Consider the following 115,343-nt stretch of genomic DNA (forward strand, 5'->3'; position numbering starts at 1 on the left):
GACAACCGCTCGGGCGGTGCGCCGGGTGGCGACCGTCGCGAGGGTGGTTTCCGGGGTGGCGACCGCGACGGTGGCTTCCGTGGTGGCGAGCGTCGTGAGGGTGGTTTCCGCGGCGGTGACCGCGAGGGTGGCTTCCGTGGTGGAGACCGCCGTGAGGGTGGTTTCCGCGGCGGCGAGCGCCGCGAGGGTGGCTTCCGTGGTGGTGACCGTGAGGGCTTCCGCGGCGGTGACCGTCGTGAGGGCGGCTTCAGCCGTGACGGTCGGACCGGTGGCGCACCCGGCGGTGACCGGCGGGACGGCGGTTTCCGGGGTGGCGACCGCGATGGTGGCTTCCGGGGCGGTGACCGTCGTGAGGGCGGCTTCGGCCGTGACAGCCGGCCCGGCGGTGACCGTCGCGAGGGTGGCTTCCGTGGCGGCGAGCGTCGTGAGGGCGGGTTCCGTCGTGACGACCGCTCGGGCGGTGCGCCGGGTGGCGAGCGTCGTGAGGGTGGTTTCCGCGGCGGTGACCGCGAGGGCGGCTACCGGGGTGGCGACCGTCGTGAGGGCGGCTTCGGCCGTGACAGCCGGCCCGGCGGTGACCGTCGCGAGGGTGGCTTCCGTGGCGGCGAGCGTCGTGAGGGCGGGTTCCGTCGTGACGACCGCTCGGGCGGTGCGCCGGGTGGCGACCGTCGTGAGGGTGGTTTCCGCGGCGGCGACCGCGAGGGCGGCTACCGGGGCGGCGACCGTCGCGAGGGCTACGCCGGTGGTGAGCGTCGCGAGGGTGGCTTCCGTGGCGGCGAGCGTCGTGAGGGCGGGTTCCGTCGTGACGACCGCTCGGGCGGTGCGCCGGGTGGCGACCGTCGTGAGGGTGGTTTCCGCGGCGGCGACCGCGAGGGCGGCTACCGGGGCGGCGACCGTCGCGAGGGCTACGCCGGTGGTGAGCGTCGCGAGGGTGGTTACCGGGGCGGGCGTACCGAGCGGGACGGGGATCGCCGTGGCTTCGGTGACCGGCCGGAGCGGGACGACCGCCGGACGGGTGGCTACGGCCCGCAGCGTGAGCGCCAGGACGAGCGTGGCGAGGGACGTACCGGTGAGGCGCCGGATCTGCCGGACGAGGTGGTCGCGGCCGATCTCGACTCGACCGTCCGGGCGGAGCTGCTCTCGCTCGCCAAGCCGGTGGCGGAGACCGTCGCGCGGCACCTCGTCGCGACCGGCCTGGTGATCGACGACGACCCGGCGCTGGCGCTGGCGCACGCCATGGCGGCGCGCCGGCTCGCCTCGCGTATCGCCGCGGTGCGGGAGGCGGTCGGGCTGGCCGCCTACCACGCCGGGGAGTGGCAGACGGCGATCGCCGAGCTGCGGACGTACCACCGGATGACCGGCCTGCAGAGCCACCTGGCGGTCCTGGCCGACTGTGAGCGGGCGCTGGGCCGGCCGGAGCGGGCGATCGACCTGTTCCGCGGCGCGGACCGGGAGAAGCTCGACCAGGCCGTCGCCGTCGAGCTGCTGATCGTGGCCGCCGGCGCGCGGGGTGACCTGGGGCAGAAGGACGCGGCCGTGGCGATGCTGCAGGTCCGTGAGCTGACCGCCGAGTCGACCGAGCCGTGGGCGGCACGGCTGCGCTACGCGTACGCGGACGCCCTGCTCGCGGTGGGCCGGCGGGAAGAGGCCCGGGAGTGGTTCTCCCGGGCCGCCGACATCGACTCCGAGGGTGAGACCGACGCCGCCGAGCGGCTGCTGGAACTCGACGGCGTGCTCATCGAGGGCGACGACGAGGACGAGGAGCCGGAGGGCGACGGGGATGCTTCCGCCCCGTCGGTCGCCGCCGGCACCGACGGCCCCGCAGAGGACGAGGACCGCCGGGACAGCGACGTCGACGAGGACGACGACCTCGACGAGGACGACGACCGGGACCGCGACGCCGCCGACGACGACGACCGCGCCGACGACGACCGCGACGACGACGACCGCGACGACGACGACCGCGACGACGAGGACGGCGACGACCTCGAGGACGACGAGCGCCTGGATCGGGGCGGCGACGAACGGCCCGCGATGGCGAGCGCCGGTGACGCGGCTCGGGCCGGGTACCGGGACCGCGACGCCGGCGACCTGGCCGACGACGAGCTGACCGACGCCGAGGCCGGCTCGCTCGCCACCGGCGACCGGGAGCGACAGTCGACCGAGGACGCCCCGGCCGGCGCCGGCCGGACCGCCGACACCCACCCGGGCGGGGACCAGACCGGCGACAGCCAGGCCGGCGACGTCCGGGCGAACGACGTCCGGTCCGGCGGGGACGAGGCGGCGGAGCGCCGATGACCGGGAACGCCGGGGACGGCGGTGCGGATCGCGACCGCGCCGGGACCGACGGGCGGCTGGTCGACGGGTACGCCCTCGTCGCGTTCGACCTCGACGGGGTCATCTACCTGATCGACCGGCCGATCCCCGGCGCGGTCGAGGCGGTCGGCCGGCTGCGGGCGGAGGGGCGGGCGGTCGCGTACGCGACGAACAACGCCTCCCGCCGCTCCAGCGAGGTGGCCGACCTGCTCACCGGCATGGGGGTGCCGGCCGAGCCGGCGGAGGTGCTCACCTCCGCGGCCGCCACCGCCGAACTGCTCGCCGACCGGCTCCCGGCCGGCGCGCCGGTGCTGGTGGTCGGCGCGGAGGCGTTGCGGGCCGAGCTGCGCGCGGTGGGCCTGCGGCCGGTGTCGACCGCCGAGGAGCAGCCCGCCGCGGTGGCCCAGGGGTACGGGCCCCAGGTGGGCTGGTCCGACCTGGCCGAGGCGTCCCTGGCGGTACGTGCCGGCGCGCCCTGGTACGCCACCAACACCGACCGCACGCTGCCCAGCCCGCGCGGACCGCTGCCCGGCAACGGTTCACTGGTGGCGGTGCTGCGCACCGCGCTCGACCGGGACCCGGACGTGGTGGTGGGCAAGCCGGAGCCGGCGCTGTTCGCGACCGCGGCGCGCCGGGCCGGAACCGGTCGCACCCTGGTGGTGGGCGACCGGCTGGACACCGACATCGAAGGCGCCCGCCGGGCCGGCCTGGACAGCCTGCTGGTGCTGACCGGGGTCAGCGACGCGGCCGAGCTGCTGGCCGCGCCCGAGTCGCGCCGGCCGGCGTACGTCTCCTTCGACCTGGCGGGGTTGTTCGAGCCGGAGGCCATGGCGGCGGTGCCCGGCCGGCCGCGGACCGGCGGCTGGTCGGTGACCGAGGCCGGCGGGGAGCTCACGCTCGACGGCGCGGGCCGGCCGTTGGACGCGCTCGCGGCGCTGTGCGCGGTGGCCTGGTCGACGTCGGCCGGCGCCCGGGTGCGGGCCGCGTCGCCGGCGGCGGCGGAGGCGCTCGCCGCGTTCGGTCTCGGCGGCTGAGCGGCGCGCCCCCCTCAGAGCAGCTTGCGGAGCTTCATCAGGTCGAACGGGTTCGCCTTGACGGAGACCCGCCGGGAAGCCACCGCCGACATGATGTCGAGCTTGCCGTGCACCAGGGCGAGCAGGTCGTCGCTGCCGATGCTCAGCGCGATCTTCGCCTTCGGGTCGTCACCGTCGCTCAGGCCGAGCAGCCGGCCACCCTCGAGGCGGCCGTGGAAGGCCGTGTCCAGGTCGGTGATCCGGCAGGCCAGCGTGCGGTCGAGATCGATGCGGCCCTGCGCCTCGACGTGCCGGTCGAGCCGGTCGGCCAGGTCCTGCAACGCCTGCCGGCAGTCGTCCACGCTGGCCACATCGTCTCCTCACCACGAGCCGTACCGTTCCCGGCACCGTACCGCAACGGTGCGTCCCGGGTGCCCGGTAGCGTGGCACCTGCACACCCCGCCCCGCGGAAGGAATCAGGCATGCAGGACGCGTGGCGCGCCTACCTCGAGCTGGCCATGGGCCTGACGGAGGCGCCCCGGAAGAAGGCGCAGGACGCGGTGAAGCGGGCCGTCGGCCAGGGCGGCGTGACGGCCGGGCAGCTCCAGGCGCTGGCCGAGGAGCTGGTCGCCACCGGCCTGGCCAACCGGGAGGCGCTGACCAAGCTGGTCCGCTTCGAGGTCGACCGGGCCCTGGGCGCGGTCGGGCTGGCCACCGCCGACGAGGTCGCCGAGCTGACCCGCCGGGTGCACGACCTGGAACGGCAGCTGCGTGCGGCACGCACCGTCCCCGCGCCGGCCGCCGGGTCGTCCGAGTCGGCCGGGGTGGACGCGGCAGCAGCCGGGTCAGGGAGTCGGCCGGAGCCGGGGAGCCGGGCAGAGCCCGCGCCGGGCGGTGCGCCCGGCGGCCGGCCCGCGACGAAGGCGGTGGCGAAGAAGGCGGTGGCGAAGAAGGCGGTCGCGAAGAAGGCGGTCGCGCGGAAGCCCGCCGCGACTGTCGCCCGGACGCCGGCGGACCAGTCGCCCAGCGTGCCGTCCGGGCCGGCGAAGAAGGCCGCCGGTGGTCGGACGGGCACCCCGTGACCGCGCCCTACCGTCCCGGCCCACCACCACGCCCGGGCCCGCCTGCGGGCGCGCGCCCCGGACCGCCGCCCGGGATCCGGCCGGCGCCGGTGGAGGAGGTCGGCGCGGCGTCGCATCCGGCCGTGGACGCCGCGGTGCAGGGCATGGCCAACGCCGAGACGCTCGCCCCGGCGGACCAGATCGCCCAGTACGAGGCGGCGTACGAGACGTTGCGCGAGACCCTCGCCAGCATCGACCAGGCCTGAGCAGAGGCGGAGAACGGACACCGATGGCTCGTCGTACCCGGCTGGACGCCGAACTCGTCCGGCGTGGTCTGGCCCGCTCCCGCGAGCAGGCCGCCGCGCTGGTGGAGGCCGGCCGCGTCCAGCTGCGCGGAGTGCCCGCCCGCAAGGCCGCGGCCATGGTCGACCCGGCCGACCCGTTGCTGGTCACCGGCGAGGACCCGGCGGCGGAGTACGTGTCGCGCGGCGGTCACAAGCTGGCCGGTGCGCTCGCCGCGTTCGCCCCCGGCGGGCTGACCGTGACCGGGCGGCGCTGCCTGGACGCGGGCGCCTCCACCGGCGGCTTCACCGACGTGCTGCTGCGCGCCGGCGCGGCCGAGGTGGTGGCCGTCGACGTGGGCTACGGGCAGCTCGCCTGGCCGCTGCGCACCGACGGGCGGGTCCGGGTGTTCGAGCGCACGAATGTGCGTACCCTCACGCCGGAGGCGATCGGCGGCCCGGTCGACCTGACGGTGGCCGACCTGTCGTTCATCTCCCTGCGGCTGGTGCTTCCGGCGCTGGCCGCCTGCACCGGTGCGGACGGTGACCTGGCCCTGATGGTCAAGCCGCAGTTCGAGGTCGGCAAGGAGCGGGTCGGCGCCGGTGGCGTGGTGCGCGACCCGGCCCTGCGCGCCGAGGCGGTGCTCGACGTGGCCGCCGCCGCCGCGCGGATCGGTCTCGGCCTGGCCGACGTGGCGGCCAGCCCGCTGCCCGGGCCGAGCGGCAACGTCGAGTTCTTCGTATGGTTGCGCCGGGACGCGCCGGCCGCCGACCCCGACCGCGTCCGCGCGGTGGTCGCCGCCGGCCCGCAGGGTGCCGCCGACACGGCGGCCACGACCGAGGAGGTGTCCGGGTGAGTCGGACCGCGCTGCTGGTGACGCACACCGGCCGTCGACGCAGCACCGAGCACGCCCGCGCGGTGGCCGCCGACCTGATCTCGAACGGATTCGAGGTACGGGTGGTCGCCGAGGAGGCGGACGACCTCGACCTGCCCGGTGTGGTGCCGGTGACCGGCCCGGAGGCGGCCGAGGGCGCGGAGATCGTCTTCGCGCTCGGCGGGGACGGCACGTTCCTGCGCGCCGCCGAGCTGGCCCGCCCGGCCAAGGCGCCGCTGCTCGGCATCAACCTGGGCAAGGTCGGCTTCCTGGCCGAGGCGGAGATCAACGACCTGGACACCGCGGTGCGGGACGTGGTCGGTCGCAACTACACGGTGGACGAACGCCTCACCCTGGACGTGACCGCCGAGTTCGACGGCGGGCCGACGATCGAGTCGTGGGCGCTCAACGAGATCAGCGTGGAGAAGGGCGAGCGCGCCCAGATGCTGGAGCTGCTCGTCGACGTGGACGGCCGGCCGCTGTCCCGCTACGGCTGCGACGGCGTGGTCTGCGCGACCCCGACCGGCTCCACCGCGTACGCGTTCTCCGGGGGCGGGCCGGTGGTCTGGCCCGAGGTGGAGGCGCTGCTGCTGGTGCCGATCAGCGCGCACGCGCTGTTCAGCCGCCCGCTGGTGACCGCGCCGACCTCCACGTTCGCCATCACCGTCGACCCGTTCACCACGCTCGCGGTGCTCTGCTGCGACGGCCGGCGGGTCTACGACCTGCCGCCCGGCGCGCGGGTCACGGTGCGCCGGGGCGCGCTGCCGGTGCGCATCGTCCGGCTGCGGGCACGCCCGTTCACCGATCGGCTGGTGGCCAAGTTCGGCCTGCCCGTGCAGGGCTGGCGCGGCAGCCGGCGCTGACCGGCGCCTCAGCCGGAACCGGGTCGGCGGGCGGGCGCGCGTTACGGTGGGCGCACGGGCCGCGTCGAGGTGAGTCCGGGCGTGGCGGTGAGGCCCGCCGTTCCCGGACGACGCGCGGCCCGTGGGTCGCGGATCCGACCAGGGGGTGGTCGGGTCGCGACGGGTCGGGGCGCCGGAGCGTCGCGGCCGGCCGCGGCAGGCGGACCGGCGCGCCGTGCCCGGTCGGGTGTCGACCCCGGTCGGGCCGCCAGGTCGACGAGCCGCCGCCGGAGGAAGCGGCGGCACGCGAGCTGGGCGACGTCCGGTGTCCCCGACCACCCGAACGGCGGTGTCCGCCCGGCGGCGGGCGCCGTCGCGGGTGGACCGTCGGCTCCCCGCCGATCCGCACCGGCCACCGTGCCGGCTGGTCAACTGTCACCCGGCGGGGCTACTGTCGGGTGCTGTGCTGGAAGAGCTGCGCATCACCGGACTGGGCGTCATCGAGGACACCACCCTGCCGCTGGCCGGGGGGATGAACGTCATCACCGGCGAGACCGGCGCCGGCAAGACCATGGTGGTGACCGGCCTCGGTCTGCTCTTCGGCGGCCGGGCCGACGCCGGCCGGGTGCGGGCCCAGCCGGGTCGCGCGCTGGTGGAGGGGCGACTGCGGCTGCGCGGCCGGGTGGCCGAGGCGGTGCACGCCCGCATCGTCGACGCCGGCGGCGAGCCCGACGAGGACGGTTCGCTGCTGCTCAGCCGCAGCGTCACGATCGAGGGTCGGTCCCGGGCGCACCTGGGCGGGCGCAGCATGCCGGTGTCGACGCTCGGCGAGGTCGGTGAGCGGGTGCTGGCGGTGCACGGCCAGTCCGACCAGTTGCGCCTGCTGCGCCCGGCGGAGCAGCGGGCCGCGCTCGACCGCTTCGCCGGCGGTGAGCACGAGAAGCTGCTCGACGGGCTGCGCGAGACGTACGGGCGGTGGCGGGCGGTCGTCGACGACCTGGCCGACCGCCGGCGCAACGCCCGTGAGCGCAGCCAGGAGGCCGACCTGCTGCGGCTGGGCCTCGACGAGATCACCCGGGTCGACCCGCAGCCCGGGGAGGACGACGAGCTGAAGGCCGAGGCGCAGCGACTTGAGCACGCCGAGGGGTTGCGCACCGCGGCCCAGGTGGCGCAGCAGTGCGTGGCCGGCGGGGTGGAGGCGACCGACGACACCCCCGACGCGGCCGTGCTGCTCGGCACCGCCCGCCGCACCCTGGAGGCGCAGGCCGGCACCGACCCGGCGCTCGGCGAGCTGGCGGCCCGGTTGGAGGAGGCCGCCACGCTCGTCACCGATGTGGCCGCGGAGCTGTCCACCTACCTGACCGCGCTGGACGCCGACCCGGCCCGGCTGCAGACGATCTACGAGCGCCGGGCCGCGCTGCGCGCGCTGACCCGAAAGTACGCCGACGACGTCGACGGCGTGGTGGCGTGGGCGGAACGGGCCCGGACCCGGCTGTCCGATCTGGACACCTCCGACGAGCTGCTCGACGAGTTGGACCGGGAGGCGTCGCGGCTCGCCGGTGAGGTGGCCGACCTCGCCGGTCGCGTCTCCGCGTCGCGGCAGGAGGCGGCCGTGCGCTTCGCCGAGCAGGTCACGGTCGAGCTGGCCGGGTTGGCCATGCCGCACGCCCGGATCGAGGTCGCGGTGCTGCCCCGCGCGGCCGGGCGGGCCGAGCCGAGCCTGCCGGTCAACGGCGTCGAGGCGGGCGTCGGCGCGGACGGCGCCGACGAGGTCGAGCTGCGCCTGCTGGCCCACCCGGGCGCGCCGGCGCTGCCGTTGCAGCGGGGCGCCTCCGGCGGTGAGCTGTCCCGGGTGATGCTCGCCATCGAGGTGGTCTTCGCCGGCTCCGGCGGGCCGCCCACGCTGGTCTTCGACGAGGTCGACGCCGGCGTCGGCGGTCAGGCCGCGGTGGAGATCGGGCGGCGGCTGGCGCGGCTGGCCCGCAGTCACCAGGTGCTCGTGGTCACCCACCTGCCACAGGTCGCCGCGTTCGCCGACCGGCACCTGGTGGTGGCGAAGGACACTGGCGGCGCGGTGACCACCAGTGGGGTGCGGGTGGTGGAGGACACGGAGCGTGCTCGCGAGCTGGCCCGCATGCTCGCCGGTTTGCCGGACTCCGATCTGGGTATCGCTCATGCCGAGGAACTCCTGGCCGTGGCGGCCAAGGAAAGGCGTCCGTGATGCCCCGATTGTGAGCGCAAGCACACCGGGGCGCGTTCCGGTGTGCTTCCCTGGGTAGGCGGCCCTGCTCAGGCATGTCGCGACAGCAGAACCTGCCCCACATGCCAGGATGGTCACGATGCGTCTACCCACACTGCGCCGGACCCGGAACGCGGAACCGGGCACGATCCTCGGCACCGCGCGCCTCGACCGCCGGACGAAACGGCTGGTCGGCCGCCTGCGCCCCGGTGACATCGCGGTCATCGACCACGTCGACCTGGACCGGGTGGCCGCCGACTCGCTGGTGGCCGTGGGCGTCGCCGCGGTGCTCAACGCCAAGCCGTCGGTCTCCGGGCGCTATCCCAACCTCGGCCCCGAGGTGCTGGTCGCGGCCGGCATCCCACTCCTGGACGACCTCGGCGAGAGCGTCTTCGAGCAGGTGCGTGAGGGCGACCTGGTGCGCATCGAGGGCAACACCGTCTTCGTCGGCGCCGAGCCGGTGGCGCACGGCGCGTTGCAGGACGCCGAGACGGTGGCCAAGGCGATGGCCGACGCCCGGGAGGGCCTGTCGGTGCAGTTGGAGGCGTTCGCCGCCAACACCATGGACTATCTCCGCCAGGAACGCGACCTGCTGCTCGACGGCGTCGGCGTGCCGGAGATCCAGACCCAGGTCCGGGGCCGGCACTGCCTGATCGTGGTCCGGGGCTACGACTACAAGGCCGACCTGGACGTGCTGCGTCCCTACATCCGCGAGTTCAAGCCGGTGCTGATCGGCGTCGACGGCGGGGCCGACGCGCTGGTCGAGGCCGGCTACACCCCCGACATGATCATCGGTGACATGGACTCGGTCACCGACGACGTGCTGCGCTGCGGAGCCGAGGTGATCGTGCACGCCTACCCCGACGGGCGGGCGCCGGGCCTGGCCCGGGTCAACGGCCTGGGCGTGCCGGCGATCACGTTCCCGGCGGCGGCGACCAGCGAGGACCTGGCCATGCTGCTGGCCGACGAGAAGGGCGCCTCACTGCTGGTGGCCGTCGGCACCCACGCCACCCTGGTGGAGTTCCTCGACAAGGGTCGCGGCGGCATGGCGTCGACGTTCCTCACCCGGCTGAAGGTGGGCGGCAAGCTGGTCGACGCCAAGGGCGTCAGCCGTCTCTACCGGCAGAGCATCTCCGGTTCCTCCCTGCTGCTGCTGGTGCTCTCGGCGGTCGCCGCGATGGCGTCCGCGGTGGCGGTCTCCACCGTCGGGAAGGCGTACCTGGGCGTGGTCTCGGAATGGTGGGACAATTTCGTGTTCCAGCTCGGCCAGCTCTTCTAGCTCCCCCGACGATCAAGAGGCTGCAAGCGTGATCAACTTCCGCTACCACGTGGTGTCCCTGACCGCGATCTTCCTCGCGTTGGCGATCGGCCTGGTGGTCGGCACCGCCGCCCTCAACGGCCCGGTCGCCGACTCGCTCCGCGAGAACGTCAACGGCCTGCGCAAGGACAACTCGCTGATGCGCCAGTCGGTCAACAGCATGCAGAAGCAGCTGGAGACCGAGGAGGACTTCGCCGCCGAGATGGCCGAGGTCGTCCTGCCCGGCAAGCTGAACGACCGGCGGGTGGTGGTGGTCAGCCTGCCCAGCGGCCGGGACCAGACCGAGGGCGTGGTGAAGATGCTCCGCACCGCCGGCGCCGACGTCACCGGGCGCATCGACGTGCAGGACAAGTTCATCAACCCGGACAGCAACAACAACCTGCTGGAGCTGGCGGTCACCGCGGCCCGTCCGAACAGCGCGCCGACGGCCAACCTGCCGGGCAACGGGCACGGCGTGGAGACCTCCAGCGCGCTGCTGGCCAACGTCCTGCTGGACCGCCCGGCGGGCAGCGCCGCGGTCACCGAGACCGACCGGCGCGCCGTGCTCCAGCAGTACGCCACCGCCGGCTACCTCACCCCGGAGGACAAGATCTCCGGACCGGCCGAGGCGGTGGTGCTGGTGACCGGCCAGCCCTACGTGGACAAGGACTCGGCGAAGAAGGACGAGTCGGTGGTGAAGATCGCCGACATGTTCGACCGCGCGGGCGCGATCGTCATCGCCGGCATGGGCTCGACCGGCGGCAACGTGGTGGCCGTGGTCCGCGGCGACCCGACGCTGTCGCAGACCATCTCCACCGTCGACAACGCCAACACGGTGCAGGGTCAGCTGGTCACCAGCCTCGCCCTCGCCGAGCAGTTGAGCGGCAAGAAGGCCGGCCAGTACGGCGTGGGCGACAACGCCGCGTCGCGGCTGCCTAAACTGCCCCAGTGACCGCGCCGGGCCGCCGGGTCCGTGCCGCGTCGCGTCGAGAGTCCGGATCAGGAGGGGTCGCGTGAGACTGGGTCGGCTGCTGGCCGTGGGCGCGGGGGTGCTGGCCGCCCGCTACGCGCTGCGGGAGGTGCGCACGTCGCCCGCCGCGCCGGCGTTGGAGCGCACCAACTACCGGGGCCGCACCGTGACCCTGGCCGCCGGTCCGGCCCTGGCCGTGGGCGCCGCCACCGCGGGCGCGCTGGGCGCCGGAAGCGCGCCCGCCGGCGCCGCCGCGCTGCTGGCCGGTGTCGGGGCGGGCGCGGTCGGGCTCTACGACGACGTGGTCGGCGCGCGGCCGGAGCAGAAGGCCGCCAAGGGCTTCGCCGGGCACCTCGCCGCGCTGCGCGAGGGGCGGGTCACCGCCGGGATGGTCAAGGTCGCCGGCGTGGGCGCCGCCGGGCTGGGCGCCGCGGCGTTGCTCGCGGCCGACGCCCGGGTCGCCGCGCACCCGCGCCGGCGGCGCGCCGGCACGGTCGGGCGCGGGCTCGACGTGCTGCTCGGCGCCGGCGTGGTGGCCGGCACCGCCAACCTGGTCAACCTGCTCGACCTGCGGCCCGGCCGGGCGCTGAAGTCCGGCATGCTGCTCGGCGGGCCGCTGGCCGTCGGCCCCTACGGCGGCATCGCGGCGGGCGCGGTCGGCGCGGCCGCCGGGCTGGTCGCCGACGACCTGGGCGAGCGGGTGATGCTCGGCGACAGCGGCGCCAACGCGCTCGGCGCGCTGCTCGGGGTGAGCCTGGCGGCACGCACCGGGCCGCTGGGGCGCGCCGGTGCGCTGGCCGTGCTCGCCGCGCTCACCGCGGCCAGCGAGAAGGTCAGCTTCACCCAGGTGATCGCGCGGACCCCGGGGTTGCGGCACCTCGACGAGCTGGGTCGGCTCGCCGACTGACGTGACGAAACCGGCACCCCTCGCCGCCGCCGGCCGCGTCGCCGGGGCGGCCGCCCTCATCGCCGTCCTGACCGTGGTCAGCCGCCTCGCCGGCTTCGGCCGCACCGCCGTGTTCACCTGGACGCTGTCCACCAGCGACCTCGGCGGCGCCTACCTGGTGGCCAACTATGTCCCGAACTTCATCTTCGAGATCGTCGCCGGTGGGGCGCTGGCGAGTCTCGTCGTACCGCTGCTGGCCGGCGCCGTCGAGGCGGGTGACCGGCGGGCGGTGGCCGCCACCACGGGCGCGCTGCTGACCTGGACGCTGAGCCTGCTGGTCCCGCTGGCGGTGCTGGTGGCGGTGTTCGCCGACCCGCTGCCGGGTCTGCTCGGTCACGGTCTCAGCGACGCCCAGCAGGCGTCCGGGGCGCGGATGCTGCGGGTCTTCGCGCCCCAACTGCCGCTCTACGGCGTCGGGATCGTGCTCACCGGCGTGCTGCAGGCGCACCGGCGCTTCGCCTGGCCGGTGATCGCGCCGCTGCTGTCCAGCGTCACCGTGATCGCGGTCTACCTCGGCTTCACCGCGGTCGAGGGGCGGCTGGCGACCATCGGCGCGGTCGGTCGCGGCGGTGAGCTGCTGCTCGCCGGCGGCACCACGCTCGGCGTGGTGGTGCTGTCCCTGTCGCTGCTGATTCCGCTGCGCCGGCTGCGGCTGCGCCCCCGGCCGGGCTACCGGTTCCCGGCCGACGCGCGGGCACGGGTCGGCGGGCTGGTGGTCGTCGGGGCGGTCACCGTGGCCGCGCAACAGATCGCCCTGGCCGTCACGCTCAACCAGGTCACCTACGGCCGGACCGCGGACGTGGGCGTGTTCAACCTGGCCCAGACCGTCTACTTCCTGCCCTGGTCGGTGCTGGCGGTGCCGCTCGCGGTCGCCGCGTACCCGACGCTGGTGGCGGCCCGGGCGAGCGGCGACGAGCGCGCCTACCGCGACACCCTGGCCCCGGCGGTGCGCGGGGTCGTGCTGTTCAGCCTGCTCGGCGCCGCCGCGCTGGCCGGCGCCGCGATCCCGCTCGGGCACTTCTTCTTCCGTGATCCGGTCGACGCGGGCACCGCCGCGGCCGGGATCGCGGGGTTCGCGCCCGGCCTGCTCGGCTACGGCCTGTTCGCGATCCTCTCCCGGGCGCTCTACGCGCGCGGCGAGACCCGCGCGGCGAGCGTCGCCACCGCGCTCGGCTGGCTGAGCGTGCCCGCGCTCGCGGTCCTGCTCGCCCAGGCGCTGCCGCTGGCCGACCGGGTGCTCGCGGTGACGCTCGCCACGTCCGCCGGCATGCTGCTGCTCGGCGCGCTGCTGATCGCCGCCGTGCGCCGCTCGGCCGGGCCGGAGGCACTGGCCGGGGTCGGCCGGGCCGGCGCGGCCGGGCTGCTGGCCGCCGTGGTCGCCGCGGCGGGCGGGGCGGCCACCGCCCGGGGCCTCGCCGGCCTGACGGGCGGCACCCCGACGACATTCGAGGCCCTCGTGCAGGGCATGCTGTCCGGGGTCGCGGTCGGTGTCCTGTTCCTCGCCGTCGCCTGGCTGACCGACGCCCGCGACCTGCGGCCGCTGCTGGCGGCCGTGAACCGCCGGCTGCGACGCCGGCGACCGGCCGACGGCCCGCCGGCGGACCAGCACCCCGGCGACCGGGGCGACGGAAAGGAGATCGTTTCCTCATGACGGACGCCTCGCCGGCACCGCGCTGGCCCGGCTCGGTCGCCCTGGTGCTCGCCTCCAGCACCGGCGGCGTGGGACAGCACATCCGCTCCGTCGCCCGGGGCCTGACCGAGGCCGGCGCGTCGGTCCTGGTCTGCGGCCCGGCCGCCACCCAGGACCAGTTCGACTTCACCGGGGCGGGCGCCCGGTTCACCCCGGTGGAGATCCCGGCCAACCCCACCCCCGCCGACGCGCGTGCCGTCACCGCGCTGCGCCGGGCGCTGGCGGAAACGCCGGTCGACGTGGTGCACGCGCACGGGCTGCGCGCCGGCCTGGTCGCGGCGCTCGCCCGGCCCGCTGTACCGCTGGTGGTGACCTGGCACAACGCGGTCCTCGCCGGCGGGTTGCGGGGCACGCTGTCCCGGCTGGTCGAGCGGGTCGTGGCCCGCTCCGTGCGGGTCGCGCTGGGCGCCTCCGCCGACCTGGTCGAGCGGGCCGCCGCGCTGGGCGCCGGCGACGCCCGGCTCGCGCCGGTCGCCGCGCCGGCGCTGCCCGCGCCGCGCCGTCGCCGCAGCGCGGTGCGCGCCGAGTTCGGCGCGACCGGCGACCGTCCGTTGATCCTGTCAGTGGGCCGGCTGCACCCGCAGAAACGGTACGACGTCCTGATCGACGCCGCTGCCCGGTGGCGCGCGCGGACCCCCACGCCGGTGGTGGTGATCGCCGGCAGCGGCCCCGCCTACCTGCCGCTGGCCGCCCGGATCTCGACCGCCCGCGCCCCGGTGACGCTGCTCGGGCACCGCACCGACGTGGCGGACCTGCTGGCCGGCGCCGACCTGGCGGTGGTGACCAGCGACTGGGAGGCCCGCCAGCTGTTCGCGCAGGAGGCGCTGCGCGCCGGTGTCCCGCTGGTCGCCACCGCGGTCGGCGGCCTGCCAGAGCTGGTCGGCGACGCCGCGGTGCTGGTACCGCCCGGTGACGTGAACGCCGTGGACGCGGCGGTGCGCGAACTGCTCGACGACGCGTCGCGTCGCGTCGAGCTGGGCCGCCGGGGAGCGGCCCGGGCCGCGAGCTGGCCCACCGAGGCGGACACCGTGGCGGCGCTCGCCGACCTGTACGCCGAGCTGGCACCGCAACGCGCACCGGGAACCCGCTGATGCTGCGCAGACTGACCCCGGTGCTGCTGACCCTGATGGTGGTGGCGCTGGGCATCACGGCGCTGGCCGCCCGCCCGGACGACGGCACGCCCCGGCGCAGCGCCGACTTCGTGGTGCTGGTCGGCGCGGCGGGCCTGCGCTGGGACGACGTGGACCCGCGGAACACCCCGACGCTGTGGAAGATGGCCGAGCAGGGTGCGATCGGCTCCCTGTCGGTGCGCTCCGCGCACCGCCCCACCTGCCCGGTCGACGGCTGGTTGACCCTCGGCGCCGGCAACTTCGCCGCCTGGAACGGCAGCCGCCCCGGCGGTGGCTGCCCGGCCAGCGGGGTGACCGTGGAGGAGCCCGACGGCATCGGCGCCAACCTGCCCGACCAGCCCGGCGTGGTCGCGTACAACCAGGACAAGTTGGCCTGGGGCGCCACGCCCGGCGCGCTGGCCGAGTCGGTGCGCTGTTCGGTGGCCGTCGGTCCGGGCGCCGCGGTGGCCGCCGCCCGGCCGTTCGGCCGCGTCGACCGGTACGAGTCGTCGCTGCCCGCCGACCCGGCGGGGCTGCTCGGCTCCTGCGTGCTGAGCGTCGTGGACGTGGGCACCGTCGACGACGACGACCCGGCGGTACGGGCCGCGCAGGCGCGCCAGGCCGACGCCCGGCTCGCCCGGGTGCTCGCCGCCCGGCCACCGCGCTCGCTGGTGCTGGTGGCCGGCGTCTCGGACACCGACACCCCGGCGCGGCTGCACGTCGTGGTGGCGGACGGTCCCGGCTGGGACGGCGGCTGGCTGACCTCGCCGAGCACCGGCCGGTCCGGCTACCTGCAACTGGTCGACCTGGCGCCGACCGCGCTCGCCGCGCTGGGCCGGCCGATGCCGGAGCGGCCCTTCCTCGGCCGGCCGGCGATGACCGTCGACGACCGTCCGGACGACCTGCGGACCGCGATCGCGGCGCCGGCCGACGCCGACCGGGAGGCCGCCGCGCAGCGCCGGGTCGCCGGCTGGTTCTTCACGCTGCTCGCCGCCGCCCAGATGGCGCTCGCGGTGGCGGTGCTGCCGCTGCTGCGCCGGGCCCGCCGGCTCGCCGGCCCGCACTCGCCGGCGCCGGTGTCCCGGCGGGTGGTGGCGGTGGTGGAGTTGCTGTTGATCGCCGCCGCGCTGGCCGTGCCGGCGGCGCTGCTGGCCGACGCGGCGCCGTGGTGGCGCGGGCACCACGCCGGCTGGTGGTTCGCCTCGGTGACCGCGCTGCTCATCGTGGGCGGCACCGCGGCGGTCCGGTTCACCCCGGGGCACGACCGCACGCTCGGGCCGCTCGGCGCGGTAGCCGGGCTGGCCACGCTGGTGGTCGGCGTGGACGTGCTCACCGGGTCCCGGCTGCAACTCAACGGCGTGGTCGGCTACTCCGCGCTGGAGGGCGGCCGGTACGCCGGGCTCGGCACGGTGGGGCTGGGCGTGTTCATCGCCGGTGCGCTGCTGTGCGGCGGGTGGCTGGCCCAGCGGGTACGCCGCGGCTGGCGGCCGGCCGTCCTGGTGACGGTGGGCGGCGTGGCCGTGGTGATCGTGGGCAGCCCCTACCTGGGCGCCGACTCGATCGGCGCGATCGCGTTGACCGCCGGGGTCTCCGTGGCGGCGGCGATCTGCACCGGCGGCTGGTTGACGGTCAGCCGGCTGGCCTGGGCCACCATGGCGGGGCTGGCGGTGACCATCGGCTTCGCGCTTGTCGACCTGGACCGGCCGGCGGCCGAGCGGGGCAGCCTGGGCCGGTTCCTGGCGGCGCTCGGCGACGGCACCGGCGGGCTCACCGTGCACCGCTCCAGCACGTCGAACTTCCAGACGCTGGTGAACAGCCCGCTGACCGTGCTGGCCCTGGCCGGGGCCGCGCTGGTCTGGCTGGCGTTGCTGCAGCCGTGGGGCGGGTTGTTGCGGCTGTTCGGCATCTACCCGGCGATCCGGGCGGCGATGGCCGGCACCGGGGTGGCCGCCGGGCTGGGCGGCGTGCTCGGCGGCTCGGCGCTGGACGTGGCCGGTGCGGCGGGCGCGTTGGTGGTGCCGATGGCGGCGCTCGCCGCGTTGCGGGTGCTCGACCACTCCACCGACCGCACCGTGCCCGACGGCGGGCGCGGCGGGGGAGAGGGCGGCGCGGGGCCGTCGGGTGGGGCGGGTCCGGACGGTGCGCGCCCGTCCGGCGGACCACGGCCCGGTGGCGCCCAGGTCTCGGGCGGGCCGGCCGGTGGTGCGGTCCCGGCCGGTCGACTCCGCTCGGCCGACGGGGCGGGTTCCGCGTCCGGCGACGCCGGTGCCGCGCCGGGCCGCCCGGGTCCGCCCGCCGAGGACGGCGTGGCCGCCCATCCGCCGATACCCGGCCAGGTCACGCCGGCGTCGACCGAGGTGCCCGCCCGCTGACCGGTGGCCCGGCGCGCGGGCGGGTCCGGCCGGCGGGGAACCCGCCGGTTCGGCGTACCGGAGCGACCGGGAGCGCCGGAAATGGGCCTCACGTGCGCCGACTGCGAGTGCGACGGCAGCTCACGGTCCGGAAGGTGTTACCGTGGAATCCCGTGGATCGCGTGATCACTTGGCTGATCGGCACGGCGGTTCGCACGACCGCTACGGACGACACGGGAGCAGGCCTTGGCCCCTTCAGCACGGACGACCAGGCACATTTTCGTCACCGGGGGAGTCGCCTCCTCGCTGGGTAAGGGCCTCACCGCCTCCAGCCTCGGCAACCTGCTGACCGCGCGCGGTCTGCGCGTGGTGATGCAGAAGCTCGACCCGTACCTGAACGTCGATCCCGGCACCATGAACCCGTTCCAGCACGGCGAGGTGTTCATCACCGAGGACGGGGCCGAGACCGACCTCGACGTCGGCCACTACGAGCGGTTCCTCGACCGGGATCTCTCCGGCAAGGCGAACGTCACCACCGGGCAGATCTACTCGGCGGTGATCGCCAAGGAACGGCGCGGGGAATACCTGGGCGACACGGTCCAGGTCATCCCGCACATCACCAACGAGATCAAGGCCCGGATCCTCGGCATGGCCGACCCGGACGCCGAGGGCCAGGTGCCCGACGTGGTGATCACCGAGGTGGGCGGCACCGTCGGCGACATCGAGTCGCTGCCGTTCCTGGAGTCGATCCGCCAGATCCGGCACGACCTGGGCCGGGACAACTGCTTCTACCTGCACGTGTCGCTGGTGCCCTACCTGGCGCCGTCGGGCGAGCTGAAGACCAAGCCGACGCAGCACTCGGTGGCGCAGCTGCGCAGCATCGGCATCCAGCCCGACGCGCTGGTGCTGCGCTGCGACCGGGAGATCCCGGACAAGGTCAAGGAGAAGCTGTCGCTCTACTGCGACGTCGACCGGGAGGCGGTCACCGCCGCGCCGGACGCGCCGAGCATCTACGACATCCCGAAGGTGCTGCACCGCGAGGGCCTGGACGCGTACGTGGTGCGCCGGCTCGGCCTGTCGTTCCGCGACGTCGACTGGACCAGCTGGGACGACCTGCTGGAGCGGGTGCACCAGCCGCGCCACACCGTCACCGTGGCGCTGGTCGGCAAGTACGTCGACCTGCCCGACGCGTACCTGTCGGTGAGCGAGGCGATCCGGGCGGCCGGGTTCGGCCACCGCGCCCGGGTGCAGCTCAAGTGGGTGCCCAGCGACGAGTGCGTGACCCCGGCCGGTGCGGCCGCCGCGCTGGCCGGCGTCGACGGCATCGTGATCCCCGGCGGGTTCGGGGTGCGCGGCATCGAGGGCAAGGTGGGCACCGCCCGCTACGCCCGGGAGAACGGCGTCCCGCTGCTCGGCCTCTGCCTCGGCCTGCAGTGCATGACCATCGAGGTGGCCCGGCACCTGGCCAACCTCGACGGGGCGAACTCGCTGGAGTTCGACGAGGAGGCCGTGCACCCGGTCATCGCCACCATGGCCGACCAGGAGGACATCGTGGCCGGCCGCGGTGACCTGGGCGGCACGATGCGGCTCGGGGCGTACCCGGCGACGCTGGCCGAGGGCTCGATCGTCGCCGAGGCGTACGGCAGCACCGAGGTCAGCGAGCGGCACCGGCACCGGTACGAGGTGAACAACGCCTACCGGGACCAGCTCACCAAGGCCGGCCTGACCATCTCCGGCACCTCGCCGGACGGCCGGCTCGTCGAGTTCGTCGAGCTGGACCGCACCCTGCACCCGTTCTTCGTGGCCACCCAGGCGCATCCGGAGCTGAAGAGCCGCCCCACCCGCCCGCACCCGCTGTTCGCGGCGTTCGTGGGCGCCGCGGTCGCGTACTCCGAGTCCGACCAGCTCCCGGTGGACCTGGACGGCGCGGAGTCCGCCGGGAAGAAGCCCGGCCGCGCGGCGAAGGCGGCCGCGAAGTGAGTGGCGCGGTGGAGCACCGGTACGAGGTGGCCGCGCGCCGTGACGTCTGGTCCGGGCGCATCTTCTCGGTGGTCAGCGACGACGTGACGATGCCCGGCGGTGGCACCGCGACCCGCGACTACGTCCGGCACGTGGGCGCGGTGGCCGTGGTGGCGCTCGACGACGCCGGTCAGGTGGTGCTGATCCGGCAGTACCGGCACCCGGTCGGCCGGCACCTGTGGGAGCTGCCCGCCGGGCTGATGGACGTCGGCGGCGAGGACCTGGCCGTCGCGGCGACGCGGGAGCTGGCCGAGGAGGCCGACCTGACCGCGGGGCGGGTCGACGTGCTGGTCGACCTGCACAGCTCGCCGGGCTTCTCGGACGAGGTGGTCCGGGTCTTCCTGGCCCGTGACCTCGCCGAGGTGCCGGCGGAGCGGCGGCACGACCGGCGCGACGAGGAGGCCGACCTCCAGGTGGTCCGCGTCGACCTCGACGAGGCGGTCCGGATGGTCCTGGCCGGCGAGATCACCAACGCGCCCTGCGTGGCCGGGCTGCTGGCCGCCGCCCGGGCCCGGGAGACCGGCTTCGCCGAGCTGCGCCGGCCGGAGGCGCCGCTGCCCCGCTGATCGGGAACCGACGACGAAAGGGGCCGTGCGGCGTGTGCCGCGCGGCCCCTTTTCCGTGCCCCCGCTCAGTCGCGCAGCGGGCGCCCCTGGCCGTCGACGCCGCCGTTGACCAGGAGCAGGATGCCGTCGACGAGGCCCCAGACCGCGCCGAAGCCGCAGGTCACGATCGTGACGACGAGCTGGATCACGGCGGTCTTGGTGTCGCCGATGTAGAACCGGCCGGCGCCGAAGCCGCCGAGGAGGATCTGGAGGATGCCCGCGACGACCTTGCTCTTGTCCGAGACGCCCGGCGGGTACTGCTGGTAAGGAGTGGTCATGAGCGGACACCATAGTGATCCACTCGCGTCCTGTCCGCATCGGCACCCCGACGGTGCGAGGATATTTACCGAAGTCTGTCCTGTCGGCTGACGGCGTCTCCACCGGCCGGCCCGGTCCATGCCTGACACTCCGTCAGCACCGCCGGGCACCGGATGTCACTGTGTTGGCGTCCCCGGGCCTCCGGCACGCCTAGACTGCCGCCGGCGGGACCGGTGGACCGCGTCGGCAACGGAGCCGGCGGGGCGCCGCGCTGTCGGGGGAGAGCCGCCCCGGAGGAAGGTGTCTGCATCGTGAAGGTCGGAATCCCCCGCGAGGTCAAGAACCACGAGTACCGGGTGGCGATCACGCCGGCGGGCGTCAACGAGTTCACCCGCCACGGCCACGAGGTCTTCGTCGAGGCGGGTGCCGGGGTCGGCTCCAGCATCACCGACGACGAGTTCGCCGCCGCCGGCGCGAAGATCCTGGCCACCGCCGACGAGGTGTGGGACACCGCCGAGCTGGTGCTCAAGGTCAAGGAGCCGATCGCCGAGGAGTACCACCGGATGCGCGAGGGGCAGGTGCTCTTCACCTACCTGCACCTGGCCGCCTCCCGCGAGTGCACCGACGCGCTGGTCGACCGGAAGGTCACCGGCATCGCCTACGAGACCGTCGAGCTGCCCGACCGGTCGCTGCCGCTGCTCGCCCCGATGTCCGAGGTGGCCGGCCGGCTCGCCCCGCAGGTCGGCGCGTTCTACATGATGCGCACCGGCGGCGGCCGGGGCGTGCTGCCCGGCGGCGTCTCCGGCGTGTACGCGGCCAAGACCGTGGTCATCGGCGCCGGCGTGTCCGGCCTGAACGCCGCCGCCATCGCGCTGGGCCTGCAGTCCGAGGTGCTGCTGCTGGACAAGAACGTGGCCCGGCTGCGCTCCGCCGACGCCATCTACCGGGGCCACCTGCAGACCGTCGCCTCCAACGCGTACGAGATCGAGCGGGCCGTGCTCGACGCGGACCTGGTCATCGGCGCGGTGCTGGTGCCCGGCGCGAAGGCCCCGAAGCTGATCTCCAACGAGCTGGTCTCCCGGATGAAGCCGGGCAGCGTGCTCGTCGACATCGCCATCGACCAGGGCGGCTGCTTCGAGGACTCGCGCCCCACCACGCACGCCGACCCGGTCTACAAGGTGCACGACTCGATCTTCTACTGCGTGGCGAACATGCCCGGCGCGGTGCCGAACACCAGCACCTACGCGCTGACCAACGTCACCCTGCCGTACGCCCTCGAACTGGCGAACCAGGGCTGGCGGGGGGCGCTGCGGGCCGACCCGGCGCTGGCGCTGGGGCTGAACACCCACGACGGCAAGGTGGTCTACGGCCCGGTCGCCGAGGCGCACGGGATGGACGTGCTGCCGCTGGCCGAGGTGCTGAGCTGACCGAGACGACGCACCGGGCCGGCGCGCAACCCGCGCCGGCCCTGCGTCGGGCGGTCCGCGGCTACCTGGACCACCTCACCGTCGAGCGCGGGCTCTCCGGGAACACGCTCGCCTCGTACCGCCGGGACCTGGACCGCTACCTCACCACCCTGGCCGAGGCCGGGGTGACCGACCTGGCCGCCGCCGGCCCGGGCGAGGTCGAGGCCCACCTGGCCCGGCTGCGCGCCGGCGACGATGACCATCCGCCGCTCGCCGTCTCGTCCACCGCCCGGGCCGCGAGCGCGGTACGTGGCCTGCACCGCTTCGCGCTGCGCGAGGGCCTCACCGGCGCCGACGCGGGCCGCGACGTCCGGCCGCCCACGCCGCCGCGCCGGCTGCCCCGGGCGCTGCCGGTCGACGCCGTCCTGCGGCTGCTGGAGGCCGCCGGCCCGACCGGGACCACCGGCGACGCCGCGCCCCGCACGCTGCGCGACCGGGCGCTGCTGGAGTTCCTGTACGGCACCGGCGCGCGGATCTCCGAGGCGGTCGGCGCGGCCGTCGACGACCTCGACCTGGACACCGGGACCGTGCTGCTGCGCGGCAAGGGCGGCCGGACCCGCCTCGTCCCGGTCGGTGGGTACGCCGCCGACGCGGTGCGCGCCTGGCTGGTCCGCGGCCGGCCGGCGCTGCTCGCCGCCGGGCGGGGCACCCCGGCGCTGTTCGTCAACGCCCGCGGCGGACCGCTCACCCGGCAGGGCGCCTGGGGCGTGCTGCGTGCCGCCGCCGGTCGCGCCGGCCTGCCCGTCGACGGCCCCGAGTCGGTCTCCCCGCACACGCTGCGCCACTCGTACGCCACCCACCTGCTCGACGGCGGCGCGGACGTGCGCGTGGTGCAGGAGCTGCTGGGCCACGCGTCGGTGACCACCACCCAGGTGTACACGTTGGTCACTGTGGAACGGCTGCGCGAGGTGTACGCCACCGCGCACCCGCGCGCGCTCTCCTGACCGGCGGCCGACACGCCGACCCGGTACCGAAGCTGCTGCTGGCCGGTGGCGTACAGTCGGCATCGGCGCGGGCCTCCAGGTGCGACGGACCGGGGGTGCGCAGCGGCGCCGCGAGGGACGTCGGACGGCTCCGACGCCGGGTTGGTCGTCGGGAGGGGGCAACGAGGACATGGCAGGAAACGGTGACCGTGCCGAGACCTGGACGTCGGAGCTCCGTGAGCAGCAGGCGACGCTCGGTGCCGACCTCGGCCCCGCCGACCCGGCCGCGTACACGATGCGCAAGCCGATCCCCGAGCCGATGCCGACCGACCGGCACGGCCCGGCGCGGATCATCGCGATGGCCAACCAGAAGGGTGGCGTCGGCAAGACCACGACCACCATCAACCTGGGCGCCGCCCTCGCCGAGTACGGCCGCAAGGTGCTCCTGGTGGACTTCGATCCGCAGGGCGCCCTCTCCGTCGGCCTGGGCGTCAACCCGCACAACCTCGACCTGTCGGTCTACAACCTGTTGATGCAGGACGACGTCACCGCCGAGGACGTCCTGATCAAGACCGACGTGGCCGGGCTGCACCTGTTGCCGGCCAACATCGACCTCTCCGCCGCCGAGATCCAGCTCGTCAACGAGGTCGCCCGGGAGATGGCCCTGGCCCGGGTGCTGCGCACCATCCGCAAGGAGTACGACTTCATCCTGATCGACTGCCAGCCCTCGCTGGGCCTGCTGGCGATCAACGCGCTGACCGTCGCGCACGGCGTGCTCATCCCGCTGGAGTGCGAGTTCTTCAGCCTGCGCGGGGTGGCGCTGCTGCTGGACACCATCGACAAGGTGCGCGAGCGGCTCAACTTCGACCTCGAGCTCGAAGGCATCCTCGCCACCATGTACGACAGTCGCACCACCCACTGCCGGCAGGTGCTGCAGCGGGTGGTGGAGGCGTTCGGCGACAAGGTCTACCAGACCGTCATCACCAAGACCGTGAAGTTCCCCGAGTCGACGGTGGCCGGCGCGCCCATCACCACCCTCGACCCGGCCTCCTCCGGCGCGCGCAACTACCGGCAGCTCGCCCGAGAGGTGATCGCCGCCGAGGCGGACCGGTAGGGCGCACGTCGCCCGCCCGCCGCGTCGACTACGGTTTCCCGGTGACCGCGCCGCCCCTCGACCCGCACGCCGACCCGGCCGACGCCGCCGGGCTGGCCGCCGAGGTCGACGGCGTCGTTCCCGCCGACCTCGCCGTCGTCGAGGAGACCAGCGGGTTCACGGTCCGGCTGGACAACTTCACCGGCCCGTTCGACCTGCTGCTCCAGCTCATCAGCAAGCACAAGCTGGACGTCACCGAGGTCGCCCTGCACAAGGTCACCGACGAGTTCATCGCCTACCTGCGGGCCATGGGCGACCAGTGGGACCTGGACGAGACCAGCGAGTTCCTGCTGGTCGCCGCCACCCTGCTCGACCTCAAGGCGGCCCGGCTGCTGCCCTCGGCCGAGGTGGAGGACGAGGAGGACTTGGCGCTGCTGGAGGCGCGGGACCTGCTCTTCGCCCGGCTGCTGCAGTACAAGGCGTACAAGGAGGCGGCGGCGCACATCGCCGAGCTGGAAGCGGTCGGCGGCCGACGCTACCCGCGGGCGGTCACCCTGGAGCCCCGCTACGCCGAGGCGCTGCCCGACCTGGTGCTCGGCATCGGCCCGCAGCGGTTGCTCAAGCTGGCCGTGAGGGCGATGAGCCCGAAGCCGGTGCCCGAGGTCTCCATCGCCCACGTGCACATGGTCCGGGTCAGCGTCCGGGAGCACGCCGGGATCATCGCCGACCGGCTGCGTCGCGCCGGGGTGGCCACCTTCTCGCTGCTCTGCGCCGACTGCGAGATGACGCTGGAGGTGGTGGCCCGGTTCCTGGCGCTGCTGGAGCTCTACCGGCAGGGTCTCGTCGCGTTCGTGCAGGAGCAGGCGCTGGAGGAGCTGACGGTCCGCTGGACCGGCCCGGCCGACGGCGACGCCGAGCTGACCGTCGACGAGTACGCCGGCTCGCCGGAACCGACCCCCGCCCCGGCCGACGTATCCGCTGCCGACGCCGACGCCGACGCCGACGCCGCTGCCGCTGCCGACCCCGCCGAGGGGGACGCCGACACCGCCGACGTCGACACCGCCATCGCCGCCGCCGACGACGACCAGCGTCGTGACGTGGCGGACACGACCGCACCGACGCAGGAGTGACCTGATGAGCGACGAGGAGCGCCGCGACTCGCTGGCCGACCAGGCAGCCGCCTGGATCCCTCCATGGGCGCGCCCCACCCCGCCCGAGCCCACCCCTTCCGACGAGGCCCCGCCCCGCCCTGACGAGGCCCCGCCCGCCGCAGCTCGGCCCGAGCCCGACACGGTGGATACCTACCGCTCACCGGAGCGTGCGGATCTCGACTCCTCCGCAGATCTTGGAAGCGATGGGCCCCCGGAGGGGCCGTTTCCTTCCAAGATCTCGTCTCCGGGCGAGACCTCGGGGGAGGCCCCGGGTGGCGGGGACGGGGGCGACGTCGGGGCGCCGGGTCGGGAGTCGGCAGCCGACGACGGGGGGAGCGCTGGCGGCGTACCCCAGAAGCGGGGGCGGCGGCGGGCGGCGCCGGAACCGGCGCCCGCGCCGGTGCTGGACGACGCCGAGCTGCGCGGCGCCCTGGAGGCGATCCTGCTGGTGGTGGACCAGCCGGTCAGCGAGCTGGTCCTGGCCGAGGTGCTGGAGCAGGCCCCGGAGCGGGTGGGCGCCATGCTCGACGACATCGCCGCCGGCTACACCGCGGCCGGCCACGGTTTCGAGCTGCGCCGGGCCGCGGGTGGCTGGCGTCTCTACACCCGGCCGGAATACGCCGGCCATGTCGAACGGTTCGTGCTGGACGGGCAGTCGGTCCGGCTGACCCAGGCCGCGCTGGAGACCCTCGCGGTGGTCGCCTACCGCCAGCCGGTGACCCGTTCGCGCATCTCGGCCATCCGGGGTGTCAACTGCGACGGGGTGCTCCGTACCCTGGTGGGTCGCGGCCTGGTCGAGGAGTGCGGCACCGAAGCGGACAGCGGTGCGTTCCTCTACCGGACCACCACCTTGTTCCTGGAGAAGCTGGGGCTCAACTCGGTGGACGACCTGCCGCCCCTGGCCCCGTTCCTTCCCGACGACGTAGAAGAGCTTGCCGATGCGACGCGATGACCGTGCCCCGAAGCCCGACGCCCCCGTGTACGAGGGCGCCGAGCGCCTGCAGAAGGTGCTCGCCGCCGCGGGGGTGGGATCGCGGCGCGCCTGCGAAGACCTGATCTTCCGGCGGCGGGTCACGGTCAACGGGCGGGTCGCGCAGCTCGGCGACAAGGCCGACCCGGCACGCGACGTGATCGTCGTCGACGGTGAACGGCTCCAGGCCGACGTCCGCCTGGTCTACGTGGCGATGAACAAGCCGCGCGGGGTGGTCACCACCATGGCCGACGAGAAGGGCCGCACCGAGCTCGCCGACTTCATCGGCGCGCGGCTGGAGCAGCGGGTCTACCACGTCGGGCGGCTGGACGCCGACAGCGAGGGCCTGCTCCTGCTCACCAACGACGGCACCCTCGCCCACAAGCTCATGCACCCGTCGTACGAGGTGCTGAAGACCTACCTCGCCGAGGTGGCCGGGCCGATCCCGCGCAACCTGGGCAAGCGGCTCGCCGCCGGCGTCGAGCTGGAGGACGGGCCGGTGAAGGTCGACGGGTTCAAGGTGGTCGACACGCTGGGCAAAACCGCCCAGGTGGAGCTGACCCTGCACGAGGGGCGCAAGCACATCGTCCGGCGGCTGATGGCCGAGGTGGGCCACCCGGTGTCCCGGCTGATCCGTACCTCGATCGGTCCGATCAAGCTCGGCGACCTGCGCACCGGGCGGCTGCGACGGCTGACCAACGCGGAGGTCGCCGCCCTGTTCAAGGCCGTGGGTGACTGACCCGGTCGATCGGGTACGGCTCCCGGTAGGCTTCGACGCGGTCCGCGGGCCGGCGCACGCGCCCCCGCGGGGCGCCCGCGCGGCGCGGGCATGATTGACGACGAGACACATCCGCTCAACGGCGCCGGACATTCCGGTCGACCCGCGAGGTACGGGCTGAGGAGGACAACGGTGGAGGAAAACGTACCGGCCGGGCGATGCGTGGTCGCTGTGGACGGGCCGTCCGGTTCGGGGAAGTCCACCGTGTCGCGGCGCCTGGCGGTGAGCCTCGGTGCCCGCTACCTCGACACCGGCGCGATGTACCGGGCGCTGACCTGGGCGGTGCTGCGCTCCGGAGTCGAGCTGACCGACGCCGAGTCGGTGGCCAAGGTCGCCGGCGAGGCCGACCTGCGCATCGGCACCGACCCCCGGGGGTACGCGGTGACGGTCGACGGCACCGACGTGTCCACCGACATCCGCGGCGCCGAGGTGACCGGCGCGGTCTCCGCGGTGGCCGCCGTCGGCGCGATCCGTGAGCTGCTGGTCGACCGGCAGCGGCGGCTCATCGCCGAGGCGGGCCGGATCGTGGTCGAGGGCCGCGACATCGGCTCCGTGGTGGCCCCCGACGCCGACCTGAAGGTCTACCTGACCGCCTCCGAGGCGGCCCGCGCCCGGCGACGCAGCGCTGAGGACGCCGCCGACGTCACGGCGACCGCCGCCGACCTGGCCCGGCGGGACCGGCTCGACTCGACCCGCAAGGTCAACCCGTTGCAGCAGGCCACCGACGCCGTGGTGCTGGACACCACCGAGCTGGGCATCGACGAGGTCGTCGCCCGCCTGCGCGACCTGCTCACCGAGCGGGGTGTCGCGTGAGCGGCGACGACGAATTCGGCGGCTGGGTGGAGCTGCGTGAGCCGGAGGTCGAGGTCGACGAGCCCACCGGCCCGCGGCCCGTGGTGGCCGTGGTCGGCCGCCCCAACGTGGGCAAGTCCACGCTTGTCAACCGCATCATCGGCCGCCGCCAGGCGGTCGTCGAGGACATCCCCGGCGTGACCCGGGACCGGGTGCCCTACGACGCGCAGTGGAACGGCCGGGAGTTCACCGTGGTGGACACCGGCGGCTGGGAGCCCGACGCCAAGGACCGGGCCGCGGCCATCGCCGCCCAGGCCGAGACCGCCGTGGTCACCGCCGACGTGGTGCTGTTCGTGGTGGACGCCATGGTCGGCTCGACAGACGTGGACGAGGCCGCGGTGAAGATGCTGCGCCGCAGCGCCAAGCCGGTGATCCTGGTCGCCAACAAGGCCGACAACACCACCATCGAGATGGAGGCGACCTCGCTGTGGTCGCTCGGTCTCGGTGAGCCGTTCACGGTGTCGGCGCTGCACGGCCGTGGCTCCGGCGACCTGCTCGACGCCATCATGGCCGCGCTGCCCGAGGCGCCGAAGATCGTGGAGAACCGTCCGCGCGGCCCGCGCCGGGTGGCCCTGGTCGGACGGCCCAACGTCGGCAAGTCCAGCCTGCTCAACCGGTTCTCCGGCGAGGACCGCGCGGTGGTCGACTCGGTCGCCGGCACCACCGTCGACCCGGTGGACAGCCTGGTCGAGATCGGCGGCGAGACCTGGCAGCTGGTGGACACCGCCGGGCTGCGCAAGCGGGTCGGCAGGGCCAGCGGCACGGAATACTACGCCAGCCTGCGCACCGCCTCGGCGATCGAGGCGGCCGAGGTGGCGGTGGTGCTGCTGGACTCCAGCGAGGTGATCAGCGAGCAGGACCAGCGGGTCCTCACCATGGTGGTGGAGGCCGGCCGGGCCCTGGTCATCGCGTTCAACAAGTGGGACCTGGTGGACGCCGACCGCCGCTACTACCTGGACAAGGAGATCGACCGGGAGCTTCGGCGGATCCCCTGGGCGATCCGACTGAACCTGTCCGCGCAGACCGGCCGGGCCGTCGACAAGCTCGCCCCGGCGCTGCGCAAGGCGCTCGCGAGCTGGGAGACCCGCATCCCCACCGCGCAGCTCAACCAGTGGCTCACCGCGCTGGTCCAGGCCACCCCGCACCCGGTGCGCGGCGGGCGCGCCCCGCGCATCCTGTTCGCCACCCAGGCCGGGGTGGCGCCGCCCCGGTTCGTGCTGTTCACCACCGGCCCGCTGGACGCCGGCTACCAGCGGTTCGTGGAACGCAAGCTGCGCGAGGAGTTCGGCTTCGAGGGCAGCCCGATCGACATCTCGGTCCGGCCGCGCAAGAAGCTGGGCCCGGGCGGGCGCGGCAAGGCGCACGGCTGACCGTTCTCCAGAAGCCGCCGGGGCACCACCCCGGCGGCTTCTTTCCTAGGATGCTCTAGGGGGAGTGACGCCGGGCGCCATGGCGCACGGAGGGGCCTGTGCGTACGGTGCGAAGATCTTGCGCTAAGCTGTACCGGCTGCTGCGGGGGAGACCGCGCGGGGGCATCGGGACGTGGCGCAGTTTGGTAGCGCACTTGACTGGGGGTCAAGGGGTCGTCGGTTCGAATCCGGCCGTCCCGACAAAGAAAAGCCCTGACCAGTGGAAACGCTGGTCAGGGCTTCGACTCTCTTCTATGGAAATTTGAATCGTCCCCCGAAAACCCCCGGTTTACGCGCGATGCGGCAACCACGTTTGCACATCTGATCTCAGCGACGCCCTCGGCCGAACCTGTCTCGATCGGGGGCGGCTGTCGTGGCTTGTCGTTCCGTGGCTTCCGTCATCCCCACCAGCCGCTCGATCCGGAGAGCCAGGACATAGCCGAGGGGTTCGTCGTCGTCCGGCGGTCCGTGCTTCGCCGGCACTGACCGACCGGCCGGCTCACCGAGGAGCGGTCGGACTACCGTGACGCGGGACCGGGCCAGGCGCGGGTGTGCGGTCCGTACGAGCCCGATGCAGGATGACGTCGAGGTGGCGCACACGCAGCAGGTCACCCCGCGTTGGCCAGGGAGAGGTCACTCGGATCCTCACACGGTCCCAAGCCGTACTGAAAACCATCAAAGCTGTAAAAGCATCGACGTCGAGCTCATAGCTCTCTGAGCGCCCAGTTGTTCGTCCTGAGGACGATTCGTACGTGATCGCCAGCGGTTCCTCATTTCCCGCCATCTCGAAATCTGCCTCTCGGCCGACCGCCCTGAGCTGGGTTGTCGGCCGTGACGGAAATTCCACAGTCCCCGCCCGGAGATGCGCGTGCGAGATTGGCCACGCCAGGCCCGCGAGGGCCGAGCCGACGAAGGGACTGCAGTGCACTGTCGATCATGGACAATTCGGCTACGCATCGTGCCCGGCGCAATTCTCGCCACCGTGCTGTTGGCCGCCACCCCCCTGCTGACCCCCGCGCCCGCGCTCGCCACGGTCACGCCGGTGGCCGACATGAAGCCCCGGATCACTGGCGTGAGCGTCCCGGCCGGCTCCACGGCGGACATCGAAGGGATCGGCGGCACCGGGCCGGACCACGCGCGGTTCGCCCCGGTCGCCGCCGACCCGCCAATCCCGTTCTCGCTCAAGGTCGACTTCTCGGACGCGGCGACCGCGCCGGCCACCGGCTACGTCCGCGACTCCGGCGAGGCATACGTGGCGACTCGCGGGTACGGCTGGGTCGACCTGGGCGAGCGCACTCCGGTGAGCCTGGTCGGCAACGGCCGCAACCGTAACCCGGCAGCTGGCCAGAGCGATCTGCGGCTGGCCACCTTCATGCACGCCCAGTTGCCGGCCGGGAGCGCCGGCGTGCCGACGCCCGGCGCCTGGGAGGCGGCGGTGCCGACCGGCAGCTACACGGTCACCGTCGCGGTCGGCGACGCCGGTACCGCGGTCGACAGCGTGCACTGGGTCAACATCGAGGACCAGAACGCGATCGCCGCCTTCGTGCCGGCCGCCACGACCAGGTTCGCCACCGTCACCCGCACAGTGAGCGTCACCGATGGCAAGCTCACGGTGACCCCGACGGGCGGTACCAACACCAAGTTCGCGTACCTCGACGTCACGAGCGTGGTCGACTCGGCCGCCACCCCGACGGTACGCACCAGCACCCCGGCCAACGGCACCACCGGCGTGCCCACCACGACCAGCGTGGTGGAGGACCTGGTGCTGCCCAACGGAGGGGTGGCCGCAGCCACGCTCACTCCGTCGACGGTGCGGCTCACCCGCCTCTCCGACGGCGCGGCGGTGTCCGCCACCACGATCACCAGCGGCGGCGGCGACGTCATCAACCTTTCCCCGACCGCACCGCTGGCGTCCAACACGGCGTACCGGTTCAGCATCACCAGCGGCGTCACCGACGTGACCGGCAAGCCGTTCGCGCCGTACTCCATCGTGTTCACCACCGGCGCGGGCGCGGGCGGCAGCGGGCCGATCGCCTTCGACAAGACCGTCGGCGTGGCCACCGGCAAGTCCTTCACCACTGTGGTCAAGGGGCCCGACGGCCGGCTCTATGCCGGGACCCTGGACGGCTACGTCTACCGCTTCCCGATCAACGCCGACGGCACGCTGGGCACGCCGACGGTCATCGCCGCCGTGCGCAGCAACGCCACTGCCCTCGGCCTGCCCGGCGCTCCGGCCCGCACGATCATCGGCATGGCCTTCGACCCGGTCTCCACGCCCACCGCGCCGATCCTGTGGGTCACCGACAACTACCAGTACGTCGGGGCGCTGAACGTGCCCGACTGGTCCGGTCGGGTGGGCCGGCTCAGCGGCGCCGACCTGGGTACGTACACCTCGGTGGTGGTGAACCTGCCGCGCTCCGTCAAGGACCACGAGACCAACTCACTGGCCTTCGGCCCGGACGGCGCGCTCTACCTGAGCCAGGGCGCCAACAACGCGATGGGCGCCGCCGACTCCACCTGGGGCAACCGGCCCGAGCGCCTGCTCAGCGCCGCCGTGCTGCGGCTGGACCCTGCCCGGTTGCCGGCCACGTTGCCGCTGGACGTCCACACCGAGGCGGGCGGCGTCTACGACCCGTACGCGACCGGGGCGCCACTGACGCTCTACGCCACCGGCGTGCGCAACGCCTTCGACCTGGTGTGGCACCGCAACGGACACCTCTACGCGCCGACCAACGGCTCGGCTGCGGGAGGCAACACCCCCGCCACGCCCACGCCGCTGCCTGCCTCGTGCACACGCCGCGGCTACACCGGCCCGGCGGTTCCCGCTCTGACCGGCGTGCCGACGGCGGAGACCGACTACGTCTTCGACGTCAAGCCGGGCCGTTACTACGGCCACCCCAACCCGCTGCGCTGCGAGTGGGTGCTCGCCGGCGGCAATCCGGCCGCCGGCACCGACCCGTTCGAGGTGCCCGCCTATCCCGTGGGCACTCAACCGGACCCGAATTTCGACCTTGCCGGCACGTACGACGCCGGCCTGCACGCCTCCGCCAACGGCGCGGTCGAGTACCGCGGCGGCGCCTTCGGCGGTGCGCTGCGTGGCAAGCTGCTGGTCGTGCGCTACTCAGCCGGTCAGGACATCGAGACCTTCGACGTGGCACCCGGCGGGGCGCTGTCCAACCGGACGACGGGGCTGGCCGGTTTGACCGGGTTCAGCCAGCCGCTGGACGTCACCGAGGACACTGCCACCGGCAACCTGTACGTGACCGAACTCGGCGCCAACCGCATCACTCTGCTGCGACCACGCGTCTAGCCGCAGGCACAGCCGGGGCGGGCCGTAGGGGTGGTGACTGCTCGGCAGGCCCCCAGCGGGGCTCGAAAGGCCTCCCAGCTGTCGGGGGAACCTCACCCAGGCCGTGAGCGGAACCGCGCAGTTCGGTCCGGTACCTCTCCGGAGGCCAGCTGCGCGGTGCTGCCCGGATGGACTCGACGCGGGCCGTACGCCGACGGGCCGCGGGTGGTGGACGAAGCGCCCGCCACCCGCGGCCACTTCACCGGTCAGACACGCTCCCGCGCCGCCTTCTCGATGAGCGACGCGGTGGTCGCCGCCCGGGAGACGAACACCGCGTGGGAAGCGCCCTCCACCGCGCGCACGGTGCCGCGTGCGCGCCGGGCCATGAAGTGTTGGGCTGCGGCCGGGATGTTGCGGTCCGCCTCGGCGACCAGGAAGTAGCTGGGGATCGTCTGCCAGGCCTGCGGCCCCGTCGCGTCCTCGCTCAGCGCCGCTGCGGTGATGGGTCGTTGGGCGACGGCCATCAGATTCGCCTCGGTCCTCGGCACATCCGCGGCGAACTGCTGCGGGAAGAGTTTCGGGTCGACATACAGATCCTCGCCGCCGTCGGGCAGCGGCACCGAGCGCAGCGTCTCGCCGAGGCTACTGCCGGGGAACTGAGCGGCCAGCTCGTTGGCGCTCTCGCCGGCCGACGGCGCGAACGCGGCGACGTACACGAGGGCTTTGACGTCGGGGTCGCCGGCCGCGGCGCGGCTGGACACCATGCCCCCGTACGAGTGGCCGACCAGCACGATCGGGCCGTCGACGGAGTCGAGGAGCGCCGTGACCGCTGCCGCGTCGGAGGCGACACCCCGCAACGGGTTGGCGGCCGACACGACGGGATAGCCGTCGTGTCGGAGTCGACGCACCACGTCGTTCCAGCCGCTGGAGTCGGCGAAGGCGCCGTGGACGAGCACCACGGTCGGCTTCGGTCGGTTCCCACGGTCGGCCACCGCGGCGGCTCCGGTGCCGGCCACCAGGGTGGCGGCGGCAAGGGTTGCTGCGGCGACACGTCGGATGTTCCTGGATGTCATCGTGCTGCTCCTTCGAATGCTGGGGATCGGATACCGCCATGGAAGCGGGCCGCGGTGTCGAACCAGTGGTTGTCCGGCGGTGGCGTCGGTGAGGTGGCCGGCCCGGTCGGGTCAGGCCGCGCGGACGTGCTCGGGCCGCGGGCGCAGCCGCACCGCGGCGGCCCGCTGAGCCGGGTGTGCCACGTCATCGAGCAGGGGGAACTCGAACAGCCTTGCCCAGCCCAGCACGTGCAGCATGCGCCGAAGCTGCACGCTGGCGCCGCGTACCCGCATCCGTCGCCCGCCGCGGCGCAGCTGGATCGCCGCCCGGGCGAGCGCGCGCGACCCGAGCACGTCGATGAAGGTGAGCTGGTGCAGGTCGATGGTGACGTCGCCGGGTGCGGCGAGGACTGTCTCCAGCGCGACCTCCAGGTCCGGCACGGTGAACAGGTCCACCTCGCCGCGCAGGCACAGGCCCGGGGGGTTGTTCTGCGCGGTGACCTCCAACTGCCGTTCCGGCTCCGACGTCAGCATCATGGCCTGCTCATCTCCGATCACATCGAGTCGTGGGGTGCCCGGCCAGGTCGCCCGGATCGGGCCCCGAGGCCCGGCGGGCCTGTTCGCGAAGCGCGAAGCGACAGCCGCCGACGGGTTGCCACGCTAGGAGCGGCGGGTGCGGTCCCAGTGACGAAGAAGTGCGCGAACGCCGGCCCGGCGTACGCCATCGGGGGTGCGCCGTGGGTCGGGTCGCGGCGCACTCGTCTGCCACTGGCTCGGCACTGACCCTTCCTAGCGTTGCCGGCGACACAGAGACCACTCGGTGAGGAGGCGGGTCATGCCTGATGTGATGAAGCCCGACGGGGTGGCGCGGGGCCGTCCCGACGAGCGGCGTTTCGGGTTGCCGACAGCGACCGCACTGGTGGTCGGGTCGGTCATCGGCACCGGCGTGTTCGCGTTGCCGTCGGCGCTGGCCGGCTTCGGCCCGATCTCGTTGGTCGCGTTCGTCCTGGCGACGGTGGGCGCGGTCGCGCTGGCCCTGACGTTCGGCGCGTTGAACCGGCGGGTCCCCGGCTCCGGCGGACCGTACCTCTACGCCCGCGAGGGATTCGGGGAGTTCGCCGGCTTCGTCAACGCGTGGAGCTACTGGATCACCGCATGGGCCGGTAACGCGGCGATCGTGGTGGCCTGGGTCGGCTACGTGGAGGTCTTCTGGAACACCTCCCACGCCCGGGGCTGGTCACTGGCCATCGCGCTGGCCGGGTTGTGGGTGCCGGCGGCGATCAACCTGGCGGGGATCAGGAGCCTGGCGGTGGTCCAGGTGGTCACCACCGTGCTGAAGTTCATCCCGCTGCTGTTCATGGCCACGGTCGGGCTGCTGTTCGTCAAGTCCGCCAACTTCGGTGAGTTCCACGCCGGCGGCGGGCCCGCCTTCGGTGCGGTCAGTGCCGCGGCGGCCATCGCCCTGTTCGCCTACATCGGGATCGAGACGGCCTCGGTGGCCGCCGGGCGGGTGGTGAACCCGGCCCGCAACGTCGGCCGGGCCACCGTCGCGGGCACCGTCGCCTGCGCCGTGGTGTACATCCTCGGCGCCGTCACCGTGTTCGGCACGGTCAGTCACGAGGCACTGGTGGCCTCGGCCGCGCCGTTCACCGACTCCGCCAACGCGATCTTCGGCGGTCGGTGGGCGGGGAACACGGTCGCCGCGGCGGCGATCGTGTCCGGGTTCGGGGCACTGGTCGGCTGGACGCTCATCGTCGGTGAGATGCCGCAGGCCGCCGCCCGGGACCGGCTGTTCCCGGCGCCGTTCGCCCGGGACAGCAGGCGTGGAGTGCCGGCGTACGGGATCGTCGCCGGCACGATCCTGGCGTCGGTGCTGACCGTGGTGAGCTACACCAGCTTCGCCGAGGTGTTCACCACGGTGGTGCTGCTCTCGGTGCTGACCGCCGTCGTCCCGTACCTGTTCTCGGCCGCCGCCCAGGTGTACTGGCTGCTCACCGAGGGCCGCCGGGCACGCTGCGGTCACCTGCTGCGCGACCTGCTCGTCGCCGCCACCGCCCTGCTGTTCAGCTTCTGGGCCGTCGCCGGCAGCGGATACCAGGCCGCCTACTACGGGCTGTTCTGCCTGCTGCTCGGCGTGCCCGTCTACATCTGGCTCAAGGTCGGGACCCGGGAGCACGGCGAGATCTCGCCGGCTGCCCAGACGCAAGGAGTACGGCGATGACAGGCACGACGACCGACCAGAAGTCGACCTTCGAGGTGGGTTCGGAGGTCGGAGCCCTGCGCGAGGTCATCGTGCACCGCCCCGGGCTCGAGATCGAACGGCTCACCCCGGGCAACGCCGGCGAGCTGCTCTTCGACGACGTGCTGTGGGCCAGCCGCGCCCGCAGCGAACACGACGCGTTCGTCGAGGCGCTGCGGCAACGCGACGTGACCGTCCACCTGTTCGGCGAACTGCTCGCTGAGGCACTGTCCACCCCCGACGGCAGGACGTTCGCCCTGGACCGGACGGTCACCGCCGATCACCTCGGCGCCGGCCTGGCCCGCGAGGTCCGCGCCCTGTTCGACGACGCCGACCCGGCCACCCTCGCCGAGTACCTCGTCGGCGGGGTGACCAAGGCCGACCTGTCGCCGTTGGCCCGGCCCAGCCTGACCTGGCAGGCGCTCGGCGTCGACGACTTCGTGCTCGCCCCGCTGCCCAACACGCTCTTCCAGCGCGACAACTCCGCCTGGATCGGCGCCGGCGTGACCGTCAACCCGATGGCCAGAGCGGCCCGCCGCCGCGAATCGATCAACACCCGAACCGTCTACCGGTACCACCCGCTGTTCCGCGAAGCGGAGTTCCCGGTCTACCACGGCGACGACGACGCCGACCACGGCTCGGCGACGCTCGAGGGCGGCGACATCCACGTCATCGCACCGGACGTCGTCCTCGTCGGCATGGGGGAGCGCAGCACACCGGCCGGCGTCGAGACGCTGGCCCGCCGGCTGTTCGCCACCGGGCAGGCCCGCCTCGTCGTCGCGGTGGAGCTACCCCGGACCCGCTCCGCGATGCACCTGGACACGGTGCTGACCATGGTGGACCGCGACACCTTCGTGCTCTACCCGTACGTCGACTGGGCCGAGGTGCGGTGCTGGCGGCTCACCCCGGGCAGCGACCCGGACGACCTCGACGTGGACGGCAGCCGTGGCGTGCCGGCCGCGCTGGCGCAGGCCCTCGACACCGGCTCGGTCAGGGTGCTCACGGCCGAGGCGGACCGGCTGACCGCCCAGCGGGAACAGTGGGACGACGCGAACAACTTCCTGGCCGTCGCGCCCGGTGTGGTCGTGGGCTACGACCGCAACGTGGTCACCAACACGATGCTGCGCCGCAACGGCGTCGACGTCATCACGCTCGCCGGCAGCGAACTCGGCCGCGGCCGCGGTGGCGCCCGCTGCATGAGCTGCCCGGTACGCCGCCAACCGCTCTGAGCAAGGGAGAAACTCATGACCTCACGAACCCGCCCGGGCTCCCTCCTGCAGGACCTGGACCTGGACCGGACCCGACGCCTCGACCTGCTGGCCCTGGCCACCGAGTTGAAGCGCGACCGGCAGCACGGGGACGAGATCCCGCGGCTGCGCGGACGCTCCATCGTGCTGGTGTTCGAGAAGAACTCCACCCGTACCCGATGCGCCTTCGAGGTGGCCGCCCACGAGCAGGGCGCCCACGTCACCTTCCTCGGCCCCGAGGGCTCCCACCTGGGCCGGGAGGAGTCCGTCGCGGACACCGCCCGGGTGCTCGGGCGGATGTACGACGGCCTCGCGTTCCGCGGCTACGCCCAGGACACGGTGGAGCTGTTCGCCGAGCGCTCCGGCGTGCCGGTCTGGAACGCCCTCACCGACGCCTGGCACCCCACCCAGAGCCTCGCCGACGTGCTCACCATGACCGAGCACCACGGCGGCGACCTCCAGGACATCGCCCTGTGCTTCACCGGTGACGGCCGCGGCAACATCGCTCGTTCGCTGCTGGTGACCGGCGCCCTGCTCGGCATGGACGTGCGTATCGCGGCCCCCGCCGGCCGGCAGCCGCCGCCCGACGTGGTGGCCGCGGCGCAGGCGGCGGCCCGGCCGAGCGGCGCGCGCATCCTGGTCACCGACGACCTGGACGTCGCGGTACGCGGCGCCGACTTCGTCTACACCGACGTGTGGGTCAGCATGGGCGAGCCCGACGACGCGTGGGAGGAGCGAGTGCCGTCGTTGCTGCCGTACCGCGTCACGGACGAGTTGCTGGACGCCACGAACCGGTCCGGCGTGCGGTTCATGCACTGCCTGCCCGCCATCCACAACCGCGGCACCGACCTCGGTGCCCGCCTGCACCGGCAGTTCGGCCTCGATGGCGCCGAGGTCACCGAAGAGGTGTTCGAGTCCAAGCGGTCGATCGTGTTCGACCAGGCGGAGAACCGGCTGCACGTGATCAAGGCGCTGCTCGTGCGGGCACTGGCGGACTGAGCCGTGCGTATCGTCATCGCCCTCGGCGGCAACGCCCTGCTCGAACGCGGCGAGGGACCGGACGCGGCGATTCAGCGACGACACGTGCGTCGCGCTGCGACGGCCCTCGCGCACCTGGCCACCGACCACCAGCTGATCGTGTGTCACGGCAACGGTCCCCAGGTCGGCCTGCTCGCTCAGGAGAGCGAGAACGACCCGGCGCTGAGCCAGCCGTACCCGTTGGACGTGCTCGGCGCCCAGACCCAGGGCATGATCGGCTACTGGCTGGTCCAGGAGCTGCACAACGCCGGCGCGCCGGCGGTCGCCGTGCTGAGCCGCACCGTCGTCGACGCGGACGACTCGGCCTTCGCCACGCCGACGAAGTTCATCGGGCCCGGCTACGACGAGCGGCGTGCGCGGGCCATCGCCGACCGACGTGGCTGGCGGATCGGCCGGGACGGCGAGCGGTGGCGGCGGGTGGTTGCCTCACCCGAGCCGCGCCGGATCGTCGAGATGGACACGCTGGCCGCCCTGGCCGAACGTGGCGGAGTCGTGGTCTGCGGCGGTGGGGGAGGCGCGCCGGTGGTCGAGTCCCGTGACGGCCGGTTGGACGGCGTCGAAGCGGTCGTCGACAAGGACCTCACCGCCGCGCTGCTCGCTCTGCGGCTGGGCGCGCAACGGCTGTTGGTGCTCACCGACGTGCCGGCCGTCATGCGTGACTACGGCACCCCCGTCGCCTCCCCGGTACGCACCGTCGACGTGGACACCCTCGCCGGTCTGCGCTTCCCCGCCGGATCCATGGCCCCCAAGGTCGACGCCTGTGTCCGGTTCGTGCGGGCCTCGGGCCACCCCGCGGCGATCGGGGCCCTCGACGACGCGCCCGCCGTACTCGCCGGCACCAGCGGCACCACGGTGGTCCCCGCCGCCGGGTCGACGGGTTCCACCCACCGGACGGCACGAAACGGAGGAGGCAACGGATGACCGAGCAGGCGGACGTCGTCGTCATCGGCCTGGGGCCGGGCGGCGAGGACGTGGCGGGCGCCCTGGCGGACGCCGGGCTCGATGTGGTGGGAATCGAGGCCGAGCTGGTCGGCGGTGAGTGCCCGTACTGGGCGTGCGTACCCAGCAAGATCATGATTCGGGCGGGGAACCTGGTGGCGGAGGCCCGTCGCTCCTTCCTCCTCGCCGGGCCGGGCGAGGTGACCCCGGCCTGGAGCCGGGTGGCGGGACGCATCCGCGACGAGGCCACCCACGGCTGGACCGACCAGCTGGCGACCGACCGTCTCGTGGCCAAGGGGGTACGCGTCGTCCGCGGCACCGGTCGTCTCACCGGCCCGCGTCGGGTGGCGGTCGGCGACCGGACGTTCGCGGCCCGTCGCGGTGTCGTGCTGGCCACGGGCAGTCGACCCAGGATCCCGCCCGTGGCGGGGCTCGCGGCGACGCCGTACTGGACCAACCGGGACGCGATGGCGACCCCGGAACTGCCGACGTCGATGCTGATCCTGGGCGGCGGCGCGATCGGCGTGGAGGTCGCCCAGGTCTTCGCCCGCTTCGGCTGCGCGACCACCGTGGTCGAAGGTGGTGAGCGGCTGCTGTCGCGCGAGGAACCGGAGGCCGGGGACCTGGCCGGGACGGCGCTGCGGGCCGACGGCGTCACGGTGCTCACCGACACCCGGATCGCGCGGGTCGACCATCACGCCGACGGTTTCACCGTGCGCCGCGAGGGTGCCGAGGCGCCGCTGCGCGCCGAGCGGCTGCTCGTCGCCACCGGACGGACGACCGACCTGGCCCCGCTGGGCGTCGACACGGTGGGCCTGGAGCCGACGGCCCACGCCGTGCCCACGGACGGACAGCTGCGGGCCGGAGCGGGGTTGTGGGCGATCGGCGACGTCACGGGGCGTGGGTCGTTCACCCACGTCTCGATGTACCAGGCCAAGATCGTGGTCCGGGACATCCTGGGCCGACCGGGACCCGAGGCCGACTACCGGGCGCTACCGCGGGTCACCTTCACCGACCCCGAGATCGCGGCGGTGGGCCTCACCGAGCGGCAGGCGCGTGCGCAGGGCCGCCATGTCCGTACCAGTCTGGTGCCGGTCGCCGCATCCACCCGCGGCTGGATCCACGGGCCGGGCACCGACGGATTCGTCAAACTGGTCGAGGACGCCGATCGGGGCGTCCTGGTCGGGGCGACCTCGACCGGCCCGGCGGGCGGTGAGGTGCTGTACGGCCTGAACGTGGCCGTGCAGACCGAGGTGCCGGTCGCCCGCCTGCGCCACATGATCTACACCTACCCGACGTTCCACCGGGTCGTGGAGACCGCGCTGGAGGCCCTCGGGTGACAGCGCCGCGGTGACCCCGTTCGGCACGCCGGCGGCCGGGCAGCACCCGCTGCCCGGCCGTCGACTGTCACCCCGTCAGGCGACGAACGAGGTCGGGCAGCGCCTGCGCGCCGGCGATCGCCCGTTCGGTGAGCGCGTCGTCGCCGCCGAGCCCGGCGACGGCCCGGCGGTGCAGGTCGACGTCGACGAGTTGGCGGCGCCCGAGTTGCTCGGCGTTCTCCGTGGTGACCGTGCGGCCCAGTGACTGGAGGGCGACGCTGGACCCGTCGCCCGCGCGGACGACCTCCAACAGGGCGGGGAGGTCGACGCCGAGTCGTCCGGCGACCTCGAACAACTCGGCGAGGTTCTGCTGGTTGGCCATCAGCAGCGCGTGGTCCAGCAGCCTTCCGAGCCGGCCGGCGCCGGGACCGCCGAGGTGGGCGACGGTCGTGGCGAATGATCGCAGGAGTGGACGTACGTAGTGGAACACGTCCGCGTCGCCGCCGACGGTGACGGTCAGCCGCCTCTCGTCCGCGGCGGCGTGTCCGCCGCTGACCGGCGCGTCGAGCACCTCGACCCGGTGGGCCGACGCGATCTCGCTCAGCTCGGCCGCGAACGCCGGTAGTCCGGTGCCGTGGTTGACGAGCACCGCGCCGGGCTCGAGGGACGCCAGCAGCCCTCCGGTCGTGGCGACCTCATGTACGTCGACATCGTCGCCGAGGCAGACCGCGACGATGTCACACACCGCGCCCAGATCGGCGACGGTGTCGTGGGCGGTGAAGGGTCGACCGGCGAGGGCGGTCAGCGACGCCTCCCGGCGGGCCCAGACGTGCAGCGGATAGCCGGCCTCGGCGACCGCGCGGGCCATCGGCGCGCCCTGGTCGCCGAGACCGATCCAACCGATCTCGGGTCGAAGGTCAAGCAAGGAACCTCTCCCTTCCGCAGCGGGCGATGGTCGCCCGGTCGGCGACCGTCGATCGCCTGTCGAACGGCGTGGTGATGCACATGGTGGTGTCCCGTCTGGTCGGTGGGGCCGGTGCCGCCGGGGACCGGCACGATCACCCTGCGCTCCCGCGGTGCCGGACCGGTGCCGGACGAGTGCCGTCCGGCCCGGCCATCCCGGCTGGCCCTCGATGCCGGCGACCGCGGAAGTGTTCGCGCACTTGAACAGCACTGGGTCGGCACTGCTCGTACCTAGCGTCGTCGTCGACAGCCCACGACGAACCTGGAGGATGTGTGATGGCTGACATCGTGCTCGAGCCGGCGGCTCAGGAGTTCGCGGAGGTGACGGCGAAGCCGCCCTACCTGTACGAGTTGACCCCGGTCGAGGCGCGGAAGGTGCTCGACGACGTGCAGGCCGACCCGGTCGACGCGCCCGCGGTGGACGACAGGTGGGTGACGGTGCCCGCGGCGGTGGGTGACGTTCGGGTCCGGATCGTTCGGCCGCAGGGCAGTACCGGCGTCCTGCCGGTGGTGCTGTACGTGCACGGCGGCGGCTGGGTGCTCGGCAACGCCGGCACGCACGACCGCCTGGTTCGGGAGATCTCCACCGGGGTCGGCGCGGCGGTGGTGTTCGTGGCGTACACCCCGTCGCCCGAGGCGCACTATCCGGTGGCCATCGAGCAGGTCTACGCGGCGGCGCGGTGGGTGACGGAGAGGGGCGCCGACGAGGGGCTCGACGCCGCCCGGATGGCGATCGCCGGTGACTCGGTCGGCGGCAACATGACCGCGGCGGTCACCATCCTGGCGAGGCGGCGCGGCGACGTGCGCTTCGTGCACCAGTCGATGTACTACCCGGTGACGGACGCGCGGCAGGACACCGAGTCGTACCGGCTGTTCGAGAACGGCCCGTTCCTGACGGCGAAGGGCATGGCCTGGTTCTGGGACAACTACGCCCCGGACCGGTCGGTCCGCTCGGAGATCACCGCGTCGCCGAACCTCGCGGCCCCGGAGGACCTGCGGGGGCTGCCACCGGCGTACCTCTGCGTGGACGAGGCCGACGTGCTGCGCGACGAGGGCGAGGCGTACGCGGCCAAGCTCCGCGCCGCCGGCGTGCCGATCACGACCGTCCGGTACGACGGCATCTGCCACGACTTCATGATGCTCAACCCGCTGAAGGACACCCACGCGGCGAGGGGCGCCACGGCGCAGGCGATCGCCGTCCTCCGGCGGGCGCTCGGCACCACGGACTGACCTGCCGTCCGGGGACCGGGGCGCCGTCCCGCTGCCCGGACGCCAGGACCACTCCGATCATCATGAGAGGTGGATCATGACGATTGACGACCGTCGGGCACGGGTTTCACCGGCACGCGCCGGCCGGCTGTCCGCGACGACGAAGCCGCCGGGCCTGGACGCCCTGCCTCGCCCGGTGGCGATGGTGGTGAGCGGCGGTGGCGTGCTCGGCGCGGCGCACGTGGGCGCCGGACATGCGCTGGAACGCTGCGGATTCCGCCCAGATCTGATCATCGGTACGTCGGTCGGAGCCCTCACCGGGGCGATCGTGGCCGCTCACCCCGGCCGGGCGACGCCCTGGCTGACCGAGGTGTGGACGTCACTGCGGCGCCGCGACGTCTTCCCGGTCGGTTACCTCCCCACGAGGGCCAGTGTCTTCGCGGATCGAGGGCTGCGCCGGCTGATCGCGCGGGCCGGGCTGCCGGCCCGGATCGACGAGCTGGCGGTGCCGTTCACGGCGGTCGCCACCGACCTCGACACGGGCGCCCAGGCGTTGCTCGACCGGGGTGACCTCCCGTCCGCGCTGCTGGCCAGCGCGGCCATCCCGGGCTTCCTGCCACCGGTGACGCGGCAGGGCCGCACGCTTGTCGACGGCGGGGTCGTCGCCTACGTCCCGGTGCGGGCGGCCTGGCAGGCCGGGGCGGCCAGCGTGGTGGTCCTGGCGACCGGGGCGGAAACCCAGCCGGTGCGGCCGGCCGTGCCGCGTCGACGGGCCGGAACGATCGCGACCCGGGCCGCGCTGTTGTCGCTGCGTCACCAGATCGAGCGCGACCTGCAGGAGGTCGCCGGGCGCATCCCGACCGTTGTCCTGCCGACCGGTGTGGAGACATGGCCCGCCCCGTGGGACTTCGGCCAGTCGCAGCGACTCATCAGCACCGCCGAACGAGCGGCGGAGTGCTTCATCGAACGGCTGCGCATCGGCGGACCCGGCCTGTACCGGGAGGACTCACCCGCACGCTCGTCGATCGAAGGGGACGGGAAGCCGGTGCTCTCCGCTGCGGGGGCCGGCCGATGAGCACGGTCGCGTCTCTCACCACCGCCCTGCACGGCCGGGTCCACTGCGGTGTCGGCCAGTGGTCACCCGGTGCCGGTGAGCTGTCTGCGGTACGCGCCCGGCGAGTGGCCCGTGGCCCGCTTGAACGCGACACTCAATGCGCTCTCCGAGCCGTAGCCGACAGCGCGGGCGATCACGGCGAGGGTGTCGTCGCCGCGGCGAAGCCGGTCCGCGGCGAGCTCGATCCGCCACTCGGTGAGGTATTCCAGCGGGCCCTTGCCGACGATCTCCCTGAACCGGGACGCGAGCGTCGACCGGGAAAGCCCGACCGCCCCGGCCAGTTCCGCCACCGTCCACGCGTGGGCCGGCCGGGCGTGCATCGCCCGCAGCACGCCGGCGACCGCCGGATCGGCCAGGCCGGCCAGCCAGCCGGCGGGACGCTCCGGGCCACGGGCGAGGTGCAGGCGCAGGATCCGGACCAGCATGACGACGGCGAGGCGCTCGGCCACGAGGGCGGCCCCCAGTTGCCCCTCCCGCAGCTCGGTGTCGAGCTCGTCGAGCGCCCACCGCACGGTCGCCGCCTCCGGTGCGGCGGCCGGCACGTGGATGAGCGGCGGCAGGCTGTCCAGCAGCAGGGTGTGGGCCCGTTCGGTAAAGGAGAACGCGGCCCCGATCAGGAAGGCATCGGGGCCATCGCCGTCACCCACGCGGGCCACGCCGTCGCCGGCCGCCGCGAAGATCGGGTACGCCGGCTCGGCCGGCAGGTCCGGGTCGCTGGCCAGCGTGAACGCCACGGGGCGGGTCAGCAGGTAGCAGTCGCCCTCACCGAGGTGGACCGGATCCGGCCGATTGTCCACGCGCAACCAGCAGGTGCCGCGTCGAACGGCGTTGAACTTGGCCCCGGCCGGCGGCGGGAACCGGACCGCCCAGCGGCCGCCGGCGGCCAGCCCCGCCGACACCTGGCTCGTCGCCCCGAGCAGTGCCAGCACGTCTTCCAGCGGGTCCACCGCACCTCCTTCGGACGCCCGCGAAACAGTGGCGGACGCTGAGCCATGGGCGGGTCGTCCGTGCCGGTCGTAGCGTTGCCATCATGACAGCAGTCGCACGCCTGACCACGCCTTTCACTGCCCGGACGACCGCCACCGAGATCCTCCACGGCGTCGACCTCACCGGACGCCGCATGATCGTCACTGGCGGCGCCTCGGGCATCGGTGCGGAGACCGTGCGTGCCCTGGCCGGTGCGGGCGCCGAGGTGACCGTCGCCACGCGCGACCCCGGTCGCGCCGTCGCGCTGACCGAGGAGTTCGCCGGATCCGGTCCGGGCAGCGTTCGGGCGGTCGCCCTCGACCTGGCCGACCTGGCGTCGGTCGACGCCTTCGTCGCGGCGTGGGCGGGCCCGCTGCACGCCCTGGTCGCCAACGCCGGCGTCATGGCGGTCCCGACCCGGCAGGTCACCCCGCAGGGTTGGGAGCTTCAACTGGCCACGAACTATCTCGGCCACTTCGCCCTCGTCCGGGGCCTGCGCGACCACCTGCGCGCCGGGTCCGGGCGGGTGGTGGTGGTCAGTTCGGGCGCGCAACTGCGTCGAGCCGTGGACTTCGACGACCCGCAGTTCGACCGGCGACCGTACGACCCGTGGGAGGCGTACTTCCAGTCCAAGACCGCCGACGTCCTGCTCGTGGTCGGGATCGCCAGGCACTGGGCCGCGGACGGGATCACCGCCAACGCCGCCAACCCCGGCTACGTCATGACCAACCTGCAGCGGCACCTCGACGAGGACACGTTGCGCGCGTTCGGGGTGACGGTCGACGAGGAGGGCGACCGGACGGTACCGGACTACTACAAGACCCCGGCCCAGGGCGCGGCGACCTCCGTGCTGCTGGCCGCTTCCCCGATGCTGGCCGGCGTCACCGGCCGCTACTTCGAGGACAACCAGGAGGCGGCGGTCGTACCGGGCGGTCCGGACGCCACGTCGGGGGTGGCCGAGCACGCCGTCGACCCGGCTGCCGCCGACCGGCTCTGGGCGTACGCCGAGCAGGTCATCACGTCCCGGTAGCGCCTCGATGCTCAGTCACCCACCTGGTCGTTGCCGGTGAGGACGGCGGCCAGCTGTCCCCGGTTGGTCACCCCCAGGCGCGGGTAGATGCGGTACAGGTGCGAGCTGACCGTCCGGTGCGAGATGAACAGGCGCTCCCCGATCTCCCGGTTGCTCAGGCCCTGCGACGCGAGCAACGCGATCTGCATCTCCTGGCTGGACAGTCGCTCACCGATGTTGACGTACCGTCGTCCGGTGTTCTCGCCGACCGCCCGTAGTTGGCTGCGGGCGGCTTCGGCCCACGACCTGGCGCCCAGTCGATCGAACTCGTCCCGCGCGGTCCGGAGCGGGGCACGGGCGTCGAGATAGCGTCGTTGCTGGCGCAGCCAGCGTCCGTGATGCAGGTGCAGACGGGCGCGGATCAGCAGGCAGCCCTCCGGCAGTGCGGTCAGCGACCGGCGGTAGAGCCGCTCCGCGTCGTGGTCCGGGGCCAGCACGGCGTCGCGGTAGGCCTCCGCCATCCGCATCATCTCCGACGGCAGCCGGGCGGCCCGGTCCGCCAGGTCGGCCAGCAACCCGCGTGCCTGGTCGACGGTTCCGGCGGCCACCGCGGCGTCGGCCAGGTCCGGCACCACCAGCCAACAGCTCACGGAGTGGTGGTGCGGGTCGTCCGGATCGAATATCCGCGCGAAGACGTCGTACGCTTCACCGGCCCGTCCGTCGAAGAGCGCGAGCAGTCCGTTGACCTGCTGGGCTATCGCGGCGGCGAAGGGCATGCCGAGGAACAGGCTGCTGGCGCGCAGGTCTTCGATCATCCGGGTCGCCGACGCGATCTCCCCACGCGTCACGGCCACCAGCGCGGCCGTGGCCGTGAGGCCCAGCCACGCGATCGACTCGCCGGCCTCCCGGGCGAGGAGCCGCCCTTCCTCGGACTCGGTGCGGGCCTGCTCGAGCCTGCCCAGGTAGAAGCGGGGCCAGCTGCCGGCCAGGGCCCGCACCAGCAGGCCGAGCCGTCCCTGCTCCCGCCAGATGGCGGCCGTCCGGGCCAGGAACCGCGACGCGTGCGTGAAGTCGCCGACGACCATGGCTCCGCTACCCAGGAAGTGCAGGAGGTAGCCGTCCTTGCGGTCCAGGTCGGCCCGATGCAGCCGCGGAAGGACATCCGCCCCGTACCGGTAGGGCTCGGTGTACAACCGGACCGCCAGCGAGTGCGGGCCGTCCGGGTCGGGATTCCACCGCTGCAGCTCGGCCGCTGTCTCGGCGCGCGTCGCCGCGTCGCCGTCCTGGAAGAAGCACCGCGCGGCCGCCCGCCACAACAGGTCCTCGGCGACGTGCCGGTCACCGACGTCCATCGCGGCCGAGGCCACGAGGACCATGTCGTGGATCCGTCTCTGGGGTTCGTCAGGTTCGAAAGCCGCGTTGTCGGACACGAGCATCAGACGACCGCGTTCCACCGGGCCGAGGGTGTTCAGATCGGCCTGCGCCAGCAACGCCCGGGTGTCGGCGCGGTCGCTGAGTTGACTGGACAGCTCAGCCGCCCTGATCAGAATTCTGGTCTGGCGGTGCGGGTCACGTACCAACCGGGCGGCCAGGCGCAGAGCCGGGACACCCGCGGCGATCTTGCCCTGTGCCTGTGCCGCGTCGGCGAAGCGTTCGAGCCGGGCGGCCAGCTCCTCGTCCGGGCCGATCGCGGCCTCAGCCAGGTGGATGAGCTGCCGTTCCGGGTCGTCCGCCAACACCGAGGCCAGGCAGCGGTGGGCTGCCAGCCGGTCGGTGATCGTGGCCCGCCGGTAGATGGCGGAGCGCATGAGCGGATGCCGGAACTCGGGGTGCCCGTCGATCAGGGCGACCAGACCCGCGTCGGTGGATTCCTGGAGCGTGTCCAGGGTGACCGCCGAGCCGGTGAGCTGGCTCGCCGCCGCGAGCAGCCGGCTCAGCGGCGCCGTCGGCTCCGCGGCCAGGATCAACAGCAGCATTCGGCAGGCAGCACTCATCGAATCGGTCCGGATCGCGAAGGCGACCTCGAGCCGCCGGGTCAGCGGCAGGTGCTCCGTCTCCTCCGGCGTGCCCTGCACCGACTTGGGCAGCTCGACCAGCGCCAACGGGTTGCCCTTGGCCTGGGTCAGGAGGAGAGCCCGCGCCTGCGGCGGCAGCTCCGGTGCGGCGGCATCGAGCAGCGCGGCGGCGGCTGCCTCGTCGAGCGGCCCCAGGTCCAGGTCGGCCTGGTCGTCCCAGCGGAACGGGTCGACGTGGTCGCTGCGGGCCGCGCCGACGAGCAGGATGGCATGATCGTCGGTGCGGCGCGCGACGAAGGTGAGCACGTCCCGACTCGGTGTGTCGACCCACTGAAGGTCGTCGATCAGCAGCAGGATGGGCCGCCGATGGGCGCCGTCGGCGAGCAGCTCGAGCGTGGCGAGGGCGACCTGGTGGACCTCCGGCTGAGTCTGCTCGGCGCCGAACGCTTGACGGATCGCCCGCCGATGGCCGGGCGGCAGCCTCTCGACGTTCCGGTCCAGTGGCCGCAGCAGCAGGTGCAACGCGGCGTACGGGAACCATCGCTCGGTCTCCACCCCGGACGCGGAGAGGACCGTCAGACCGCGTCCGGCAGCCTCGGCGTGCACGGTGCGCAGGAGGGCGGACTTGCCCACCCCGGCGCTGCCCCGGACGAGCAGTGCGCCGCCCTCGCCCGCTTCGGCTCGACCGACGAGGCGGCGCATCAGCTGCAACTCCGCGTCCCGGCCGATGATCAGGGGGGCGTCACGAGCCGGATCCTGCACGGCGATCGCGTTCATGGTTGCCACTCTGACAAGCCGGGAGGGGTGAAACGCCCGGATGATGGTCCGGTAGGACGGTTCGAACCACGATCGTGCAGTCTCGGACAATGGTCGTGCAGTCTCAGCTATGGCATCTGCTGGCCCGCGGCCGTCGTGCGCCAGTCGGTGGGGGTGACTCCGAAGGCGCGTCGGAACCGACGACTGAAATGGGCGGAGTCACGGAATCCCCACCGCCGTGCGACGGCGGCCACGGTGCATGCCGCGTGTGCCGGATCGGCGAGATCGGTCCGGGCCCTGTCCAGACGCTGCGCGATGATCCACTGCTCGATGCGGACGTCGTTTCGCGCGCACACCGCGTAGAGGTGCCGAACGGAGACGTGCAGGGCGGCGGCTATCCGGTCCGGGCTGAGGTCCCGATCGCCGAGGTGCCGTGCGACGTAGGCCCGGACCTGGGAGAGCAGCGTGTCGTCGTCGGCCGGTACGTACGGTTTGTCGGCGGCCGACAGGAGCAGTGAGCGCGCCAGTTCGACGGCGGACCGTCCCATTCCGCCCGCGACCTGGGCGTCCCATCGGTCGGGGTGCCGGCTCAGCGTGGTCACATGGGCGGTCATCAGGTCGTAGAGCGGACTGCCCGGCAGCGTCGCGACAGCTCGCCTGACGACGCTCGCCGGCAGGTCCAGCTCGTCGACGGGAATCTGGAGTGCGCAGCCGGCGTGCACGTGGTGTTGCACGAACCGGTAGGGCGCCGTGAGGTCGATGCAGCTGAGCGCGCCGACGGGCACCGTCCGCACGTGGTCGAACTGCTCGTGGCGCGCGACGTTGCGGGTCTGGACCGCGAAGGAGAGCATCGGCGTGCAGCCGATCCGGGTCTGCCGCGGGCTGCGGGCCAGTTGCATGCGGTGGTTGGCCTCGGAGCGCACCACCTGCACGGGGCCCAGCTGCCACGTGGCGAGCCGGGCCGACAGCGGCACGCCGGGCGCCTCGGGGTCGAGAACGACGCTGGAGGGCACCGTCGCGTCGACGACCATGGCACGGAAGGCGTCCACGCGCTCGGCGACCGCCAGGCCATCGGTGTCGAAGACGACTGCCACGACGTCATACCTTTCAGCAGCACGGAGACGCTGCCCCCATTATCGCCGCGGTATGGATGGGGATACCACCGACGGGAGGTGGTTTCCGCCTCTCCGATCGGCCGCCGGACCGAACCCACCGTACGCGGATCAGCGCCGCTGTCAGCGGCGCTGACGCACTGCCACGGCACTGCTCTGCCACTTGCCGTGGCTAGCTTCGAGGAATTCCGGCCGCCGGGCATCCCGGTGACGGGGTGACGTGAGGCGCACGCGGGCCGCCGGGGCGAATGGTCCCGGTCACCCGGGTGATGCACCTGGCGTCCGTGGACTCGAGCTCAGGAGGGCGTCATGACGACGACCATGGCCGGCGCGTTCGTCGTCGCCGGCGTGGACGGATCCCCGGCGGCTCTGGACGCCGTGCGGGTGGCGGCTCGGGAAGCCGCGTACCGGCGCCGTCCGCTGCGGGTGGTGCACGCCTTCATCTGGCCGCTCATGGGCGTACCGCTCGGGCCTGCCGCAGGTGGGCCACCCGGCGGAGGGCTGCGTCACCAGGCGGAGCGCTACGTCGCCCACGCCGTCGCCGAGGCGGCCCGGGTCGCCCCCGAGGTGCCCGTCACCGGCGCGGTCGTCGACGGGGCGGCGACTCCGGTCCTGCTGGGCGAGTCCCGCCACGCTGCGCTGGTGGTGCTCGGGCACCGGGGGCTGGGTGGCATCGCCGGGCTGCTGCTCGGCTCGGTCAGCGAGCAGGTCTCGGCCTACGCCCTGAGCCCGGTGCTCGTCGTACGCGGTGAGCCGCGCGTCGACGGCCCGGTGCTGGTGGGGGTGGACGGTTCGGATCTGTCCGCCGAGGCGGTCGGATTCGCGTTCGAGGAGGCCGCCCACCGCGGAGCCCCGTTGGTCGCGGTCCACGCGCGGCGCGATCCGGCGGCGCCGCGGGCGTTTCCACCGTCGGCGTGCGGGGAGCGGTATCCGCACGTGGAGGTGCGGCACCGCGACCTGCGCGGCACACCGGCGGTCGTGCTGACGCAGGAGTCCCGCGCCGCGCAGGTGGTGGTCGTCGGCGCGCACGGGCGCGGCCCACTGGGCGGGCTGCTGCTCGGCTCGGTCAGTCAGGTGCTGCTGCGTCACGCGCACGCTCCGGTGGTCATCGTGCGGCACCGCCCGTTGGCGCCGACGTGGTCGACGGCCCCCGTGCCCTGACGGAGGTGGCCACGCCGGAACGGGACGGGCGGGACCGGGCCGGCCGCGGAACCGGCTCGCGCCGGCGGTCCTCGTCGTCGACGAGGCCGGCGGCGTACACCCGCAGCAGGTCGTGCATCTCGTACCGGCCGGAGCGGACCTGGGTGAGGCGATGGGTGACCAGCTCGGCCATGAGACTCCTGGCCCGGCCGGGATCGACGGCGGCGAGGCTGCCCGCCGCCGCGGTCGTCAGCGGGTCGGGGTGCCGGGCCAGCAGCCGGAACAGGCGGGCCGCCGACGGACTCAGTTCCCGGTACGAGCCGGAGAAGACCGTCGTCAGTTCGGCATCGAGGTGCTCGCCGAAGTAGTCGAGCCGGCGGCCGCCGTCGGCCAGATCGTCGGCGATCTCCGCGAGTGACCGATCGGGATGCGTGACAGCGCGTGCGGCGACCGTCGCGAGGGCCAGCGGCAGCCGACCGCACCGGATGATGATCTCGTGCACCGCTGTCGGGTCCGCGACGACCCGTTCGGGTCCCAGCCGCCGCGCCAGGTGCTCCCGCGCCTCGTCGGTCGAGGGCAGATCCAGCGGCAGGGGATGGGCGCCGGCGGTGGTGATCAAGCCGGTGATCCGGGTGCGGCTGGTCACGATCGCCAGGCAGCCGGGTGCGCTGGGAAGCAGGTGCCGCACCTGCTCGAAGCTGCGACAGTTGTCCAGCATCACGAGGACCTGACGCCCGGCGAGGATGCTGCGATAGAGGCCGGCCAGCGCGTGCAGTTCGGTCGGCATCGCCTCCTCCGGCACGCCGAGGGAGCTGAGGAACCCTCGGAGCGCCTCGGTCGCGCTCATCGGATCATCCTTGGCGGTGAAGCCGCGCAGGTCGGCGTAGAGCTGCCCGTCCGGATACGCCGCGACCAGCCGGTGCCCCAGCCGGATCGCGAGGGTCGTCTTGCCGACGCCCGGCATCCCGTCGATCGCCAGGGCCACCGTGGCCCGTCCGTGCCGCCGGTCCTCGTCCAGAAGGTGCTCGGCCTGGGCCAGCGCATCGGCCCGGCCGCTGAAGAAGGGGTGATCCGGCGGCAGCTGAGCCGGCGTCCGTGGCGGGTCCGCCGGCCGGCTGGCATCCCCACCCCCCGCCTGTCGCCGTGGGGCCGGACCGGTGGCGATCGGCGCGAACCGCTGGTGCAGCACGCGCTCGTAGGCCGCGAGCAGCTCGCGGCTCGGGTCCATGCCGAGCTCGTCGCTGAGCCGGCGGCAGATCTCCTGGAAGCTCTCCAGCGCCTCCGCCTGGCGCCCGTCGGCCGCCAGCGCGAGGACGAGCCGAGCCCGCAGCGCCTCGTCGAGAGGGTTCTGGCCGACCGCCTCGCGCACCGCCGGAAGCACCAGTCGCACGTCACCGGTGAGCAGAGCGGCGTCCACAGCGTCCCGGACCACCTCGACGCGTTCGGCGTCGACCGCGGTGAAAGCAAGCTGACGGCGCATGTCCGTCTCCAAGCCCGCCGCGCAGGGCCCGCGCCACAGACTCAACGCCCGGTGGTAGAGCGTGACCGCGCGGCCGGGCTCGTCCGCCTGCCTGGCGTCGGCCACGAGGTGACGGAAGCGGAGCAGGTCGAGGGTGCTCTCATCGGCTCGTAGCCGGTAGCCGGCGGCCTGCCGGACCAGATACGTCCCGACGGCGCGCACCGGCAGGTCGGGCTCGATGGCCCGCCGCAGGAGGCCGATGTACCGATGGATGACGTTTGCGGCGCTCCTGGGGGGATCTTGATCCCAGAGCATGTCGACCAGCTCGGTGAGGCTGACCACCGATCCGGCGCGGGTCAGCAGCAGGGCGAGCACGAGTCGCTGCTGACGGCCACCGAGATCGATGTCGAGGTCGTCGTGTCGAACGCCGACCGGTCCGAGGACGGTGAACAGCACGGCCATCACTCTCCTTCCCATCCGCCACGGGTCGCGCGCGAGCTGCTCGACCCTGCGGGACCCGAGGAGCACGTCCCGCGCCGATCACGAGTCTGGCTGTCGTCCTCCCGGGCATAATGCGTCACGTGACGGTGACCGTGACGGTGACGGAGTTGCCGGCGCGGTCGAGGTCACTGCCGCCAACCGGGACGACAGCCCGCAGTCCTCGTACAGTCGTCCTGTGTCGGGCTTCGTGATCGGTCGCGCCGAGGAGATCACGAGGCTCCGGGCGCTGATCGCCGCGGGCGTGGCGGGCCACGGTGGCGCGTTGCTCCTGCGGGGGCCCGCCGGGATCGGGAAGTCGACGCTGCTGGGTCGGGCCGTCGAGGCGGCGGACGACGCTGGCGCCCTTCTGCTCAGTGGATCGGGTTCAGCCGCCGAGTTTGCCCCCAACGACTCCCTGCTCGGGCAGTTGCTCCAGCCCGTGGCGTCGGAGGCCGCGCGATTCCCCGTGCTCGAAAACCTGCTGCGTGCCTCCGGAGATTCGGCAGGCCCGTACGCCGTGGCCCGGGCCATGCTGGAACTCCTCACGACCCTCGCCGAGCAAACGCCCGTGGTTCTCGTGGTGGACGACCTGCACGGTGCGGATTCGACCTCCGCGGTCGTGCTGTCCTTCGTCGGCCGCCGGATTCTCTCGGATGCCGTCGTCCTCGTGGGCGCGTACCGCGAGGAGTCGGAGATCCACGCCGCTTTCGCCGCCGGCCTGCCCACGATCTCGGTTCCCCCGCTGGACGCACCGTCGGCGGGCCGGCTGCTGACGGCGTGCGCCGCGGATCTCGACGCCGCCCGGCGGCGGCGCATCCTGCGGGAGGCTGGGGGAAACCCGCTCGCATTGACCGAACTTGCCCAGGCCCCGCACCAGCCACCCGCATCGGTCGCCCCCGACGAGCTGCCGCTGACCGAGCGGCTGACGCAGACGTTCGCCGCCAGGGCGGCGGCGCTTCCCGAACCGACGCGGCTGTGCCTGGTCGTGGCGGCCCTGGGCGACAGCGGACTGAACGAGGTGCTGACCGCCGCCGGCGCGGTGGCGGGCCGACCCGTGGATCTGTCACACCTGGAGCCGGCCGCAGCCGCCGGGATCATCGAAGCCCTCGACGTGGGCAGGCCGGTGCGGTTTCGGCACCCCCTGATGCGGTCGGCGATCAGCCAGGTAGCGGGTGCGGAGCTGCGCCGGTCGTGTCACGCCGCGTTGGCGGCACTGACCGTGGAACGGCCGGAGCGCAACGCCTGGCACCGCGCATCCGCGTCTGACGGGCCGGACGAGCAGACCGCCGCGGACCTGGAGAGCGTGGCCCACACGGTCCGTGACCGCGGCGACGCCGCCGTCGCGCACGGGATGTTCCTGCGGAGCGCCGAACTCACCGTCGAACCGACACGGCGGCACCGTCGACTCATGGCCGCGCTCGTCGCCGCCGCCCACCTCGGTGACGCGCAGGAGATCGCACGGCTGTTCCGTCTCATCGATCCGCGCAGCCTGGAAGCCCCGTCCCGGCTGCTGCTCTCGCTGTTGCGGGGAAACTACGTCGACGGTGGTTGGGGCTCCGACGTGCCGCTTTCGCTCATGTCCGAGGTGGCCGCGACCACGAGCGCCGGTGACGACGCCGACTACGAGCAGGTCCTGGTCAGCATCGGGGAGATCGCGACCCGGTTCTACTGGTCGGGCGGCCCGGCTGATCCCCCGCGCACGGCTCTGGCCGACATCGTCGACCGGCTGCCGCTGACGGCCGAGGACCCGCGACGACTGCACGCCGAGGCGATGCTGAGGCCGGCCGAGCGCGGCGCGTCGGTGCTGCGGCGGCTGCGGAGGATGGACACCTCGGGTCTCGGTCCCATCGACCTCTATCACCTCGGCCTCGCCGCTCAGGTCGCCGGTGACCTTCCGCGCTCCCGCCGGCTGCAGGCCAGGGCCATCACCGCCCTCCGGGAGTCGTCGCAGCTGACGCTCCTGGTCAACGCGCTCACCTCGCAGAGCCTCGCGGCGCTGCTGCTCGGCGACGCGCGCCTGGCTGCGACCTGCGCCGAAGAGTCCGCCCGGCTGGCGCCGGACATCGGTCGGCCCATCTCCGTGTCGGTGGGGCAGATCCTCGGCGCCGCCGCGGCGGGCCTACGCGGCGATGTCACCGCCGCCGAGTCGCTGGCCACCGCGGCCGAACGTGTCCTCATGCCGCTGGGCGTCGCCGAGGTGCTCATTCTCGTGCATCTCGCACGCGGTCTCACCGCACTGGGCGCGAACCGGGACCGGGCGGCGTACGAGGAACTCGCATCGATATTCAACTCCGTCTCGCCGGGCTTCCACGCCCACTTCCGGCTGTTCCTCGTCCAGCACCTGGCCGAGGCGGCTGTCAGAGCGGGCCGGCAGGACGAACTCGGCGTGATCGTCAGGCAGCTCACTGCGGAGGCCAGGCCCTCGGATTCGCCCGCGCTGGCGGCCGGCCTGCGCTACGCCACCGCCGTTCTCGCCCCCGACGACCATGCCGACGAGGCGTTCCAGAAGGCGCTCGGCGCGGACGCGCTCGGCTTGCTGGAGCGGGCGCACCTGCAGCTGGCCTACGGGGAGTCGCTCTCCCGCCGAGGCCGCCCGCGGGAGAGCCGGCCGCACCTGCGGGCCGCGGTGCGGACCTACGAGGCGCTCGGATTGGCGCCCTGGACCGAGAAGGCCCGCGCGCGGTTGCGCGCTTCCGGCGAGCGCGTCGGCGCCCTCCGGACCGACGGGATCGATCTGCTGACTCCGCAGGAGCTGCAGATCGCCGCGCTGGCCGCGAAAGGCCTCACCAACCGTGACATCGCCCAGCGGTTGTACCTGTCGCCGCGCACGATCAGTTCCCACCTCTACCACGTCTTTCCCAAACTCGGGATCACCTCGCGCACCGAGCTGGCGCGGGCGGTGGGCCCCGCGGTCACCGACCTCGGCCGAGAGGACGGCACGGAACACGCCGACCCGTAACAGATTCACGGTCCCGCGCGTCTTGACGGCATGACTACTCCACCTTCCGGCGCTCTGGTTCCCCGCATGCGGACATGGTTGCGCGGCGGCCTGATCACCGTGGCCTCGCTGCAAGCCCTCGTCTCCGTCTGGCAGTACGTGTTTCCCCGCTCGTTCTACGACGACTTCCCGACCGTGGAACTCGATCCCCCCTACAACCAGCATCTGGTGACCGACGTCGGCGGCCTGGGCCTGGCGCTGGCCGCCATGCTGTTCTACGCCGCCCGGGTACTCCAGAGCACCGTCGCCACGGCGTCCCTCATCGGCTACCTGATCTACGCGGGGACGCACTTCCTCTTCCACGTCACGCACTTCGACAACTTCTCGCCGCAGGCCGCGCTGGGCGTCGGCACCGGCCTCGGGATCGAGGTGATCCTGGCGATCTGCTTGCTCTACCTGGTGCGGTCGATGCGGCGGGCGGAGTACGCCGACGGCACCGACGTTCACGCCCCGGCCTGAGTGCCCTCGACGGGTCACCCGAGGCGGCGACGTGCCGCCTCGGGGTCCGTGGACGAGACCGGTAGGCCGGTGGCGGCGGGGGTGCCGGCCTACCCGGCGAGGGCGACGAGCGCGGCCGTGTCACCGGTTCGCGCCGCCGCCACGAACGCGCTCAGCAATCGCGCCCGGTGCGCCGGCGTGCCGGTCGACGGGGTCGACCCGCGCGGCGCGGCCAGGCGCAGGCGGGCCCGGTAGGCCAGCTGCCGGGCGTGCGGCTCGGTGCGGCCGAGGGCGGCGCCGATCTGGCGGTACGGCAATCCGAAGGCCTCCCGCAGGAGGTAGGTAACCTGTTCGCACGGCGTGAGGACGGTCGCGACCACCTCGATGGCGGCACGCACGTCGTCCGCACGTTCGGCGAGGCGTGCCGGGCCGTCGCCCCGCGCCGGAACGTTCTCCAGCCAGTCACCCGGTGCCACGGACGACCGGTACCGGGCCGAGCGGATCGCGCTGATCGCCAGCCGCGAGGTCGTCAGGGACAGGAAGGCCGGTGGGCTGTTCACGAGGCTGCGGTCGACCCGCTGCCACCGCAGCCACGCCTCCTGCACGATGTCCTCGGCGTCGACGTGACGTCCGGCGATGCGGTGCGCGATGGCCAACAGCCGCTCCCGCACCTCGAGGAAATCGGCGAGACCGTCCGGCCGGACCGGCGTTGCGAGGGGCATGTCGGGGCGCCTTTCTGGGCGTGCGATCGGTGCACCCGACGCTAGGCAGCGGCAGTGCGGAACCGGTGCCGATCGGGTGCCTGCCCCACCGCCGGCCTCAGGGGACGTCGCCGTCCCTCGCCGCCTGCCGCAGCGCGTCGCGCGCGGCGACCTGCCGAGCGGTGACGGCGGCCGAGGAGGCCGCGGTGCGCGACAAGGGGGGATCGGGCAGGACCCCCGCGACGATGCCGACCCGGACCAGCGCGGGGACGTCCACGTCGAGCCGGCGGGCGATGAGCAGCAGGTCGGCGACGTCCTCGTCGTCACGCAGGCAGAGGAGCAGGACATCCACCCGGGCCATCGGCGCACCCTGGTCACCGAGCCCGATGAATCCGACGTTCGTCATTGTCATCTCCCTCTCGTGACGGTCGGTTCAGCCGACCAGCTTCAGCGCCACGTCCCACAGCCGATCGGCGTTGCCCGGATCGAGCGCGTAGTCCGCCACGCCCCGGTGGTCGGCCGGGCGCTCGGTGACCACCGGTGCCTCGGCGCAGTCGTCGAAATACCTGCCGCCGACGCCGTCCAGCAGCGGTGACGCCGCCAGCAGCACGGAGGTGGCGGCGCCCTGCTGCGGCGTCTTGCGCCGCTCCGGCGGCGTCCGCAACCCGCCGGTGTGCTTCTGCAGGCCGGTCGCGATCGCGCCCGGGTTCAACGCGTTGGCGTAGATGCCGTCGTCGGCCCAGCGCCGCGTGGCGGCCACGGCCAGCAGGACGTTCGCGGTCTTCGACTGGGCGTATGCGGTCAGCGGATCGTAGGGCCGGAACAGGTAGTGCAGGTCGTCGAAGACCACCGGGCAGAACAGGTGCCCGGTGGAGGCCACCGACACCACGCGGGCGCCGCGCGCGGCGGCCATCGCGTCGTGCAACCCGACCGTCAGGGCGAGATGCCCCACGAAGTTCGTGGCGAACTGCATCTCCCAGCCCTGCGGGCTGCGTTCCAGCTCGGGCAGCGCCATGATCCCGGCGTTGTTGACCAGGATGTGCAGCGGCTGGTCCCAGCCGGCCACGAACCGGCGTACGGAGTCCTGGTCGGCCAGGTCCAGCTCACGAACGGTGACCCCGCTGTTGCCGGTGCTGGCGGTGATGTCGGCGGCTGCCTGCTCGCCGGCGGCGGGCCTCCGTACGGCCAGCACGACCTCCGCGCCGGCGCCCGCCAGGGCTCGGGCGGTCTCGATGCCGATTCCCGCCGCACCGCCGGTGACGAGCGCCCGCCGGCCGGTGAGGTCCACGTCCTCGACGACCTCGGCGGCGGTCGATGCGAAGCCGAACGGCGTGGTGATCCGCTGTGTCATGTCGCTCCTCGTGTCGGTTGTCGCTGTCCACCGTGCCGGGCGGCACGGCGGTTATCCGGGGTTCCGGTTTTCCTGGTAGTGCGAGGACCAGGCACGCGAGCCGCCCTACGATGACCGGGTGACCAAGGCCGGCCGGCTCGGCGAATACCTGCGCGCCCGCCGCGAGCTGATCGGCCCGGCGGACGTGGGCCTTCCGGGGCACGGCCGGCGTCGCGTCCCCGGTCTGCGTCGGGAAGAGGTGGCGCTGCTGGCCGGGATCAGCGCCGACTACTACCTGCGGCTGGAGCAGGGCCGTGACCGGCACCCGTCGGACCAGGTCCTCGATGCCCTCGCCCGTGCGCTGCTGCTGGACGCCGACGCGACCGCCCACCTGCACCGGCTCGGTCGGCCCGTGCCGATGAGGCCGGCCCGTCGGCCCGAACAGGTGTCCACCGGTATCCGCCAGCTCGTCGCCTCCTGGAGCGAGACGCCCGCGTTCGTGTACGGCCGGTACGCCGACGTGCTGTTCGCCAACCGGGCGGCGACCGCGCTCTCCCCGATCTTCACCGCGGGGACCAACGTGTTGCGGGCGGTCTTCCTCGACCCGGCGGCCCCGGCGGCGTACCCACTGAACGAGACCGTGGTGTCGAACGCGGTGGCCGGCCTGCGGTCCCTGGTGGCCGCCGACCCGGACGATCCACGCCTGACCGACCTGGTCGACGAGCTGTCGTCCGGCAGCGATCGCTTCCGCCGGCTCTGGGCCCGTTACGACGTCGCCGTCCGGTCCGGTGGCGGGCTCCGGACGTTCCACCACCCGAGAGCCGGTGAGCTGCGCCTGCGGTACGAGAAGCTCGCCGTCACCGGCACGAGCCAGATGCTTGTCGTCTACCACGCCGAACCGGGCAGTGGCTCCGCGGCGGCCCTCCGGGCGCTGGCCCGCGTCGACGACACGAACGCGTGACCTCGCGACCTGCGCGCCTCACGCCGGAACCACGTACGGGAACGTGGCGCCGCGGATGTCCTCGGTCAGTGCGGCCGGTAGACCGGTGCCCACCGCCGAATTGGTGACCAGCGAGAACATCACCTCCGGCGCGTTGTCGCCGAGCCCGCGACCGTTGATGTCGGTGAAACCGAACACCGCGGGCGTGCCGACCTGGTACGGAAGGGTGTCGGGCAGGATGCGTCGCACCACGTCGAGGGCGTACGCCTCCGGGCGGGCGGTGGTGCCCATCCGTCGCACGGCGGCGGCGACCTGAGCCTGGATCGACGAGGAGTAGTTCGCCCAGTCGTCCGCGGGGTGCGTCCCGTTCGCGGCGCTCGCCGCCTCGCTGTCGGCGTCACGGAACAGCGGCCAGATCATCGGCATGCCGGCCCGGCTCGTCTGCCGCCAACCACCCGCGTCGGTGGCGAGCCGGGTCGTGCTCCACACCCGGATCATCCGGTCGTCGAACAGCTGCGGGTCGTGGTGCGGAACCCGCAGCACGATGCTCTGCACCGTGGAGCCCGCGAACGTGTTGGTCGCCGCCCCGGGAAGGAAGCCGGTGATCGGTACGTCCTTGCCATGGATCACGAGTTGATCCATCGCCGCGAGTTGACCGAGGTCCAGGAAGAACGTCTCCGCGGCCCGGCCGGCCCACACCCGCACACCACCGGCGCCCGCGTTCTCCTGCCCGGTGCGGCACCGGGCGATCTCCGTTCCCACGGCACCGTCGTCGGCCGCGTCGTCCCCCTCCAGCCGGAACACTCGAAACGTCTGGTCGTCCATGCCGTCGCTGTCGAAGACGAAGCGGAACGCCAGATTCTCCACCGGTGAACCGTCCAGGTGGATCCGGATCTCGTAGCGCGCCTCGTGGTGAAAGCCCACCGCTGCGTCCCCGGCCAGCGACGTCCGTGTGTTCATCACGAAGACGGTCGCGTCCCGGTCGTCGAAGACGTACTGATCGGTGATGTTGAGCCGCGGATCCCGCCGAGCTGCCGGCGAGTCGAGGTGATGTGACATGTGCATCCCATTCCTGTCGGAGCCCCGAAGGGCAGAACCTGCGCCACGACGTTCGGATGGAGTGTCGCCTCGATCGCCGTGCCGGCGCTGTGCCAGCGAGCGGCGGCGAGCCGGCGTACCGCGTGGTCACGTGCGCCGGGCATCGCCCGCCGACGTGCCCTCCGGCGGGTCGACCCCGTGGGCCGGGGCCGGCACCCGGGGCCCCGCGCCGGTCAGGAAGGCGTCCCGCGGGTGCTGCACCGAGCGCAGCGAGACGATGTCCCGGCCGAACGGCACCGCCGTCGCCCAGACCGCGAGCACCCGGACCTTCCGCTCCCAGGTCGGCACCGCCAGCACGTGGTAGCCGCGGTGCATCAGCCAGGCGGGGAAGCCCCTGACGACCAGCCGGTGGAACTGGAAGATTCCCCGACCGAGACCGAGCGTGGCGACCGCACCGAGGCTGTGGTGCAGGTAAGGCTCGGGTTTCCGACCGCGCAGCGTGGCGATCAGGTTGGCGGCCAGCAGTTTGCCCTGCCGTACCGCGTGCTGGGCGTTGGGTACGGTGGCCGCGCCGTCCCCGGCCGCGGCCAGGTCGGGGACGGCCGCGTCGTCGCCGGCGCCCCATGCGTCCGGCACCGGCGCCTCGTCGGTGCCGACCCGCAGGTCGGCCCGGACGGTGAGCAGCCCACGGGTGTCGACGGGCAGGTCGGTGTGGTTGTGCACCATCGGGTTCGCGCCGTTCCCGGCGGTCCAGACGATCAGCTCGGAGTCGAACTCCTCCCCGGTGGACAGGACGACGTGGCCGTCGCGTGCCGAGCGCAGTTGCGTGTTCAGGTGCACGTGCCCGCCGCGTCGGCGCAGCGATCGCACCACCCACTCGCCGGGGGCGTCGGTCACCTCGGGCAGGATCCGGTCCCGGGCCTCGACGAGGTGGAAGCTCAGCTCGTCCGGATTCAGCTCGGGGTAGCGGCGTAGCAGCGAGCCGGCCAGCGCCAGCGCCTCGCCGAAACCCTCCACCCCGGAGAATCCACCGCCGACGAACGTGACGGTGAGTAGCTTGCGGCGCAGCGGCCCAGGCGGCAAGCCGGCGGCCTCGTCGAAGGCGGTCAGCAGCCGGTCGCGGATCGCGACGGCCTCCTCCACGTGCTTCATCCCGATCGCCCGCTCGGCGATGCCCGGGATCGGCAGGGTGCGGGTCACCGCGCCCGCTGTCACGACGATGATGTCGTACCCGAGCGCGTACTCCTCGCCCAGCGCGGGGCGGACGGTGACCCTGCGGTGCGCGTGATCGATTCGGGTCACCCGCCCGGCGATGATGTCGGTCCTGCTCAGGTGCCGGCGCAGGGAGACCGCCGCGTGCCGGGCCTCGACCGAACCGGCCAGCACCTCGGGTAGGAACGGCTGATAGGTCATGTACGGCCGGGGATCGACGAGGACCACCCGGGCCTCGCCCCGGCGGAGCTTCCTCTCCAGTCGCCAGGCCGTGTAGAAGCCGGCATACCCTCCACCGACGATGAGGATCGTCCGCATCTCGCGCCCCCTGTCTCTCGTCCCGCACCGCTATGACCGGGTGGGCGGGCGATCTGTGACAGGTCCCATCGGCTGTCCCGACCCCGCGGCCAGCACCGCCATCGGTGTCGGCGGGTCGGGCAGCGGCGGATCCCCTCCCGGACAGCGGCGGACGCTTGCCCCGCTGGGACCGGACACCCGGGCCGCTCGTGACAGCCGGCGTCGCGGGCTCGGCGTCACATCCGGTGGCGCTGTCGGGTCCTAGCGGGTGCGTCGGGTGAGTGCCCGGCGCTCCCGACCGAGACAAGGGTGTGACGACATGAAGATCGCCGTACTGGGCGGTACCGGGCTGATCGGTTCCCAGGCCGTGGCCGTGCTCCGCGAGCACGGGCACGAGGCGGTGCCGCTGTCGCCGTCCAACGGGGTGGACCTGCTCACGGGTGAGGGCCTCGACGCCGGACTCAAGGGCGCCGACGTGGCGCTGAACCTGACGAACTCGCCCACCTTCGACGAGAAGTCCGCCGACTTCTTCCGCACGTCCATGGAGAACCTGCTGGCCGCGGCACAGCGTGAACAGATCGGTCACCTGGTGATCCTGTCCATCGTCGGGGTCGACCAGGTGCCGGACCCGTACTACCGGGCGAAGGTGCTCCAGGAGGAGGTCCTCGCGGCCGGCCCGGTGCCGTACACCATCGTCCGCGCCACCCAGTTCTTCGAGTTCATCGGCGCGATCATGTCCTGGACCAGCGACGACGACACCGTACGGCTGCCCGCCACGCCGGTGCAGCCGATGGCGTCGGCCGACGTGGCGAAGGCGGTGGCCCGGGCCGCGGTGGGCGCGCCGCGCAACGGCATCCAGAACGTCGGCGGCCCCGAGGTGCTCCGCCTCGACGAGTGGGGCAGGGCGGCCCTGGCCGCCACGGGGGACACCCGGACGGTCGTGGTCGACCCCACCGCCGGGATCTTCGGCGTGGTGCCGGGCGACGTGCTGACGGCCCCGCAGGACGCGGTACTCGCCACCACCAGCTACCGACAGTGGCTCGCCCGCTGACCACCAGGCCCGGGGGGCCGGCACCCCGACGGGTGCCGGCCGCCCCGCATGGGACCCGTGCTGGGCCGAGGATGCTGATCCGCACATCAGTCATGGTCGGACGGGGCCTCCGCACTCCTTCGAAACTCGTTCGGAACCGGGCCTTCCTAGCGTCGGGACAGACGACCGTCACCGATCAGGAGGCATCGATGCCCGAACCGGCAGGGGAAGCCACCACGGCCCACCCGGACCACCTCGCCGACTTCCTCGACGTCCGCGACCGGCTGTTGCGGATCGCGCGACGCATCGTCGGCGACCGGTCCGACGCGGAGGATGTCGTGCAGGACGCCTGGCTGCGCTGGCATCGCACGGACCGCAGCCTGGTACGCAACGCGCCGGCGTTCCTGTGCCGGACCACCACCCTGTTGTCGATCAACGCCACCCGCACCGCGCACCTGCGGCACCGCGATCCGGCGGACCCCTGGCTGGCGGAGCCGGTGGACCCGGGCGACGACCCCGCGACGGTGATGGAACGCACCGAGGAGCTACGCGCCGCGATCCTGCTGCTCGTCGAGCGCCTCGCCCCCCGTGAGCGCTGCGCCTACCTGCTCCGCGAGGCGTTCGGCTATCCGTACCGGCACGTCGGGGAACTGCTCGGGCTCACCGAGGCCAACGCGCGCCAGGTGATCCGCCGGGCCCGGGCCCGGCTGGCCGGGGGCCGAGGCGCGCCCGCTTCACCGGTGGAACAGCTCCGGCTGCTCGCGGCGTTCGGGGAGGTCACCCGCACCGGTGACCCCGCCGCCCTCGTCGCGGTCGTCGACGCTCCGTCCGGCAGGACGGCCCCCGTCGGCCGTGGACGTCCGAGCGCCCTGTCCCTCGCCGCCGGAGGCTGACGTGGACCCGGGATGTCCGGTGGCATTCGTCCAGCCGTCGGCTCGACCGTCGGCCACACTCGGGGTGTGACGACAATCGAGCCGATGACCTCCACCCACCCGGTGTTCGATGAGTTCGCCGTACTGTTCGACGACTACCGGGTGCACTACGGCCAGCCGTCAGCCCTGCAGAGCACCCGATCCTGGTTGCGCGAGCAGGTCGCCCGGCACCGGCTCGCCGCAGCGGCCGCCATCCGGGCTCAGGAGGTCTGCGGCTTCATCACGGTCACGGTCATGCCGGCCTCGCTCAGGTTGGGCACCGCATGGTCGATCCGCGACCTCTACGTGGCGCCGGATCATCGCCGTACCGGTATCGCCGACGCCCTCCTGCGGCACGTCATCCGGAACGCCGGTGACGCCGGCGCACATCGCGTGTCACTCCAGACCGAGACCGACAACGTGCCGGCCCTGACGCTCTACACCGACATCGGGTTCCAACCCGTCACCGGCCTGGAACTGCTCAACCTCACCGTGGATCCCCCTCGCCACGTGCCGTGACCGAGATCGGACGGACCGGTCGCGTGCCGACGGCCACAGGCGTTGCCGGGTCGGCGAGGCGCGTCACGGCGCCGGGTGGGGCGCCGGGGCCGGCGCACGCTTGGCCCGCTGGATCTGCGCGTAGACGTGGGTCCGCAGCTCGGTGAACCGGGGCAGCGCCCGCGTGGTGAGCTGATCGCGTTCCCGCGGGAGGTCGATCACGAGGTCTTCCCGCACCCGGGTCGGCGAGTGGGACAGGACGAGCACGCGCTGGCCCAGGTACACGGACTCGTCGATGTCGTGGGTCACGAAGACGGTGGAGATACCGCGGTGCAGGTGCAGGTCGCGGACGAGGTCCTCCAGGTCCGCGCGGGTCTGCGCGTCCACCGCCGCGAACGGCTCGTCCATGATCAGCACTTCGGGCCGGTACGCGATGGCGCGCGCGATGGCCACCCGTTGTTGCATCCCGCCGGAGATCTGCCACGGATGGCTGCGTGCCGACTGCGGCAGTCCGACCGCGTCGAGGGCGTCGGCGACCCTCCGGTCGCGTTCGGCGCGGGAGAGCTTCTGGTGTCGGAGGGGCAGCTCCACGTTGCCCCGGACCGTCAGCCAGGGATAGAGGCTGCGGCCGTACTCCTGGAACACCACCGCCATCGCCGGGCTCGGGCCCGTCACCGGAGATCCCTCCATCTCGACGAGGCCGCTGGTGGGCCGGAGCAGTCCGGCGAGGCATTTCAGCAGGGTGGTCTTTCCACAGCCCGACGGGCCGACGACGCACAGCAGTTCGCCGGGCATCATGGTGAAACTGAGATCCCCGATCGCCTCGACCTCGCCCCGGCCGGAGGGGTAGACCTTCCGCAGGTGCTCGACCCGCAGCAGGGGACGTGTGTCAGGCACGGGTGACCTCCCTCATTCCGTGGTACCAGCGCAGGACGCGGCGTTCGACGACGCCGAAGGCCACGGCGAGGAGAACGCCGATGAGGCCGAGCAGGAGGATGCCGCTCCACATCTCGGCGATGAGGTAGTTCCGCTGAAAGTAGGCGATCCGGTAGCCGAGGCCGGCCGAGGACGCGAACATCTCCGAGATGACCATGAGGATCAGGGCTACCGAGAGTGCCTGCCGTACGCCGGTCATGATGCGTGGACTCGCCGCCGGGAGGATCAGCAGCCACACCCGTTCCCACCGGGAGATCCGGTACGAGTCGGCGGTCTCCAGCATCACGCTGTCGGTCGCCCGGACGCCCTCGATCGTGTTCAGCAGGATCGGCCAGATCGCGCCGGAGGTGATGACCACGACCTTCATGGTGTCGGTGATGCCGAGCAGGAGCATCGCGACCGGAATCAGCACCGGCGGCGGGATCGCGCGGAAGAACTCCAGCAGCGGTTCGAGGGTCTCGCGTAGCGGGCGGAACCGGCCGATGAGGACGCCGGCGGCGACGCCGAGCACGATCGACGCGAACAGGCCGGCCAGCAGCCGGTACACGCTCGGCAACACGTCGTCGACGAACGCCGGGCCGATCCAGGTCCGCCGGAACGCGTCCAGGAGCGGGCCGGGGCCGACGAGGAACCGGTTGGCCGACCGGGTGGACCAGACGGCCCAGAGCCCCACGGCCAGGACGGGAAGCCCGACCGCGTACAGGACGTGCTCGGCGACCCGGACGCCGAGGCCGCGAGGGGCGGTCCGGCCCGCACCGAGCGCGGTCATCGGGTTGCCTCGTCCGCGAGCACCGACTGGTGCCAGGCCAGCGAGCGGCGTTCGGCGAAGCGGAACACGACGTTCACCACCACGCCGAGGAGCCCGGTGACCACGACGAGGCCGTAGAGGCCGACGGCGTCCCCGGCGGAACGCGACAGCTCGATCATGCGTCCGAGGCCGGGGTTACCGATCACCATCTCCGCGGTGACGGCCAGGATGAGCGCGACCGCCGCGGCGAGGCGCAGGCCGGTCATCAGGTACGGCAGAGCGGTCGGCAGGACGACATACCGCAGCCGCTCGTAGCGGGTGAGGCCGAAGCTCCGCGCGGTGTCCCGGGCGACCGTGTCGACGTCGGCGACGCCGTAGATCACCTGCACGAACACCTGCCAGAACGCCGCGTAGACGATGATGACGAGTGCGGCGCGCATCTGCAGGCCGAACATCAGCACGGCGAGGGGGATCAGCGCGACCGACGGCACCGGCCGCAGGAACTCGACCGTCGTGTGCGTGGCGCGACGCAGGAACGGCACCAGCCCGACCACGGTTCCCAGCGCGACCGCGGTGAGCGTCGCCAGGGTGAGGCCGATCGCCCAGGACGTCATGGTGAGCCGGAGCCGCCGCCAGAACGCCAGGTCGCGAACCTCCTGGAGCAGCCGCCCGAACACGTCCGTGGCGTACGGCAGGTCGTGCGGGTCGGCCAGTCCCAGGGTCGGGATCAGTTGCCAGACGGCGAGGAACCCCAGCAGGCCGACGGCGCCCAGCAGGATCTTGCGCATCGGTCGGCTACTGCTGCTGGACGAGACGGTCGAAGTCGGGCTGCCGGTCGAGTACGCGGTACTTCTGGGCGAGCGTCGCCAGTTGCTCCAGGCCGGCCCGGTCGATGTCCCACCCGAACGCCGGGAGCCGGACGGAGTCCGCCACCGCATCCGGCAGTTCGAGGTTGTCCTTGATGGCCTGCCGGAGGTCCTTCTCGTTCGCCGGGTCCTTGGCCCAGGTGAGCGTCTTCTTCATCGCCGCGGAGAAGTCCGCCACCAGCGTGGCGTCGGAGTCCTTCAGCTTGCTCGTCGTGATCGTGGTCAGGGTGGTGAGGCCGGGAACGGTGGCCTGGTACGGAGCGACCACGAGAACGTCACCGCGCTTCCGCATCTGGGTGATGAACGGCTCGGTCACCCAGGCGGCGTCGATGGTGCCGGCGGCGAGTTGGGCCGGTGCGTCCGGGAAGGCCACCTCGACGAACTTGACCTTCGTGGGATCGCCGCCGTCCTTCTCGACCGCTGCCATGATCGTGACGTCGCCGGCGGCGCCCAGGCTGTTCACCGACACCTTGCGTCCGGCGAGCTGGGCCGGCCGGGTGATACCGGACTTCGCGGACGCCACCACGGCGTTGATGTCGTCGCCGTCGGGGTAGGACGACGCGTAGTTTCCGATGATCACCACGCCGAGGTTCTGCAGGTCGGCGCGGAACGGGCCGAACGGCTGGCCGACGGCGAAGTCGATGTCGCCGTTGATCATGGCCGGGATGGCCTGGGCGCCGCCCTGTGCGGGCACCACCTCCACGTCGAGCCCCTGATCCCGGAAGATGCCCGCCTTGATGCCGCCCCACAGCGCGGCGGTCTCGCTGATCGGCAGCGCCGCCACGCGGACCTTCCGCAGGTCGTCGCTCGCCCCGGGGGACGCCGGATCGGTGGCGTCGGAATCCGTGCAGCCGGTCAGGGCGATCACGACGCCGGCGAGAACAGCGAGGGCGGTGACCTTCTTCATGGGCGGGCCCTTCCGTGCGCAGCGCTCGTGCAGCCTGAGGAGTGGGGTCGACGGAGTGCCGGAGGCATCCGACCGCGTCGATCAGCGTCATGGACAAGCGATTGATTGTCAAGAATTCCAAAAGGGCGAATCGCATATGGAGAACACGTCTTGACGGCCGACGATTTTGTGACCAAACTGTGCGGTTGGTGGCGCGGGCGGAGAGGGCGACGACGTGGCAATCGTGATCGTGGGCGCTGGTATCGGTGGCCTCGCCACCGCGCTCAGCCTGCACCGGGCCGGCTTCCGCGAGATCACCGTCTACGAGCGCGCCGCAGCGCTGCGCCCACTCGGCGTCGGAATCAATCTGCTCCCGCACGCCGTCCGTGAGCTGACCGAATTGGGTCTCGGAGAACGCGTGGAAAGGCTGGGCGCCGCACCCGCCACGCTTGCCTACTACAACCGCCACGGTCAGCAGATCTGGAGCGAGCCACGCGGACTGGCCGCCGGATATCGCTGGCCGCAGCTTTCCGTGCACCGCGGTCGGTTCCAGATGGAACTGCTCGCCGCGGTGCGGGAACGGCTGGGCGCCGACGCGGTGCGCACCGGGCACCGGCTCGTCGGCGTCCGCGACGGCGTCGCGCACTTCGAGACGGTGGCGGGGGAGGTGAGCGTCGCCGGCGACCTGATCGTCGGCGCGGACGGCATCCACTCCGCGCTGCGCCGCCACCATCGGCCCGGCGAGGGGGCGCCACTGTGGAACGGGCTGACCCTGTGGCGGGGGACGGCCCGGGCACCCGGATTCCTGGACGGGCGAACCATGATCATGGCCGGGGACGCGGAACAGAAGTTCGTGGCGTACCCGATCGGCGCCGGCCTGATCAACGTCGTCGCCGAGCGGCGCGGGCCCGGTTTCGCCGGGCCCGACGCGGACTGGAACCGGACGGTCGACCCCGCGCCGGTCGTCTCGCTCTTCGCGGACTGGCGTTTCGCGTGGCTCGACGTGCCGGAACTGCTGGCCGCCGCCGACGAGATCCTCGAATACCCCATGGTGGACCGCGATCCGATCGACACGTGGACCCACGGCAACACCACGCTGCTCGGTGACGCGGCCCACCCGATGTATCCGAACGGTTCCAACGGCGCGTCGCAGGCGATCCTGGACGCACGTACCCTCGCCTTCCACCTCGCCACCGCGCCGACGGTCCGGGCGGCGCTCGACGCCTACGAGGCGGACCGGCGGCCCGCGACCACCACGCTCGTGCTGAGCAACCGGCGGCAGGGCCCGGAACAGGTGATGGTGCTCGCCCACGAGCGCGCGCCGGACGGGTTCACGCACATCCACGACGTCATCGGACCGGAGGAGCTCACCGCCATCGCCACCGGCTACAAGAAGGCGGCCGGGTTCCTCCCCGCCGACCTCAACGAACGGGCCTCCCTGACGCCGACGGCCGTCCCGGGCGTCCTGCCGTGACCGGCCAGGAGCCGACCGAACTGGACGCGGCGCGACTGGCGTCGGTGATCTCACCGCTGCGCCGCACGCTGCTCGCCGCGGCCCGGGCCGCCGAGCACCTGCCGGAGATCCCGGACGCCCAGATCGAGATCGTGCGGGCCCTGCCCCGGGGCACCGTGGCCGGCCCCGGTGAGCTGGCCGAGCGGCTGCGCCTGAGCCGGTCCACGGTCAGCAACCTGCTCACCGCGATGGAGGGCAACGGTCTCGTCGAGCGTCGCCCCCGCCCCGGCAACCACCGCCACGTCGAGGTCCTCGCCACCGCGAAGGCCCTCGACCTGTTCGACCGCTTCGACCTCGCGAGCGGAGACTTGGTCGCCCGCGCCGCGGCGACCCTGCCGGCGGCGGACCGCGCGGCCCTCGCCGCCGCGGTGCCCGCGCTGGAACGCCTCCGCGACGCCCTCGCGCACGCCGAGGACACCTCATGAGTACGCGCCGAGCCGCCGGTCGGGGCGCCGTGACCGCCCCGCCGGTTCCCGGACTGGAGGAAGCGTTCGAGGTGGAGGTGCGGCTGGGCGCGCCGGCGGACCACGGGGTGACCCGTGCCGGTCACCGTCGCGTGGTGCCCGTCGTCGGCGGCCGGGTCACCGGTCTCTTCGAGGCCGACATCCTGCCCGGCGGCGCCGACTGGCAGGTGGTCCGCCCCGACGGCGCGATCGAGATCGACACGCGCTACTCGGCGCGCACCGCCGACGGCGGTCACGTCTACCTGCGTACGTTCGGCGTCCGCAGCGGCCGTGCGGAGGTCCTCGAGGCGCTGCTGCGCGGCGACGCCGTCGACCCGTCCGAGTACTACTTCCGCCTGGGCGTACGACTGGAGACGTCGGTGCCGGCGCTGGCCGTCCTGGAGCAGTCCGTCTTCGTGGCGTCGGCGATCCGCGAGGCCGACCGGGTGCGCTACACCGCCTACCGCGTCACGTAGCTGACGCTTGTCGGGCGTGCCGCCGGGCGCTACCGGCAACCGGTCGATCGACTGGACGGTCCGGGCACCGATTCGTCGCCACGTACCCCGGCCCGGCAGGACATCTGGACCTCCTCCGGGAAGTGCCCCGGAGTCACGGCGCTCCGGTTCGCGCCTAGGGCACCGGGGTATGGCGACCGGGCCCTCGCGCTCGGCCACGAATGGTGCCGAAGCACCGCACCTGCCGGCCGCCCGCTGCCGGCTCGAGTGTCGGCACCCCACTTCGCCACGACGAGTACGTGGGTTCGCGAAGTCTTCCGCGAGGTGCGGCAATCCGTGCGACTTTCGTCAACCGGATGCGCGTCAACTGTTGATTGATCGACGGTGGCTCATGTAGCTTCGCCTTTCATGCCGAGCAATACGGGGGCTGGGCGATGACAGATTTGCTCTTGCATGGTGAATTCCGGTGCGCATCCACCGCTCGCATCTCGGGCGGACCGGCCACCGCCGTCGCGCCGGCGTCGCCCGGTGCCCGATGAGCGCCGGCGTCGAGACCGCCCAGGGAGCGACCGTCCGGGTGACCGACCTGGTCAAGCGGTTCCGCTCGGGCGACGAGACGATCGTCGGCGTCGACCGGGTCACCCTCGACGTGCCGGCGGGCGCCGCCGTCGCGGTGACCGGCCCGAGCGGTTCCGGCAAATCCACCCTGTTGCATCTGATCGGCGCGATCGAACGCGCCGACGCGGGCCGCATCGAGGTCGACGAGGTGGCGGTGACCGGCCTGTCCGGCAGGCGGCTCGCCGACTACCGCAGAGGGACCGGTTTCGTCTTCCAACGATTCCACCTGCTGCCCGCGTTGTCCGCGCTGGACAACGTGCTCGCGCCGCTGCTGCCGTTCCGGCCCGGGCCCGACGACGTCGACCGGGCGCGGATCCTCCTGTCCGACGTGGGGCTGGCCGGCCGGGAGCGCGCCATGCCCGGCCAGCTCTCCGGCGGTCAGCAGCAGCGGGTTGCCATCGCGCGGGCCCTGGTCGGCCGGCCCCGGCTGCTGCTGGCCGACGAACCGACCGGCAACCTGGACTCGGCCGCCGGCGCCGGGATCATCGATCTGCTCTGGCGGCTCCGCGACGAGCACGGCATGACCCTGCTCATGGCGACCCACGAGGCGTCGCTCGCGGACCGCTGCGACCGGACCGTCGAGATTCACGACGGGCGGATTGTCTAGCGCCGACGCATCGGCGCGGAAACGGGGGTGGGGCGATCGGAAACCGACAATGTCACGAATTCCTACAACGCTCATCGACAGCTCGATCAGAAGGAGTGGGAATGGTACGAATTCTCGAAGCGACAGCGGACCGAGTGCTCAGCATGTTCGTTCCGAAGCTGACGGCACAGGCGGCCAGCACCGCCTGCAGCTGCTGGACGGAGTACTGCAGCTGCACCAGCAGCGGTTACGTCCGGGTCCGGGACTGCTGCAGGGGCTGCGACAGCACCGGTACGACCTGCGGCTACTGCCGCACCACCACGACGCGCTGCTGACCTGACGCACGATCGCGATCACCACGCCGTCCCGGCCTGCCGTCGGTCGGCCGGGACGGCCCGTACTGCCTGAGCGGAGAAGCTCCCACCCATGTTGCGGATGGTCTGGTCACAGCTACGGCACACCCGCGGCCGGAGCCTGGCGGTGTTCGCCGCCGTGCTGGTCGCCACCACCGGGTTCACCGTGCTCACCGGGGTCGCAGCCACCTCGCGGCTGGTCGCGCGCGGCTCCATCGACGGCCAGTTCCGCCCGTCGTACGACATCCTGGTCCACCCGTCGCGACCCGCCGACGGCCTGCTGCACCAGGACCGGCCCACCGCGGCCTACGGCGGCATCACCCTGGACCAGTGGCGGCGGATCGAGCGCGTCCCCGGCGTCGAGGTGGCCGCTCCGCTGGCGGTCCTCGGGCTCGCCGACATCCGACCCGACCTGCGGGTCGACGTGACCGACCAGGTCGACCGGAGCGCCGAGCGGCAGGTCATCGAGGTCGCCCCCCGGCTCGGCGCAGACCGTGGGCTGAGCACCCTCGCCGCCGCCCCCACCTACGTGTACGTGTCCCGCCGGCCCCTGCTGGCACTGTCCCGGATCAGCGGCGACCAGGGCGTGTTCGTCTACACCGACGGCACCCGCGTCAACCAGACCGCCTCTGCCGCCGAGTGCCCCGGCACCGGCGGGGGAGGCCCCCTGGAGGTGCAGCCCGACGGGCGGCGCCTCCAGGTGTGCGCGACCGCCGTGGGCAGCTTCGAACCGGCCACCCGACGAACCAGGATCAGCGCGCTGCAGGCCTACCAACTCCTCCCCGGCGGCACCTTCCGGCTGGCGTCGGTGATCACACTCGGCCGCCCCGCCGCCGCCATACCCGCCACCGCCCGACTGGAGCTGCGGCTCCCCGCGGTCGTACCGATGCTCGTCGCCGGGATCGACCCCGCGGCCGAGGCACGGCTGGTCGGCCTGGACCGGGCGGTACGCCAGGGCCGCTACCTGACCGGCTCCGACACCGTCGGCCCCGCAACCGGCAGCTCGTCGACGTCCCCGCTCGCACCCGTCGGCCCGGCGGGCCGGGCGATCCCGGTACTCGCCGCCACGGACCTCGCGGTGGACGAGCAGATGAACCTCGCCGTGTCCCGACTCGCGGTCCGGACCGCCCGACGGGTACCGGGCTCCACCACGGAAGCGCTGTGGCCGCTGCTGCACGACTCGACCAGGACACCCCCGAAGGCGGCCCCGTACGACCTGGGCCAGCTCTACCGTGCCCGACTCGACGCCGCCCTGGCCGGCAACATCCCCCTGTCCGGCGTACAGACCCTGCTGCGGCCGGCATCACCGGCCTATGCGCCACAACCCGACGGCACGAGCCGGCTGCTGCCGCGGGTCGGCGAACCCGGCTCCACCGACCAGGCCATCGACGACCTGTGGCGGGACGCCTGGTTCAGCACCGGCGGCGTCGGCACCGGAGAGTCGATCGTCCTGAACGGGCAGAGTGAGGAGTGGTCGGTCACCCCCGTGGGCAGCTTCGCACCCCGCGACCTCCCCACCGCCGGCGGCGCCGCCCAGCAGGCCCTCGACCTGTACCGGCCGGCGGCGCCGGTGGGCGGCGACGCCCGTACCCGGCAACTGCTCGCCGACCGTCCACTACTACCCGGCGACGATCCGCTGGGCTACCCGCCCCGCCCACCCCACCTGCTGACCACCCTGACCGCCACCCACGACCTGTACAAGAGCGTCCGGTCACCGGCGACGGACACACCGCTGAGCTCCGTCCGGGTGCGGGTGGCGGACATCGACCGGTTCGACGAGGTGGCCCGGGAACGCGTCCGGCTCGTGGCCGACGAGATCGTCCAGCAGACCGGACTGACCGTCGAGATCGTGCTCGGCGGCTCCACCGTACGCAGCCCCGTGCTGCTGCCCGCCAACCAACTCGGCCGCCCCGACCTGACGCTGGCCGAGGCCCGCACCCGCAAGGGTGTGGCCGCCGAGATCGTCACGGCCGTCGACCGCAAGAACCTCATGCTGCTCGGACTGCTCCTGGTGGTCTGCGCCCTGCTGGTCGGCAACGCGGTGTCCACCGCCGTCCGCGCTCGCCGCCGCGAACTGGCCATCCTGGCCTGCGTCGGCTGGCCCGGCTGGCGACTGGGTCAGCTGGTCCTCGCCGAGACCACCACCCTCGGCCTCGCCGCCGGTCTGCTCGGCGCCGGCCTGTCCGGGCCGCTCGGCCACCTGGCCGGCGTCCAGGTCTCCGGCACCGTCGTCCTGCTGTGCATACCGATCGCGGTGCTGCTCACCGCGGTGGCCGGCGCCCTCCCGGCGATCCAGGCCGCCCGAACCCGATCAGCCGAGGCACTCCAGGCAACCCCTGCGCCGGCCCGACGGTCCGCCCCACGGCGGACCTTCGCCGGGCTCGCCCTGGCCAATCTGGTACGGGCCCCCGCCCGCACCCTCGCCGGAGCCGTCAGCCTTGCCGCCGGCGTCGGCGCGGTCACTTTGATCGCCGCCTCCCTCTGGGCGTTCCACGACGGCATGGTGGGCTCACTGCTCGGTCAGGCCGTCTCCGTGCAGGTTCGCGGAGTCGACCTGGTCGCGGTCGGCGGGGTGCTGCTGTTCGGGCTGCTCAGCGTGGCCGACGTGCTCTACCTCAACGTGCGGGAGCGGTCAGCGGAGTTCGCCACTCTCCGGGCCGTCGGATGGCCGGACCGCGCACTCAACCGACTGCTCGTCTACGAAGCTCTCGGCGTCGGGATGCTCGGCTGCGTCCTCGGGACCGCGGCGGGCCTCGGATCGGTGGCCCTGCTGGTCGGTCACCTCGACGGCCGGCTGGCGGTCCTGGCGCTGGCCGTGACCGCCGCAGCGCTGCTGCTGACCGTGCTCGCCGCGCTGGTCCCGGCGATCCTCATTCGCCGGCTCCCGATCGCCGCCCTGCTCACCGAAGAATGACAACCATCGAACCGGACGACCAGTCGGCGGCCGGATCGACCCACGGGGAGGAACCATGACGTACCTGGTGGCCGCACTGGTCGTCGTCGCACTGCTGTGCCTGTTCAACCTGCTGCTCTCCTTCGGCATGATGCGACGGCTGCGCCAACACACCGAACTGCTCAACCGGCCGCTACACGAGCCGGCGGAACGTGACCTGGTCCGCCCCCTCGGGTCCACCGTGGGGGAGTTCGCCGCCACCACGGTCGACGGCGAGCCCGTGTCCCGGGACTCGGTCGGCGCCGCCGCCCTGGTCGGCTTCTTCTCGGTGACCTGCCCGGCCTGCCGGGAACGCAAGCCGGACTTCCTCGCCGGTGCCCCCCGCTTCGCCGCCGCCGGCTGGACCGTCCTCGCCGTCGTGGTCGGTGACCCGGCCGCCTCGGCGGAACTGGTCAGCGAGCTACGACCGGCCGGGACGGTGCTGGCCGAGGATGTCGGCGGACCGGTGGGGGAGGCGTTCACCCTGACCGGCTACCCGGCCTTTGTGCTGGTCCGGGACAACCAGATCGTCGCCAGCTCGTTCGACTTCCACCAACTGCCACCCGCCGAGGCGCCGGTCGCGTCGGCGACCGCCTCCTGACCGTGACCCGACCGACCCTCCGCCGTCGCTCCTGGCGGCGCGCCCGACCCGGCAGGCCGGCGGCGGGAGCACTGTGGCGCGCCGCGATCGGCGCCACCGCGCTGGCCGCCCGGTCCTCCCCGCCGGTGCTGGCGGCGGTGCTGCTGCTCGCCCTGCTCTCCGGCGCACTGCCGATCGCCGCCGCCTGGCTGACCAAACTCGTCCTCGACCGGATCGTCGACCACCAGCCGGGAACGGCCGACCTCATCGGTCTGGCGCTGGGGTTGGCCGGCGCCAGCCTGATCGTCGCGGTGCTGCCCCACCCGCTTCGGTATCTGCACGCCGAACTGGGACGGCGGATCGCCCGCACCGCCCAGGACCAGCTGTACCGCGCGGTGAACGACTTCACCGGGCTGGCCCGGTTCGAGGACCCTCGGTTCCTCGACCGGCTCCAACTGGCCCAGCAGGCCGGCGCCGGTACCCCGGAGCAACTCGTCGCCGGCACCGCCAACCTCCTGCGCGGTGTCGCCGTGGTGAGCGGATTCCTCGGCTCCCTCGTGACGATCAGCCCCACCATGGCGGTGGCCGTCTCGCTGGGGGCGGTTCCGGTACTGCTGGCCGAACTGTGGCTGTCTCGCCGCCGCGCCGAGACCGCGCTGCAGGTCAGTCCCTACGACCGGCGCGAATTCTTCTACCGCAACCTGCTGACCAGTCTCCAAGCGGCCAAGGAGATCCGCCTTTTCGGCATCGGTGACTTCCTCCGGGACCGGATGCGCACCGAGCGAACCCGTTCCGACCGGGCCCGCCGCAGCATGGACCGGCGGGAAGCCCTCAGTCAGACCCTGCTGGGACTTCTGGGCGCCGGCATCGCCGGGGCCGGGCTGATCTGGGTGGTCCAGGCCGCCGGCGCCGGCCGACTCACCATCGGTGACGTACCCATGTTCGTCGCGGCGCTGGCAGCGGTTCAAGGCGGCTTGGCCGGCCTGGTCACCGACGTCACCACCACCCACCACAACCTGCTGCTGTTCACCCACTACCAGGCCGTGGTGAACACCGGCCCGGACCTGCCCGCCCCGGGCCGGCCGGTCGTCGCGCCACCGCTGCGCACCGGCATCGAGCTCGACGACGTCTGGTTCCGGTACGACGATGACCAGCCGTGGGTGCTGCGCGGAGTCACCCTGACCGTCCGGCACGGCGAGGCACTCGCCCTGGTCGGCGCCAACGGCGCCGGCAAGAGCACCCTCGTGAAGCTGCTCTGCCGCTTCTACGACCCGACCCGGGGCGCCATCCGCTGGGACGGCGTGGACCTACGGGACATACCGGCCACCGAGCTGCGCCGACGGATCGGCGCGACCTTCCAGGACTACATGCACTATGACCTGACCGGAGCGGAGAACATCGGCCTCGGCGACCTGAGTACCCTGCCCGAGCGGGCGCGGATCGAGAACGCCGCCCGGCTGGCCGGAATACACGACACCCTTCGTAACCTCCCGCACGGCTACGACACCCTGCTGAGCCGAACCTTCATGAGCGGCGAGGAGAACGACACCGTACGAGTGGGCATGACCCTCTCCGGCGGACAGTGGCAACGACTCGCCCTCGCCCGCGCATTCCTGCGGAACCGCTGCGACCTGCTGATCCTCGACGAACCGAGCGCCGGCCTCGACCCCGACGCCGAAGCGGAGATCCACGACGCCATGCGCGAGCACCGCGCCGGCCGAACCACTCTCCTGATCACCCACCGGCTCGGTGCCGTCCGCGACGCCGACCTGATCGTCGTACTACGCGACGGTCGGGTCGCCGAAACCGGCCGACACGCCGACCTGCTGGCCGCCGACACCCACTACGCCCGCATGTTCGTCCGGCAGGCCAGCGGCTACCGCGAGCCCGAGCCGGCACTGCCCCAGGCGACGGAGTGATCCCGCTCTACTGCGGTGCGGCAGTCACCCTGCTGGCCGGCGCACTGGCCGGCTGGTGGCTGCGGCGACGATTCCTGCTGGTCACCGTCGAGGGGCGCAGCATGGAACTCGGCCACCGGCCCGGAGACCGGGTCCTGGTCGACCGGCGCCGCACGGGCAGCGTCCACGTCGGCGACATCGTGGTGATCGATCGGGACCACGCATCGGACCGACCAGGCCAACCGATGATCAAACGCGTCGCGGCGCTGCCCGGGGACCCGGTACCGCCCGAGGTGTGCGCCTTCCAGCACTGGCCGCTGCACAGCCGAGTGCCTCCCGACCAGATGGTCCTGCTCGGCGACAACCCGGCCGCCAGCGTCGACTCCCGCCAGCGCGGATTCTTCCCCACCGCGCGGCTCCTCGGTGTGGTCGTCCGCCACCTGCACCGCACCCAGCAGGTCCGCACCAACCAGGACGGCGCGCGGAAACTCTCCAGCGCGGCAGAGGAATGACGGAGGCTGCCATGCCGTACGTGCCACTCGGGCTGCTGACCGCACTGTGGTGGGTATTCACCAGCTCCGGCTGGAGCAAGATACGCAGCCCTGCCGGCCAACGCGCGTTCGCCGACTCACTTCGCCCGCTGCCGCTGCTACCCGCGCGCCTGGTGAGCCCGGTGGCCCTGCTCGTCACGGCAACCGAACTCGGACTCGTACTCGGCACCGGCTGGTCGATGGTCGCACTGACGGCCGGCTGGCCCGTGGCGCGACCGGTTGCGGCGCTCGTGCTCGCCGCCGCCCTCCTGCTGCTGACGGTCCTCACTGCCGGCGTGGTGCTCGCGGTACACCACGACACGGGAGCACGCTGCGCCTGCTTCGGCGCCACGCCACAGCCGCTCGGGTGGCGACACGTCACACGGAACACCATCCTGCTCGCGATGACCATCGCTGCCGGGGTGACGGTCGCGGTCACCCGACCGCATCCCCTCCCGCCGGCGGGCGCACTGATCAGCGTCGCGGCCGGGTGGACCAGCGCGCTGATTCTGGTCCGGCTCGACGATCTGGTGGACCTCTTCCGACAGACGCCTGCCCCCGGCCGGACCCCGTCCACCCGCCACCGACCCTGACGACCGCGGCAGCCGCTGCGGAAGCACCGCGATCGCCGGGTTGCCCGGAACCAGTTCTTCGGGCGACGGCAGACGGCGGGACAGGGCATGATGCTCGAATGACATTGGCCGAGATCTGGCCGGTGCGCCGTCTGCGGGTGACGACGTCCGTGCTTGAGCTGGCTGTGCCGGGTGAGGACGAGCTTGCCGAGCTGGCGATCCATGCGGCAGCAGGCATCTACGATCCGCAGAACCGCTTTCTGGCGCGTTCGCCCGTCGCGGGATGGGAGTCGGGACCGTCTCCCCAGGCCGAGTGGTCGTTCCTGCGGTACTACTGGGCGTCCCTGGCGGACTGGCGGCCGAGCAGGTGGAACCTGGTGATGGCGGTGAAGGTCGACGGCGTGTGCGTCGGGGTGCAGGAGATCGGCGCGCAGGACTTCGGGATCACCAGGACCGTCTCCACGGGGTCATGGATCGCGCGGCGGTTCCAGCGGCGTGGTTACGGCAAGGAGATGCGGGTCGCCGTCCTGCACCTCGCTTTCGCCGGACTGGGAGCGGATCGCGCCGAGTCCGCCGCCTGGTCCACCAACGCGCCGTCGCTGGGAGTCTCCTGGTCGCTCGGCTACCAGTCGAACGGCACCACGATCCGGGCTTTCGACGGTGCCCGCCAGGAGCAGATCAACCTGGTGCTCGACCGCGAACGGTGGGAGAGCCGCCGTGACGACATCGCGATCCACGGAATCAGCGACGAGGTGCTTGAGCTGACGGACGCCGGACGAACCGCATCCCGGTGATGGCCGCTGCCCGCGTTGCCGCACGTCCGCTGGGCTGTTTCAGCCATTGGTGGAGCCGGCGTGCCGTCGATTGCCCGGCCTGCCTCGTGGACCCCGTGCACCAGGTACGACCGGCTTGTCGTCCAACGAGGACGCTGTGACATTGCGGGGTGGCGCGCTCTGTGACGTGTCTGCGACGATGCAGCGCGGTGCGGGCGGTGCGGAGGATGAGGGTCAGCGATGCCAGACCGGGTGATCTGCTTCAGCTTCGACGGCGACGCGTGATGGGCACACAGCCGTCCCTTCGCTCCGAGTTCGAGCAGATGTTCCGTGGTCTCGCTGTCGACGTGGCCCGCGATGTTCTGGAGAATGCCAGGCCGCACATCGTGAGGTGGGTGAGCGAGCAGGCGATTCCGGCGGTGACCGCGGCGATCCCGGCTGTGGGGTCGGCGGTGGCGTCGGTTGCGACGTCGGCCTGGAGGTCAGTGGCGAGCATCGGTAGCGGTGGCGCCCGAACCATCCACGTCGAGGCGACGGTGGGTCCGGTCGAAGTGGTGCGGCCGGTGGAGTCCGCGCCTGCGGAAGCGTCGTACGACGTGGTGGCCGTGCTCGACGCTTATCGGGCCGGGATGAGCAAGGCCGAAGCGCGGCGGCGCATCGTCGCAACCTTGGCGGCGAGGCTGTTCGCCGACAAGCAACTGCAGATGGTTCGCGACGTCGGAAGCGAGGCTGGCGGCAACGCGATCGAGTTGGACAGCGCGATGGTGACGCTCACCGAGCAGCAGCTCGGGGAGGGCGTTCAGCTGATGCTCGAGGCGACGCCGTCGTTGCTCTGCGAGCGGACGTTGAGCGACCTGCGGAACATTCTCGAGACATAGCTGGCGCGGGAAAGGATCCCCATGTCCCCTGTCCTCGGCCGGTCCGCTGTCGCGGTCACGCCGCTCGGCTACGGCGCCTCCTCGATCGGCAACCTCTACCGCAAGGTCCCGGACGAGCAGGCGACGGCCGCCGTCGACGCCGCCTGGGCGGCGGGAGTCCGCTACTTCGACACCGCCCCCCACTACGGCGTGGGGCTCTCGGAGCGGCGCCTCGGCCGGGCGCTCGCGGGCCACCCGCGGGCGGAGTTCTGCGTCTCCACCAAGGTCGGCCGGCTGCTGGTGGACAACCCCGACGGGGGAAGCGACCTGGACAACGGCTTCGACACCGAGGCGACGATGCGCCGGGTGTGGGACTTCACCGCGGACGGGGTGCGTCGCAGCCTGGACGCCAGCCTGGCCAGGCTGGGGTTGGACCGGGTGGATCTGGTCCTGCTGCACGACCCGGAGGAGAGCCCCGAGCCCGAGGTGGCGTTGCGGCAGGCATACCCGGCGTTGGACGAGTTGCGCCGGCAGGGCGTGGTGGGCGCGATCGGGGTGGGCTCGAAGGACCCGGACACGCTCATCCGGTTCGCGGTGGAGACCGATGTGGACGTGCTCATGGTCGCCGGTCGGTACACGCTGCTGGAGCAGCCGGCGCTGGACGGCGTGCTCCCGGCGGCCGGTAGGCGCGGCGTGTCGGTGCTCAACGTGGGAGTCTTCAACAGCGGCCTGCTGGCCGTGGAGTGGCCCGACGAGACCCGCCCGTACGAGTACGGCACGGTGCCCGAGGCGGTCCTGCGTCGGGCGCAGCGCATCGCCACGGTGTGCCGGCGGCACGGGGTGACCCTGCCGCAGGCAGCGCTCGCCTTCGCCGGCGCGCACCCGGCCGTCGCCTCGGTGGTGGTGGGGGCGGCCCGCCCGGCGCACGTGACCCGCAGCGCCGACTGGTTCGCCGCGCCGCCGCCAGCGCAGCTCTGGACCGAGCTCGTCGCCGAGGGCCTGCTGAGGGAGGAGGCGCCGGTGCCGTCCTGAGCGCCTCGTAGGGTCGCCGACCCCTCCGCGCACTCTGCGCGAGAACGGGTCTGGGGGAGGCGGGGCCCGCACCCCGGTCCGGCCGCGAGCGTCGACCGGCGACGGTCAGTCCGACTCGCCGTCGGCCTCGGCCAGGATGGTGCGCAACCACGACTCGGACGTGTTGACGTGCATCAGCGCGGTCGCCTGGGCGAGCACCTGGTCGCGGGAGCGCAGGGCGCGGTAGATCGCCTGGTGTTCGCCGAGCGTGACATGTGCCGCGTTGCCCTCGATCAGGCCGCGCCAGACCCGGGCTCGCACGGTCCGGCCGGACAGCCCGTCGAGCAGCGAGGTGAGCGTCTCGTTGCCGGTGGCGGCGATGACCGTACGGTGGAAGGCCGTGTCGTACTGGATCAGCTTCTCGGCGTCCTCGGCGGCGGTCCGCATGTCCTCCAGGATCTGCGCCAACTCGTCGAGGTGGGCGTCGGTGAGACGGACGGCGGCCAGGCCGGTGGCGGCCGGCTCCAGCAGCCGGCGTACCTCCATGACCTCCAGCAGGGTGTCGTCGCGCAGCAGTTCGACGGCCAGGCCGACGCCCTCCAGCAGCAGGCGGGGCGCCAGGCTGGTGACGTAGGTGCCGTCGCCGCGGCGGACGTCGAGCACGCGCGCCGACTCCAGGGCCTTGACCGCCTCCCGGACGCCGCTGCGCGAGAGCCCGATCTGGACCGCGAGCTGAGGTTCCGGGGGCAGGCGCGCGCCCGGGGGCAACTCCCCGGACTGGATCATCTGCCTGATCTTTGCGATGGCCTCGTCGGTCAGTGCCATGCGCCCTCCCTCGCCCGGTGCTTGCGCGGTAGACATCATATCTCCGCGCGTCCGCGCCCCTGTGACCAGCTCCGTCCAGGTGTGAGCGGTTCGGGCGGAGCCCGATGGGCGTGAGTCGGTAACCCGCACGAAACCTGGCTCTAGACAGCCGGAAAGAACCTCGTCTATAAAGACATCAGATCTTTGACCGCGTCTTTGTGATCCTCTCGTCGCCTACCACCTCCGGCGCGGAGTTCCCTCGTCGTCGCACGCCGGCGGCCGGCGAGTCAGCACCCCTCCGCGCAGGTCGATCCCGAACAGGAGCACGGTGAGCATCAAGATTCCGCTACGCCTGACACTGGTGTCGCTGCTGGGCCTGAGCATGCTCACGGCATGCGCCTCCGACGGCAAGGGCGACGCCGGCGGCGGCGGCAAGCCGCTCGTCGGCGTCGACTACCCCCGGTCGGACACCGACTTCTGGAACGCCTACATCAAGTACGTCCCACCGTCGGCGCGGGAACTGGGCGTCGAACTCAAGACCACCAACTCGCAGAACGACATCGCCGCGCTCATCTCCAACATCCAGACGTTCATCAGCCAGAACGTCAAGGGGGTGGTGATGGCGCCGCAGGACACCGCCGCCATCGCCCCGTCGCTGCAACAGCTGGCCGACAGGAAGATCCCGGTGGTCACCATCGACACCCGGCCCGACACCGGCAACGTCTTCATGGTGGTCCGCGCCGACAACCGCGCCTACGGCACCAAGGCGTGCCAGTTCCTGGGCACCAAGCTCGGCGGCAAGGGCAAGGTCATCATGTTCCAGGGCGGGCTCGACTCGATCAACGGCCGGGACCGCACCGAGTCGTTCAACGAGTGCATGAAGCAGAACTATCCCGGCATCACCGTCTTCGGCGAGGCGACCGAGTGGAAGGGCGACCTGGCCGCGTCGAAGTTCCAGACCCGGCTCGCCTCCGACCCGGACATCAAGGGCGTCTACATGCAGTCCTCGTTCGCGCTGGCCGGCACGCTGCAGGTGCTCAAGCAGCGCAACCTGCAGTTCCCGCCGTCGGACCCCCGGCACGTCTTCGTGGTGTCCAACGACGGCATCCCGGAGGAGCTCAAGGACATCAAGGAGGGCCTGATCGACGCCACGGTCAGCCAGCCCGCCGACCAGTTCGCCACGTACGGCCTCTACTACGTGAAGGCCGCGATCGACGGGAAGACCTTCGCGCCCGGCCCGACCGACCACGGCAGCACCATCGTCCAGGTCCGTGACGGGCTCCTCGAGGACCAGCTCGCCGCGCCGCTGGTCACCGCCGACGGCGCCACCGTCGCCGGGCAACCGACAGTGAGGTACGACGACAAGGCGCTCTGGGGCAACGCGTCGTGACCGACTCCGCAGCACGCCCCGACGACGGGCGGACCGACCACGGTCCACCCGTCGTCGAGGCGGTCGACATCACCAAGCGGTACGGCTCCACCCTCGCCCTGGACTCGGCCGGCATCATGATCCGGCCCGGGGAGACGCACGCCCTGGTCGGCCGCAACGGAGCCGGCAAGTCCACCCTGGTCGGCATCCTCACCGGCCTCCAGGAGCCGGACGGCGGACGGGTCGCGTTCGACGGTCACCCGGCCCCGCCGCTGGCCGACCGCGACGCCTGGCGACGCCGGGTCGCCTGCGTCTACCAGAAGTCGACGGTCATCCCCACCCTGAGCGTCGCGGAGAACCTGTTCCTCAACCGCCACGCGCGGGGCCGGGACCGGCTCATCCGGTGGCGTACCGTGCGCCGGGAGGCCGAGCGGTTGCTCCGGGAGTGGTCGGTCGACGCGGACGTGGACCAGCCGGCCGGCACGCTCACCGTCGAGGAACGCCAGTTCGTCGAGATCGCCCGGGCGCTGTCGTTCGGGGCCCGGTTCATCATCCTCGACGAGCCCACCGCGCAGCTCGACGCGGGCGGCATCGGCCGGCTGTTCGCCCGCATCCGCGATCTCCAGCAACAGGGCGTGACGTTCCTGTTCATCAGCCACCACCTCCAGGAGATCTACGAGATCTGTGACACCGTCACCGTGTTCCGCGATGCCCGGCACATCCGCACCGCGGCGGTCGCCGACGTCACCCCGGCCGAACTGGTGGCCGCGATGACGGGGGAGGAGGCCGGCGCCGGGCCGTCCACCGACCGGCCCGCCCCGGCCGGCGACGCCCCCGAGCTGCTGACCGTCGACGGTCTGGTCACCGCCGCCGGGGCGGAGGCGTCCTTCCGCGTCCGCGCCGGCGAGGTGGTCGGGCTGGCGGGCGGCGGCGGCAGCGGAAAGGTCGACGTGGCCGAGACGATCGTCGGCCTGCGCCGGCCGTGGGCCGGCGCGGTGCGCCTCGCCGGGCGCGTGCTGCGCCCCGGCAGCGTGCGCGACGCGCTCGACGCCGGCATCGGGCTGGTGCCGCAGGACCGGCACCGGCAGGGCCTCGTTCCGATGCTGTCGGTGGCCGAGAACATCACCATGACGGTGCCGGGGAAGCTGCGCCGGCGGGGCTTCGTCGCGCCGGCGCGCCGCGACGCGTTCGCCGGACGGTCCATCGCGGACCTGGGCATCAAGACCACCGGCCCGGGCCAGCCGGTCTCCGGCCTGTCCGGTGGCAACCAGCAGAAGGTGGTGATGGGCCGGGCGTTGGCCAGCGACCCGAAGCTGCTGGTGCTGATCACCCCCACCGCGGGGGTCGACGTGCGGTCGAAGCAGAACCTGCTCGCGGTGGTCGACCGGGTCTCCGCCGCGGGCACCGGCGTGCTCATCGTCTCCGACGAACTCGACGACCTGCGCGGGTGCGACCGGGTGCTGGTCATGTTCGCCGGCCGCGTCGTGCGGGAGATGTCCCGGGGCTGGCGCGACGCCGACCTCGTGGCCGCCATGGAAGGGGTGCAGGCCGAGCATGTCTGACACGCTTGTCTCCACGGGCGCACCCGCGCCCACCGACCGTCCGACCGCCCGACGGCGGATGCCCGCGCTGGCCCGCCTGCGGGACCTGGTGCTCGTGCCGGCGATCGTGGTGATCGCCGTGGTGGGTCAACTGGTCAACCCGGTCTTCCTGCAGAGCGACAACCTGATCAACATCCTGCAGAGCATGTCCGCCATCGCGATCCTGGTGCTCGCCGAGACGCTGGTGCTCGTCACCGGCAAGATGGACCTGTCGCTGGAGTCCACCTTCGGCCTGGCGCCGGGCGTCGCGGCCTGGTTGGTGGTCGACCCGGCGATCACCCACGGGCTCGGCGTCGACCTGCTCGCCGGCGCCTGGGGCGTCCCGGTCACCCTGCTCGTCGGCGCGCTCGTCGGCGCGTTCAACGGCCTGCTGATCGTCCGGTACGGGCTGAACGGGTTCATCGTCACGCTCGGCATGCTGATCGTGCTGCGGGGCCTGCTCACCGGAATCTCCGGCGGCAGCACCTTCTTCGGCCTGCCGCCGTCGATGTCCTATCTGGGCAGCGCCTCCTGGGTGGGGGTGCCGGTCTCCATCTGGCTGTGCCTGGTGGCGTTCGCGGTGGCCGTCGTGGTGCTCGGCTTCACCGCCGGCGGCCGGGCGCTCTACGCGATCGGCGGCAACGTGGACGCGGCGCGGGCCGCCGGTATCCGCACCGACCGGATCCTCTTCCTCACGCTCGTCACCGCCAGCGTGCTCGCCGCGCTGGCCGGCCTGATCCAGGCGGGGCGGCTCGCCTCCATCCCCAGCGGACAGGGTGACGGGGCGATCTTCCAGGTGTTCGCCGCCGCGGTCATCGGTGGCGTGAGCCTCAACGGCGGCAAGGGCAGCATGGTCGGCGCCTTCACCGGCGTGCTGCTCCTGTTCATGATCGTCAATGTGCTGACGCTGGCCGGAGTGCCCGCGCAGTGGACCAACTTCCTCAACGGCGCGGTCATCCTGGTCGCCCTGGTGCTGTCCCGGATCACCGGGGGCAAGGCGCAGGAGTGAACCCGTCGAGCGGCGAAATCATGTGATGTAGGGGCCCTTAATCCATAGGCTATGGACTATCTATTGATCGAAGGGTAGAAATACATCTGATGTTCGCCCCGGGCGTCGTTGCTCGGCTGCGCATCGGCCCACGCCTCACGGGTGCCGCCGTCGGCACCGATCGACCTTCCGGGGAGCAGACGGTGTCTGAGCTGATCTCGTCCGTAGCGACCTTCGACGTGCGATTCCCGACCTCGCGGCACCGCGACGGATCCGACGCGATGAACCCGTTCCCCGACTACTCCGCCGCCTACGTCGTGCTGCGGACCACCGGTGGCGCCGAGGGCCACGGCCTGATCTTCACCGTCGGTCGCGGCACCGAGGTCCAGGTGGCCGCCGTACGGACACTCGCCGACCTGATCGTCGGTGCGTCGGTCGACGAGATCGTGGCGGACCCGGGCGCGCTCGCCCGTCGTCTGATCGGCGACAGCCAGATCCGCTGGCTCGGCCCCGAGAAGGGCGTCGTGCACATGGCGGCCGGCGGCATCGTCAACGCCGTCTGGGACCTGGCCGCGCGACGGGCCGGCACGCCACTGTGGAAGCTGCTGGCCGACCTCACCCCCGAACAGGTCGTCGCCCAGGTGGACTTCCGCTACCTGCGTGACGCCCTCACCGAGGAAGAGGCAGTGGCGCTGCTGCGCGCCGGCGTGCCGGGCCGGGCCGGGCGGGAGCGGCTGCTGCGCGAGGAGGGCTACCCGGCCTACACCACCACCCCGGGCTGGCTGGGCTACGACGACGACAAGCTCACCCGGCTGTGCCAGGAGGCGGTCGAGGACGGCTACGACCTGATCAAGCTCAAGGTCGGCGCCGACCTGGACGACGACGTCCGCCGGATGGCGCTGGCCCGGAAGGCGGTCGGCCCCGAGGTGCGCCTCGCCGTCGACGCCAACCAGATCTGGGGGGTGCCCGAGGCGGTCGGATGGATGACGGCGCTGCGCGGCTTCGACCCGTACTGGATCGAGGAGCCGACCTCGCCGGACGACATCCTCGGCCACGCCGCGGTCCGCCGCGCGCTGGCCCCGATCAAGGTGGCCACCGGCGAACACGTGCACAACGCCGTCATGTTCAAGCAGCTCCTGCAGGCCGGAGCGGTCGACGTCGTGCAGATCGACGCCTGCCGGGTGGGTGGCGTCAACGAGAACCTGGCGATCCTGCTGCTGGCGGCCAAGCACGGGGTGCCGGTCTGCCCGCACGCCGGCGGCGTGGGCCTGTGTGAACTCGTGCAGCACCTGGCCATGTTCGACTTCGTGGCGGTCAGCGGCAGCTGGGAGGACCGGGCCATCGAGTACGTCGACCACCTGCACGAGCACTTCGTCGATCCGGTACGCGTCGAGCGCGGCCGCTACCGCGTGCCCACCGCGCCGGGCATGAGCGGCCGGCTACGGGCCGACTCGCTCGACGCGTACCGCTTCCCCGACGGCCCCGCGTGGGCCGTGGCGGACGACGCCGCCGCCGCGACCGCCTGACCTGGAGGCCCGACCCGTGCAGGACGACGAATCGCCGACCCGCGCCGCGACCCCGCACCGACCAGTTCCACCGAGCGACCGGACGAGCGGGGAGACGTGGTGATCGTCGACGCGCACCACCACCTCTGGCGACCCGAACGGGGCTACACCTGGCTCGACGACCCCGAGCTGGCCGGCATCCGCCGGCCGTTCACCCCGCAGGACCTCCGCGCCGAGGTCACCGCCGCCGGTGTACGCCACACGGTGCTGGTGGAGGGCGGTCGCTGCCACCGCGACGAGGTGCCGGAATTCCTCGGGTACGCCGCCGACACCGAGCCGATCGCCGGAGTCGTGGCCTGGGCCGACGTCACCGACCCCGACCTGACGGACACGCTGGCCGGCTACCGGCGGATGCGGGGCGGCGAGCTGCTGGTGGGCATCCGCTCGCAGATCCAGGGCGAGCCCGACCCCGACTACCTGGACCGCCCGGAGGTCCGCCGGGGCCTGGCCGCGGTGGCCGACGCCGGACTCGTCTTCGACCTGGTGGTCCGGGCCGACCAGCTTCCCGCCGCGGCCCGGGCGGCGCGCGACCTGCCCCAGGTGCCGTTCGTCCTGGACCATCTGGGCAAGCCGCGCATCCGGGCCGGCGTGGCCGGGCTGGCCGGGTGGTCGGCGGACCTCGCGGCGCTCGCCGTCAGTCCCAACGTGACCGCCAAGCTCTCCGGCCTGGTGACCGAAGCCGGGCCGGGCTGGACGGTGGCCGCGCTGCGCCCCTTCGTGACCGTCGCGGTGGACACCTTCGGGGCGTCGCGGCTGATGTTCGGCTCCGACTGGCCGGTCTGCCTGCTGGTCGCCGACTACGGGACGGTGCGGGACGCGCTGGGCGCGGCGCTTCCACCCCTGTCCGCGGCCGAACGCGACGAGATCTTCGCCGGCACCGCGACGCGCGTGTACCGGCTCGCGGTCGGACCGGAAGGAGCTGACGGATGCAACGCTACGGCACGGTGATCCGGCTGCGCCCGGAGCGGCGGGCGGACCACCTCACCGACCCGCGCCAGCCGATGCGGGAAGTCCGGCACCTCGACGAAGGCGGAACGACATGACGCAGGCCGCACTGTACGTCGGCGATCGCACCTTCACCGTCGAGGAACGACCGGCGGTGCCGCCCGGGCCGGGAGAGGTCCGCATCGCCGTCGCCTACACCGGGATCTGCGGCACCGACCTGCACGTGCTGCACGGCGCGATGGACCATCGGGTGTCCGTGCCGGCGGTGATCGGGCACGAGATGGCCGGCCGCGTCGCCGAGCTGGGCGCCGGCGTCACCGGCTGGCGGGTCGGCGACGCGGTCACCGTGATGCCGCTGGCCTGGTGCGGCCGGTGCCCGGCGTGCCGCGCCGGCAACCAGCACGTCTGCCACCGGCTCACCTTCATCGGCGTCGACTCCCCGGGCGCGATGCAGGGCTCGTGGACGGTGCCCGCCGAGACCCTCGTCGGGTTGCCCGAGGGGATGTCCCTGCGACACGGGGCGTTGATCGAACCGACCGCGGTGGCGGTGCACGACGTACGGCGCTCCCGGCTGGCGGCCGGCGAGCACGCGGTGGTGATCGGTGCGGGCCCGGTCGGCCTGCTGATCGCCTGCGTCGCGCGGAGCGTCGGCGCGGCCGTCGTCCTGGTCGAACTCGACCCGCACCGCCGTGACGTCGCGGCGAAACTCGGCTTCACCGTGGTCGACCCGGCCACCACCGATCCGGCGGACTTCGTGGACGGCTGGACCGGCGGTGCCGGAGCGGCAGTGGTGTTCGAGGTGTCCGGGTCGGCGGGCGGGGTGCGGACCGCCACCGGACTGCTCGCGGTGCGCGGACGCCTCGTCGTGGTCGGTATCCACCCGGTGCCCCGCGAGGTGGACCTGCACCGGGTCTTCTGGCGCGAGCTGGAGATCGTCGGCGCCCGGGTCTACCGGCGCGACGACTTCACCGAGGCGGTCCGCCTGCTGGCCGCCGGCGAGGCGCCCGCGGCGGACCTCATCTCCGCGGTGGTGCCGCTGAGCGACGTGGCGGGAGCGTTCGACGCGTTGGAACGTGGCGGAGTGGTCAAGATCCTGATCGACTGTGGCGGAGGCCGATGACCATGTTCGACCTGACCGGCCGGCTGGCCGTGGTGACCGGGTGCCGACGCGGTATCGGCCTGGCGATGGCCGAGGCTCTCGCGGGCGCCGGCGCCGACATCATCGGCGTCAGCGCCGCCCTGGAGAGCGAGGGCAGTGAGGTGGCGCGGCGGGTCGAGGCGCGGGGCCGGAGCTTCACGGCGTACCGCGTGGACCTGGCCGATCGCGCGGCGGTGGGCGCGCTGGCCGCGGCGCTGGCCGGCGGCCCTCGCCCGGTGGACATCCTGGTCAACAACGCCGGCACGATCCGGCGGGCGCCCGCCGCCGAGCATCCGGACGAGGACTGGGACGAGGTGGTGCAGGTCGATCTGACCGCGCCGTTCGTGCTCGCCCGCGAGATCGGTCGGCAGATGGTCGACCGGGGGAGCGGGAAGATCATCTTCACCGCGTCCATGTTGAGCTTCCAGGGCGGGGTCAACGTGGTCGGGTACGCGGCGGCGAAATCGGCGATCGCCGGGGTGACGAGGGCGCTGGCCAACGAGTGGGCCGGCCGGGGCGTCAACGTGAACGCCGTCGCCCCCGGCTACATCGCCACCGACAACACGCAGGCGCTGCGTGACCAGGTGGACCGCAACCGGGCGATCCTGGAGCGCATCCCGGCGGGCCGGTGGGGGCGACCCGAGGACCTGGCCGGGGCGACGGTCTTCCTGGCCTCCGACGCCGCCGCCTACGTCCACGGCACCATCCTCGCCGTCGACGGAGGGTGGCTGGGCCGCTGAGCCGGAGGGTGGATGCCCGCGTGCGACGGCGGCCCGCCGTTCCCCTCGCGGCCAAGGCACTAGATCACCCGGAACATGGTGAAGCGGCAGGGGGCTGGTCAAGGACCGCGCCTCCGGTGGAAAACACCTGGCGGATCGCGGCGGCCGCTGTTACCTTGCCGGAGGCCGTGCGAGAGACCGAGGAGGTGGTACCCGTGAACGTGTCGACATGGGTGCTCCCCTGCGGGGTCACGGTCGGGCGATAGGTCGCCCGGGAGCGCCGTTCACGAGCACTCCCGAAAGGCACGACCATGCGATTCACCACTGAGCAGCGTCTGAACGACGGCGTCGTCGAGCGCGGGTTCACCCTCGACGAGATCCCCGGCATCCTGTGGACGCCCGCGTCCGCGTCCCCGTCGGCGCCGGTCCCGCTGATCCTGCTCGGCCACCCTCCGCTCGGGCTGCGCACGATGTACCCCCGCCTGGTGGCTCGGGCCCGGCGCGCCGCGGCGGACGGCTTCGCCGCCGCCACCATCGAGCTTCCCGGCAGCGGTGACCGGCCCCGGTGGCCGGCTCTCGACCAGGCCCGCGCCGACCTGCGCCGGGCCATGGCGGCCGGCGACCGGGTCGACGACGGGATCGTCGACGCGCTCATCCTTCCGCTCGTCGACAAGGCGGTGCCGGAAACCCAGGCCGCCCTGGACGCACTCCTGGCGCTGCCCGAGATCGGCGGCCCGGTCGGGTACTCCGGCGGAGTGATCTCCATCGGCATCCGGCTCGCAGTGGTCGAGCCGCGCATCGTGGCCGCCGGCCTCTTCGCCGGAAGTTTCGTGCCTCGCGCCATGTTCGAGGAGGCCCGTCAGGTCACCGTCCCGCTGCACGTCCTGCTCCAGTGGGACGACGAGGGAAACGACCGGCAGGCGGCCCTGGACCTGTTCGACGCCTTCGGCTCCGCGGAGAAGACGTTGCAGGCCACCATGGGCGGACACACCGGAGTCCCACCGTACGCCGGGGAGGGCGCGGGCCGGTTCTTCGCCCGGCACCTGAGCTAGCCGCGCGTCGGACCGGCCCGAGGCCGGCGGTCAGCAGACGCACACCCGCCCCGACCGCGGCGGTACCGGCCGGTCGGGGCGGGTGTGCGCGCCCACCCGGACCGGGAGTGGCCGCGCCGCCCGTCTCAGGCGCAGCCGCGGTACTGCAACGCGGCGTCCTTCATGTACGCCCACAGCGCGAGGCCGTTCCAGTAGTCGTAGGTGAGCGTCCAGCCGTTGGCGGTGTTGCCGGTCGGACCGGTGACGACCTGACCGTAGCGGCGGGTGCCGTACAGCGTCGACTCGTGGGGCGCGGTGTACATGCCCGCGTAGTCCCAGACGACGGTGAAGCTGCTCGTGGTGCAGGCCGCCTGGGCCGTACCGGCCGGCACGAGGGCGGTCGTCGTCGCGAGGCAGGCCGCCGTGACGTGCAGCAGCAGTCGTCGAACCGTCACCGTGTCCTCCATTCGATCGTCGTAGGTGAATGTACTACGGCCGGCGTCCTCTCCTTCCCCCGCCGGCCCGCCCTCGCCCGCGGCTGACCGTTGCGGTCGTAGGATGCCGCGGTGGCCGACCACACGACCGGCAAGATCGACTTCAGGAGGACGCTCGACGCCTACCGGGCGAGAGCGGGTCACTTCCGGACGGTCGACGTGCCCGACACGCGCTACCTCATGGTCGACGGCCACGGCGACCCCAACACCTCGCCCGCCTTCACCGAGGCGCTCGGGGCGCTCTACCCCCTTCACCACCGCCCGGCACAAGGCACGCTGGCGCTGGACGCTGATGCTCATGGTCCCCGACTGGATCGACGAGTCCATGGTCGCCGCCGCCGTCGCGCAGGCCGCCGCGCGGAACCGGCCGGCGCGCCTGGACGACGTCCGCCTCCGGGTGCTGTCCGAGGGGCGGTGCGTGCAGACGCTGCACGTGGGCTCCTTCGACGACGAGGCCGACGTGCTCGCCCGGCTGCACCACGAGCACCTCCCGGCCAACCGTCTGCGGATGACCGGCGACCACCACGAGATCTACCTCAGCGACGTCCGCCGGGTCGCGCCCGAGCGGCAACGCACCATCCTCCGGCAGCCGGTCACCGACGTGTGAGCAGCGCCTGGAGGTCCGGAAGCCGGCCGAACATGTCGGGGAGGCCGCGGAGGCCGTCGCGTACCGACTCGTGCGACAGCGCGAGCTCGGGGCCGGTGCTCGCCTCGACGCCGGCGAGGCAGCGCAGGATGTTCCACCTCGTGTGCCCGAGCCAGCCACCGATCATGAAGGCGAACCAGCTCGGGCCCGGCGGCGGCACCGCCCCGCCCGCCGCGACGTACCCGTCGAGGACCGCGCGGAAGACGGCGGGCCGAATGTCGTCGAAGCCGGGCCCCTTGGCGAGGCCCAGCGCCGTCGAGCCGAGTTCGCCGGAGAGGTCGAGCAGCCCCGACAGCTCCCAGTCGAGTATCACCGGGCGGCCGTGGCGGGAGAGCAGGTTCCACGGCTGGATGTCCCGGTGGGTCAGCACGACCGGGCCCGGCCGCTCGCAGGTGTCCACCAGGTGGGCGATCGCGAGGAACGTCCCGACGTGCGCGGCGAGGTCGGCGGCCCACGGCTGCCGGGTCGCCGCCGCGCGGTCGGCCAGCTCGGGCCAGTCCCGGGGCGTCGGCTCCTCGTCCGACACCCGGGGCCAGTCGACGTCGAGCGCGTGAAGGCGGGCGAGGACCGCACCGATCTCGAACGCGTACGCCTGCGACACCGGCGCCTCGGGCACCCGCTCGCCGTCGACCCAGCGATGGACGAGCGTGCCGTGGCCGACCGAGATCGGCTCCGGCATCGGGATGCCGGCGGCGAAGGCCGCCCGCTCGAACCGGAACACGTCCTCGGCGTGGTATGCCGCGCGGCGGTCGGCGAGGTTCAACTCCTTCACCGCGAACGACCCCCGGTCGGTGTCGAGCCGGTAGGTCCGGTTGGCGAAACCGCCGTGGACACGCGTCATCGGCCCGGTCGGCACGCCGAGATGGGACAGCTCCACGCCGGACCATTCTAGGGCTTCGCAGTTCACCGCCGCGTCCGCGCGGTCGTGGTGAGGTGGCCACGATTTCTGGGGTTCCTGGTAGGGGGGCGTTGGTCCTTATGGTGGCTTTCGGACCGAGTCGCCCCCTGGAGGTTGGTGATGACGACACTTCCGGACGCCGGGCTGCGCGCCCGGATGGCGGGTTACTACGACATCCTGGAGAAAGCCGACGACCAGGGGGATCTCTATGCCCGGCTGCTCCGCGGGCCGGAGGATCCCTATCCGGTCTACGAGCAGATCCGGGCGCTCGGGCCGCTGCCGCGCAGCGCGCTCGGCACGTGGGTGACGACCGATCACCGGATCGCCAACAAGGTGCTGCGGGACCGCCGCTTCGGGGTGCGGCTGGCCGACGGGCAGAAGGTGCCGGAGTTCATGAACTTCGACAACTCGATGCTCGGGCTCGACCCGCCGAACCACGCCCGCCTGCGCAAGCTCACCATCCCGGCGCTCAACCCGCGGATGGCCGGCAGGTGGCGGGACCGGGCGGACGAGCTGTGCGCCCGGTTCATCGACGAGCTGCCCGCCGGCGGCGCCACGTTCGACCTGATGACCGAGTTCGCCCAGAAACTGCCGGTGACCGTGATCGCCGATCTCGTCGGTATCCCGGACGACCTGCGACCGCGCTTCACCCGACTGAGTCGGCGGATCGCGCCCCTGCTCGACGGCGTGGTCTCGTTCCACAAGGTACGCGGCGTCGACCTGGCCATCGGTGAGCTGACCGACATGTTCCGCGGCATCATCAAGCTGCGGCAGGAGGACCCCGGTGACGATCTGATCAGCCAGATGCTGCCCGCGATCGACGACGGCAGGCTGACCATGGACGAACTCGAGCCGCTGTGCATGTTCCTGCCGCTGGCCGGCTCGGAGACCACTGTCAACCTGATCGGCAACGGGGTACGGGCGCTGCTGGCCAATCCCGACCAGTGGGACCTGCTCCGCGCCGACCCGGAGGGCCTGGCGGCGGGCGTGGTCGAGGAGACGCTGCGGTTCGACCCGCCGGTGCAGCAGTACCGCCGGGTCGCCCACCAGGAGATCGAACTCGCCGGGGAGGTGCTGCCGGTCGACGGTGAACTGGCGATCCTGGCCGCCGCCGCGAACCGCGACCCGGCCGTCTTCGACGACCCGCACCGCTACGACATCACCCGGAAGAGCGCCGCGGACACGCTGTCCTTCTCGGCCGGCATCCACTACTGCCTCGGGGCTCCGTTGGCCCGGGTCGAGGCCGAGGCGGCGTTCCGGGCGATCGCGACGCGCCTGCCCGATCTGCGCGTGGCGGGCGAGCCCCGGCGCCGCGACTCGTTCATCATCCACGGCATGCTGCACTTCCCCCTCTCCGTCGGGTGAGCGCAGTGGATCCACTCTGTATGTAGGCGCTTCCATATGCAGCGCAAGTCGGGCAAACTGGGCCCGCCACCTAGCGACTTCGAGGGGAATCATGGAGCCATCGACCACTCAGTACGCCGCAGCGGAAAGTCCTGATGTGGATGGCCGGCCGGCGGCCCTGCGCCTGACCGGCCTGCACAAGGAGTTCGGCTCGAACACCGCTGTCGACCACGTCGACCTCGTGGTGCCGCAGGGCTCCTTCTTCGGACTGGTCGGCCCGAACGGCGCGGGCAAGACGACGTCGCTGTCCATGGCGGTCGGGCTGCTCCGCCCCGACGAGGGCGCCTCGCAGGTGTTCGGGGTGGACGTGTGGTCCGACCCGGTCGAGGCGAAGACGCTGATGGGTGTGCTGCCCGACGGGCTGTCCATGCCGGAGCGGCTGACCGGGCGCGAACTGCTGACGTACATCGGGCAGCTGCGCGGCATCGAGGCCGGCGTGCTGGCCGGCCGGGTCCAGGAACTACTCGACGTGATGGAGCTCGGCGGCGCCGAGCGTACCCTGGTGGTCGACTACTCCACCGGCATGCGCAAGAAGATCGGGCTGGCGACCGCCCTGCTGCACGGGCCCCGGCTGCTGGTGCTGGACGAGCCGTTCGAGGCGGTCGACCCGGTCTCCGCGGCGGCCCTCAAGGCGATCCTCATCGGCTTCGTCTCCGCCGGTGGCTCGGTGGTGCTCTCCAGCCACGTGATGCCGCTGGTCGAGCAGCTCTGTGACACGGTGGCCATCATGGCCGCCGGCAAGGTCGTGGCGGCCGGTCCGCTGGGCGAGGTGCGCGGCGACACCACCCTGGAGCAGACGTTCGTCAAGCTGGTCGGCGGCGACGAGCACACCCGGAAGGGGCTGTCGTGGCTGGCGTCCTGATCCGGATGAAGCTGTCGATCATCAAGAACTCGATGACCGGCGGCCGGGCCGCGTGGATGCTCGTCGGCGCGGTCTTCGGCCTGCTGTTCGCGGCCGCCACCATCTGGCTCTCCCTGGTCGACCTGCCCAACGCCGACGTGCTGGGCGACCTGCTGGCCGGCGTCTTCCTGATGTGGACGCTCGGCTGGCTGATCGGCCCGCTGTGGGGCGGCTCGGCGGTGCTGCGCGCCGACCACTTCGCGCTGCTGCCGGTGCCGCGCCGCCGGCTCGCGGTGGGGCTGCTGGGGGCGGCGTTCGTCGGGATCACCACCGCGGTCACCGCGCTGGGCTTCCTCGCCCTGATCACGTACGGGGCCCGGCAGGGGCTCGTGCCGGCGTTGCTGGCGGTGCCGATCGCGGCCCTGCAACTGGTCTTCGTCGTGCTGCTGTCCCGGGTGGTCTACGCGTTGTTCGGCGTCGTCGCGGCGTCCCGGCTGGGTGCGGCGATCACCGGCGTGCTGTTCGCGGCGATGCTCGTGCTCACCCAGTCCGGCTGGATGATCGTCGTGGCCGTGATGTACTCCGACATCCTCCAGACCGGGTTCTCGCACACCACCACCGTCACGCTGCGGTCGATCCCGTCGAGCTGGGGCGTGGTGGCGGTGGACGCGGCGGGCCGTGGGGACTGGCCGCTCGCGCTCGCCGCGCCGGCCGGCCTGGCCGTGCTCTGCGTGCTGCTGCTGCTCGTCTGGTCGGTCGAGCTGGGCAATCCGCGCCGGGCCCGGGTCACCATCCGGGGCAGCGCCGGCCGCGCCCCGGTCAGCGGCGGCCCGCTCGGCGGCACCACCGGCGCGGTCGTCCGCAAGGAGCTGCGCACCTGGTGGCGTGACCCGCTGCGGACCACCACCGCGGTGGTGCCGATCGTCTGGGCGCTGGGCACCGTGCTGCTGCCGCTGACCTTCGACGCCCGGCTCCTGCTGCCCTGGGCCGGTCCGGCGGTCGCGCTCTTCGCGATCACCTCGGCCTGCAACCTCTACAGCCAGGACGGCACCGCGCTCTGGCAGACGATGACGACCGGCACCCAGCGTGCCGACGTGCGGGGCCGGCAGGTGGCGTACCTGATCGTCTTCGCGCCGGCGGCGATCGCCCTGAGCATCGGCTTCGTCTGGTGGAGCGGGATGACCTGGACCTGGCCGTGGGTCGCCGCGGCGGTGCCCGCCCTGCTCGGCGGCGGCGCCGGCCTGATCGTCTACTCGTCGGTGTTCGGCATGGTCCCCGGCCCGGACGCCCACAAGCGGCCGAGCAACCCGCTGGAACGCGCCGACACGACCGGCCAGTCCAACGTGCTGTTCTGGGTCGGGCTGCTGCCGCCGGCGCCCGCCCTCGCCCTGGTCTACCTCGGCACCCGGTTCGACCAGCCGTGGCTGAGCTGGGCCGGGGTGCCGGTCGGCGTGTTGACCGGCGTCGTCGTCGCCTGGGTGCTGGGCGGTGCGGCGGTCCGCAAGCTCAGCGCGGACGGCTCCGACCTGCTGCACACCATGCGCACCGGCCGACCCACAGTGGTCCGCAGGGCCGGCGACGCCGAGGCGGCCAAGAAGGGCGGCACGATGGAGGGGCTGAGCTGGGGCCTCGGTTCGATCCTGCTGATCCCGCAGGGGATCATCCCGCTGGTCTTCATCCTGTCCGACATCGACGTCAAGTCCTGGTTCCTGGCGATGTACGTGCGGCCCCTCTACGGCGTGCCGATCGCCGTGGTCAGCATCCTGGCCGGCGTCGCCCTGTACGCCCGGGCCATCATGACCAAGGTCAACAACCGGGCCGGGCGCGGCGCCGCCCCGTCGGCGACCCAGGGACGCGAGCTCGAATCGGTCTGACCGGCGACCACCGCGAAGGGGGCGGGGCAGGCATCACCACGATGCCTGCCCCGCCCCCTTTCCCGCTGCGGTGAGGGGCTGCCACCTCGCCTAGGGGTTGGTCCGTGAACAGGGCATTCATAGTGTTCGGGATATCGCCCGTCGCCGTGACGGTTGCCGTCCGCCGGACCGAATTCGAGGCGCCGATGTCCGAGAACCGCAGCCCCGACAACGATCCCGTCGCCGTTGTCGGGCTGGCGTGCCGGTTGCCCGGCGCTGCCTCCCCCGACGCCTTCTGGCACCTGCTGCGCGACGGCGTCGACGCCGTCCGCGAGGCCCCGCCGGACCGCTGGCCGGCCGGCCCGGACCGCCCCCGGGGCGGCTGGCTCGACGAGGTCGACCGGTTCGACGCCGGGTTCTTCGACATCGCCCCGCGCGAGGCCGCGGCCATGGACCCCCAGCAGCGCCTGGTGCTCGAACTGAGCTGGGAGGCGCTGGAACGCGCCGGCATCCCGGCGGCGCAGCTGCGCGGCAGCGCCACCGCGGTGTTCGCGGGCGCGACCAGCGGCGACTACGCGACCATCGCGCAGCGCGGCGGCGGCACCCCGATCGGCCAGCACACCACGACCGGCCTGAACCGGGGCCTGATCGCCAACCGGGTCTCCTACGCCTTGCGGTTCACCGGCCCGAGCGTGACCGTCGACGCCGGGCAGGCCTCCTCACTGGTCGCCGTCCACCTCGCCGCGCAGAGCCTGCGCTCCGGCGAGGCCACCGTCGCGCTGGCGGCCGGCGTCCAGCTCAACCTCGCCCCGGAGAGCACGCTCGCGCTGTCCGCGTTCGGCGCGCTCTCACCCGACCAGCGGTGCGCCGTGTTCGACGCGTCCGCCAACGGCATCGTGCGCGGCGAGGGCGCCGTGGTGCTCGTGCTCAAACCGCTGGCGGCCGCACTGGCCGACGGCGACACCGTCCACTGCGTGATCCGGGGCAGCGCGGTGAACCACGACGGCGGTGGCGACAGCCTCGTCACCCCGGTCGAGGAGGCACAGGCGCGGGTGCTGCGGGCGGCGTACCGGCGCAGCGGCCTCGCCCCGGAGCAGGTGCGCTACGTCGAGCTGCACGGCACCGGCACCGCCCTGGGCGATCCGATCGAGGCGACCGCGCTCGGCACGGTGCTCGGCGCCGGCCGCACCGGCGAACCGCTGCGGGTCGGCTCGGTCAAGACCAACATCGGCCACCTCGAGGCCGCCGCCGGGATCGCCGGCCTGCTGAAGACCGTCCTCGCGATCAGCCACCGCGAGTTGCCGCCCAGCCTGCACTTCACCGCGCCCCCGGCGAGCATCCCGCTGGAGCGGCTCGGCCTGCGGGTCCAGACCGAACACGGCGGGTGGCCCGGGGCCGGACCGCTGGTCGCCGGCGTCAGCTCGTTCGGCATGGGCGGCGCCAACTGCCACGTCGTCCTCGCCGAAGGCCCGACCGCCGACGGCGACGCCCCCGTCCCGACCCGTGGCGGCGACGCCACCGTCCCGACCGCCGACGGTGACGCCGCCGTCCCGACCCCTGACGGTGACGCCGCTGCCGCGCGGGTCGGCGTCGACGGCACGGCGGCCGACGCGCCGGCACCGATCGCCGACGGCACGGCGGCCGCGCTGGTGCCCTGGATGGTGTCGGCCCGCACGCCCGAGGCGCTGCGCGAGCAGGCCGCCCGGCTGGCCGCGGGCGTCGACCCGGCCGACTCGGACGTGGCGATCGCCCGGGCGCTGGTGCGCACCCGCACCGGCTTCGAGCACCGCGCGGCCGTCCTCGGGCGGGACCGCGCCGAGCTGCGCGACGGGCTCACCGCGCTGGCCTCCGGGCTGCCCGCCACCGGCGTGGTCACCGGCACGGCCCGGCCCGGCCGGATCGTGTTCGTGTTCTCCGGCGAGGGCTCGCAGTGGCTCGGGATGGCCCGCACGCTGCTCGACCAGTCACCGGTGTTCGCCCGGGAGTTCGAGGCGTGCGACCGGGCGCTGCGCCCGTACGTCGACTGGTCCCTGCGCGACGTGGCGCTCGGCGTCGAGGGCGCGCCCCCGGCCGACCGCCTCGACGTGCTCCAGCCGTACCTGTTCGCGGTCCGCGCCGCGCTGGCCGCGATGTGGCGGGCGCACGGCGTCGAACCCGCGGCGACCGCCGGCAGCTCCCAGGGCGAGGTGACCGCGGCGTACGTGGCCGGCGGTCTCACTCTGGACGACGCGTGCCGGGTCATCGCGCTGCGCAGCCTGATCTACACCCGGCTCGTCGGCCGCGGCGGCATGGTCGCGCTGACGCTCACCCGGGACGAGGTGCGCGAGCTGATCGCCGGCTGGGCCGGCCGGATCGAGATCGCCGCCGTCAACGGGTCGCGGGCGGTGGTGGTGGGCGGCGCGAACGACGCCCTGGACGAGCTGGTCGCACACTGCGTCGCGCACGACATCCAGGCCACCCGGGTACGGGCCGGCTTCGCCTCGCACACCGCGCAGGTCGACGAGTGCCGCGACGAACTGCTCGACGCGCTCGCCGACCTGCGGCCGCGCACCGGCACGGTGCCGTTCTGGTCCACCGCGCTCGACCGCTGGGTGGACACCGCGGAACTCGACGCGGACTACTGGTACGACAACGTCCGCCGTACCGTCGAGCTGGAGGCCGCGGTGCGCGGCCTGGCCGCCGACGGCTTCCGGTTCTTCGTCGAGGTGAGCCCGCACCCGACGCTGGTGCACAGCGTCCGGGACACCGCCGCCGACGCCGGCCTCGACCTGGTCGCCGTGCCGACGCTGCGCCGCGACGACGGCGGCCTGGACCGCTTCGTCACCTCGGTCGCCACGCTCGCCGCGGCCGGCGCCGAGCCGGACTGGGCGAGCGTGCTGGGCGCGCCGGTCGGGCCGCGGGTCGCGCTGCCCACCTACCCGTTCCAGCGCGGCCGGTTCTGGATCACCGACGACCCGGCCACGCTGCCCGCGCCGCCGTCTCGCCGGGCCGCCGCGACGCCGCTGTCGGCCGACCCGCTCGTGCTGGTCCGCGCGCACGCGGCGGCCATCCTCGGCCACGCCGGGCCGGACGACGTCGACGCCGACCGCACGTTCCGCGGTCTCGGCTTCGACTCGCTGACCGCTGTCGAGCTGCGCAACCAGCTGGTCGCCGCCGCCGGCGTCGAGCTGGACACCACGGCTCTCTACGACCACCCGACGCCCCGCCGGCTGGCCGCGCACCTGGGCAGCCGGGCCGCCGGCGCGGGCGACGACGTACGCCCGGTCACCGCCACCGTCGCCGCCGGCAGCGAGCCGATCGCCGTCGTCGGCATCGGCTGCCGGTACGCCGGCGACGTCCACGGCCCGGCCGAGTTCTGGCGGCTGGTGGCCGGCGGCGTCGACGCGGTCACCGGCCTGCCGGCCGACCGTGGCTGGACGGTCGACCTGGCGTCCGGCGCGGCCGGCGGGTTCCTGACCGACGCCGCCGACTTCGACGCGGCGTTCTTCGGCATCTCGCCGCGCGAGGCGCTGGCGATGGACCCGCAGCAGCGGGTGCTGCTGGAGACCGCGTGGGAGGCCCTGGAGCACGCCCGGCTGGACCCCCGGTCGCTGCGCGGCACCCCGACCGGCGTGTTCGTCGGCGCGATGGCCCAGGAGTACGGACCGCGGCTGCACGAGGCGTCCGGCGCGGTGGAGGGCCAGGTGCTGACCGGCACCACGATCAGCGTCGCGTCCGGCCGGATCGCCTACACGCTCGGGCTGGAGGGCCCGGCGATGACCGTCGACACGGCGTGCTCGTCGTCGCTGGTGGCGCTGCACCTGGCCGGGCAGGCGCTGCGGTCCGGGGAGTGCGACCTGGCCCTGGCCGGCGGCGTGACGGTGATGTCGACCCCGGGCATCTTCACCGAGTTCTCCCGCCAGGGCGGCCTGGCCCCGGACGGGCGGTGCAAGGCGTTCGCGGACGCCGCGGACGGCACCGGCTGGGGTGAGGGCGCCGGCGTGCTGGTGCTGGAGCGTCTCGCCGACGCCCGCCGCAACGGCCACGAGGTCCTCGCGGTGCTGCGCGGCACGGCGGTCAACTCCGACGGCGCCTCCAACGGCCTGACCGCCCCGAACGGGCCGTCGCAGCAGCGGGTGATCCGCCAGGCGCTGGCCAACGCGGGGCTGCGACCGACCGACGTGGACGCGGTGGAGGCGCACGGCACCGGGACCCGGCTCGGCGACCCGATCGAGGCGCAGGCGTTGCTGGCGACGTACGGGCAGGACCGGCCGGCGGACCGGCCGCTGCTGCTCGGGTCGGTGAAGTCGAACCTCGGGCACACCCAGGCCGCCGCCGGCGTCGCGGGCGTCATCAAGATGGTGCTGGCGATGCGGCACGGCGTGCTGCCGGCGACGCTGCACGTGGACGCGCCGTCCGGGCACGTCGACTGGTCGTCCGGCGCGGTGCGGCTGCTGACCGAGACCCGGGACTGGACCGCCGAGGACGGCCGGGTCCGCCGGGCCGGGGTGTCCTCGTTCGGCATCAGCGGCACGAACGCGCACGTGATCGTGGAGGAGGCGCCGGCCGCGCCCGGGACCGCGTCGTCCCCGGCGGCCGTGGCGGCGCTGCCGTGGGTGCTGTCGGGCCGGTCCCCGGAGGCCCTGACCGCGCAGGCGGGAACGCTGGCCGGGTTCGTCGCCGACCGGCCGGAACTGGACGTCGCCGCGGTGGCCCGGGCGCTGGTGTCGACGCGGGCGGCGCTGGAGCACCGGGCCGTGGTGGTCGGCGCCGACCGGGAGGAACTCCTGGCAGGACTCGCCACGGTGGAGCCGACCGGTGCGGCGGGCCCCGCCGACGGCGGTGTCGTCCTGGTCTTCCCCGGGCAGGGCGCCCAGTGGCTCGGCATGGCCGCCGACCTGCTGGCCGAGTCGCCGGTCTTCGCCGCCCGGATCGCCGAGTGCGCGGCGGCCCTGGCGCCGTACGTGGACTGGTCCCTGCTCGACGTCCTGGAGTCGGCCGACGACAGCTGGCTGCGGCGCGTGGACGTGGTGCAACCGGCCCTGTGGGCGGTGATGGTGTCGCTGGCCGAGGTGTGGCGGACGTTCGGCGTCGACATCGCCGGCGTGGTCGGGCACTCGCAGGGCGAGATCGCGGCGGCGGTGGTGGCCGGGATCCTGTCGCTGGCGGACGGCGCCCGCGTGGTGGCGGTGCGCTCGGCGGCGCTGCGGGCGATCGCCGGCACCGGCGGGATGCTCGCCGTGGCCGCGGATCCGGCCGGCGCGGCCGCGCTCGTCGAGGGCGTCGCCGGGGTGTCCCTCGCGGCGACCAACGGCCCGGCCTCGGTGGTGCTCTCCGGTGACGTGGCCGGCGTGGACGCGGTCGAGGCCCGCTGCGCGGAGCAGGGGGTGTGGTGCCGGCGGGTGCCGGTGGACTACGCCTCGCACAGCGCACACGTGGACAGCCTGCGCGCGGAGCTGCTGGCCGCGTTCGACGGGCTGACCCCGCGGGCGGGCACGGTGCCGTTCCACTCCACCGTGACCGGTGAGCGGGTCGACCCGGGGGAGCTGGACGCGGCGTACTGGTTCGAGAACCTGCGCCGGCCGGTGCGCTTCGACGACGTCGTGGCCGCGTTGATCGCCGCCGGGCACCGCACGTTCGTCGAGGCCAGCCCGCACCCGGTGCTCACCGCGGGCATCGGCGAGCGGGGCGGCGCGGCGGTCGGCTCGCTGCGCCGGGGCGAGGGCGGGCTGGCCCGGATGCTGCGCTCGGCCGGCGACCTGTGGACGCTGGGCGGGCACGTCGACTGGCGGGTGGCCACCGGTGACGGCCCGGTCGGCGAGCTGCCCACGTACGCGTTCCAGCGGCAGCGCTTCTGGCTCGAACCGTACGGCCCGCTGCTGGGCGAGCCGATCAGCCTGGCCGGCGCCGGCGCCCTGTGGAACGGCACCCTGTCGACGGCGGCCCTGCCCTGGCTCGCCGACCACGCGGTGCTCGGGCAGACGCTGCTGCCCGGCGCGGCCTTCGCCGAGATCGCGTTGCAGGCCGTGCCCGGCCTCGGCGAGCTGACCCTGCAGGCGCCGCTGGTGCTGCCCGCCGGCGGCGACGTCGCGATCCAGGTGATCGTCGAGGAGGGGGCGTTCCGGATCGCCTCGCGGGCACCGGACGGCGCGAGCTGGACCGTGCACGCCACCGGGACCGTGGCCGAACCGGCCGCGCCGGATCACGCCGGGCCGGTCGGCTGGCCGCCGGCCGGCGCGGACGAGCTGGACCTGGGCGACTTCTACGACGAGCGGGCCGCCGCCGGCTACGGCTACGGCCCCGCGTTCCGCGGCCTGCGCCGCGCGTGGCGGGCGGGCGACGACACGTACGCCGAGGTCGAGCTGCCGGCCGAGGCCGCGGCCGGACTCGACCGGTTCGGGCTGCACCCCGCGCTGCTCGACGCCGCCCTGCACGCCGCGCTGCTCGCCTTCGACAGCACGGTCCTGCCCTTCGCCTGGTCCGGCGTGCGGCTGTACGCCACCGGCGCGACCCGGCTGCGGGCGCGGATCAGCCCGGTCGACGCGGACACCGTGGCGGTGTCGCTCGCCGACGCCGGCGGCGCGCCGGTAGCCGAGATCGACGCGCTGACGTTCCGCCCGGTGTCGTCGACGGCGCTCACCACCGCCTCCTCGGCGGTGCGCGAGGCGTTGTTCGAGGTGCGTTGGACGCCGTCGGACGCGCCGGGCACGGTCCCGCCCGCGACGGTGCTGCGTGCCGGCGGCCCGCTGCGGGACCGGCTCGCCGAGGTCCTCACCGCGATCCAGGACCACGTCGGCGGCGACCACGCCGAGCCGCTGGTGGTCGTGACGAACGGGGCGGTGCCGGTCGGTGGCCCGGTCACCGACCCCGCCGGCGCGGCGGTCTGGGGCCTGGTCCGCTCGGCGCAGACCGAGCATCCCGGGCGCCTGCTGCTCGTCGACACCGACGGTGACCTCGGCGGGCAGCCGCTGCCCGCGGACGAGCCGCAGATCGCGCTGCGCGACGGCGTCGCCCACGTGCCGCGGCTGACCCGGGTGACCGTCACCGCCGCCGACGAGACGCCCGCGACGGGCGGCACCGTGCTCGTCACCGGCGGCACCGGCGTGCTGGGGGCGCTCGTCGCCGAGCGGTTGGTCACCGTCCACGGCGTACGCCGTCTGGTGCTGACCAGCCGCCGGGGCCCGGCGGCGCCGGACGCGGCCGAGCTGGTCGCCCGGCTGACCGCCCTCGGCGCCGAGGCCACGGTGGTCGCCTGCGACGCCGCCGACCGGGCCGCGCTGGCCGCGGTGACCGCCGGGGTCGACCTCACCGGCGTGGTGCACTGCGCCGGCATCCTCGACGACGGCGTGCTGACCGCGATGACCGCCGACCGCCTGGACCGGGTGCTCGGCTCCAAGGCCGACGCCGCGCTGCACCTGCACGAGCTGACGGCCGGCACCGACCTGGACTTCTTCGTGCTGTTCTCGTCCGTCGCCGCGACCCTGGGCACCGCGGGTCAGGCCAACTACGCGGCGGCCAACGGCTTCCTCGACGGCCTGGCCTCGCTGCGCCGCGGCCAGGGGCTGGCCGGGACCTCGGTGGGTTGGGGGCTGTGGGCCGAGACGTCCGCGATGACCGGGCAGCTCACCGGCCGCGACGTGAGCCGGCTCGGCGGCGCGTTGTCCACCGCGGACGGCATGGCGCTCTTCGACGCGGTGCTGCGGTCCGGCCCGGCGCACGCGGTGGCGGCCCGGATCGACACGCGCGGCGACTCCGTCCCGGCCCTGCTGCGCGGCCTGGTCCGGCAGCCGGCGCGTCGGGTCGCCGCGACCGCGGCGTCCCCGACGTTCACCGCCGACGACCCGGCCGAGCGCCGCCGCCGGCTGCTCGATCTGGTACGCGCCGAGGCGGCCGCGGTTCTCGGGCACGCGTCGCCGGCGGCCGTCGACCCGGACCGGGTGCACGTCGACCTCGGCTTCGAGTCGCTGACCGCGGTCGAGCTGCGCAACCGGCTGGCCCGGGCGACCGGCCTCAGCCTGCCGGCGACCCTGGTGTTCACCTATCCCACCCCGAACGCCGTGGCCGACTACCTCGCCGAACGGCTGGGTGCGCCGGCCGCGCAGCCGGCCCGGGCCGCGAGCCCGGCGGTGACGGCGGCCGACGAGCCGATCGCGATCGTCGGGATGAGCTGCCGCTACCCGGGCGGCGTGACCGGGCCGGACGAGCTGTGGCGTCTGGTCGCTGACGGCGCGGACGCGGTCACCCCGTTCCCGGCCAACCGAGGCTGGGACACCGACGCGCTCTACGACCCCGACCCCGACCGGCCGGGCACCACGTACGCCACCGAGGGTGGCTTCCTGCACGACGCCGACGCGTTCGACGCGGAGTTCTTCGGCATCTCGCCGCGCGAGGCCCTGGCGATGGACCCGCAGCAGCGGATCCTGCTGGAGACGGCCTGGGAGGCGTTCGAGTCGGCCGGGATCGACGCGCGCACCGTGCGCGGCACCCGGGCCGGTGTGTTCACCGGCGTCATGTACCACGACTACCAGACGCTGCTCGCCGCCTCGGACACGCCGGACCTCGACGGGTACGCCGCGATCGGCGTCGCCGGCGGGGTGGCCTCCGGCCGGGTCGCCTACACGTTCGGCCTGGAGGGCCCGGCGGTCACCGTGGACACGGCCTGCTCGTCGTCGCTGGTCGCCGTGCACCTGGCCGCGGAGGCGCTGCGCCGGGGCGAGTGCACGATGGCCCTGGCCGGCGGTGTCACGGTGATGGCCACGCCCGGCACGTTCGTCGACTTCAGCCGGCAGCGGGGCCTCGCCCCGGACGGCCGGTGCAAGTCGTTCGCCGCCGCCGCCGACGGCACCGGCTGGTCGGAGGGGGCCGGGCTGCTGGTGCTCGAACGTCTCTCCGACGCCCACCGCAACGGGCACCGGATCCTGGCGGTGGTGCGCGGCAGCGCGGTCAACCAGGACGGCGCCTCGAACGGGCTGACCGCACCGAACGGCCTCTCCCAGCAACGCCTCATCGCCGCGGCGCTGGCGGCGGCCGGGCTGGAGCCGGGGGACGTGGACGCCGTCGAGGCGCACGGCACCGGCACCACGCTCGGCGACCCGATCGAGGCCGAGGCGATCATCGCGGCGTACGGGCGGAACCGTCCCGCCGACCGTCCGCTTCGGCTCGGCTCGCTGAAGTCGAACATCGGCCACAGCCAGGCGGCCGCCGGCGTCGGCGGGATCATCAAGATGGTGCTGGCCATGCGGCACGGGATCCTGCCCCGGACGCTGCACGTGGACGAGCCGACGCCGCACGTCGACTGGGCCGGCGGCGCGGTGGAGCTGCTGCGGGAGACGTGTGCGTGGCCGGAGACCGGCCGGGCGCGGCGGGCCGGCGTGTCCTCGTTCGGGATCAGCGGGACCAACGCGCACGTCGTGCTGGAGGCGCCGCCGGGCGCCGGCGCGGTCGAGCCGGTGCTTCCGGCCGGGCCGGCGCCGCTGGTGCTCTCCGCGCCCGGCGCCGCCGCGGTGCGGGCCCAGGTCGCACGGATGCGGGGGTTCCTGGCCGGGCGGCCCGACCTGGAGCCCGCGCGGGTCGGCGCGGCGCTTGTCGGCTCCCGGGTCGTCTTCGACCATCGCGCCGTGCTGATCGACGACGTGACCGAGACCGGGGTCGTCGAGCCGGGTGCCCTGGCGTTCCTGTTCACCGGTCAGGGTGCGCAGCGCATCGGGATGGGTGCCGGTCTGGCGGCGCGGTTCCCGGTGTTCGCGGAGGTGTTCGACGCGATCGTCGGCCGGTTCGACGGGTTGCGGGAGGCCCTGGAGTCCGAGGCGATCCACCGGACCGTGCACACCCAGGCCGGGTTGTTCGCGGTCGAGGTGGCGCTCTACCGGCTCCTCGAATCCTGGGGTGTCACCCCGGACTACCTGCTGGGCCACTCGATCGGGGAGATCGCCGCCGCGCACGTCGCGGGGGTGATGTCGCTCGACGATGCGGTGACGTTGGTGGCGGCGCGGGGTCGGTTGATGCAGGCGTTGCCGGCCGGTGGGGCGATGCTCGCGGTGCAGGCGTCCGAGGAGTCGGTGCGGGAGGTCATCGCCGGCACGAATGTCGACGTCGCGGCGGTCAACGGTCCGACGTCGATCGTGATCTCCGGCCCGGCCGACGCCGTCGACGAGGTGGCGCCACGGTTCACCAAGGCGACCCGGTTGACGGTGTCGCACGCGTTCCACTCGTCGTTGATGGAGCCGATGCTGGCCGACTTCGCGGCGGCGATCGGGGGCATCTCGTTTGCGTCGCCGCGGATTCCGGTGGTGTCGAATCTGACCGGTGTTCCGGTGGAGGAGTTCACCGTGGACTACTGGGTGCGGCACGTGCGGGAGGCGGTGCGTTTCGCCGACGGCATGGTCTGGCTCGCCGATCACGGTGTGACCCGGTGCCTGGAGGTCGGGCCGGCGGGTGTGCTGAGCGCGCTGGCCGCGCCGGAGCTGACCTGCGTCGCGGCGTTGCGCAAGGACCGCGACGAGGCGTCGACGCTGCTGGCCGCGGTCGGCCGGTTGTGGACCGTCGGCGTGCCCGTGGACTGGAGTGCGATCCTGCCGCCGGCCGGGCACGTCGACCTGCCCACCTACCCGTTCCAGCGCCAGTCCTACTGGCCCGCCCCGTCGACGGCCACCCCGGCGACGCGACACGCCCCGGGGGAGGCCCGGTTCTGGGACGCGGTCGACCGCGAGGACCTCGCCCAGCTCGCCGGCGACCTCGACGTCACCCCGGACACGATCGACTCGGTCCTGCCCGCGCTCGCCGCCTGGCGCCGTGACCAGCGGTCCACCACCGTCGTCGACGGCCTGCGCTACCGGGAGAGCTGGGCCCCGCTCAGCCTGCCCCCGGCCCGGCTCACCGGCCGCTGGCTCGCGGTCGCCGCCGCGCACCCGCCGGTCGGGGACGTCCTCGACGCGCTGCGTGACCAGGGCGCGGACGTCCTGGCCGTCGCCGTGTCGACGCCGGAGGACCTGACCGAGCGCCTCACCGACCTCGACGCGGGTCACCTCGACGGCGTCGTGCTGCTCACCGGACTCGCCGAGGAGCGGCTGCCGGACCGCACCGCCGTACCGTCCGGGCTGGCGTTGACCGTGACCGGCATCCAGGCGCTCGCGGCGGCCGGGATCGACGCGCCGGTCTGGTGCCTGACCCGGGGCGCGGTGTCGGTCGGGCGCTCCGACCCGCTGCGCGCCGACGTGCAGGCGGCGGTGTGGGGACTGGCCCGGGTCGCGGCCATCGAACAGCCCGTCACCTTCGGCGGTGTCGTCGACCTGCCGGAGGTCGTCGACGAGCGGGCCGGCCGGCGCCTCGCCGCGGTTCTCGCCGCGGGCACCGAGGACCAGGCCGCCGTCCGGGGCTCCGGCGCCTTCGGCCGCCGACTGGTCCGCGCCCCCGCCCCGACCGGTACGCCGCCCCGCCCCGCCCCGACCGGCACCGTGCTGGTCACCGGCGGCACCGGGGCGCTGGGCGCGCACGTCGCCCGCCGGCTCGCCGGCCACGGCGTACCGCGTCTGCTGCTGCTGTCCCGGCGCGGCCCGGACGCGCCCGGCGCCACCGACCTGGTCGCGGAGCTGGCGGGCCTGGGCAGCGACGCGACAGTGGTCGCCGGCGACGCCGGTGACCGCGACGCGCTGGCGGCCGTGCTGGCCGCGATCCCGGCCGAGCGGCCCCTGACCGGCGTCGTGCACGCCGCCGGCGTGGTCGACGACGCCACCTTCCTGTCGCTCACCGTGGCACAGCTCGACGCCGCCCTGCGGTCCAAGGCCGTGGCGGCGGAGCACCTCGACGAGCTGACCCGTGACCTGCCGCTCGACATGTTCGTGCTGTTCTCCTCGTTCGCCGGCAGCGTCGGCAACGCCGGCCAGGCCGGGTACGCGGCGGCGAACGCCCGCCTCGACGCGATCGCCGCACGGCGGCGCGCCGCCGGCCTTCCGGCCACGGCCGTCGCCTGGGGCCCGTGGGCCACCGACGCCCCGGCCGCCGGCGGCGCGGGCATGGCCGCCGGGGAGGTGGGGGAGCGGCTGCGCCGGCTCGGGCTGTCACCGCTGCCGGTGCCGGCCGCCCTGGACGCGCTCGACGCGGCGGTCCGGTGCCAGGACACCACGATCGTGGTCGCCGACGTCGACTGGACCCGGTTCACCCCGACCCGGCCGAGCGCGTCGACGAGCCTGCTGGCCGAACCGCCCACCGCGACCGCCGTGCCGGCCGACCTCACGACGCTGGGCGCCGCCGACCAACGCCGCGCCCTGCTCGACCTGGTCCGCGCCCGGACGGCCGCCGTGCTCCGGCACCCGATGCCCGACGCGATCGACGGCGGCCGGGCCTTCCACGACATGGGGTTCGACTCGCTGACCGCGATCGAGCTGCGCAACACCCTCGCCGCCGACACCGGCCTGCGGCTGCCGCTCACCCTCGTCTTCGACCACCCCACCCCGGCCGCCCTCGCCGACCACCTGGCGGCGCTGCTCGGCGGCGGAACCGACGATCCGGCCGTGGCCGCCCAGCCGGTCGCGGACGCCGACGACCCGATCGTCGTCACGTCGATGGCGTGCCGCTTCCCCGGCGGCGTGCGCACCCCCGATGACCTATGGGCGCTGGTCCGCGACGGCGTCGACGGGCTCACCGAGCCACCGACCGACCGGGGCTGGCGGCCCGGAACCGGCTTCGTCGGCGGGTTCCTGGCCGACGCCGCCGACTTCGACGCCGCCCTGTTCGGCGTGTCCCCGCGCGAGGCCCTCGCCATGGACCCGCAGCAGCGACTGCTGCTCGAATCGGTCTGGGAGACCTTCGAGCGGGCCGGCATCGACCCCCGATCGGTGCACGGCACCCGGATCGGCGTGTTCGCCGGCACCAACGGGCAGGACTACCCGGCCGTGCTGGCCGCCGCGGGCGGCGCCGACGTCGAGTCGCACACCGCCACCGGGAACGCCGCCGCCATCCTCTCCGGCCGGGTCTCCTACGCGTTCGGTCTGGAGGGCCCGGCCGTCACCGTCGACACCGCGTGCTCGTCGTCGCTGGTGGCGATGCACCTGGCGGCGCAGGCGATCCGGGCCGGGGAGTGCCACGCGGCACTGGCCGCCGGGGTCACCGTGATGTCCACCCCCGGCGCGTTCGACGAGTTCGACAGGCAGGGCGGTCTGGCCCCGGACGGCCGCTGCAAGGCGTTCGCCGACGCGGCCGACGGCACCGGGTGGGGTGAGGGCGTCGGGGTCCTGCTGCTGGAGCCCCTGTCGGCGGCGCGGGAGCACGGCCGCGAGCCGCTGGCCGTGCTGCGGGGCAGCGCGGTCAACCAGGACGGCGCGTCGAACGGGCTCACCGCCCCGAACGGCCCTTCGCAGCAGCGGGTCATCCGGCAGGCGCTGGCGAACGCCGGATTGTCCCCCGCCGACGTGGACGCGGTCGAGGCGCACGGCACCGGCACGAAGCTGGGCGACCCGATCGAGGCCCAGGCGCTGCTGGCGACCTACGGACAGGACCGGCCGGAGGACCGGCCGGTGTGGCTCGGCTCGGTGAAGTCCAACATCGGGCACACCCAGGCGGCGGCCGGCGTCGCCGGGGCGATCAAGATGGTGCTGGCGATGCGGCACGGTGTCCTGCCGGCCACGCTGCACGTGGACGTGCCAACGGCGCGCGTCGACTGGTCGGCCGGCGCGGTGCGGGTGCTGACCGAGGCGCGCGAGTGGGACAGCGCCGGGCGGGCGCGGCGGGCCGGAGTGTCCTCGTTCGGGCTCAGCGGCACCAACGCCCACGTGATCCTGGAACAGGCGCCGGCGGCGCCGGCCGCCGCGGCGCCCGCGCCGGCGGGCCCGGTCGCCTGGGCGTTCTCCGCGAAGACCGGCGGCGGCCTGCGCGGTCAGGCTCGGCGGCTGGCCGGGTACGCCACGTCGGCCGACCCGTCGGACGTCGCGCGGGCACTCGCCGGCGCCCGGGCCACGCTGGAGCACCGCGCGGTCGTCGTCGCGGACACGGCGGAACGTTTCGCCGCGGATCTCGCCGAGCCGTCGTCGCTGGTCGCCGGCGTCGCGTCGCCGGGCGGGTCGGCGTTCCTGTTCACCGGTCAGGGTGCGCAGCGGGTCGGGATGGGTGTGGCCCTGTGCGCCCGGTTCCCGGTGTTCGCGGCGGCGTTCGACGGGATCTGCGCCCGCTTCGATCAGGTGCTGGACGTGCCGTTGCGGGAGGCGATCGATTCGGAGGCGGTCCACCGGACCGTCTACACGCAGGCCGGCCTGTTCGCGGTCGAGGTGGCGTTGTTCCGGTTGCTGGAGTCGTGGGGGATCACCCCGGACTTCCTGCTGGGTCATTCGATCGGTGAGATCGCCGCCGCGCACGTGGCGGGGGTGCTGTCGCTCGACGACGCGGTGACGTTGGTGGCGGCGCGGGGTCGGTTGATGCAGGCGTTGCCGGCCGGTGGCGCGATGCTCGCGGTGCAGGCGTCCGAGGCCGAGGTGCGTGCGCTGCTGCCCGCCGGGGTGGACGTCGCCGCCGTCAACGGCCCCACCTCGGTCGTCGTCTCCGGGCCGGAAGAGAAGATCGACGAGTTGGCGCCCAGGTTCGCCAAGGCCACCCGGTTGACGGTGTCGCACGCGTTCCACTCGTCGCTGATGGAGCCGATGCTGGCCGACTTCGCGGCGGCGATCGCGCACCTCGAGTTCGGGGCGCCGCGGATTCCGGTGGTGTCGAACCTGACCGGCGAGCCGGTGGAGGAGTTCACCGCCGGCTACTGGGTGCGCCACGTGCGGGAGGCGGTGCGCTTCGACGACGGCATGCAGTGGCTCGCCGGCAACGGGGTGACCCGCTGCCTGGAGATCGGCCCGGCGGGCGTGCTGTCCGCGACGGCCGCCCCCGACCTCGCCTATGTCCCGGCGCTGCGCAAGGACCGCGACGAGGCCACCACACTGCTGGAGGCCGCCGGCCGGCTCTGGACCACGGGTGTGCCGGTCGACTGGACCGCCGTCGTCGGCCGCCCCGAGCGGACGCTGGACCTGCCCACGTACGCGTTCGACCGGGCCCGGTTCTGGCCGGCGACCCCACCCCCGGACGAGGACACCCCGCGGTTCCACGCCGAGGCCTGGGTCCCGCTGGCCGAGCCCACCGCCGCGCCGGCCGGCACCTGGCTGCTGGTGCTGCCCGACGGCGTCGACTGCGCCGACATCGTCACCGCCTTCCCGTCGGCGCGGACCGTGACCGTCGACGACACCGCCGGCCGCGCCGAGTTCACCGCGCTGCTCACCAGCGTCACCGGCGCCGGGCCGCTGCGCGTGCTGTCGCTGCTGGGCCTGGACACCACGCCGCACCCGGGCCAGCCGGACGTGCCCGCCGGTCTCGCCTCGACCGTGGCGCTCGCCCACGCGGTCACCGGCCTGCCGGGCCCGGCGAAGCTCTGGTGCCTGACCCGCAACGCGGTCGCCACCAGCGCCGCCGACGGCCCGGTGAACGCCGTCCAGGCCCACCTGTGGGGCCTGGGCCGGGTCGCCGCGATGGAACTGCCCCAGCACTGGGGTGGCCTCGTCGACGTGCCGCCGGACCTCGACGAGACCGACCGGCGTCGGCTGGCCGCCGCGCTCGCCGCCGCGGACGAGGACCAGATCGCGCTCCGACCCGCCGGCCTCCTCGCCCGACGGCTGCGCCGCGCCGACCCGCCGGCCGGCGCCGTCGAACCGGCGATCCCGACCGGCACCGTGCTGATCACCGGCGGCACCGGCGCGCTCGGCGCCCACGCCGCCCGCTGGCTCGCCGCCCGGGGCGTACCCCATCTGCTCCTGCTCTCCCGGCGCGGCCCGGACGCGCCCGGCGCCGCCGACCTCGTCGGCGAGCTGACCGCGGCCGGCGCGACCGTCACCGTGCGGGCCTGCGACGTGGCCTCGCGCACCGACCTGGCCGCCGCCATCGACGCCATCCCCGCCGAGCACCCTCTCGACGGTGTCGTGCACACCGCCGGGGTGACCGCCGACAGCCCGCTGGAGACGCTCACCCTCGACCAGCTGGCGGCGGTGCTGCACGCCAAGACCCTCCCGGCGGCGCACCTCGACGCCCTCACCGCCGGCCGGCCGCTGCGGATGTTCGTGCTCTACTCCTCGATGGCCGGCGCGGTCGGCAACCCGGGGCAGGCGAACTACGCGGCCGCGAACAGCTACCTGGACGCGTTGGCCGGCGACCGGCACGCCCGCGGCCTGCCCGCCACGGCGCTGGCCTGGGGCCCGTGGGCGGACGGCGGGCTCGCCGCCGGCGCCGCGCTCGCCGACCGGCACCGTGGCTTCGGCCTGCGGCCACTGGCAGCCGGCCCGGCGATGGCGGCGTTCGGCCTCGCCGTCGCGGGTGACCGACCGGCGCTGGTGGTGGGCGACGTCGACTGGACGGCGTTCGCGGCGGCCACCGGACCCAACCGGCTGCTCGCCGAACTCACCGACCCGCCCCCGACCGGGGACGCCGGTGGCGCCTCCCCGGCCGACCAGCTGCGCGCCCGCCTCGCCACGGCCACCGACCGGGACCGGGTGATCCTCGACCTGGTCCGCGCCGAGACCGCCGCGGTCCTGCGGCACCGCGACCGGGACCGGATCGACCCGGCGTCGTCCTTCCGGGACCTCGGCTTCGACTCGCTGCTCGCGGTCGAGCTGCGCAACCGCCTCGGCGCCGCCGCCGGACTGCCGCTCCCGGCGACGCTGGTGTTCGACCACCCGACGCCGGCCGCGCTGGCCGCGTACCTGATGCCGCGGGTGGCCGGCGAGCCGGAGCGTCCCACGGTGGCGAGCGAGATCGACCGCCTGGAGGCCGTCCTGTTCGGCGTCGCCCCGGACGAGGACGAGCGGGACGGCATCACCGCCCGACTGCGCGCCCTGCTCGACAAGTGGAGTCGTACGAACGCCGCACCCGAACCCGGCGACGACCTCGACGCCGGGCTGGACCTGGCGACCGCCGACGAGATGCTCGAGCTGATCCAGCGCGAGTTCGGCAGCCCCACATGACCACCCACCGCATTCGACACCGCGTACTAGGGGACAGCCATGGCGAATGAACAGAAGCTTCTCGACCATCTGAAGTGGATGACCGGCGAGCTGCGCCAGGCCAACCGGCGCCTCCGCGAGGTCGAGGAGGGCGCTCGCGAGCCGATCGCCGTCGTCGCCATGAGCTGCCGGTTCCCCGGCGGGGTGGCGAGCCCGGAGGAGCTGTGGCAGCTGGTCGCCGGCGGGCGCGACGCGGTCGCGCCGTTCCCCGGCGACCGGGGCTGGGACGTCGACGCGCTCTACGACCCGGACACCGAGCGGCACGGCACCTCGTACGTGCGGGAGGGCGGCTTCCTCGCCGGGGTCGACCGGTTCGACGCCGGCCTGTTCGGCATCGCCCCCCGTGAGGCCACCGCCATGGACCCGCAGCAGCGCATCCTGCTGGAGACCGCGTGGGAGGCGTTCGAGCGGGCCGGCCTCGACCCGCGATCGCTGCGGCAGCAGCGCGTCGGCGTGTTCGCGGGCACCAACGGCCAGGACTACGGCTCGCTGATCGCCGGCGACGACGAGACCACCGAGGGCTACCTGGCCACCGGCACGGCGGCGAGTGTCATCTCCGGTCGGCTCGCCTACGCGTTCGGCCTGGAGGGCCCGGCCGTCACCGTCGACACCGCGTGCTCGTCCGCCCTGGTGGCCCTGCACCTGGCGGCGGAGTCGCTGCGCCGCGGCGAGTGCACCCTCGCGCTGGCCGGCGGTGTCACGGTGATGAGCACGCCGACCGCGTTCGTCGAGTTCAGCCGCCAGCGCGGGCTCGCCGCCGACGGGCGCTGCAAGCCGTTCGCGGCGGCCGCCGACGGCACCGGCTGGGGCGAGGGCGCCGGGCTGCTGCTGCTGGAGCGGCTCTCCGACGCCCGGCGCCACGGGCACCGGGTGCTGGCGGTGGTGCGCGGTACGGCAGTCAACCAGGACGGCGCCTCCAACGGGCTGACCGCCCCGAACGGGCCCTCGCAGCAGCGGGTGATCCGCGAGGCGCTGGCCGCCGCCGGACTGTCCCCGGCCGAGGTGGACGCGGTCGAGGCACACGGCACCGGCACCAGGCTGGGCGACCCGATCGAGGCGCAGGCGCTGCTCGCCACGTACGGGCAGGACCGGCCCGAGGACCGGCCGTTGTGGCTGGGCTCGGTGAAGTCGAACATCGGGCACACCCAGGCGGCGGCCGGCGTCGCCGGGGTCATCAAGATGGTCATGGCGATGCGCGCCGGGGTGCTGCCGGCGACGCTGCACGTCGACGAGCCGACGCCGCACGTGGACTGGTCGGCCGGCGCGGTCGCGCTGCTGCGCGAGGCGCGCCCGTGGCCGGAGACCGGACGGCCGCGGCGAGCCGGTGTCTCGTCGTTCGGGATCAGCGGGACGAACGCGCACGTGGTGCTGGAGTCGGCCGCGCCGGTCGCTGACGAGCCGGCCACCGAGCAGCCCGGGCCGATGCCGTTCGTGCTGTCCGCCCGGACCGAGCCGGGCCTGCGGGAGCAGGCGACGCGGCTCGCCGCCCTGCTGTCGTCGGGCGCGACGCCGACCCCGGCCGCCCTCGGATCGGCCCTCGCCACCACACGGGCGGCCCTCGACAGCCGAGCCGTGCTCGTCGCCGACGGTCTGGACGACCTGGCGGCGGCGCTCGCCGGGCCGGTCGGCGGTGGGGTCGTCGAGCCGGGTGCCCTGGCGTTCCTGTTCACCGGTCAGGGTGCGCAGCGCATCGGGATGGGTGCGGGTCTGGTGGCGCGGTTCCCGGTGTTCGCGGAGGTGTTCGACGCGATCGTGGCCCGGTTCGACGGGTTGCGGGAGGCCCTGGAGTCCGAGGCGATCCACCGGACGGTGCACACGCAGGCGGGGTTGTTCGCGGTCGAGGTGGCGTTGTTCCGGCTCCTCGAATCCTGGGGTGTGACAGCGGACTACCTGGTGGGGCATTCGATCGGGGAGATCGCGGCGGCGCATGTGGCGGGGGTGTTGTCGCTGGACGATGCGGTGACGTTGGTGGCGGCGCGGGGTCGGTTGATGCAGGCGTTGCCGTCCGGTGGGGCGATGCTGGCGGTGCAGGGCACCGAGGAGTTGGTGCGGGAGGTCATCGCCGGCACCGGTGTGGACGTCGCGGCGGTGAACGGTCCGACGTCGGTGGTGATCTCCGGTCCGGCCGATGTGATCGAGGAGCTGGCGCCACGGTTCGCGAAGGCGACGCGGTTGTCGGTGTCGCACGCGTTCCACTCGTCGTTGATGGAGCCGATGCTGGCCGACTTCGCGGCGGCGATCGGGGACATCTCGTTTGCGTC

At 73.5% G+C, this 115,343-nt stretch carries 85 protein-coding genes, 1 tRNA gene and 2 pseudogenes (1 of these 88 only partly in view); 66 read left to right on the forward strand and 22 right to left on the reverse strand.

The genetic code is table 11. From position 1 onward, the window contains the following. On the reverse strand, positions 1-1,233 hold a 1,233-nt coding region (locus GA0070213_RS31715), incomplete at its 3' end, for a hypothetical protein (RefSeq protein WP_175441522.1). Here GA0070213_RS31715 and GA0070213_RS32340 point away from each other — a divergent pair. Both GA0070213_RS32340 and GA0070213_RS27010 read left to right on the forward strand, forming a co-directional pair. After that, a pseudogene (locus GA0070213_RS32340) lies at positions 1,156-1,762 on the forward strand (Replicase polyprotein 1ab); the annotation flags it as partial. The gene GA0070213_RS31715 and the pseudogene GA0070213_RS32340 sit on opposite strands and share 78 nt — an antisense overlap. Positions 1,763-2,294: 532 nt before the next feature. Then, positions 2,295-3,350, forward strand: a complete 1,056-nt coding sequence (locus tag GA0070213_RS27010; RefSeq protein ID WP_091070749.1) for an HAD-IIA family hydrolase — start codon at positions 2,295-2,297, stop codon at positions 3,348-3,350. 14 nt (positions 3,351-3,364) lie between these two features. Here GA0070213_RS27010 and GA0070213_RS27015 read toward each other — a convergent pair whose 3' ends face one another. After that, positions 3,365-3,700 carry an SCP2 sterol-binding domain-containing protein gene (locus GA0070213_RS27015; RefSeq protein WP_091070751.1) on the reverse strand — a complete coding sequence of 112 codons (336 nt, stop codon included), beginning with the start codon at positions 3,698-3,700 and terminating at the stop codon, positions 3,365-3,367. A gap of 111 nt (positions 3,701-3,811) precedes the next feature. Between GA0070213_RS27015 and GA0070213_RS27020 the strand changes: the two genes are divergently transcribed. From GA0070213_RS27020 to GA0070213_RS27080, 13 genes are all read left to right on the forward strand, one after another. Continuing rightward, complete coding sequence (locus tag GA0070213_RS27020) at positions 3,812-4,411, forward strand: phasin family protein (RefSeq protein WP_091070753.1); 600 nt, start codon at positions 3,812-3,814, stop codon at positions 4,409-4,411. Beyond that, a complete protein-coding gene (locus GA0070213_RS32690) occupies positions 4,408-4,656 on the forward strand; it encodes a hypothetical protein (RefSeq protein WP_091070755.1) in 249 nt (82 codons plus the stop codon). The genes GA0070213_RS27020 and GA0070213_RS32690 overlap by 4 nt, the downstream gene beginning before the upstream one ends. Before the next feature lie 23 nt (positions 4,657-4,679). Next, positions 4,680-5,528: a TlyA family RNA methyltransferase gene (locus GA0070213_RS27030; RefSeq protein ID WP_091070757.1), complete on the forward strand. Its 849-nt coding sequence runs from the start codon at positions 4,680-4,682 to the stop codon at positions 5,526-5,528. Then, complete coding sequence (locus GA0070213_RS27035; protein WP_091070759.1) at positions 5,525-6,409, forward strand: NAD kinase; 885 nt, start codon at positions 5,525-5,527, stop codon at positions 6,407-6,409. Before GA0070213_RS27030 ends, GA0070213_RS27035 begins: the two co-directional genes overlap by 4 nt. A gap of 442 nt (positions 6,410-6,851) precedes the next feature. After that, a complete protein-coding gene (gene recN, locus GA0070213_RS27040; RefSeq protein WP_091070761.1) occupies positions 6,852-8,609 on the forward strand; it encodes a DNA repair protein RecN in 1,758 nt (585 codons plus the stop codon). Positions 8,610-8,727: 118 nt separating this feature from the next. Then, positions 8,728-9,906, forward strand: a complete 1,179-nt coding sequence (steA, locus tag GA0070213_RS27045) for a putative cytokinetic ring protein SteA (RefSeq protein WP_091070924.1) — start codon at positions 8,728-8,730, stop codon at positions 9,904-9,906. Positions 9,907-9,934: 28 nt separating this feature from the next. Next, on the forward strand, positions 9,935-10,876 hold the full coding sequence (locus GA0070213_RS27050; protein ID WP_091070764.1) for a copper transporter: 942 nt from the start codon (positions 9,935-9,937) through the stop codon (positions 10,874-10,876). A 61-nt stretch (positions 10,877-10,937) separates the two neighbouring features. Then, entirely contained in the window at positions 10,938-11,801 is an 864-nt protein-coding gene (locus tag GA0070213_RS27055) for a hypothetical protein (RefSeq protein WP_091070766.1), read from the forward strand. A 1-nt stretch (position 11,802) separates the two neighbouring features. Next, positions 11,803-13,491, forward strand: coding sequence for a murein biosynthesis integral membrane protein MurJ (gene murJ, locus GA0070213_RS27060; protein WP_091070769.1), 1,689 nt, complete (start codon positions 11,803-11,805; stop codon positions 13,489-13,491). Continuing rightward, on the forward strand, positions 13,488-14,621 hold the full coding sequence (locus GA0070213_RS27065) for a glycosyltransferase family 4 protein (RefSeq protein WP_091070772.1): 1,134 nt from the start codon (positions 13,488-13,490) through the stop codon (positions 14,619-14,621). The genes murJ and GA0070213_RS27065 overlap by 4 nt, the downstream gene beginning before the upstream one ends. Then, a complete protein-coding gene (locus GA0070213_RS27070) occupies positions 14,621-17,011 on the forward strand; it encodes a hypothetical protein (RefSeq protein ID WP_091070774.1) in 2,391 nt (796 codons plus the stop codon). Before GA0070213_RS27065 ends, GA0070213_RS27070 begins: the two co-directional genes overlap by 1 nt. 225 nt (positions 17,012-17,236) lie before the next feature. Then, the gene (locus GA0070213_RS27075) at positions 17,237-18,970 is read left to right on the forward strand and encodes a CTP synthase (RefSeq protein WP_091070776.1); all 1,734 of its coding nucleotides are present in this window, start codon (positions 17,237-17,239) and stop codon (positions 18,968-18,970) included. Beyond that, complete coding sequence (locus GA0070213_RS27080) at positions 18,967-19,575, forward strand: NUDIX domain-containing protein (protein WP_091070779.1); 609 nt, start codon at positions 18,967-18,969, stop codon at positions 19,573-19,575. Before GA0070213_RS27075 ends, GA0070213_RS27080 begins: the two co-directional genes overlap by 4 nt. 65 nt (positions 19,576-19,640) lie before the next feature. On the opposite strand, the gene GA0070213_RS27085 is transcribed toward GA0070213_RS27080, so the two are convergent. Beyond that, positions 19,641-20,012 (reverse strand): NINE protein, encoded by a 372-nt coding sequence (locus GA0070213_RS27085; protein WP_091070783.1) that lies wholly within the window; start codon positions 20,010-20,012, stop codon positions 19,641-19,643. A gap of 171 nt (positions 20,013-20,183) precedes the next feature. On the opposite strand from GA0070213_RS27085, the gene ald reads away from it, so the two are divergent. The 10 genes from ald to GA0070213_RS27135 all read left to right on the forward strand — a co-directional run bounded on the left by ald (position 20,184) and on the right by GA0070213_RS27135 (position 31,824). Further along, the gene (gene ald, locus GA0070213_RS27090; RefSeq protein WP_091070785.1) at positions 20,184-21,299 is read left to right on the forward strand and encodes an alanine dehydrogenase; all 1,116 of its coding nucleotides are present in this window, start codon (positions 20,184-20,186) and stop codon (positions 21,297-21,299) included. Beyond that, entirely contained in the window at positions 21,296-22,282 is a 987-nt protein-coding gene (locus tag GA0070213_RS27095; protein ID WP_091070927.1) for a site-specific tyrosine recombinase XerD, read from the forward strand. Before ald ends, GA0070213_RS27095 begins: the two co-directional genes overlap by 4 nt. 169 nt (positions 22,283-22,451) lie before the next feature. Continuing rightward, the gene (locus tag GA0070213_RS27100) at positions 22,452-23,375 is read left to right on the forward strand and encodes a ParA family protein (RefSeq protein ID WP_091070788.1); all 924 of its coding nucleotides are present in this window, start codon (positions 22,452-22,454) and stop codon (positions 23,373-23,375) included. Between the two features lie 41 nt (positions 23,376-23,416). Next, positions 23,417-24,484, forward strand: a complete 1,068-nt coding sequence (locus GA0070213_RS27105) for a segregation and condensation protein A (protein WP_245716570.1) — start codon at positions 23,417-23,419, stop codon at positions 24,482-24,484. Positions 24,485-24,488: 4 nt separating this feature from the next. After that, positions 24,489-25,457: an SMC-Scp complex subunit ScpB gene (gene scpB, locus GA0070213_RS27110; RefSeq protein ID WP_091070791.1), complete on the forward strand. Its 969-nt coding sequence runs from the start codon at positions 24,489-24,491 to the stop codon at positions 25,455-25,457. Beyond that, a complete protein-coding gene (locus GA0070213_RS27115) occupies positions 25,444-26,214 on the forward strand; it encodes a pseudouridine synthase (protein ID WP_091070793.1) in 771 nt (256 codons plus the stop codon). The genes scpB and GA0070213_RS27115 overlap by 14 nt, the downstream gene beginning before the upstream one ends. 171 nt (positions 26,215-26,385) lie before the next feature. Further along, positions 26,386-27,066: a (d)CMP kinase gene (cmk, locus tag GA0070213_RS27120; RefSeq protein ID WP_091070795.1), complete on the forward strand. Its 681-nt coding sequence runs from the start codon at positions 26,386-26,388 to the stop codon at positions 27,064-27,066. Between the two features lie 26 nt (positions 27,067-27,092). Further along, the gene (gene der / locus GA0070213_RS27125) at positions 27,093-28,475 is read left to right on the forward strand and encodes a ribosome biogenesis GTPase Der (protein WP_091070930.1); all 1,383 of its coding nucleotides are present in this window, start codon (positions 27,093-27,095) and stop codon (positions 28,473-28,475) included. Between the two features lie 166 nt (positions 28,476-28,641). Then, a tRNA-Pro gene (locus GA0070213_RS27130) sits at positions 28,642-28,715 on the forward strand. A 757-nt stretch (positions 28,716-29,472) separates the two neighbouring features. Continuing rightward, positions 29,473-31,824, forward strand: a complete 2,352-nt coding sequence (locus GA0070213_RS27135; protein ID WP_245716571.1) for a PQQ-dependent sugar dehydrogenase — start codon at positions 29,473-29,475, stop codon at positions 31,822-31,824. Positions 31,825-32,069: 245 nt separating this feature from the next. Here the strand turns inward: GA0070213_RS27135 and GA0070213_RS27140 are convergent, their stop codons facing one another. Beyond that, positions 32,070-32,876, reverse strand: a complete 807-nt coding sequence (locus GA0070213_RS27140) for an alpha/beta fold hydrolase (protein ID WP_091070798.1) — start codon at positions 32,874-32,876, stop codon at positions 32,070-32,072. Positions 32,877-32,987: 111 nt separating this feature from the next. Beyond that, the gene (locus tag GA0070213_RS27145; protein WP_091070800.1) at positions 32,988-33,392 is read right to left on the reverse strand and encodes an STAS domain-containing protein; all 405 of its coding nucleotides are present in this window, start codon (positions 33,390-33,392) and stop codon (positions 32,988-32,990) included. 298 nt (positions 33,393-33,690) lie between these two features. Between GA0070213_RS27145 and GA0070213_RS27150 the strand changes: the two genes are divergently transcribed. From GA0070213_RS27150 to GA0070213_RS27170, 5 genes are read left to right on the forward strand one after another with little or no spacing between them, the layout of a single operon-like run. Beyond that, positions 33,691-35,076 (forward strand): amino acid permease, encoded by a 1,386-nt coding sequence (locus GA0070213_RS27150; protein WP_217628666.1) that lies wholly within the window; start codon positions 33,691-33,693, stop codon positions 35,074-35,076. Next, on the forward strand, positions 35,073-36,323 hold the full coding sequence (locus GA0070213_RS27155) for an arginine deiminase (protein WP_091070805.1): 1,251 nt from the start codon (positions 35,073-35,075) through the stop codon (positions 36,321-36,323). Before GA0070213_RS27150 ends, GA0070213_RS27155 begins: the two co-directional genes overlap by 4 nt. Before the next feature lie 15 nt (positions 36,324-36,338). Further along, positions 36,339-37,340 carry an ornithine carbamoyltransferase gene (gene argF, locus GA0070213_RS27160; protein ID WP_091070808.1) on the forward strand — a complete coding sequence of 334 codons (1,002 nt, stop codon included), beginning with the start codon at positions 36,339-36,341 and terminating at the stop codon, positions 37,338-37,340. Between the two features lie 3 nt (positions 37,341-37,343). After that, positions 37,344-38,300, forward strand: coding sequence for a carbamate kinase (locus GA0070213_RS27165; protein WP_091070810.1), 957 nt, complete (start codon positions 37,344-37,346; stop codon positions 38,298-38,300). Then, positions 38,297-39,658: a dihydrolipoyl dehydrogenase family protein gene (locus tag GA0070213_RS27170; protein WP_091070813.1), complete on the forward strand. Its 1,362-nt coding sequence runs from the start codon at positions 38,297-38,299 to the stop codon at positions 39,656-39,658. The genes GA0070213_RS27165 and GA0070213_RS27170 overlap by 4 nt, the downstream gene beginning before the upstream one ends. Before the next feature lie 67 nt (positions 39,659-39,725). On the opposite strand, the gene GA0070213_RS27175 is transcribed toward GA0070213_RS27170, so the two are convergent. Continuing rightward, positions 39,726-40,562, reverse strand: coding sequence for an NAD(P)-dependent oxidoreductase (locus GA0070213_RS27175; RefSeq protein WP_139128731.1), 837 nt, complete (start codon positions 40,560-40,562; stop codon positions 39,726-39,728). Between the two features lie 314 nt (positions 40,563-40,876). Here GA0070213_RS27175 and GA0070213_RS27180 point away from each other — a divergent pair, with 314 nt between their 5' ends. Together GA0070213_RS27180 and GA0070213_RS27185 are read left to right on the forward strand one after the other, a co-directional pair. Next, positions 40,877-41,830: an alpha/beta hydrolase gene (locus GA0070213_RS27180; protein WP_091070818.1), complete on the forward strand. Its 954-nt coding sequence runs from the start codon at positions 40,877-40,879 to the stop codon at positions 41,828-41,830. Between the two features lie 76 nt (positions 41,831-41,906). After that, on the forward strand, positions 41,907-42,884 hold the full coding sequence (locus GA0070213_RS27185) for a patatin-like phospholipase family protein (RefSeq protein WP_091070819.1): 978 nt from the start codon (positions 41,907-41,909) through the stop codon (positions 42,882-42,884). A gap of 62 nt (positions 42,885-42,946) precedes the next feature. Here the strand turns inward: GA0070213_RS27185 and GA0070213_RS27190 are convergent, their stop codons facing one another. Next, positions 42,947-43,870 carry an AraC family transcriptional regulator gene (locus tag GA0070213_RS27190; protein ID WP_091070820.1) on the reverse strand — a complete coding sequence of 308 codons (924 nt, stop codon included), beginning with the start codon at positions 43,868-43,870 and terminating at the stop codon, positions 42,947-42,949. Between the two features lie 83 nt (positions 43,871-43,953). Here GA0070213_RS27190 and GA0070213_RS27195 point away from each other — a divergent pair, with 83 nt between their 5' ends. Then, positions 43,954-44,919, forward strand: coding sequence for an SDR family NAD(P)-dependent oxidoreductase (locus tag GA0070213_RS27195; protein ID WP_091070822.1), 966 nt, complete (start codon positions 43,954-43,956; stop codon positions 44,917-44,919). Positions 44,920-44,930: 11 nt separating this feature from the next. Here the strand turns inward: GA0070213_RS27195 and GA0070213_RS27200 are convergent, their stop codons facing one another. Further along, entirely contained in the window at positions 44,931-47,690 is a 2,760-nt protein-coding gene (locus GA0070213_RS27200) for an ATP-binding protein (protein WP_217628667.1), read from the reverse strand. A gap of 107 nt (positions 47,691-47,797) precedes the next feature. After that, on the reverse strand, positions 47,798-48,763 hold the full coding sequence (locus GA0070213_RS27205) for a helix-turn-helix domain-containing protein (protein ID WP_091070825.1): 966 nt from the start codon (positions 48,761-48,763) through the stop codon (positions 47,798-47,800). Between the two features lie 327 nt (positions 48,764-49,090). On the opposite strand from GA0070213_RS27205, the gene GA0070213_RS27210 reads away from it, so the two are divergent. Continuing rightward, positions 49,091-49,942, forward strand: a complete 852-nt coding sequence (locus GA0070213_RS27210) for a universal stress protein (RefSeq protein ID WP_091070828.1) — start codon at positions 49,091-49,093, stop codon at positions 49,940-49,942. Here the strand turns inward: GA0070213_RS27210 and GA0070213_RS32610 are convergent. Continuing rightward, the gene (locus GA0070213_RS32610) at positions 49,887-51,842 is read right to left on the reverse strand and encodes an AfsR/SARP family transcriptional regulator (RefSeq protein WP_175441523.1); all 1,956 of its coding nucleotides are present in this window, start codon (positions 51,840-51,842) and stop codon (positions 49,887-49,889) included. The two genes, GA0070213_RS27210 and GA0070213_RS32610, sit on opposite strands and share 56 nt — an antisense overlap. A gap of 214 nt (positions 51,843-52,056) precedes the next feature. On the opposite strand from GA0070213_RS32610, the gene GA0070213_RS27220 reads away from it, so the two are divergent. Together GA0070213_RS27220 and GA0070213_RS27225 are read left to right on the forward strand one after the other, a co-directional pair. Further along, complete coding sequence (locus GA0070213_RS27220) at positions 52,057-54,819, forward strand: AAA family ATPase (protein ID WP_175441524.1); 2,763 nt, start codon at positions 52,057-52,059, stop codon at positions 54,817-54,819. A gap of 66 nt (positions 54,820-54,885) precedes the next feature. Then, positions 54,886-55,317: a hypothetical protein gene (locus GA0070213_RS27225; protein ID WP_091070836.1), complete on the forward strand. Its 432-nt coding sequence runs from the start codon at positions 54,886-54,888 to the stop codon at positions 55,315-55,317. A gap of 89 nt (positions 55,318-55,406) precedes the next feature. Here GA0070213_RS27225 and GA0070213_RS31720 read toward each other — a convergent pair whose 3' ends face one another. The 3 genes from GA0070213_RS31720 to GA0070213_RS27235 all read right to left on the reverse strand — a co-directional run bounded on the left by GA0070213_RS31720 (position 55,407) and on the right by GA0070213_RS27235 (position 57,348). Further along, positions 55,407-56,018, reverse strand: a complete 612-nt coding sequence (locus tag GA0070213_RS31720; RefSeq protein WP_175441525.1) for a sigma-70 family RNA polymerase sigma factor — start codon at positions 56,016-56,018, stop codon at positions 55,407-55,409. A 97-nt stretch (positions 56,019-56,115) separates the two neighbouring features. Further along, on the reverse strand, positions 56,116-56,403 hold the full coding sequence (locus GA0070213_RS31725) for a hypothetical protein (RefSeq protein WP_175441526.1): 288 nt from the start codon (positions 56,401-56,403) through the stop codon (positions 56,116-56,118). 27 nt (positions 56,404-56,430) lie between these two features. Further along, positions 56,431-57,348, reverse strand: coding sequence for an SDR family NAD(P)-dependent oxidoreductase (locus GA0070213_RS27235; protein WP_091070841.1), 918 nt, complete (start codon positions 57,346-57,348; stop codon positions 56,431-56,433). Between the two features lie 118 nt (positions 57,349-57,466). Between GA0070213_RS27235 and GA0070213_RS27240 the strand changes: the two genes are divergently transcribed. After that, entirely contained in the window at positions 57,467-58,288 is an 822-nt protein-coding gene (locus GA0070213_RS27240; RefSeq protein ID WP_091070843.1) for a helix-turn-helix transcriptional regulator, read from the forward strand. Positions 58,289-58,306: 18 nt separating this feature from the next. Here GA0070213_RS27240 and GA0070213_RS27245 read toward each other — a convergent pair whose 3' ends face one another. Further along, positions 58,307-59,326: a DUF4331 family protein gene (locus tag GA0070213_RS27245; protein ID WP_175441527.1), complete on the reverse strand. Its 1,020-nt coding sequence runs from the start codon at positions 59,324-59,326 to the stop codon at positions 58,307-58,309. Between the two features lie 126 nt (positions 59,327-59,452). Beyond that, a complete protein-coding gene (locus tag GA0070213_RS27250) occupies positions 59,453-60,835 on the reverse strand; it encodes an NAD(P)/FAD-dependent oxidoreductase (protein ID WP_091070853.1) in 1,383 nt (460 codons plus the stop codon). Between the two features lie 298 nt (positions 60,836-61,133). On the opposite strand from GA0070213_RS27250, the gene GA0070213_RS27255 reads away from it, so the two are divergent. The 3 genes from GA0070213_RS27255 (at position 61,134) to GA0070213_RS27265 (ending at position 63,274) form a co-directional block, all read left to right on the forward strand. Next, a complete protein-coding gene (locus GA0070213_RS27255; RefSeq protein WP_091070855.1) occupies positions 61,134-61,865 on the forward strand; it encodes an SDR family oxidoreductase in 732 nt (243 codons plus the stop codon). A 188-nt stretch (positions 61,866-62,053) separates the two neighbouring features. Then, the gene (locus GA0070213_RS27260) at positions 62,054-62,737 is read left to right on the forward strand and encodes a sigma-70 family RNA polymerase sigma factor (RefSeq protein ID WP_175441528.1); all 684 of its coding nucleotides are present in this window, start codon (positions 62,054-62,056) and stop codon (positions 62,735-62,737) included. An 84-nt stretch (positions 62,738-62,821) separates the two neighbouring features. Beyond that, positions 62,822-63,274 carry a GNAT family N-acetyltransferase gene (locus GA0070213_RS27265; RefSeq protein ID WP_175441529.1) on the forward strand — a complete coding sequence of 151 codons (453 nt, stop codon included), beginning with the start codon at positions 62,822-62,824 and terminating at the stop codon, positions 63,272-63,274. Positions 63,275-63,337: 63 nt separating this feature from the next. Here GA0070213_RS27265 and GA0070213_RS27270 read toward each other — a convergent pair whose 3' ends face one another. The 4 genes from GA0070213_RS27270 to GA0070213_RS27285 are packed head-to-tail and all read right to left on the reverse strand — an operon-like array spanning position 63,338 to position 66,710. Beyond that, positions 63,338-64,150, reverse strand: coding sequence for an ABC transporter ATP-binding protein (locus GA0070213_RS27270; RefSeq protein ID WP_091070862.1), 813 nt, complete (start codon positions 64,148-64,150; stop codon positions 63,338-63,340). Continuing rightward, the gene (locus tag GA0070213_RS27275) at positions 64,143-64,958 is read right to left on the reverse strand and encodes an ABC transporter permease (protein WP_091070865.1); all 816 of its coding nucleotides are present in this window, start codon (positions 64,956-64,958) and stop codon (positions 64,143-64,145) included. The genes GA0070213_RS27270 and GA0070213_RS27275 overlap by 8 nt, the downstream gene beginning before the upstream one ends. Beyond that, positions 64,955-65,725 carry an ABC transporter permease gene (locus tag GA0070213_RS27280; protein WP_091070867.1) on the reverse strand — a complete coding sequence of 257 codons (771 nt, stop codon included), beginning with the start codon at positions 65,723-65,725 and terminating at the stop codon, positions 64,955-64,957. Before GA0070213_RS27280 ends, GA0070213_RS27275 begins: the two co-directional genes overlap by 4 nt. Positions 65,726-65,732: 7 nt before the next feature. Next, positions 65,733-66,710 (reverse strand): ABC transporter substrate-binding protein, encoded by a 978-nt coding sequence (locus GA0070213_RS27285; protein WP_091070870.1) that lies wholly within the window; start codon positions 66,708-66,710, stop codon positions 65,733-65,735. Positions 66,711-66,924: 214 nt separating this feature from the next. Here GA0070213_RS27285 and GA0070213_RS27290 point away from each other — a divergent pair, with 214 nt between their 5' ends. The 12 genes from GA0070213_RS27290 (at position 66,925) to GA0070213_RS27350 (ending at position 79,831) form a co-directional block, all read left to right on the forward strand. Next, complete coding sequence (locus tag GA0070213_RS27290; RefSeq protein ID WP_091070872.1) at positions 66,925-68,163, forward strand: flavin-dependent oxidoreductase; 1,239 nt, start codon at positions 66,925-66,927, stop codon at positions 68,161-68,163. Continuing rightward, positions 68,160-68,627 carry a MarR family winged helix-turn-helix transcriptional regulator gene (locus GA0070213_RS27295; RefSeq protein ID WP_217628668.1) on the forward strand — a complete coding sequence of 156 codons (468 nt, stop codon included), beginning with the start codon at positions 68,160-68,162 and terminating at the stop codon, positions 68,625-68,627. Before GA0070213_RS27290 ends, GA0070213_RS27295 begins: the two co-directional genes overlap by 4 nt. After that, on the forward strand, positions 68,624-69,121 hold the full coding sequence (locus GA0070213_RS27300) for a DUF3237 family protein (protein WP_091070875.1): 498 nt from the start codon (positions 68,624-68,626) through the stop codon (positions 69,119-69,121). The genes GA0070213_RS27295 and GA0070213_RS27300 overlap by 4 nt, the downstream gene beginning before the upstream one ends. 514 nt (positions 69,122-69,635) lie before the next feature. Continuing rightward, the gene (locus GA0070213_RS27305; protein WP_091070941.1) at positions 69,636-70,325 is read left to right on the forward strand and encodes an ABC transporter ATP-binding protein; all 690 of its coding nucleotides are present in this window, start codon (positions 69,636-69,638) and stop codon (positions 70,323-70,325) included. Positions 70,326-70,730: 405 nt separating this feature from the next. Next, complete coding sequence (locus tag GA0070213_RS27315) at positions 70,731-73,571, forward strand: FtsX-like permease family protein (RefSeq protein WP_091070880.1); 2,841 nt, start codon at positions 70,731-70,733, stop codon at positions 73,569-73,571. A 55-nt stretch (positions 73,572-73,626) separates the two neighbouring features. After that, positions 73,627-74,190 (forward strand): TlpA disulfide reductase family protein, encoded by a 564-nt coding sequence (locus tag GA0070213_RS27320; protein WP_091070883.1) that lies wholly within the window; start codon positions 73,627-73,629, stop codon positions 74,188-74,190. 2 nt (positions 74,191-74,192) lie between these two features. Beyond that, positions 74,193-76,088, forward strand: coding sequence for an ABC transporter ATP-binding protein (locus GA0070213_RS27325; RefSeq protein WP_245716572.1), 1,896 nt, complete (start codon positions 74,193-74,195; stop codon positions 76,086-76,088). After that, positions 76,085-76,579, forward strand: a complete 495-nt coding sequence (locus GA0070213_RS27330) for a S26 family signal peptidase (protein WP_217628669.1) — start codon at positions 76,085-76,087, stop codon at positions 76,577-76,579. Before GA0070213_RS27325 ends, GA0070213_RS27330 begins: the two co-directional genes overlap by 4 nt. A gap of 11 nt (positions 76,580-76,590) precedes the next feature. Then, positions 76,591-77,190: a MauE/DoxX family redox-associated membrane protein gene (locus GA0070213_RS27335; RefSeq protein WP_091070885.1), complete on the forward strand. Its 600-nt coding sequence runs from the start codon at positions 76,591-76,593 to the stop codon at positions 77,188-77,190. Between the two features lie 98 nt (positions 77,191-77,288). Further along, entirely contained in the window at positions 77,289-77,963 is a 675-nt protein-coding gene (locus tag GA0070213_RS27340; protein ID WP_091070887.1) for a GNAT family N-acetyltransferase, read from the forward strand. A 374-nt stretch (positions 77,964-78,337) separates the two neighbouring features. Further along, complete coding sequence (locus GA0070213_RS27345) at positions 78,338-78,820, forward strand: hypothetical protein (protein ID WP_139128733.1); 483 nt, start codon at positions 78,338-78,340, stop codon at positions 78,818-78,820. 21 nt (positions 78,821-78,841) lie between these two features. Next, positions 78,842-79,831 (forward strand): aldo/keto reductase, encoded by a 990-nt coding sequence (locus tag GA0070213_RS27350; RefSeq protein ID WP_091070891.1) that lies wholly within the window; start codon positions 78,842-78,844, stop codon positions 79,829-79,831. Positions 79,832-79,936: 105 nt separating this feature from the next. Here GA0070213_RS27350 and GA0070213_RS27355 read toward each other — a convergent pair whose 3' ends face one another. Beyond that, positions 79,937-80,635 carry a FadR/GntR family transcriptional regulator gene (locus GA0070213_RS27355; RefSeq protein ID WP_091070893.1) on the reverse strand — a complete coding sequence of 233 codons (699 nt, stop codon included), beginning with the start codon at positions 80,633-80,635 and terminating at the stop codon, positions 79,937-79,939. 307 nt (positions 80,636-80,942) lie between these two features. On the opposite strand from GA0070213_RS27355, the gene GA0070213_RS27360 reads away from it, so the two are divergent. From GA0070213_RS27360 to GA0070213_RS27400, 8 genes are all read left to right on the forward strand, one after another. Next, positions 80,943-82,004 carry a sugar ABC transporter substrate-binding protein gene (locus tag GA0070213_RS27360; protein ID WP_245716573.1) on the forward strand — a complete coding sequence of 354 codons (1,062 nt, stop codon included), beginning with the start codon at positions 80,943-80,945 and terminating at the stop codon, positions 82,002-82,004. Next, positions 82,001-83,545 carry a sugar ABC transporter ATP-binding protein gene (locus tag GA0070213_RS27365; RefSeq protein WP_245716574.1) on the forward strand — a complete coding sequence of 515 codons (1,545 nt, stop codon included), beginning with the start codon at positions 82,001-82,003 and terminating at the stop codon, positions 83,543-83,545. The genes GA0070213_RS27360 and GA0070213_RS27365 overlap by 4 nt, the downstream gene beginning before the upstream one ends. After that, positions 83,538-84,572, forward strand: coding sequence for an ABC transporter permease (locus tag GA0070213_RS27370; RefSeq protein WP_091070896.1), 1,035 nt, complete (start codon positions 83,538-83,540; stop codon positions 84,570-84,572). Before GA0070213_RS27365 ends, GA0070213_RS27370 begins: the two co-directional genes overlap by 8 nt. Positions 84,573-84,754: 182 nt before the next feature. Then, the gene (locus GA0070213_RS27375) at positions 84,755-86,077 is read left to right on the forward strand and encodes an enolase C-terminal domain-like protein (RefSeq protein WP_245716575.1); all 1,323 of its coding nucleotides are present in this window, start codon (positions 84,755-84,757) and stop codon (positions 86,075-86,077) included. 99 nt (positions 86,078-86,176) lie between these two features. Beyond that, entirely contained in the window at positions 86,177-87,064 is an 888-nt protein-coding gene (locus GA0070213_RS27380) for an amidohydrolase family protein (protein ID WP_091070955.1), read from the forward strand. Between the two features lie 91 nt (positions 87,065-87,155). Further along, a complete protein-coding gene (locus tag GA0070213_RS27385; protein ID WP_091070902.1) occupies positions 87,156-88,181 on the forward strand; it encodes a zinc-dependent alcohol dehydrogenase in 1,026 nt (341 codons plus the stop codon). Next, entirely contained in the window at positions 88,178-88,939 is a 762-nt protein-coding gene (locus GA0070213_RS27390) for an SDR family oxidoreductase (protein WP_091070905.1), read from the forward strand. The genes GA0070213_RS27385 and GA0070213_RS27390 overlap by 4 nt, the downstream gene beginning before the upstream one ends. Positions 88,940-89,229: 290 nt before the next feature. Then, positions 89,230-89,970, forward strand: coding sequence for an alpha/beta hydrolase (locus GA0070213_RS27400; protein WP_091070908.1), 741 nt, complete (start codon positions 89,230-89,232; stop codon positions 89,968-89,970). Between the two features lie 125 nt (positions 89,971-90,095). On the opposite strand, the gene GA0070213_RS27405 is transcribed toward GA0070213_RS27400, so the two are convergent. After that, positions 90,096-90,404: a hypothetical protein gene (locus tag GA0070213_RS27405; RefSeq protein WP_139128734.1), complete on the reverse strand. Its 309-nt coding sequence runs from the start codon at positions 90,402-90,404 to the stop codon at positions 90,096-90,098. Positions 90,405-90,515: 111 nt separating this feature from the next. Between GA0070213_RS27405 and GA0070213_RS32695 the strand changes: the two are divergent. Beyond that, positions 90,516-91,050: pseudogene (locus GA0070213_RS32695) on the forward strand (GyrI-like domain-containing protein). Here the strand turns inward: GA0070213_RS32695 and GA0070213_RS27415 are convergent. Then, positions 91,037-91,966: a phosphotransferase family protein gene (locus tag GA0070213_RS27415; protein WP_091070911.1), complete on the reverse strand. Its 930-nt coding sequence runs from the start codon at positions 91,964-91,966 to the stop codon at positions 91,037-91,039. The pseudogene GA0070213_RS32695 and the gene GA0070213_RS27415 overlap by 14 nt on opposite strands. A 141-nt stretch (positions 91,967-92,107) precedes the next feature. Here GA0070213_RS27415 and GA0070213_RS27420 point away from each other — a divergent pair, with 141 nt between their 5' ends. The 5 genes from GA0070213_RS27420 to GA0070213_RS27490 all read left to right on the forward strand — a co-directional run. Further along, positions 92,108-93,352 (forward strand): cytochrome P450, encoded by a 1,245-nt coding sequence (locus GA0070213_RS27420; RefSeq protein WP_091070914.1) that lies wholly within the window; start codon positions 92,108-92,110, stop codon positions 93,350-93,352. Between the two features lie 91 nt (positions 93,353-93,443). Beyond that, complete coding sequence (locus GA0070213_RS27425) at positions 93,444-94,253, forward strand: ABC transporter ATP-binding protein (protein WP_091070915.1); 810 nt, start codon at positions 93,444-93,446, stop codon at positions 94,251-94,253. After that, entirely contained in the window at positions 94,238-96,106 is a 1,869-nt protein-coding gene (locus tag GA0070213_RS27430) for a hypothetical protein (protein WP_091070918.1), read from the forward strand. Before GA0070213_RS27425 ends, GA0070213_RS27430 begins: the two co-directional genes overlap by 16 nt. A 185-nt stretch (positions 96,107-96,291) precedes the next feature. After that, positions 96,292-113,043 carry a type I polyketide synthase gene (locus GA0070213_RS31915; protein WP_217628670.1) on the forward strand — a complete coding sequence of 5,584 codons (16,752 nt, stop codon included), beginning with the start codon at positions 96,292-96,294 and terminating at the stop codon, positions 113,041-113,043. 39 nt (positions 113,044-113,082) lie between these two features. After that, positions 113,083-115,343: part of a beta-ketoacyl synthase N-terminal-like domain-containing protein coding region (locus GA0070213_RS27490; protein ID WP_139128736.1), annotated on the forward strand (this coding region is incomplete at its 3' end). 2,144 nt of the annotated region lie beyond the right edge of the window; the window shows 2,261 of its 4,405 annotated nt.

It is taken from the genome of Micromonospora humi, assembly GCF_900090105.1.
GTDB lineage: Bacteria > Actinomycetota > Actinomycetes > Mycobacteriales > Micromonosporaceae > Micromonospora > Micromonospora humi.

Bases quoted from the DNA above. Each gene is read 5' to 3' on its own strand.
- GA0070213_RS27010 (WP_091070749.1), top strand. From the start codon at position 2,295: ATGACCGGGAACGCCGGGGACGGCGGTGCGGATCGCGACCGCGCCGGG.
- GA0070213_RS27020 (WP_091070753.1), top strand. From the start codon at position 3,812: ATGCAGGACGCGTGGCGCGCCTACCTCGAGCTGGCCATGGGCCTGACG.
- GA0070213_RS27030 (WP_091070757.1), top strand. From the start codon at position 4,680: ATGGCTCGTCGTACCCGGCTGGACGCCGAACTCGTCCGGCGTGGTCTG.
- steA (WP_091070924.1), top strand. From the start codon at position 8,728: ATGCGTCTACCCACACTGCGCCGGACCCGGAACGCGGAACCGGGCACG.
- GA0070213_RS27065 (WP_091070772.1), top strand. From the start codon at position 13,488: ATGACGGACGCCTCGCCGGCACCGCGCTGGCCCGGCTCGGTCGCCCTG.
- GA0070213_RS27070 (WP_091070774.1), top strand. From the start codon at position 14,621: ATGCTGCGCAGACTGACCCCGGTGCTGCTGACCCTGATGGTGGTGGCG.
- GA0070213_RS27085 (WP_091070783.1), bottom strand. From the start codon at position 20,012: ATGGACCGGGCCGGCCGGTGGAGACGCCGTCAGCCGACAGGACAGACT.
- GA0070213_RS27100 (WP_091070788.1), top strand. From the start codon at position 22,452: ATGGCAGGAAACGGTGACCGTGCCGAGACCTGGACGTCGGAGCTCCGT.
- scpB (WP_091070791.1), top strand. From the start codon at position 24,489: ATGAGCGACGAGGAGCGCCGCGACTCGCTGGCCGACCAGGCAGCCGCC.
- GA0070213_RS27115 (WP_091070793.1), top strand. From the start codon at position 25,444: ATGCGACGCGATGACCGTGCCCCGAAGCCCGACGCCCCCGTGTACGAG.
- GA0070213_RS27140 (WP_091070798.1), bottom strand. From the start codon at position 32,876: ATGACATCCAGGAACATCCGACGTGTCGCCGCAGCAACCCTTGCCGCC.
- GA0070213_RS27145 (WP_091070800.1), bottom strand. From the start codon at position 33,392: ATGATGCTGACGTCGGAGCCGGAACGGCAGTTGGAGGTCACCGCGCAG.
- GA0070213_RS27150 (WP_217628666.1), top strand. From the start codon at position 33,691: ATGCCTGATGTGATGAAGCCCGACGGGGTGGCGCGGGGCCGTCCCGAC.
- GA0070213_RS27155 (WP_091070805.1), top strand. From the start codon at position 35,073: ATGACAGGCACGACGACCGACCAGAAGTCGACCTTCGAGGTGGGTTCG.
- argF (WP_091070808.1), top strand. From the start codon at position 36,339: ATGACCTCACGAACCCGCCCGGGCTCCCTCCTGCAGGACCTGGACCTG.
- GA0070213_RS27170 (WP_091070813.1), top strand. From the start codon at position 38,297: ATGACCGAGCAGGCGGACGTCGTCGTCATCGGCCTGGGGCCGGGCGGC.
- GA0070213_RS27180 (WP_091070818.1), top strand. From the start codon at position 40,877: ATGGCTGACATCGTGCTCGAGCCGGCGGCTCAGGAGTTCGCGGAGGTG.
- GA0070213_RS27185 (WP_091070819.1), top strand. From the start codon at position 41,907: ATGACGATTGACGACCGTCGGGCACGGGTTTCACCGGCACGCGCCGGC.
- GA0070213_RS27195 (WP_091070822.1), top strand. From the start codon at position 43,954: ATGACAGCAGTCGCACGCCTGACCACGCCTTTCACTGCCCGGACGACC.
- GA0070213_RS27200 (WP_217628667.1), bottom strand. From the start codon at position 47,690: ATGAACGCGATCGCCGTGCAGGATCCGGCTCGTGACGCCCCCCTGATC.
- GA0070213_RS27210 (WP_091070828.1), top strand. From the start codon at position 49,091: ATGACGACGACCATGGCCGGCGCGTTCGTCGTCGCCGGCGTGGACGGA.
- GA0070213_RS32610 (WP_175441523.1), bottom strand. From the start codon at position 51,842: ATGGCCGTGCTGTTCACCGTCCTCGGACCGGTCGGCGTTCGACACGAC.
- GA0070213_RS27225 (WP_091070836.1), top strand. From the start codon at position 54,886: ATGCGGACATGGTTGCGCGGCGGCCTGATCACCGTGGCCTCGCTGCAA.
- GA0070213_RS31720 (WP_175441525.1), bottom strand. From the start codon at position 56,018: ATGCCCCTCGCAACGCCGGTCCGGCCGGACGGTCTCGCCGATTTCCTC.
- GA0070213_RS31725 (WP_175441526.1), bottom strand. From the start codon at position 56,403: ATGACGAACGTCGGATTCATCGGGCTCGGTGACCAGGGTGCGCCGATG.
- GA0070213_RS27235 (WP_091070841.1), bottom strand. From the start codon at position 57,348: ATGACACAGCGGATCACCACGCCGTTCGGCTTCGCATCGACCGCCGCC.
- GA0070213_RS27245 (WP_175441527.1), bottom strand. From the start codon at position 59,326: ATGTCACATCACCTCGACTCGCCGGCAGCTCGGCGGGATCCGCGGCTC.
- GA0070213_RS27250 (WP_091070853.1), bottom strand. From the start codon at position 60,835: ATGCGGACGATCCTCATCGTCGGTGGAGGGTATGCCGGCTTCTACACG.
- GA0070213_RS27255 (WP_091070855.1), top strand. From the start codon at position 61,134: ATGAAGATCGCCGTACTGGGCGGTACCGGGCTGATCGGTTCCCAGGCC.
- GA0070213_RS27260 (WP_175441528.1), top strand. From the start codon at position 62,054: ATGCCCGAACCGGCAGGGGAAGCCACCACGGCCCACCCGGACCACCTC.
- GA0070213_RS27265 (WP_175441529.1), top strand. From the start codon at position 62,822: ATGACCTCCACCCACCCGGTGTTCGATGAGTTCGCCGTACTGTTCGAC.
- GA0070213_RS27275 (WP_091070865.1), bottom strand. From the start codon at position 64,958: ATGACCGCGCTCGGTGCGGGCCGGACCGCCCCTCGCGGCCTCGGCGTC.
- GA0070213_RS27280 (WP_091070867.1), bottom strand. From the start codon at position 65,725: ATGCGCAAGATCCTGCTGGGCGCCGTCGGCCTGCTGGGGTTCCTCGCC.
- GA0070213_RS27285 (WP_091070870.1), bottom strand. From the start codon at position 66,710: ATGAAGAAGGTCACCGCCCTCGCTGTTCTCGCCGGCGTCGTGATCGCC.
- GA0070213_RS27300 (WP_091070875.1), top strand. From the start codon at position 68,624: ATGAGTACGCGCCGAGCCGCCGGTCGGGGCGCCGTGACCGCCCCGCCG.
- GA0070213_RS27305 (WP_091070941.1), top strand. From the start codon at position 69,636: ATGAGCGCCGGCGTCGAGACCGCCCAGGGAGCGACCGTCCGGGTGACC.
- GA0070213_RS27315 (WP_091070880.1), top strand. From the start codon at position 70,731: ATGTTGCGGATGGTCTGGTCACAGCTACGGCACACCCGCGGCCGGAGC.
- GA0070213_RS27320 (WP_091070883.1), top strand. From the start codon at position 73,627: ATGACGTACCTGGTGGCCGCACTGGTCGTCGTCGCACTGCTGTGCCTG.
- GA0070213_RS27335 (WP_091070885.1), top strand. From the start codon at position 76,591: ATGCCGTACGTGCCACTCGGGCTGCTGACCGCACTGTGGTGGGTATTC.
- GA0070213_RS27340 (WP_091070887.1), top strand. From the start codon at position 77,289: ATGACATTGGCCGAGATCTGGCCGGTGCGCCGTCTGCGGGTGACGACG.
- GA0070213_RS27350 (WP_091070891.1), top strand. From the start codon at position 78,842: ATGTCCCCTGTCCTCGGCCGGTCCGCTGTCGCGGTCACGCCGCTCGGC.
- GA0070213_RS27355 (WP_091070893.1), bottom strand. From the start codon at position 80,635: ATGGCACTGACCGACGAGGCCATCGCAAAGATCAGGCAGATGATCCAG.
- GA0070213_RS27370 (WP_091070896.1), top strand. From the start codon at position 83,538: ATGTCTGACACGCTTGTCTCCACGGGCGCACCCGCGCCCACCGACCGT.
- GA0070213_RS27385 (WP_091070902.1), top strand. From the start codon at position 87,156: ATGACGCAGGCCGCACTGTACGTCGGCGATCGCACCTTCACCGTCGAG.
- GA0070213_RS27390 (WP_091070905.1), top strand. From the start codon at position 88,178: ATGACCATGTTCGACCTGACCGGCCGGCTGGCCGTGGTGACCGGGTGC.
- GA0070213_RS27400 (WP_091070908.1), top strand. From the start codon at position 89,230: ATGCGATTCACCACTGAGCAGCGTCTGAACGACGGCGTCGTCGAGCGC.
- GA0070213_RS27420 (WP_091070914.1), top strand. From the start codon at position 92,108: ATGACGACACTTCCGGACGCCGGGCTGCGCGCCCGGATGGCGGGTTAC.
- GA0070213_RS27425 (WP_091070915.1), top strand. From the start codon at position 93,444: ATGGAGCCATCGACCACTCAGTACGCCGCAGCGGAAAGTCCTGATGTG.
- GA0070213_RS31915 (WP_217628670.1), top strand. From the start codon at position 96,292: ATGTCCGAGAACCGCAGCCCCGACAACGATCCCGTCGCCGTTGTCGGG.